93 protein-coding genes, 2 rRNA genes and 1 riboswitch (1 of these 96 running past the window's edge) are annotated in these 115,343 nt (G+C 47.3%); of the genes, 66 read left to right on the forward strand and 29 right to left on the reverse strand.

Going from position 1 to position 115,343, the window contains the following annotated elements; genetic code table 11:
* The 5 genes from ACTHPG_RS00005 to ACTHPG_RS00025 all read left to right on the forward strand — a co-directional run.
* Nucleotides 1-123 (forward strand): 23S ribosomal RNA (locus ACTHPG_RS00005); the annotation flags it as partial.
* A gap of 142 nt (nt 124-265) precedes the next feature.
* Nucleotides 266-382 (forward strand): 5S ribosomal RNA (rrf, locus tag ACTHPG_RS00010).
* A gap of 184 nt (nt 383-566) precedes the next feature.
* The gene (locus ACTHPG_RS00015) at nt 567-1,190 is read left to right on the forward strand and encodes a deoxynucleoside kinase (RefSeq protein ID WP_062837552.1); all 624 of its coding nucleotides are present in this window, start codon (nt 567-569) and stop codon (nt 1,188-1,190) included.
* On the forward strand, nt 1,187-1,843 hold the full coding sequence (locus ACTHPG_RS00020; protein ID WP_440386973.1) for a deoxynucleoside kinase: 657 nt from the start codon (nt 1,187-1,189) through the stop codon (nt 1,841-1,843). Before ACTHPG_RS00015 ends, ACTHPG_RS00020 begins: the two co-directional genes overlap by 4 nt.
* 329 nt (nt 1,844-2,172) lie before the next feature.
* Entirely contained in the window at nt 2,173-2,655 is a 483-nt protein-coding gene (locus ACTHPG_RS00025; RefSeq protein WP_339303946.1) for a hypothetical protein, read from the forward strand.
* 431 nt (nt 2,656-3,086) lie between these two features.
* On the opposite strand, the gene ACTHPG_RS00030 is transcribed toward ACTHPG_RS00025, so the two are convergent.
* The 7 genes from ACTHPG_RS00030 to ACTHPG_RS00060 all read right to left on the reverse strand — a co-directional run bounded on the left by ACTHPG_RS00030 (nt 3,087) and on the right by ACTHPG_RS00060 (nt 9,837).
* Nucleotides 3,087-3,830 (reverse strand): MerR family transcriptional regulator, encoded by a 744-nt coding sequence (locus ACTHPG_RS00030; RefSeq protein WP_440386975.1) that lies wholly within the window; start codon nt 3,828-3,830, stop codon nt 3,087-3,089.
* Between the two features lie 400 nt (nt 3,831-4,230).
* A complete protein-coding gene (gene thiE, locus ACTHPG_RS00035; protein WP_440386976.1) occupies nt 4,231-4,896 on the reverse strand; it encodes a thiamine phosphate synthase in 666 nt (221 codons plus the stop codon).
* Nucleotides 4,896-5,708 (reverse strand): bifunctional hydroxymethylpyrimidine kinase/phosphomethylpyrimidine kinase, encoded by an 813-nt coding sequence (gene thiD / locus ACTHPG_RS00040; protein ID WP_440386977.1) that lies wholly within the window; start codon nt 5,706-5,708, stop codon nt 4,896-4,898. The genes thiE and thiD overlap by 1 nt, the downstream gene beginning before the upstream one ends.
* Nucleotides 5,705-6,517: a hydroxyethylthiazole kinase gene (gene thiM, locus ACTHPG_RS00045; protein WP_440386978.1), complete on the reverse strand. Its 813-nt coding sequence runs from the start codon at nt 6,515-6,517 to the stop codon at nt 5,705-5,707. Before thiM ends, thiD begins: the two co-directional genes overlap by 4 nt.
* A 643-nt stretch (nt 6,518-7,160) precedes the next feature.
* A complete protein-coding gene (locus ACTHPG_RS00050; protein ID WP_440386979.1) occupies nt 7,161-8,234 on the reverse strand; it encodes an ABC transporter substrate-binding protein in 1,074 nt (357 codons plus the stop codon).
* Nucleotides 8,235-8,282: 48 nt separating this feature from the next.
* Complete coding sequence (locus tag ACTHPG_RS00055; RefSeq protein ID WP_440386981.1) at nt 8,283-9,086, reverse strand: ABC transporter permease; 804 nt, start codon at nt 9,084-9,086, stop codon at nt 8,283-8,285.
* A complete protein-coding gene (locus tag ACTHPG_RS00060; protein WP_440386982.1) occupies nt 9,073-9,837 on the reverse strand; it encodes an ABC transporter ATP-binding protein in 765 nt (254 codons plus the stop codon). The genes ACTHPG_RS00055 and ACTHPG_RS00060 overlap by 14 nt, the downstream gene beginning before the upstream one ends.
* A gap of 161 nt (nt 9,838-9,998) precedes the next feature.
* Nucleotides 9,999-10,101, reverse strand: a riboswitch (TPP riboswitch).
* Nucleotides 10,102-10,332: 231 nt separating this feature from the next.
* Here ACTHPG_RS00060 and ACTHPG_RS00065 point away from each other — a divergent pair.
* The 14 genes from ACTHPG_RS00065 (at nt 10,333) to ACTHPG_RS00130 (ending at nt 27,596) form a co-directional block, all read left to right on the forward strand.
* Nucleotides 10,333-11,031 carry an aspartate/glutamate racemase family protein gene (locus ACTHPG_RS00065; protein ID WP_440386984.1) on the forward strand — a complete coding sequence of 233 codons (699 nt, stop codon included), beginning with the start codon at nt 10,333-10,335 and terminating at the stop codon, nt 11,029-11,031.
* A gap of 130 nt (nt 11,032-11,161) precedes the next feature.
* Nucleotides 11,162-12,037 (forward strand): radical SAM/SPASM domain-containing protein, encoded by an 876-nt coding sequence (locus ACTHPG_RS00070; protein ID WP_440386985.1) that lies wholly within the window; start codon nt 11,162-11,164, stop codon nt 12,035-12,037.
* A 349-nt stretch (nt 12,038-12,386) separates the two neighbouring features.
* On the forward strand, nt 12,387-13,055 hold the full coding sequence (locus tag ACTHPG_RS00075; RefSeq protein ID WP_440386986.1) for a pectate lyase: 669 nt from the start codon (nt 12,387-12,389) through the stop codon (nt 13,053-13,055).
* Nucleotides 13,056-13,104: 49 nt separating this feature from the next.
* On the forward strand, nt 13,105-13,242 hold the full coding sequence (locus ACTHPG_RS00080) for a hypothetical protein (RefSeq protein ID WP_440386988.1): 138 nt from the start codon (nt 13,105-13,107) through the stop codon (nt 13,240-13,242).
* 383 nt (nt 13,243-13,625) lie between these two features.
* Entirely contained in the window at nt 13,626-14,219 is a 594-nt protein-coding gene (locus tag ACTHPG_RS00085; protein WP_440386990.1) for an ECF transporter S component, read from the forward strand.
* Nucleotides 14,220-15,797, forward strand: coding sequence for an ABC transporter ATP-binding protein (locus ACTHPG_RS00090; protein WP_440386992.1), 1,578 nt, complete (start codon nt 14,220-14,222; stop codon nt 15,795-15,797).
* The gene (locus ACTHPG_RS00095; RefSeq protein WP_440386993.1) at nt 15,772-16,566 is read left to right on the forward strand and encodes an energy-coupling factor transporter transmembrane component T family protein; all 795 of its coding nucleotides are present in this window, start codon (nt 15,772-15,774) and stop codon (nt 16,564-16,566) included. Before ACTHPG_RS00090 ends, ACTHPG_RS00095 begins: the two co-directional genes overlap by 26 nt.
* A gap of 101 nt (nt 16,567-16,667) precedes the next feature.
* Entirely contained in the window at nt 16,668-18,971 is a 2,304-nt protein-coding gene (locus ACTHPG_RS00100) for an outer membrane protein assembly factor BamB family protein (protein ID WP_440386994.1), read from the forward strand.
* Nucleotides 18,972-19,102: 131 nt separating this feature from the next.
* Nucleotides 19,103-19,912: a methionine ABC transporter ATP-binding protein gene (locus ACTHPG_RS00105; protein ID WP_440386995.1), complete on the forward strand. Its 810-nt coding sequence runs from the start codon at nt 19,103-19,105 to the stop codon at nt 19,910-19,912.
* Nucleotides 19,909-20,580, forward strand: a complete 672-nt coding sequence (locus tag ACTHPG_RS00110; protein WP_440386997.1) for a methionine ABC transporter permease — start codon at nt 19,909-19,911, stop codon at nt 20,578-20,580. The genes ACTHPG_RS00105 and ACTHPG_RS00110 overlap by 4 nt, the downstream gene beginning before the upstream one ends.
* 64 nt (nt 20,581-20,644) lie before the next feature.
* Nucleotides 20,645-21,484, forward strand: coding sequence for a MetQ/NlpA family ABC transporter substrate-binding protein (locus tag ACTHPG_RS00115; protein ID WP_440386998.1), 840 nt, complete (start codon nt 20,645-20,647; stop codon nt 21,482-21,484).
* Between the two features lie 359 nt (nt 21,485-21,843).
* On the forward strand, nt 21,844-23,802 hold the full coding sequence (locus ACTHPG_RS00120; RefSeq protein WP_440390051.1) for a methyl-accepting chemotaxis protein: 1,959 nt from the start codon (nt 21,844-21,846) through the stop codon (nt 23,800-23,802).
* 69 nt (nt 23,803-23,871) lie between these two features.
* Nucleotides 23,872-24,177 carry a PAS domain-containing protein gene (locus tag ACTHPG_RS00125; protein ID WP_440386999.1) on the forward strand — a complete coding sequence of 102 codons (306 nt, stop codon included), beginning with the start codon at nt 23,872-23,874 and terminating at the stop codon, nt 24,175-24,177.
* Between the two features lie 194 nt (nt 24,178-24,371).
* Nucleotides 24,372-27,596 (forward strand): response regulator, encoded by a 3,225-nt coding sequence (locus tag ACTHPG_RS00130; protein ID WP_440387000.1) that lies wholly within the window; start codon nt 24,372-24,374, stop codon nt 27,594-27,596.
* Nucleotides 27,597-27,625: 29 nt separating this feature from the next.
* Here ACTHPG_RS00130 and ACTHPG_RS00135 read toward each other — a convergent pair whose 3' ends face one another.
* The gene (locus tag ACTHPG_RS00135; protein WP_440387001.1) at nt 27,626-28,300 is read right to left on the reverse strand and encodes a response regulator transcription factor; all 675 of its coding nucleotides are present in this window, start codon (nt 28,298-28,300) and stop codon (nt 27,626-27,628) included.
* 151 nt (nt 28,301-28,451) lie between these two features.
* Nucleotides 28,452-29,315 (reverse strand): helix-turn-helix transcriptional regulator, encoded by an 864-nt coding sequence (locus tag ACTHPG_RS00140; protein WP_440390052.1) that lies wholly within the window; start codon nt 29,313-29,315, stop codon nt 28,452-28,454.
* Between the two features lie 138 nt (nt 29,316-29,453).
* On the opposite strand from ACTHPG_RS00140, the gene fabF reads away from it, so the two are divergent.
* Complete coding sequence (fabF, locus tag ACTHPG_RS00145) at nt 29,454-30,692, forward strand: beta-ketoacyl-ACP synthase II (protein ID WP_440387002.1); 1,239 nt, start codon at nt 29,454-29,456, stop codon at nt 30,690-30,692.
* 123 nt (nt 30,693-30,815) lie between these two features.
* Here the strand turns inward: fabF and ACTHPG_RS00150 are convergent, their stop codons facing one another.
* The gene (locus ACTHPG_RS00150) at nt 30,816-32,045 is read right to left on the reverse strand and encodes a nitrate/nitrite transporter (protein WP_440390054.1); all 1,230 of its coding nucleotides are present in this window, start codon (nt 32,043-32,045) and stop codon (nt 30,816-30,818) included.
* Nucleotides 32,046-32,470: 425 nt separating this feature from the next.
* On the opposite strand from ACTHPG_RS00150, the gene nirB reads away from it, so the two are divergent.
* The 7 genes from nirB to ACTHPG_RS00185 all read left to right on the forward strand — a co-directional run bounded on the left by nirB (nt 32,471) and on the right by ACTHPG_RS00185 (nt 48,195).
* Nucleotides 32,471-34,711, forward strand: coding sequence for a nitrite reductase large subunit NirB (gene nirB, locus ACTHPG_RS00155; protein ID WP_440387003.1), 2,241 nt, complete (start codon nt 32,471-32,473; stop codon nt 34,709-34,711).
* A gap of 39 nt (nt 34,712-34,750) precedes the next feature.
* Nucleotides 34,751-36,883, forward strand: coding sequence for an assimilatory nitrate reductase catalytic subunit NasC (nasC, locus tag ACTHPG_RS00160; protein ID WP_440387004.1), 2,133 nt, complete (start codon nt 34,751-34,753; stop codon nt 36,881-36,883).
* Nucleotides 36,884-37,223: 340 nt separating this feature from the next.
* Nucleotides 37,224-37,643, forward strand: coding sequence for a hypothetical protein (locus ACTHPG_RS00165; RefSeq protein WP_440387006.1), 420 nt, complete (start codon nt 37,224-37,226; stop codon nt 37,641-37,643).
* A 24-nt stretch (nt 37,644-37,667) separates the two neighbouring features.
* Nucleotides 37,668-42,638 (forward strand): DUF4132 domain-containing protein, encoded by a 4,971-nt coding sequence (locus ACTHPG_RS00170; RefSeq protein WP_440387007.1) that lies wholly within the window; start codon nt 37,668-37,670, stop codon nt 42,636-42,638.
* Nucleotides 42,639-43,185: 547 nt separating this feature from the next.
* A complete protein-coding gene (locus ACTHPG_RS00175; protein WP_440387009.1) occupies nt 43,186-45,897 on the forward strand; it encodes a glycoside hydrolase family 3 C-terminal domain-containing protein in 2,712 nt (903 codons plus the stop codon).
* Nucleotides 45,898-46,041: 144 nt separating this feature from the next.
* Nucleotides 46,042-47,610 (forward strand): glycoside hydrolase family 30 protein, encoded by a 1,569-nt coding sequence (locus ACTHPG_RS00180; protein ID WP_440387011.1) that lies wholly within the window; start codon nt 46,042-46,044, stop codon nt 47,608-47,610.
* Between the two features lie 144 nt (nt 47,611-47,754).
* Nucleotides 47,755-48,195 (forward strand): GNAT family N-acetyltransferase, encoded by a 441-nt coding sequence (locus ACTHPG_RS00185; protein ID WP_440387012.1) that lies wholly within the window; start codon nt 47,755-47,757, stop codon nt 48,193-48,195.
* Between the two features lie 228 nt (nt 48,196-48,423).
* Here the strand turns inward: ACTHPG_RS00185 and ACTHPG_RS00190 are convergent, their stop codons facing one another.
* The 5 genes from ACTHPG_RS00190 to ACTHPG_RS00210 form a co-directional block, all read right to left on the reverse strand.
* Complete coding sequence (locus ACTHPG_RS00190) at nt 48,424-49,212, reverse strand: formate/nitrite transporter family protein (protein WP_017690511.1); 789 nt, start codon at nt 49,210-49,212, stop codon at nt 48,424-48,426.
* Between the two features lie 82 nt (nt 49,213-49,294).
* Entirely contained in the window at nt 49,295-49,696 is a 402-nt protein-coding gene (locus ACTHPG_RS00195) for a hypothetical protein (RefSeq protein WP_440387014.1), read from the reverse strand.
* On the reverse strand, nt 49,693-50,208 hold the full coding sequence (locus tag ACTHPG_RS00200; RefSeq protein ID WP_440387015.1) for a HEAT repeat domain-containing protein: 516 nt from the start codon (nt 50,206-50,208) through the stop codon (nt 49,693-49,695). The genes ACTHPG_RS00195 and ACTHPG_RS00200 overlap by 4 nt, the downstream gene beginning before the upstream one ends.
* Nucleotides 50,209-50,214: 6 nt before the next feature.
* Complete coding sequence (locus ACTHPG_RS00205) at nt 50,215-50,454, reverse strand: bacteriocin immunity protein (RefSeq protein ID WP_440387017.1); 240 nt, start codon at nt 50,452-50,454, stop codon at nt 50,215-50,217.
* 367 nt (nt 50,455-50,821) lie between these two features.
* Nucleotides 50,822-51,811, reverse strand: coding sequence for a quinone oxidoreductase family protein (locus tag ACTHPG_RS00210; RefSeq protein ID WP_440387019.1), 990 nt, complete (start codon nt 51,809-51,811; stop codon nt 50,822-50,824).
* A gap of 181 nt (nt 51,812-51,992) precedes the next feature.
* On the opposite strand from ACTHPG_RS00210, the gene ACTHPG_RS00215 reads away from it, so the two are divergent.
* The 4 genes from ACTHPG_RS00215 to ACTHPG_RS00230 are packed head-to-tail and all read left to right on the forward strand — an operon-like array spanning nt 51,993 to nt 55,421.
* Nucleotides 51,993-52,853: a LysR family transcriptional regulator gene (locus ACTHPG_RS00215; RefSeq protein WP_440387020.1), complete on the forward strand. Its 861-nt coding sequence runs from the start codon at nt 51,993-51,995 to the stop codon at nt 52,851-52,853.
* A 54-nt stretch (nt 52,854-52,907) separates the two neighbouring features.
* Nucleotides 52,908-54,008 carry a threonine aldolase family protein gene (locus ACTHPG_RS00220; protein ID WP_440387022.1) on the forward strand — a complete coding sequence of 367 codons (1,101 nt, stop codon included), beginning with the start codon at nt 52,908-52,910 and terminating at the stop codon, nt 54,006-54,008.
* A 33-nt stretch (nt 54,009-54,041) separates the two neighbouring features.
* The gene (locus ACTHPG_RS00225) at nt 54,042-54,512 is read left to right on the forward strand and encodes an SMI1/KNR4 family protein (RefSeq protein WP_124117340.1); all 471 of its coding nucleotides are present in this window, start codon (nt 54,042-54,044) and stop codon (nt 54,510-54,512) included.
* Between the two features lie 30 nt (nt 54,513-54,542).
* A complete protein-coding gene (locus ACTHPG_RS00230; RefSeq protein ID WP_440387023.1) occupies nt 54,543-55,421 on the forward strand; it encodes a LysR substrate-binding domain-containing protein in 879 nt (292 codons plus the stop codon).
* On the opposite strand, the gene ACTHPG_RS00235 is transcribed toward ACTHPG_RS00230, so the two are convergent.
* Together ACTHPG_RS00235 and ACTHPG_RS00240 are read right to left on the reverse strand one after the other, a co-directional pair.
* Nucleotides 55,418-56,407 carry an aldo/keto reductase family protein gene (locus ACTHPG_RS00235; RefSeq protein ID WP_440387025.1) on the reverse strand — a complete coding sequence of 330 codons (990 nt, stop codon included), beginning with the start codon at nt 56,405-56,407 and terminating at the stop codon, nt 55,418-55,420. The two genes, ACTHPG_RS00230 and ACTHPG_RS00235, sit on opposite strands and share 4 nt — an antisense overlap.
* 96 nt (nt 56,408-56,503) lie before the next feature.
* Nucleotides 56,504-57,541, reverse strand: coding sequence for a PocR ligand-binding domain-containing protein (locus tag ACTHPG_RS00240; protein WP_440387026.1), 1,038 nt, complete (start codon nt 57,539-57,541; stop codon nt 56,504-56,506).
* A 305-nt stretch (nt 57,542-57,846) separates the two neighbouring features.
* Here ACTHPG_RS00240 and ACTHPG_RS00245 point away from each other — a divergent pair, with 305 nt between their 5' ends.
* The 4 genes from ACTHPG_RS00245 (at nt 57,847) to ACTHPG_RS00260 (ending at nt 62,454) form a co-directional block, all read left to right on the forward strand.
* On the forward strand, nt 57,847-58,989 hold the full coding sequence (locus tag ACTHPG_RS00245; RefSeq protein ID WP_076333049.1) for a glycerol dehydrogenase: 1,143 nt from the start codon (nt 57,847-57,849) through the stop codon (nt 58,987-58,989).
* Entirely contained in the window at nt 58,989-60,758 is a 1,770-nt protein-coding gene (gene dhaK / locus ACTHPG_RS00250; RefSeq protein WP_440387028.1) for a dihydroxyacetone kinase subunit DhaK, read from the forward strand. Before ACTHPG_RS00245 ends, dhaK begins: the two co-directional genes overlap by 1 nt.
* 287 nt (nt 60,759-61,045) lie before the next feature.
* Nucleotides 61,046-61,684, forward strand: coding sequence for an FMN-dependent NADH-azoreductase (locus tag ACTHPG_RS00255; RefSeq protein ID WP_440387030.1), 639 nt, complete (start codon nt 61,046-61,048; stop codon nt 61,682-61,684).
* 143 nt (nt 61,685-61,827) lie between these two features.
* Entirely contained in the window at nt 61,828-62,454 is a 627-nt protein-coding gene (locus ACTHPG_RS00260; RefSeq protein ID WP_440387032.1) for a DsbA family protein, read from the forward strand.
* A gap of 181 nt (nt 62,455-62,635) precedes the next feature.
* On the opposite strand, the gene ACTHPG_RS00265 is transcribed toward ACTHPG_RS00260, so the two are convergent.
* The gene (locus tag ACTHPG_RS00265; protein WP_440387034.1) at nt 62,636-63,268 is read right to left on the reverse strand and encodes a LysE family transporter; all 633 of its coding nucleotides are present in this window, start codon (nt 63,266-63,268) and stop codon (nt 62,636-62,638) included.
* Nucleotides 63,269-63,707: 439 nt separating this feature from the next.
* Here ACTHPG_RS00265 and ACTHPG_RS00270 point away from each other — a divergent pair, with 439 nt between their 5' ends.
* The 6 genes from ACTHPG_RS00270 to ACTHPG_RS00295 all read left to right on the forward strand — a co-directional run bounded on the left by ACTHPG_RS00270 (nt 63,708) and on the right by ACTHPG_RS00295 (nt 70,469).
* The gene (locus ACTHPG_RS00270) at nt 63,708-64,745 is read left to right on the forward strand and encodes a siderophore ABC transporter substrate-binding protein (protein WP_440387036.1); all 1,038 of its coding nucleotides are present in this window, start codon (nt 63,708-63,710) and stop codon (nt 64,743-64,745) included.
* 31 nt (nt 64,746-64,776) lie between these two features.
* Nucleotides 64,777-65,787 (forward strand): ABC transporter permease, encoded by a 1,011-nt coding sequence (locus ACTHPG_RS00275; RefSeq protein WP_440390055.1) that lies wholly within the window; start codon nt 64,777-64,779, stop codon nt 65,785-65,787.
* A complete protein-coding gene (locus ACTHPG_RS00280) occupies nt 65,784-66,848 on the forward strand; it encodes an iron chelate uptake ABC transporter family permease subunit (RefSeq protein WP_440387038.1) in 1,065 nt (354 codons plus the stop codon). The genes ACTHPG_RS00275 and ACTHPG_RS00280 overlap by 4 nt, the downstream gene beginning before the upstream one ends.
* Nucleotides 66,845-67,597, forward strand: coding sequence for an iron ABC transporter ATP-binding protein (locus tag ACTHPG_RS00285; protein ID WP_440387039.1), 753 nt, complete (start codon nt 66,845-66,847; stop codon nt 67,595-67,597). Before ACTHPG_RS00280 ends, ACTHPG_RS00285 begins: the two co-directional genes overlap by 4 nt.
* A gap of 259 nt (nt 67,598-67,856) precedes the next feature.
* Nucleotides 67,857-69,035 carry an alanyl-tRNA editing protein gene (locus ACTHPG_RS00290; RefSeq protein WP_440387041.1) on the forward strand — a complete coding sequence of 393 codons (1,179 nt, stop codon included), beginning with the start codon at nt 67,857-67,859 and terminating at the stop codon, nt 69,033-69,035.
* 114 nt (nt 69,036-69,149) lie between these two features.
* Nucleotides 69,150-70,469 carry a DUF1963 domain-containing protein gene (locus tag ACTHPG_RS00295; protein WP_440387043.1) on the forward strand — a complete coding sequence of 440 codons (1,320 nt, stop codon included), beginning with the start codon at nt 69,150-69,152 and terminating at the stop codon, nt 70,467-70,469.
* Between the two features lie 191 nt (nt 70,470-70,660).
* Here ACTHPG_RS00295 and ACTHPG_RS00300 read toward each other — a convergent pair whose 3' ends face one another.
* Both ACTHPG_RS00300 and ACTHPG_RS00305 read right to left on the reverse strand, forming a co-directional pair.
* Nucleotides 70,661-71,008 carry a DUF1801 domain-containing protein gene (locus tag ACTHPG_RS00300; protein ID WP_124117325.1) on the reverse strand — a complete coding sequence of 116 codons (348 nt, stop codon included), beginning with the start codon at nt 71,006-71,008 and terminating at the stop codon, nt 70,661-70,663.
* Nucleotides 71,005-71,580: a GNAT family N-acetyltransferase gene (locus ACTHPG_RS00305; protein WP_440387045.1), complete on the reverse strand. Its 576-nt coding sequence runs from the start codon at nt 71,578-71,580 to the stop codon at nt 71,005-71,007. The genes ACTHPG_RS00300 and ACTHPG_RS00305 overlap by 4 nt, the downstream gene beginning before the upstream one ends.
* A gap of 181 nt (nt 71,581-71,761) precedes the next feature.
* Here ACTHPG_RS00305 and ACTHPG_RS00310 point away from each other — a divergent pair, with 181 nt between their 5' ends.
* From ACTHPG_RS00310 to ACTHPG_RS00320, 3 genes are all read left to right on the forward strand, one after another.
* Nucleotides 71,762-72,217 carry a GNAT family N-acetyltransferase gene (locus ACTHPG_RS00310; protein WP_440387047.1) on the forward strand — a complete coding sequence of 152 codons (456 nt, stop codon included), beginning with the start codon at nt 71,762-71,764 and terminating at the stop codon, nt 72,215-72,217.
* Nucleotides 72,218-72,638: 421 nt separating this feature from the next.
* Nucleotides 72,639-73,991 carry an amino acid permease gene (locus ACTHPG_RS00315; RefSeq protein ID WP_440387049.1) on the forward strand — a complete coding sequence of 451 codons (1,353 nt, stop codon included), beginning with the start codon at nt 72,639-72,641 and terminating at the stop codon, nt 73,989-73,991.
* A gap of 299 nt (nt 73,992-74,290) precedes the next feature.
* On the forward strand, nt 74,291-76,045 hold the full coding sequence (locus ACTHPG_RS00320; protein WP_440387050.1) for a methyl-accepting chemotaxis protein: 1,755 nt from the start codon (nt 74,291-74,293) through the stop codon (nt 76,043-76,045).
* A 180-nt stretch (nt 76,046-76,225) separates the two neighbouring features.
* On the opposite strand, the gene ACTHPG_RS00325 is transcribed toward ACTHPG_RS00320, so the two are convergent.
* The gene (locus ACTHPG_RS00325; RefSeq protein WP_440387052.1) at nt 76,226-77,131 is read right to left on the reverse strand and encodes a LysR family transcriptional regulator; all 906 of its coding nucleotides are present in this window, start codon (nt 77,129-77,131) and stop codon (nt 76,226-76,228) included.
* A 116-nt stretch (nt 77,132-77,247) separates the two neighbouring features.
* Here ACTHPG_RS00325 and ACTHPG_RS00330 point away from each other — a divergent pair, with 116 nt between their 5' ends.
* On the forward strand, nt 77,248-78,291 hold the full coding sequence (locus tag ACTHPG_RS00330) for a 2,3-butanediol dehydrogenase (protein ID WP_440387054.1): 1,044 nt from the start codon (nt 77,248-77,250) through the stop codon (nt 78,289-78,291).
* Between the two features lie 190 nt (nt 78,292-78,481).
* Here the strand turns inward: ACTHPG_RS00330 and ACTHPG_RS00335 are convergent, their stop codons facing one another.
* Together ACTHPG_RS00335 and ACTHPG_RS00340 are read right to left on the reverse strand one after the other, a co-directional pair.
* Nucleotides 78,482-78,994 (reverse strand): GNAT family N-acetyltransferase, encoded by a 513-nt coding sequence (locus ACTHPG_RS00335; RefSeq protein WP_440387056.1) that lies wholly within the window; start codon nt 78,992-78,994, stop codon nt 78,482-78,484.
* A gap of 129 nt (nt 78,995-79,123) precedes the next feature.
* Entirely contained in the window at nt 79,124-79,888 is a 765-nt protein-coding gene (locus ACTHPG_RS00340; protein WP_440387058.1) for an AraC family transcriptional regulator, read from the reverse strand.
* Nucleotides 79,889-80,089: 201 nt separating this feature from the next.
* Between ACTHPG_RS00340 and ACTHPG_RS00345 the strand changes: the two genes are divergently transcribed.
* From ACTHPG_RS00345 to ACTHPG_RS00365, 5 genes are all read left to right on the forward strand, one after another.
* Complete coding sequence (locus ACTHPG_RS00345; protein WP_440387059.1) at nt 80,090-81,697, forward strand: beta-L-arabinofuranosidase domain-containing protein; 1,608 nt, start codon at nt 80,090-80,092, stop codon at nt 81,695-81,697.
* Nucleotides 81,679-82,410, forward strand: coding sequence for a DUF6805 domain-containing protein (locus ACTHPG_RS00350; protein WP_440387061.1), 732 nt, complete (start codon nt 81,679-81,681; stop codon nt 82,408-82,410). Before ACTHPG_RS00345 ends, ACTHPG_RS00350 begins: the two co-directional genes overlap by 19 nt.
* 781 nt (nt 82,411-83,191) lie before the next feature.
* On the forward strand, nt 83,192-83,923 hold the full coding sequence (locus tag ACTHPG_RS00355; RefSeq protein ID WP_440390056.1) for a hypothetical protein: 732 nt from the start codon (nt 83,192-83,194) through the stop codon (nt 83,921-83,923).
* A 12-nt stretch (nt 83,924-83,935) separates the two neighbouring features.
* On the forward strand, nt 83,936-85,624 hold the full coding sequence (locus ACTHPG_RS00360; RefSeq protein ID WP_440387063.1) for a VWA domain-containing protein: 1,689 nt from the start codon (nt 83,936-83,938) through the stop codon (nt 85,622-85,624).
* 19 nt (nt 85,625-85,643) lie between these two features.
* On the forward strand, nt 85,644-86,783 hold the full coding sequence (locus ACTHPG_RS00365; RefSeq protein WP_440387065.1) for a toxic anion resistance protein: 1,140 nt from the start codon (nt 85,644-85,646) through the stop codon (nt 86,781-86,783).
* A gap of 131 nt (nt 86,784-86,914) precedes the next feature.
* Here the strand turns inward: ACTHPG_RS00365 and ACTHPG_RS00370 are convergent, their stop codons facing one another.
* Together ACTHPG_RS00370 and ACTHPG_RS00375 are read right to left on the reverse strand one after the other, a co-directional pair.
* Complete coding sequence (locus ACTHPG_RS00370; protein WP_440387067.1) at nt 86,915-87,955, reverse strand: cupin domain-containing protein; 1,041 nt, start codon at nt 87,953-87,955, stop codon at nt 86,915-86,917.
* 127 nt (nt 87,956-88,082) lie between these two features.
* Nucleotides 88,083-88,718 carry a TetR/AcrR family transcriptional regulator gene (locus ACTHPG_RS00375; RefSeq protein ID WP_440387069.1) on the reverse strand — a complete coding sequence of 212 codons (636 nt, stop codon included), beginning with the start codon at nt 88,716-88,718 and terminating at the stop codon, nt 88,083-88,085.
* 191 nt (nt 88,719-88,909) lie between these two features.
* Between ACTHPG_RS00375 and ACTHPG_RS00380 the strand changes: the two genes are divergently transcribed.
* Nucleotides 88,910-89,668 carry an SDR family oxidoreductase gene (locus tag ACTHPG_RS00380; protein WP_074093664.1) on the forward strand — a complete coding sequence of 253 codons (759 nt, stop codon included), beginning with the start codon at nt 88,910-88,912 and terminating at the stop codon, nt 89,666-89,668.
* Nucleotides 89,669-89,830: 162 nt separating this feature from the next.
* On the opposite strand, the gene ACTHPG_RS00385 is transcribed toward ACTHPG_RS00380, so the two are convergent.
* On the reverse strand, nt 89,831-90,862 hold the full coding sequence (locus ACTHPG_RS00385) for a LacI family DNA-binding transcriptional regulator (protein WP_440387071.1): 1,032 nt from the start codon (nt 90,860-90,862) through the stop codon (nt 89,831-89,833).
* Between the two features lie 444 nt (nt 90,863-91,306).
* On the opposite strand from ACTHPG_RS00385, the gene ACTHPG_RS00390 reads away from it, so the two are divergent.
* The 4 genes from ACTHPG_RS00390 to ACTHPG_RS00405 all read left to right on the forward strand — a co-directional run bounded on the left by ACTHPG_RS00390 (nt 91,307) and on the right by ACTHPG_RS00405 (nt 96,513).
* Nucleotides 91,307-92,593 (forward strand): sugar ABC transporter substrate-binding protein, encoded by a 1,287-nt coding sequence (locus ACTHPG_RS00390; RefSeq protein ID WP_440387072.1) that lies wholly within the window; start codon nt 91,307-91,309, stop codon nt 92,591-92,593.
* 296 nt (nt 92,594-92,889) lie between these two features.
* Nucleotides 92,890-94,245 (forward strand): sugar ABC transporter permease, encoded by a 1,356-nt coding sequence (locus tag ACTHPG_RS00395; protein WP_105601002.1) that lies wholly within the window; start codon nt 92,890-92,892, stop codon nt 94,243-94,245.
* Entirely contained in the window at nt 94,242-95,078 is an 837-nt protein-coding gene (locus tag ACTHPG_RS00400) for a sugar ABC transporter permease (RefSeq protein ID WP_440387075.1), read from the forward strand. The genes ACTHPG_RS00395 and ACTHPG_RS00400 overlap by 4 nt, the downstream gene beginning before the upstream one ends.
* 148 nt (nt 95,079-95,226) lie before the next feature.
* Entirely contained in the window at nt 95,227-96,513 is a 1,287-nt protein-coding gene (locus ACTHPG_RS00405; RefSeq protein ID WP_440387076.1) for an MFS transporter, read from the forward strand.
* A gap of 94 nt (nt 96,514-96,607) precedes the next feature.
* Here the strand turns inward: ACTHPG_RS00405 and ACTHPG_RS00410 are convergent, their stop codons facing one another.
* Entirely contained in the window at nt 96,608-98,764 is a 2,157-nt protein-coding gene (locus ACTHPG_RS00410; protein WP_440387078.1) for an alpha-amylase family glycosyl hydrolase, read from the reverse strand.
* A gap of 446 nt (nt 98,765-99,210) precedes the next feature.
* Between ACTHPG_RS00410 and ACTHPG_RS00415 the strand changes: the two genes are divergently transcribed.
* From ACTHPG_RS00415 to ACTHPG_RS00425, 3 genes are read left to right on the forward strand one after another with little or no spacing between them, the layout of a single operon-like run.
* Nucleotides 99,211-100,590 (forward strand): alpha/beta hydrolase, encoded by a 1,380-nt coding sequence (locus ACTHPG_RS00415; protein ID WP_440387080.1) that lies wholly within the window; start codon nt 99,211-99,213, stop codon nt 100,588-100,590.
* On the forward strand, nt 100,587-102,005 hold the full coding sequence (locus tag ACTHPG_RS00420) for a hypothetical protein (protein ID WP_440387082.1): 1,419 nt from the start codon (nt 100,587-100,589) through the stop codon (nt 102,003-102,005). Before ACTHPG_RS00415 ends, ACTHPG_RS00420 begins: the two co-directional genes overlap by 4 nt.
* Nucleotides 101,999-103,387: an ANL family adenylate-forming protein gene (locus tag ACTHPG_RS00425; protein WP_440387083.1), complete on the forward strand. Its 1,389-nt coding sequence runs from the start codon at nt 101,999-102,001 to the stop codon at nt 103,385-103,387. Before ACTHPG_RS00420 ends, ACTHPG_RS00425 begins: the two co-directional genes overlap by 7 nt.
* Before the next feature lie 101 nt (nt 103,388-103,488).
* Here the strand turns inward: ACTHPG_RS00425 and ACTHPG_RS00430 are convergent, their stop codons facing one another.
* The gene (locus ACTHPG_RS00430) at nt 103,489-105,261 is read right to left on the reverse strand and encodes an alpha-glycosidase (RefSeq protein WP_440387085.1); all 1,773 of its coding nucleotides are present in this window, start codon (nt 105,259-105,261) and stop codon (nt 103,489-103,491) included.
* Nucleotides 105,262-105,522: 261 nt separating this feature from the next.
* On the reverse strand, nt 105,523-106,101 hold the full coding sequence (locus ACTHPG_RS00435) for a hypothetical protein (protein WP_440387087.1): 579 nt from the start codon (nt 106,099-106,101) through the stop codon (nt 105,523-105,525).
* A gap of 427 nt (nt 106,102-106,528) precedes the next feature.
* On the opposite strand from ACTHPG_RS00435, the gene ACTHPG_RS00440 reads away from it, so the two are divergent.
* The 8 genes from ACTHPG_RS00440 to ACTHPG_RS00475 all read left to right on the forward strand — a co-directional run.
* The gene (locus ACTHPG_RS00440) at nt 106,529-107,542 is read left to right on the forward strand and encodes an ABC transporter substrate-binding protein (protein WP_440387089.1); all 1,014 of its coding nucleotides are present in this window, start codon (nt 106,529-106,531) and stop codon (nt 107,540-107,542) included.
* Nucleotides 107,543-107,640: 98 nt separating this feature from the next.
* On the forward strand, nt 107,641-108,654 hold the full coding sequence (locus tag ACTHPG_RS00445) for a FecCD family ABC transporter permease (protein ID WP_440387091.1): 1,014 nt from the start codon (nt 107,641-107,643) through the stop codon (nt 108,652-108,654).
* The gene (locus tag ACTHPG_RS00450; protein ID WP_440387093.1) at nt 108,651-109,694 is read left to right on the forward strand and encodes a FecCD family ABC transporter permease; all 1,044 of its coding nucleotides are present in this window, start codon (nt 108,651-108,653) and stop codon (nt 109,692-109,694) included. Before ACTHPG_RS00445 ends, ACTHPG_RS00450 begins: the two co-directional genes overlap by 4 nt.
* Nucleotides 109,695-109,707: 13 nt before the next feature.
* The gene (locus tag ACTHPG_RS00455; RefSeq protein WP_440387095.1) at nt 109,708-110,529 is read left to right on the forward strand and encodes an ABC transporter ATP-binding protein; all 822 of its coding nucleotides are present in this window, start codon (nt 109,708-109,710) and stop codon (nt 110,527-110,529) included.
* Nucleotides 110,530-111,087: 558 nt separating this feature from the next.
* Entirely contained in the window at nt 111,088-112,113 is a 1,026-nt protein-coding gene (locus ACTHPG_RS00460) for a hypothetical protein (RefSeq protein WP_440387096.1), read from the forward strand.
* A 157-nt stretch (nt 112,114-112,270) separates the two neighbouring features.
* Nucleotides 112,271-113,626 (forward strand): diaminobutyrate--2-oxoglutarate transaminase, encoded by a 1,356-nt coding sequence (locus ACTHPG_RS00465; protein WP_440387098.1) that lies wholly within the window; start codon nt 112,271-112,273, stop codon nt 113,624-113,626.
* Complete coding sequence (locus tag ACTHPG_RS00470) at nt 113,620-115,053, forward strand: MFS transporter (RefSeq protein WP_440387100.1); 1,434 nt, start codon at nt 113,620-113,622, stop codon at nt 115,051-115,053. The genes ACTHPG_RS00465 and ACTHPG_RS00470 overlap by 7 nt, the downstream gene beginning before the upstream one ends.
* On the forward strand, nt 115,031-115,343 hold the start of the coding sequence (locus ACTHPG_RS00475) for an IucA/IucC family protein (protein WP_440390058.1). It continues 1,475 nt past the right edge of the window; 313 of the gene's 1,788 nt are visible here — the first part of the coding sequence; the start codon lies at nt 115,031-115,033; the stop codon falls past the right edge of the window. The genes ACTHPG_RS00470 and ACTHPG_RS00475 overlap by 23 nt, the downstream gene beginning before the upstream one ends.

Consider the following 115,343-nt stretch of genomic DNA (forward strand, 5'->3'; position numbering starts at 1 on the left):
CCCCTCAAGATGAGATTTCCCAGTATGTAAGACCCCTTGAAGACGACGAGGTAGATAGGCTGGGGGTGGAAGTGCAGCAATGCATGGAGCTGACCAGTACTAATCGGTCGAGGGCTTATCCAATAGCAAGATAGTTCGCATACTTTCGTTTCGAATCTAGTTTTCAGAGAACGATCTCTGAAATGAAAATTGGTACATCACAGAATGTGTGTATGATTTTCAGTTCCATATCTGATTTTAAGAAGCTATGCTTCGACAAATCGCGTTTGGTGGCGATGGCGGAGGGGTTCCACACGTACCCATCCCGAACACGACCGTTAAGCCCTCTAGCGCCGATGGTACTTGGACCGCAGGGTCCTGGGAGAGTAGGACGCCGCCAAGCAATCGAAAGACACACTTGATGATATCGAGTGTGTCTTTTTTATTTTAGTTCATTCATTAGTTCTGAATTGACTTGTTATATACATAAAATACTGGCGTTCCAATCCTCAAAGCTGTGATACAATAGGTGAGGTCTATAACGAAAACGGAAACACGCATAAGTACGAGGAGGAACAGTAAACACGATGAAATCAGCCCCGTTTATTGCCGTGGAAGGTCCGATCGGAGCGGGGAAAACAACGCTGGCAACGATGCTTTCCCATGAACTGAACCTTCCGCTGGTTAAAGAAATCGTAGAAGAGAATCCATTTTTGGCTTCCTTTTATCAGGATATCGACGAGTGGAGTTTCCAATTGGAAATGTTCTTTTTGTGTAATCGGTTTAAACAATTGGAAGACACGGGTGCTCATTATGTAGAGCAGAATACCCCAGTTATTTCGGACTACCATATTTATAAAAATATGATTTTCGCCGATCGTACCTTAAAAGGAACGAAGCGGGATAAATACCGTCAAATCTATCATCTCTTAACAGATGATCTACCAAAGCCCAATCTGGTGCTTTATATTGAAGCTGAACTCGATACGTTGATGTACCGCATTAACAAGCGTGGACGCTCATTTGAACAGGACATGGACCCGGCATATATGGAACAACTGATCGTCGATTACAAAACAGGCATGGACTATCTGGCGAATAGCTCAAATCCGCCTGTAATAATTAAGGTCAATGCAGAGCAGCTCGACTTTGTGGAACATCCTGAACACTTCAGGCAGATTGTTAATCAGGTAAAGGAGTATATCATATGAATAACTATGGCATTCCATCGAATGCATTAATCACGGTAGCAGGTACGGTTGGAGTGGGCAAATCCACGTTAACAGCTGCACTTGCACAGCGCTTGAATTTCAAGACTTCTCTCGAGCAAGTCGATCATAATCCATATCTGGAGAAATTCTATCATGACTTCGAGCGTTGGAGCTTCCATCTGCAGATTTATTTCCTGGCAGAGCGCTTTAAGGAACAAAAAAAGATTTTTGAACTGGGCGGGGGATTCGTACAGGATCGTTCCATCTATGAAGATACGGGTATTTTTGCACAAATGCATGCAGACCAAGGAACCATGTCTGCTACAGATTTCGAGACATACAGCAGTTTGTTTGAAGCGATGGTGATGACGCCTTATTTCCCACATCCGGATGTACTGATCTATCTGGAAGGCAGCCTGCCGTCGATTTTGAGTCGCATTACAGAACGCGGTCGTGAGATGGAGATTCAAACGGATCGTTCGTACTGGGAGCACATGCATGAGCGCTATTCGGTATGGATTAATCAATTTACGGCCTGTCCTGTGTTGCGCTTGAACATTGATGAGTATGATGTGCATGATCCTGCCTCGGTGGATGCCATTTTGGCACAGATTGCAGCTGTCATTAAGCCTTCCCAGGAAGTGCAAAGATAAGATAGATCGAGTTTTCCAATGTAGTTTTCTGGATTACAGTGGTTATATCTAAGATATAGAGACGGACAACATCCCTTCTACGGCTATTATGCTGTTAGAAGGGATATTTTTTTGTGTACCAAGGTAATGATTATGAGATGCCTGTTGATAAATTTAAGATGAATTATTGGGGCGCGAATGAGCAAATGGAGTCTTACTATATCTTTTCTGTTATATAAATATTTTTGCTCATAGTAGAAAAATGTTGAATAATAGGTCTTTTTGTGGTTTCATAGGAAAGGTGAATTCTGGAAAAGAAGCATATGCATGACTCAGGAGGGAAAGACAACATGGAAGAGAAACAAGGAGTTAAAATTGGTATGCCGATCATTGGTGGCTTAATTGCAGCCATTCTTGGGGGCATCGTCTGGGCGGCTATTGCTGCAATGACCGAGTATGAGGTAGGATTAATTGCGATTTTGATTGGAGCGCTCACAGGCTACGCAGTTGTGTTGTTCTCCAATAAACGAATTGCGACGGTACATAAGATTATTGCTGTACTGTTTGCGCTCGTAGGTATTTTACTGGGGAAATATCTGACGGTGGTTTATTTTACTTCCGAACTGTTTGGCGATGTAAGCGTGATGGAACTCGTGTTTGATAGCGAGATGATCAGTGCGTTTGCAGAAACCTTCCAGGATTACTTCAGCCAACCGATTGATTTGTTATTCATTGTGCTTGCGATTGTATCTGCATGGCAGATTCCTGGTCGTATGGCGAGAACCAGTCTGGCCTCAGACGCAACTTCATCGGATCACGCACCAAGAGCTTAATTCGATAAACGGTGGACGCTGGCAGCAAATGAAGAACGTTTGACAGAAGAAACTTAATGCTCATCATCTTAAGCACCTGGTGAAAAGCAATTTTCGAAGAACTGGGAGCGGAAGAAAAACGTAGTAAAGAGCATCTAGTCTGAAAGTTATTTATAAAGTACCCAGAGTGAGCAGCCGTTAGGCTTGTTCACATTGCGGCTGAGGTACTTGAATACATAAAAGGGACGTAACTCCTGAGAGGGCGAACGTCCCTTTTATATTTTTACTAGGCTGTAGGCGGGATATGGCTCATATACACAACGAACAAAGCTGATGACGAGAGTACGTTTACCTCTACAGGACAGAGGTCCAAGTTACAGACGATCATTTAAGCGCTCATCTGACGGCAATGAGAGTTGAATATGTTGCATGCGTTTGAAGACATGACTGTATTATTTGTTTTGGTTAGCAAATACAGCCATGGCATCTCGCATGAATACGGCCAATCCATCGCCAAACTGATCAATATTACGTGTGAATCGTTCATCGTCCACGTACATCTGACCAAGTCCTCTAAAGGCTTCAAGTGAGTAGCTTCCCATTTGGTTTAGCCAAGTGTACCAAGCTTTAATGCCTGCCTGTGCCTCCGCAGATGCTGGTTCGGTGTGACGAAGCGAAGCCAGATGTTTGTAGATTTCGTTCATTTGATCGGATAGAGCCCTCTGCTCCGAGCTTGATTTACTGTTTAGCTTCTGATTTGCCTGATCTACGGCTTGGCTCCCCCATCGTTCACGCGCTTCCTGTTCATACGGATTCTGGCTAAAATCAAATCCTTCGAATTGTTCTTTGGCTGTCATTTTAAGTTCTCCTCTCACGTGTAGAACGGTTCTATCAATAGTAGCGATCATCTGGTCCAAGCGTTGGCGCTTCTCCAGCAGAATAAGGCGGTGCATATTTAGCGCTTCTTCCGGATCGAAGGAGGGGTTGGTGATAATGTTTTTGATCTCCTTCAGAGAGAAGCCGAGTTCCTTGAAAAACAAAATCTGCTGCAATCGTTCCAAATTAGCATCTGAGTATAATCGATATCCGGCAGAAGTTACTTCGTCCGGGGTTAACAGTCCGATCTCATCATAGTGATGCAGTGTGCGCACACTGATCGAGGCAAGTTCGGCAACTTCTTTTACCTTCATGGCCATGAGTGAAACCTCCTTACAACACCGATTGTACAGTGTCACGTTACGTGAGAGTCAACAGTGGAAAATGAAAAAACAAGATGCGAGCATGAAAGCGCATCTTGAGCATGGATTGATGACTTGAGCTGACTGGATGTGACTAGAGCCGACTGGAATGGGTTTAGATATGGCTAAATGTGAATAGATATGAAAAGGTGTGAATAGATGGAATAGGGGTGACGTAATAATTGTAACATTAAGTCACTGTAGGGTGGCGGCTGGGCTTCTATGTCGAAGACATGGGATGCTGCCGCACCGCTGGGGTGTTGTGGGGCTCCTCTGCTATGGAGAGGAGAGCGAGCGGTTCTAGGCTGCACCATGGATGTGGTGCAGCCAACGGGCTGGCAGTGCAGGGAGAGCAGGGCTACGCCTGCATCCCGCGCACTGCCGCAGCGAACTGCGCAGCCGCTGCGCGCACGTCGGCCGCGCCCGCGATGGCGGAGATGACGGCTACGCCGTCGGCTCCAGCCGCCATCACGGCGGCCGTGGTATCGGGCGTAATGCCGCCGATACCCACAATCGGAACTGCGATGCCTGCGGCGCGCAGTTCCGCCACCCCTGCGGGGCCCAGCACAGCGTGGGCATCCGCTTTGGAGCGCGTCGGGTACATGGGCCCGACGCCAAGGTAGTCGGCGCCGGCCTGCACGGCACGGCGCGCCTCCATAACGGAGTGGGTGGATACGCCAAGCATCCGCCCATCTCCAATGCGGGCGCGTACCAGCGCCGCGTCCGCATCATCCTGGCCGACATGCACGCCGTCGGCCTCCACCGCTACAGCCAGCTCCACATCATCGTTCACGATGAACGGGACCTCGTGCTGGCTGCATACCTCGCGAAGCCGCATCGCAAGCGATAGGCGAGCTTCGCCGGTCAGAGAGCCAGTTCCCTTTTCGCGGAACTGGAACAGTGTAATGCCGCCAGCAATGGCCTGGCGCAGCACTTTCACAGGGTCTTGCGTCGTATTGACGCTGCCCATGACCAAATACACCAGCATCGCGCGTCGTACCGCTTCTGCATCCCAAGGGCGCATCACTGCTCACCCCGCTGTCTGCGTTGATACGCAAAATGATTCGTTGGCCCATGTCCGGCCCCAATCCCCAGTTCATCTTCAATGGCTGCCTGAATGAATGCTCGCGCGGTTGTGACAGCAGCCAGAACAGGTGAACCCTTGGCTAACTCTGCGGTGATGGCGGCAGAGTATGTGCATCCCGTTCCGTGTGTATGACGTGTTACTACACGGACATTCTCCAGATAATGAAAAGACTGCCCATCGTAGAGTACATCCACGATCATGCCACTTCCTTCATCATGACCACCTTTGACCAAAGCATACGTTGAGCCCATCTGTACAATCCTTCTCGCGGATTCTTCCCGCTGACTCAGATTCGTGATGGACATTCCGGTAAGCAGTTCCGCTTCCGGAATATTAGGTGTTGTGATCAAGGCATGGGGCAGCAGCTCCGTAACCAGCGCCTGAATAGCTTCCCGCTGGAGCAGGGGGGCACCGCCCTTGGCGACCATTACGGGATCGATGACCAGATTGGACCAACGATATTGCTGCCACTTCTCAGCGACTAGTCGAATAATTTCGGCACTATAGAGCATACCGGTCTTCGCTGCGGTTGGCTGAAAGTCTTCTCCGGTTGAGTCCAATTGCTGGGCAATGCCATCGTAAGGGATGGGGAAGACTCCCTGTACACCTGTTGTATTTTGGGCAGCAATAGCGGTGATAACCGTCATGCCGTACACTCCAAGCTCCTGGAACGTTTTCAGATCGGCCTGAATTCCTGCGCCGCCCCCGTTATCGGAGCCTGCAATGGTTAGCGCTTGGGCAATGCTCATACTACACCTCCACGGAACTGACGGATCTGTGCGCGTTTTGCCAAGAGGTCAGGCGTTACTTGTGCCAGTTGATTCAACAACTCGATCTGGAAGCTGCCTGGTCCCTGATGAGCTGTATGCTGTGCGGCCATTTCAGCTGCAACGCCATAAAAAGCGAGTGCTTCAACAACACTGTCCAGAAGATCGGCTTCCGATTCCGCTATGGCTGTAAAAGCACCAATCACCGAACTGAGCAGACAGCCAGCACCTGTGACCTGAGTGAGCAGGGCATGGCCATTACTTGTAAGGAATGTGGATTGTCCATCGGTAACGATATCTTCTTTTCCCGTGATGACCACGACACAGCCAAGTAGTTGTGCTGCCCGCTCCGCAATTCCAATTCGGTCACCTTCACCTGATCCTGCATCCACACCTTTGATACTCCAACTCTCACCAATGACATTGGCGACTTCCGCGACATTGCCGCGCAGTACCGTGAGGCGAAGCTCACGAACGAGCAGTTGAACGATTTCTGTACGATAGGCAGTTGCGCCTGCGCCGACGGGATCCAGCACGACAGGCACATGATGTGTATTAGCCGATTGACCTGCAAGTCGGATCGCCTGAACGACTTTGTCATCGAGTGTACCAATGTTGAGTACTACAGCTCCTGACATTTTGGCGACATCAGCGACCTCTTCATGAGCGTAGGCCATAAAAGGGGACGCACCCAGTGCGAGCAGACCATTGGCTGTAAAAGGAGCCACGACAAGGTTGGTAATATTGTGTACCAGCGGATTTTGCGTACGAACACGTTCCAGATAAGACATCTAATTTCCTCCTTGTTTTGAAGTAACCCTATCGGCAAAAGTCCGATATGTAGAGTCACTCAGCAGAATAATAGGATAGATAGACAAACTGAATCATCTTGCTCAATGTTTGTCCGTGATTGAAACGGCTAAAGGTTGGATGCATATAAAATGTAAATGTACAGAAACGCTGCTGTATAAAAACGCAACAATATTAGAAAGCAACATTACAAAATACAGAATAAAGAAAGTGGAGCCATGGCATGTCTCCAAACGCAGGCAAACGATATGGTGACGGACGTTAGCGTTCAAATGGAGTCTTGAAGACCAAGAACAAGCTGGCAGCTCTTCTGGCAATTCCTTGAGATGCCGTTTCTAAAGAACCCAGGACATCTTATTTGGCTGTCAGGTCCTCCTTTTCAAATATAAGGAACAACAGACACGTTATTTCCCGGAATTCCTTGATTAAAACGCTATAAATAGCTGTTTATTCTGATATAGCGTGCCTCAGATTCCTTAGATTTCTGTAACCGTTCCAGATTTTTTAATAGGACGTCTCAGATTCGTTAGCGCTGTTTCCATGCTTACTTCGGGCACATTAAGGCGCAATTCAACTCCCTTTCTTTCAGTCACAATCCCTTCATTACATGTTGCGCCCCATTACTCACTCTCCGTGCAGATTAATAAAAGCATCCTCTGCATTTACCGATTCAGGAATCAGTTCGGTTGCCACGAGCCATGCACGTACATTCTCCCACGACTCCATTTCCTGCCGACCAAACGGTTGACCTTCTTCGTTCATGAGGGGCAGCAGAATCGCCAGGCTTTTGGTTTCGATCTCCGGGTCAAGCGGAGACGTTTCATTCTCATGAGCAAGCAGAATATTCATGGCTTCTTCTGGATGCTCCGTCACATATTTCTGTCCTTCCTGGATCGCTTTGACGAACCGGGTAAGCTGTTCTTTTTTTGCTTCAATACCAGCTTCACTTGCGGTCAGGACCAATTCATAATAATCAGGCACGCCATAGTCGACAGGGTTAATGGACTTCATGGCATGGCCTTCTTTCTCCAAAATCAATTGTTCATGGTTAATAAAACCACCCATAATCGCATCCGCCTGTCCGGAAGCCAGGGAAGGAATCAGATCGAACCCAACGTCGACCAGATTCATGTTATCCGGGTTGCCACCATCGTGGCTGATCATCGTACGTACCATCACGTCATACAGCGGAATCGAAGAGTAACCCACTGTTTTTCCATCCAGATCTTTGGGTGAACTCACGTTGGCATTCGCCTCAGTCAACAGATGCACAAGCGGGTGTCGAACAACAGCAGCAATGGAACGCACAGGAATGTTCTCGCCACGTGCGAGCAGGATTTGGGGCTGATAGCTTAGAGCCAGATCAATTTTACCGGCAGCAACAAGTTTGAGTGAATCATTGGTATCCGCAGGCATCTGAATGTCGACATCGAGATCTTGGTCTGCAAAGTATCCTTTTTCCTGAGCAACATAGATGAAGGAATGTACTGCATTCGGGTACCAGTCGAGCATGATGGACAGTTTATCTTTAGCATCTGATGCCGGCTCTGTTACAGGCGGGTCTGCTTGCTGTGCATTGGTTTTCGAATCTGTTGTTGGTGTGTTTTTGTCAGCACCCGTGATTCCACATCCGCTAACGATCAGCATTAGGCTTATGAGCATAATGGGAAGCAGGGAGTATATGCCTTTGTTAGTCATAAATGAATTTCCTCATTTCATCGTTTTGGTTTGTAGCTTTTTAACCAACTACTTTTTTTCTCCATGGCGCCGTGTGCCAAACCGTTTCTCGAGCCAGGCAATCAGTGCAAATAAAACGATACCCAGCAGGGATAACAGCATAATAGCTGCGAACATTGCATCCGTGTTCATGTTGCTGGACATGCGGCGGCTGAAGTAGCCAAGACCTTTGCTGCCACCGAGCCATTCCCCAATCGTTGCCCCAACCACGCAGTACACCACAGACATCTTTAGCCCCGAGAAAAAAGAGGGAAGTGCCAGCGGAACCTGGAGTTTGCAAAAAATATCCCACTTGCTGGCGCCCATGGTGAGCAGCAGTTCACGCTGCTCGGGATCGCCTCGGCGGAGTCCATCGTATGTACTGACTACAATAGGGAAGAACGCAATCAGGAACACCACGGCGACTTTGCTCCACAATGTGTAGCCAAACCACAGGATGAATACGGGGGACAGGGCAATCAACGGGATGGTCTGGCTGATCACGATGAAGGGATACAAAGCCTTTTCAATCGATCGATTCATATGCATGCCTGTTGCCAGCGTAATTCCGGTCACTATGGATATTCCAAAACCAACCGCAACCTCCATAAAGGTAGCAGGCAGATGGATGGTCAGCAGCAGACGACGATGCTCAATCAGTGAGCCTACGATGGCTGTTGGTGCCGGAATAATAAACGAAGGCACCCATCCCATACGCACAATCGCTTCCCAGGCCGCCAGTAATAAAAGCAAGAGTACAACAAACAAGCCGTATTGGGAGAGCCGCTTCGAACACCACGTCCAGACGCTGGCCTTACAACTATTCCTTTGCATGCAATTGTTCCTCCAGTTGTCGTCTCATCTGCACAAGAGCTGGTTCGTAGATCATGTCCGAATGCCTTGGACGTGGCAAAGGAACCGTCATCTCTCGCAAATGTTGACTATGCCCTCCTGGAGTTAACAGAATGATACGGTCACTTAACAGCAGGGCTTCTTCAATGTCATGGGTAATGAACAGAACAGTTTGGCCAAAGCCCTCCCACAGATCCAACAACCAGCGATGCATTTCTCGTTTGGTTAAGGCGTCGAGTGCACCGAAGGGTTCATCCAGCAACATGAGCTGACCGCCTGTGAGTACGGTGCGAAGCAGTGCCACGCGCTGCCGCATGCCGCCGGACAATTCATCTGGATAGGCCTGTTCATAACCCGCTAGGTCGAACCTTGCCAATCCTGCCATGATGTTGGCCCGTAGCTTGTCTTTGTCCTGTCGGTGGGGTGCTAGCTCCGCAGGCAGCATGCAGTTCTCCATGACGGTCCGCCAGGACAACAGCAGATCTTTCTGCGGCATATAGGCGACTCTTCCAAGCCGTTCCCCTCGCGGTACATCAGCTATATCGATGGTGCCAACGGTTGGCTCAAGCAAGCCTGCGAGCAGCTTGAAGAGCGTGCTTTTGCCTGATCCGCTGGAGCCGATGAGCGAGACAAATTCTCCTTGATGTACCTGAAGCGACACATTGGTGAGCACGGATTCTTTTTTTTCGGGAAAAGCGAAGCTAATGTTCTTCATCGTTACCTGGTTGGTCATCTGATTCGCACCCCTTTCAAGTCAGACCGCTAGAATAACTAAGGCATACCGTGCCTCTGCAAAAGAGCATAAAAAGACCCACCCATTTCCGGAGAAATGAGTGGGTCTGTAAGTTAAATCCGCAATTTATCTTCACATATCCATGATAAAATTCCGCTTACCCAAAGGCCGCTCCACTTCCCTCCGCTGGTATGATCCAGATCAGGTTCAAAGGGTCCGAATAGTCATATTCGTCTCAGCCGCAAGGCTCCCCTAGTGCATTGTTCAAGATATGCAGTTGTGTGTTCAGCATATATCACATGCAAGTGGAATGTAAAGGGGGCGCTCGAAAAGAATGTGAATACTGATCTTCGCTTCCGTGAATTCCGGAATTGCTCCAGGTCCCTCTACTCCTCTTACTGGGGTGGGTTTATTTAACAAAATGGATACGATACAATATCTATTGAATTTCTATATACTGCTTTCGGGATCTATTAAATGGAAGGGGGAGTGTATATGAAAACGATTGGCCTTATTGGTGGAATGAGCTGGGAGTCATCGTTAGAATATTATCGAATTATTAATGAAGAAGTGAAAAATAAATTGGGAGGATTGCATTCAGCCAAATGCATTTTATATAGCGTGGATTTTGAGGAGATCGAGCGTTATCAAGCTGAAGGTGATTGGGAAAGTGCTGGTGAAATATTAGGGAATGCTGCGCAGTCTTTGGAAAAGGCAGGAGCAGAGATGATTGTAATTTGTACAAATACGATGCATAAAGTGATTAAACATATTGAAGGAAAAGTGACATTACCCATCGTACATATTGCTGATTCAACAGCAAATCAAATTCATAAGTCCCAAATAAGTACGGTTGGTTTACTCGGCACAAAATATACGATGGAACAAGACTTTTATAAGAGTCGAATTGAATTTAATGGTATTAAGGTTTTGATACCGAATGAAGAGGATAGAAAAGTTATCAATAAAATAATATACGAGGAATTATGTTTAGGGAAAATTGAGCCCTTATCAAGGGATTATTATAAAAAGGTGATCCAAAGGCTAGTTGATGATGGAGCTGAGGGGATCATATTAGGTTGCACTGAAATTGGATTATTAGTAAAACTAGAAGATTCAGAAGTTCCATTATTTGATACAACACGTATTCATGCGATTGAATCTGTCCATTTGGCACTAGCGAAATCATTTTGACACAACCAGATAAATCTGTTCTCTGATTTACCTCGGCTTACGAACTCGATATAATAGGGATGGCGCATATTGGCCGGATCACAAATGCAGGCGGGAGTGTTCTCCCTCCTAGGCAGAATGGGGACCCGAGTTGAAAACGTTCAAAAAAGTATATATTGAGATCACAAGTATCTGTAATCTGGCATGCAGCTTCTGTCCGCAGACACAGCGCGCCAAAGGTTTCATTGACCCTGAAGTCTTCAACAATATACTGGATCAAGTTAAACCACATACCAGCCATATCTATCTACATGTCAAAGGCGAACCCTTGTTGCATCCCAAAATAGATCTGCTGCTTGATTCCGCACATGAGAAGGGACTCAAGGTGAACATTACAACGAATGGTACACTGCTGCCCAAGACTCAGCATAAATTGCTTGGCAAACCGGCGCTGCGGCAGATGAATTTCTCCCTGCACAGCTTCGATGGGCATGAAGGTTCAACCGACCGTGACGGATATCTGAGCAACATTCTGTCTTTTGTACACCAGGCAGTGAAACACAATGTCATCATCTCATTCCGCCTATGGAATCTGACGCAGGATAACTTTACGAATGCTCAGATGAATCGTAATCGGGAGACACTAGAAGTGCTGGAACGTGAGTTCAATCTGGATTTTCGCATTGAGGAAAAAGTAGTTCCAGGCAGCGGGGTCAAAATTGCCCCGAATGTATATCTGAATCAGGACCATGAGTTCCAGTGGCCAAGTCTGGATGCACCTGAAGATGACGGCAAAGGCTTCTGCCATGCACTACGCGGTCAGGCGGCTGTGCTAGTGGATGGAACAGTGGTTCCATGTTGTCTCGATGGCGAAGGTGTGATTAACCTGGGTAATGTGCACGAGAAGTCATTCTCGGAGATTATTGAGGGTGAGCGAGCGAACAATCTGGTATATGGCTTCTCCAAACGGGAAGCTGTGGAAGAGCTGTGTCGAAAGTGCGGTTATCGTCAGAGATTTGGAGCCTGACATCTTATATGAGCAAGTCGAAAGCCATGCAAGATCACACATTTGAAAGACAAATGTAGTGATCTTTCTTTGTTACTGGGGATAAGAGTAGAGGTCATTACGTTACAAATGAGCATACCAGAGGTTGAGATCAGCATATTGTCCCAAAGACCTGGCTTGCAAAAAATGCCGATATGACAGGGAATGTACGATTTTATGATAGATCTGATCTAATGATTATTCTAGTTACCTTCCTTATTTGGTAGGATTAGGTTGTGAGTTGGACAGAGGTGCACCTCTGGCGAACTTCCAGTACAAGCCCAGGCTTGTACACTATCCAATAACGAGAGAATAAGGGAGGAATAAAGTGATGAAGAAAATGTTGACGTTGTTGTTGTCCGCTGGTTTGGTTGCTTCCATATTTGGTGCGGTTCCGGTTGCTGCTGCGCCTACAGTTGTTAATTCAACGATTGTTGTTCCAAAGGGCACGACCTACGACGGTCAAGGCAAAACATTTGTAGCCAATCCTTCCACACTGGGTGACGGGTCTCAAGCAGAGGGTCAGAAGCCAGTCTTCCGCCTGGAGGCAGGGGCCACACTCAAAAATGTAAATATCGGCTCACCTGCTGCTGATGGTGTTCATTGTTATGGGAGCTGTAATATTTCGAATGTTGTCTGGGAGGACGTCGGCGAGGATGCTCTGACATTGAAGTCGGCCGGAACGGTCAACATTACCGGCGGAGCAGCGTACAAGGCCTATGATAAAGTATTCCAAATGAATGCAGCCGGAACGATTAATATCAAAAATTTCCGTGCGGATGATATCGGCAAGCTGGTGCGTCAAAATGGTGGGGCTACCTTCGCCGTTAACATGACGCTGGATAACTCCAACATTTCCAATGTAAAAGATGCGATTATGCGTACAGACAGCAGTGTATCTCAAGGAAAAATTACGAATACGCGTTATTCCAAAGTACCAACCCTGTTTAAGGGATTTGCATCAGGCAAGACCAGTCAATCCGGCAATACGCAATATTAAGGGATTGCCACAAATACCCATCTGATGTACATTAGAAGCAATGAAATAAGTGAACCGGGAGCTCAATGAAGTTGGGCTGAGAGAGTGGCCTTATGCCGCTGACCGTACATCTGATCTGGGTAATGCCAGCGTAGAGAACATGGATTTGCAATATGTAAAGGTGAGTTGTGGGAATGAACGGGGATGACAACAGACGACTTCTTTGAACTGTGGTGGTGGATCTGCCAAGGCGAAGAGGGAATAGTTTACATTCCGTATCTTTCGACATCCATCCGAAACATCATTGTGAGGATTGTATACTGTGCGTGAGGCCTGCCCGGAACCGGGGAGGCTTTTTCGTTTATTTTTAGAGGTTGTTCAAAAAGTCTGCTTTTGATTACGAAGGATGCCTGACGGCATCATCAGCATCGAATATGGAATTCAGCCGAAATGTCCGTTGCTCACGTAGTTTTCGCTACGCTCCGCTACTCCATTTCTAGCTTCATCCCATCTTCTTGGTACTGAAAACCAGTCTTTTTGAACACACACTTTTACAACTCCCACAGGGAACAGAGGAAGGACGTAGAGAATATGGCAACAACAGCAGTGAACAAGCGATTGAAACTAACGGATATTCTGGTAACCATTGTGATCGCAGTGGTGTTTGGGGTGATTTACAAGATATGGGGACCTACATATGACTTGATGAAACCATTCGGCGTTCATGCGGAACAGATGATCTACGGCATGTGGTTTATGGCCGGCACATTTGCTTTTGTTATCATTCGTAAACCTGGCGTGGCTATTCTCGCCGAAGTTGCGGCTTCAACGGTAAGTGCCTTTCTGGGCAGTGAATGGGGCATGTCCACACTTGTGTATGGTCTGTTGCAAGGGTTGGGAGCCGAGATATTCTTCGCCGCATTCCTGTATCGAAAAACCAATCTGTTTGTCACTTGTCTTGCAGCCATAGGAGCGGCAGCGGCTTCACTTTTACTGGATTATCAGTACGGGTACATAGATTCACTCTCGGCCTGGAATTATACGTTATTCATCGGATTCCGCTTCATTGGAAGCATCCTGATTGCCGGAGTGTTCGCATATTATCTCGCCAAAGCATTGGAAATGACCGGTGTAACACGCTCCCTCAGACCGGTATCCAAACAGGATTATGAGGCGCTGGATTAGATGAGCGGAGAGGGGAATTCGCAAGCGGTAGGTGTGACGAATCTAAGATGCAAGTTCCCGGGAGAGAAAGCCTTGGTATTTCAAGGCTTGTCTCTTTCTGTGCGTCAAGGGGAGAAAGTGCTGTTGCTCGGACCAAGTGGCTCCGGTAAATCGACGTTATTGCAGATATTGAGCGGTCTGATACCACGTTCGGTTGAGATTCCGATGAAATGTGATGATATTCAGGTTCCCGCCAAAGCAGGAGTGGTCTTTCAAGATCCGGATACCCAATTCTGTATGTCCTTTACGGATGAAGAGATCGCATTTGTTCTGGAAAATCGAAATATTCCGCGTGAAAAGATGCCGGCTCTGATTGAATATTATCTGCAACAAGTGGGGTTATCCCTCGAACAGAATCGTGTATTGATCCAGTCCATGTCTCAGGGGATGAAGCAGCGTCTTGCGATTGCTTCGATGCTTGCCATGGACCCGGAGGTATTGTTTTTGGATGAACCCACTGCACTGCTGGACGATGAGGGTACTTCCCAAGTGTGGGACACCGTTAAACGGATCGCCAGTGACAAGACGATCATCATTGTTGAACACAAAATAAACGAGATTGTGGATATGGTCGACCGCATCATTGTGTTATCACCTGAAGGAAAGATTGTGGCAGATGGGCCAGCGCAGCAGGTATTCACGGATGAACGGGCCAAGTTGAAAGCTTATGGAATCTGGTATCCAGGCGTGTGGGAAGAGCATAAGCAGGAGGGGGCAACAAAAGAAGAAAAGAAAAATACTTCTGGAGAGTACCCGGTCAATGAAAATCAGGGCTTTCCGAGCTTGGAAGCCCAGCAATCATCTGGTTTCTCCGGAACAACGGGGATATTCTCCCCATCTCACGTATCATCCTCATCGTCTGCATCATCGTCACAACGGCCTGCACTGGACTTGCAGCAATTCACCGGATGGCGTGGGAAAACTCCATATATTCAGGTGGAACAGGCCGAGGTATGGCAGGGAGATTGGATTGGTATTGTCGGAGCCAATGGAGCTGGCAAGAGTTCATTGTTGTTATCTCTCATGAATATCCTGAAAACAACAGGTCATTATGAGGTGCACGGTCAGCCTTCTGGCAAAACGGAACAGCTTGCAGATCAGATTGCGTTTGTCTTTCAGAACCCGGAGTTTCAATTTGTGACCAACACCGTCGCGGAAGAAGTGGAATTCTCATTGCTGGGGGGCAGCCTTACAACGGAAGAAAGACTTGCCAGGACGGATCATATGCTGAAACAATTTGGACTAATCAGCTTGTCCGAACGCCACCCCTACCAACTATCCATGGGACAGAAACGACGTTTGAGTGTGGCCTCCGCATTGGTCAGAGAGCAGCGAATTCTGCTGCTGGATGAACCCACATTTGGACAGGATGCACGTAATACATTCGCCATGTTGGCACAACTGGAGCGATTGCGGCGTGAAGGAACAGCTATTGTTATGGTTACCCATGATCGTGAAATTGTAAAAAGATATTGCACCCGAATCTGGACGGTAGATGAGGGGAGGTTGTCTGATGCAGCTGACGTTTCCTCATCGTGAAACCTGGCTTCATGCCGTTAATCCCGGATTGAAGATGATTATTCTGACGATGATGTTTGTCATCGTTATCCTTATTCACAATCTGAATGTCATGGCCAATGTTGCATTGGCGATGATGTTATTACTGTGCTGGACAGGCCACCCGTGGTACAGATTAATCCTGTACGCATCACCATTCATCCTGGTGTTTATCTCCACATCTACAGGTATGATGATGTTTGGTAAGGGCGAGACCACATGGTATAAGTGGGGATTGATACACATTACGGAAGAGAGCTTTTATCGCGGGTTACATCTGGGATTTCGCTCGCTGAGCATGGCAGCTGCCGGGTTACTCTTTGGTCTTACGACCAAGCCGGTACGGCTGTTTTATTCCCTGATGCAGCAGTGGAGGCTTCCTGCCAAATATGCCTATAGTTTTCTCGCCGCGATGCGCATGATCCCGATTTTGCTGGATGAATTCCAGACGCTCCGTTACGCCATGCGTATTCGCGGGACACAGCAAAGTGGTTCTCGCTGGAACATATATGGTACACTCAAGCGCTACGCTATTCCGCTGCTGGCACAGAGCATTCGCCGCGCACAGCGAATGGCGGTAGCGATGGAAGCGAAGGGATTCACGGATGGGGCGAGCCGAACGAATTACATTCAGATTGGCTATTCCCGAGCCGATCTGTGGTTTATATTTTATTATATTCTCACCCTAACAGCTGCTTATTACATCGGGGTCACCTTTCCTTATCATGCTCAGATGGTGGATGTAAGGTAATACGGGGAGAAAGATGGAAATATAGTATGTTATACGGTAACTTTTTTCCTGTTCGCAGCGTCTATATGGAAATAACTTCTAATGGATGGGGATGAACGAGAGTGAAGACGGGGCCTGACTGGCAGAGAATGGGGTACAAGTGGATGACCGTGACTGGATTATCAGCTGTACTGTTGACGGGATGGATGCTGCTCGATTCCAAAATGGTGGTGCTTGGAGGACAAGCTTCGGTTACAACGCCACAAGCCTTAGGGACAAGTCCTCAAGCCATATCAACACAACTAGCCTATAAACAAGGAGAAACCGTTACGCTCATCAATGATATACCGCTATTCAAAAACAGGAGGGACAGCAGTGTGGCTGCTGACCAGGTGGGGATAGAATACTATACAACAAAAGACGAAAAATATACGTTGGCATCAGTTCGAGGCGAGTGGGTGCAGCTCAAGTCAACTGATAATGGAAACTTTTGGATGCCAGGTTGGTATGCACTGAAGGAGAGCAGAAGCATGACGGAAACAGCTCCCCAAAGTTTCACGCTCCGATCAGGCAGCAAGCTGTATCTGGCTCCAGACAGTTCTACAACCTGGTCCTTTGAGAAAGCGCTATCAGATAAGGCTGTTATTGTTGCAAAGTGGAAAGGATGGTACGGGATCTCCATTGCTCCAGGAATCTGGACTAAGGAATCCTCCACGTATCGGCCAGGACTTTTCTGGATCAAGGCACAGGCTATAGAACATCAGAGGCATGTGCCTGATGGCTGGTTCGATCAGGCGGTATCGCTCCCGACTTCGGTTATACGCCATTTGACGGATATCAAGCTGGATACGGGAACTACCTCCAAACAAGTGGCTGGGTGGTTGGGCGAGCCGGATTGGAAAGAGAGTTCAAGCAATCTCAATTACACGGGTCATTCAATGAATATTGGACAGACCTGGAGATATGAGCGGGAAGATGGGCAATTTTTGGTCACATTCAACAAGAATGGCAAGCTGCTCAGAACTCGCTGGAACCTACCACAGAATGATCGAAATGCTGTCGCTTCCGCTTGGAATATCAGTCGGGCGGATGAATATGGTTTCACAACAAAATTCTATGGCACAACGCTGCCAACGACAATCCCTTGGAAACCGGTATGGTCCAATCAAGGAGATATTAACTACACTTTTTTACAAGCAGCCACGGATGACGTGCTCCTGATGAAAGGGGATGACGGTGGATTTAGCGGGGATTACTACGAAGGATCCATATATGCTCTTGACCGACATTCAGGCCAGAAATTATGGGGGATGAATGGTGGCTTTGGAAGACAGCAGGCAGAGGTGGATACAGGACGCCAATACGTTACAATCTACAACGATTATGACCCTGACAAGAAAAAATACGTGGATCGTATTCGTCATCTGAACTTGAAGAGCGGGAAGGTCACATGGACGTACACCCCTAAGCAAAACTTTAGATTAAATGGCATCACTGCTGCGAAGAACGTTGTGGTTGTGGATAGCCCGGTTGTTGAGAGCTCAAGCAACAGTTGGTTGACGGTTCTGGACAGTGCAAACGGAAAAACATTGTGGACGCGAAAACTGGCTACGGGTTACGAATTATTGAACAAGAGTGCAGATGATCCTTATGTGTTGTACTGGGAAAAGAATAAACTCATTGCAGCCGATCCGCAATCAGGGCGAACCGTATGGAGCTTGAAGGGCAAACGATCTACCATAGATCAACTTGGGAATGATCCATATTTTGATGGAATTGAACGTCTGGATCCCTTTGCAACCACGAATGCTGAAAGATGGCTATCGTTAGACAATCAGTGGCTGCTGCTTGATCTGAACTCGGGGAAAAAGCTTGCACAATTCCCAGCTCGGGTAGGACAGAGATTTGAGGAGCTGAATGATGGCATGCTCTTGATCCGTGAGAACAAAAAAGGCGATCATTACGGAACATATGGAGATTTTACAACCACTCTGTACGATGCCAAGACTGGCCAAACACGCTGGACAATCAAGGGCAAGATTGAACGAGGACTGGTGGAAGGTGATCAGTTATATGTAATTAAAAATGGGTATCCTGCGGCTTTGAATTATGATACGGGGGAGACCCGTTGGAATGCCAAAGATACGATTGCAACGTTGACGTATCCAACGAATCAGGGAAGTTATCTGGTCATTGATGACCAGTTGCTGCTGCCCATGGACGAGAATTGGTTGGTATTGAACAAAAAGAGTGGAGAACTGCTGGGTCGTGTATATGACGTCGTGATGGGAAGCCCGGAGCACCGCGACCGGGATGCGAAGAATGGAACGATCAACCGGATCGGCAATGAAGTGTATGTGGGTTCGTCCAACGGACGTTTTCGCGTGTATGAAGCCAGCCGCCTGCAGGAGGCAATCTCACCTTAAAAGCTTGTCTCATCAGGGATGTTGATTTATTATAAATGAACAGGATTGCTCGCGCTCCGGTTATCGGCTGTGCGGGCTTTCTTCATGTGTTCTTGAAGAACCATGCACGATCATTCACGGGAGGACTCTCCATGATCTCATTATATGGTGTAAGCAAACGTTATAACGAGCGCGGTTCCCGTGCAGATCAGGGATTCGAAGCGTTAAGCTCGGTGTCGCTTGAAGTGGGACAAGGCGAAATTCACGGCATCATCGGTTCGAGTGGTGCAGGCAAATCCACGCTTCTGCGGATGCTCAATGGTTTGGAAAAGCCGGATGAGGGTGAAGTTGTTGTGAATGGGCAGCACCTGACCCAGATGAATGAGCGCACGCTGCGTCTGGCACGCAGGTCCATTGGTATGATCTTTCAGCACTTTAATCTTGTCAGTAACCGAACGGTGAGTGGCAATGTCTGCATGCCGCTGGAACTGGCGGGCATGTCCCGTACACAGCGAGTCGAACGAGGACTTGAAGTGTTAAGATTTGTTGGACTGGAGGAAAAGGCAGATCAATATCCTGCTCAACTTAGCGGAGGACAGAAGCAGCGTGTGGCGATTGCAAGAGCACTCGCCAGTCGTCCGGATGTGCTGCTCTGTGATGAACCGACCTCTTCGCTTGATCCACAGACCACGAACGGCATACTTGATGTGCTTCGTCATATCAATGAAACGCTGGGCGTGACCATTGTCGTCGTGACGCATGAGATGGAAGTGGCTCGTAAACTATGTCACAGAATATCCGTCATGAAGGATGGGCGACTTGTTCGGACATTGACTAAAGCGGAAGTGAGCAGTATTCCCGCTCCGCAACCGGATCTGCTGACATCCTTGCTTGCGGGTGACGAACACGGGATGACAGGTTCGTCTTGGCTACGTCGTGCAGAACAGGAGGACAAGTCATGAGGTTACCTGAGTCTGTGCTGAAATATCAGCATGAGATATGGCAGGCGATTGGAGAGACTTTTGTCATGGTGGGCATATCCATTGCGGCAGCTGTTCTGATCGGATTACCTCTGGGTACACTGCTGTACCTATTCCGGAGAGGACAGCGGTATCAGAATCAAACGCTCGCCTTTGTACTCGGTAGTATCGTCAACATCGTTCGTTCGTTTCCGTTCCTACTGCTGGTCGTATTCATGATCCCATTCACACGGATTGTCGTGGGGACGTCCATCGGTACATTGGCGGCAACCGTCCCGCTCTCGGTCATTGCGATAGCCTACTACGCCAGACTGGTGGAACAAGCGTTGCTCGATGTACCGAAGGGAGTAGTTGAAGCTGCTGCTTCCATGGGGGCATCAACGATGCAGCTTGTGGTGAAATTCCTGTACGTGGAGGCACGATCCGGCCTGGTACTGGGACTCACCACAGCTACGATTAGCTTCATCTCCTATTCGACGGTGATGGGTATTGTAGGTGGCGGCGGGGTTGGCGATTTTGCCATTCGTTACGGTTATCAGCGCTTCGAAACGGACATTATGGTATTTACGATCATCATTATGATTATCCTGGTACAGATGATCCAATTCACAGGCAGCAGACTGTCCCGCTGGCTGGATCGCAGGTCTTAAGCGTATGTTAGTTCCGTATCAAGAATAACCAATACAGATTACAGGATGAGGGGTAAACTTTATAATGAAAGCAAAAATGATACTGATGTTGCTTGCAGTAATGCTGGTCGTAGCTGCTTGTGGCAAAAAAGAAGAAACACCTGCGGCTGAAGGAACGAAAGAAGATACACAAGCTGCACAAGAAGTTACACTGAAAGTAGCCACGTTGATTCCACCGATGACAGATGTACTGGATATTGTTAAACCGCTATTGAAGGAAGATGGCGTCAACCTGGAAGTGGTTGTATTATCCGATAACGTTCAGCCGAATACGGCACTGGCGAACAAGGAAGTGGATGCGAACTTCTTCCAGCATGTGCCTTACATGACTCAATATAATGAAGCAAACAATGCGAATCTGGTTGCAGTGCAACCCATCTACAATGCGATATATGGCGGCTACTCCAAAAAGTACAAATCCATTGAGGAATTGCCAGAAGGTGCAACCATTGCAATTGCGAACGATCCTTCCAACATTGGTCGCTCTCTTGTGATGCTGGAGCAAAATGGATTGATTAAGCTGAAAGAAGGCGTAGGTTTTAATGCCACTCAGGCGGACATCACCGAAAATACGAAGAACTTCAAGTTCAAGGAAGTGGACTTGCTGATGCTGGCTCGCATGATGGATGATGCTGATCTGGTAGCCATGACACCTGCATATGCCAGTCCGCTGGGTCTTACTCCTAAAAAAGATGCATTGTTAACCGAGAAGGATGACTCCCATTTTGCGATCACCCTGGTAGCCCGTGAGGATAACAAGGACTCTGAAGCTATCCAGAAGCTGGCCAAGCGTATGGCAGGTCCTGAAGTCAAAGCTTTCTTCGAAGAGAAATATGCAGATATCGCAATCCCGGCATTTGAATAGTAGAATATGTAGCCTAATATGAACGGCCTTTGAGATCTGAGCGATAACGCTCGGATCTTTTTTTGTCATCCGCTGGCTATTAACAATTGTTTAGAAAGTTAACAATTTGGTCATATCCCCGGAATACTTTATTTAATAGTTTTTTCGTATAATTTGTTTGAAAATAGTTCTTTAGAATTATAAATAAAGAGATTTAAACATGCTTTTTAGTGTGAAAAGCGTTTTTTACAAGAAGTGAGACCTAGTTTTTATAAAGATGGTTTGCTCGTTATAAGTTATAACAAGTAAAACTAAAATTAATCTGGAAGAGGTAGAGAAATTTGTCCCGAAAAAATAACAAATCGACCTGGTTCAACAAGATGCAGAACAACTTTAAAACGAAGCTGGTGGTGTCCTTTATTGCTTTCCTGGCTATTCCTTCGTTAAGTATTGGCGTGTTGTCGTATAACAGTGCAAGAGATGAAGTGGAGAATCAAATTTTACATAGTGCGATGGAAAACGTTAATCTAGCCAGTGCGACAATTGATCTCTCAATCAATGCCAAGCGGGACCACATTGAATATTATGCGAGTACACTTGCAGAGCAGTTGCGTCAAGAAGATGCTGAAGTTCGGGTCGTGAACGAGTTGAAGGGTTACGCTGCGCAGAACACAGATATTATCACCATAGGTGTGGGTACAGAAGCGGGTGTGTATCTGATGTCCTCTGATGCGGAGATGCCCAAGGATTATGATCCGCGAACCAGACCATGGTACACGGAAGCAATGGGTACGCCACAGCAGGTGATTGTTACAGATCCTTATATTTCTGCCGAGACGAATGAGATCACCATCACGATTGCCAAGGCACTGAATGACCAATCAGGTGTAGTTCAGCTGGATCTTAATTTGACGAACATTAGTAAATTGGTGAGCGGCATTAAAGTAGGAGAACAGGGGTATCTGATTCTCCTGGATGCCAGCGAAAAATATATCTATCATCCGACGGTACAACCCGGTACAGATGCAACAGAAGATTTTTGGACACAAGTGTATACGAATGAATCCGGCAACTTCAACTATACTTTTGATCAGGTTGATAAGGTCATGTATTACGCCACGAATGCATCTACGGGATGGAAAGTCGCGGGCACCATGTTCTCCTCTGAGGTGGACGATGCAGCTGCGCCCATACTGAATCGCATGATTATTGTCATTGTTTCCTGTCTCGTTATCGGAATTATGGTCATCTGGCTGGTGATGCGATCGATTATTAAACCGATCCGTCAGTTGAAGGATCAGGCGATTCAGGTGAGTGAAGGGGATCTCACTCAGACCATTACAAACACAAGCAATGATGAGATTGGTGAGCTTAGTGAAGCTTTTGGCAAGATGCAGAGTAATCTCCGTGTGTTGATTCAGAATGTGGAGAACAGCGCCAGTCAGGTCGTTATCTCGTCGGATGAAATGACTCAGAGTGCGGAATCAACCAGTGCAGCCAGTGAGCAGGTAGCCAGAGCCATTCAGGAAATTGCGAGTGGTGCAGAGAAACAGACCCAGGGCATTGAACATAACCATCAGGCCATGAATGAAATTACAATTGGCATCACAAGAATCGCCGAACGTTCCATACATGTTGCTGATCTGGCGAAACATACAACCGTACAAGCAGAAGAAGGCGGCAACACCGTCAAGCAGACAGTGAGCCAGATGCAATCGATTCAAGAGACGGTAGAGCAGACCAACCAAATGATTCAGGCGTTATATGAACGATCACACCAAATTTCCGCGATCACGGAGTTAATCGGAAATATAGCCAAGCAGACAAACCTGCTCGCGCTGAATGCATCCATTGAAGCTGCTCGGGCAGGTACACATGGCAATGGGTTCGCCGTTGTAGCAACAGAGGTTCGCAAGTTGGCAGAGCAATCCGGACAGTCTGTCAATGAAATTACCGTGCTGACTACGGCGGTACAGGAAAATATGGCTGCTTCCGTTCGCATGATGGCGAAAGTGACTTCAGAGGTTGGAGAGGGCATGGAAATCTCTACAGAAGCGATTCGAAAGTTTGAACGCATTCTGGATAGCATGCGTGAAACGACACCACAGATCGAAGAGATTGCAGCTACGTCACAAGAGATTACAGCAGGTGTACAAGAAGTAACTGCCGTGTCCAATGAGTTGGCAGGTATTGCGTCAGGTAACGCCGCAACTTCCGAAGAAGTGGCCGCTTCCTCAGAGGAGCAACTGGCAGCGATGGAGCAGATCTCTGCTTCAGCTCGTGGCCTGTCTACCCTGGCTGAAGAGCTGCAGCGGCTTATCAGACAGTTTAAGTATTAAACGGGATCGTAGAAGAGATTATCGCACAGAAATGGCTTCACATCATGTTCATCGGGGGAGTGGATAACCATGCAACTAGAACTCAGAGCCTTCTTACTCTTAACGGATGCGGTCATGATTACAGATGAGGAGGGTGTGATTCTGGATGTGAATTCTGTTTATGTAACGAAGACAGGATTCTCACGGGAGAGCACCATAGGTCAGCCTGCCCGATTGCTAATGGATACCCACTGGAGAGGAAATCAGACCTGGTCTGGCGTAGCCCAATTAATAAAGGCTAATCAGGAAGTGTGGGAAGCCCAAGTAACGATTACATCGGTACATTTGGATGATTCTCTCTTTTATATCAGCATATTTAATGATGAACTTTCATGAGAAAAAAACGTTATCTTGCGATAAGTGTATGTTAGCTGAATGGAACGGATATTTTCATAAATATGGTCCAAATCGTCGATTGAATAAGGGAGCCCGGCATACTATGATCTGTATACTGGGGAACTGCGACCGTGAATCCGGCAATATTCATTGAATGCATGAATTCCTGAATTCGTAATGTGGACGGTGACCATTTGCTACGCGATCTTGTATTAAATTACACGCTGATTTTGATCTTTGTTTTTCTGATTCATCACTATCTGAACCAAACCAATGCTACGCGTTCATCTACGATCACGACTCGGATCATTATCGGTATTACGCTGAGCATGTTGGGTACCGCTTTATATTACTTTTATATCGTATTGAGCGATGGTACCATGTTGAATTTTAGAGCCATTGTTTATCTATTAGCCGCTTATTTTGGTGGATTTGTTTCCGCATTTGCTACTTATGCAGGCATGTGGATTTTCCGTATTAACATGGGGGTTAACCCTTTGTTTGAGAACGGGCAGTATGCATTGCTAGAGATGATGTTTGTTGTCGCGATAGGTTTGAGTTTCAAATATATTAGGAGATTTACACTCAAGTGGGTATTGGGAGCTTTGCTGCTAACTACTGTATATGAGTCGATTGTGGTGAAGACATATTCTCCTTCGCTTGCTATTCTGGGGATAATTCTGCTATTTCAGTGTATTTGCCTCTTGGCGGTTGTTCTATTTCTATACTATCTGAATCAAAATCATCGATATAGACATTTGGTCATTCAAAGGGATCAGGAGATGCTCGAAATGCTTCGTATGCAGCCTGGTTTTACTTTTAAAATTCGAAAACATAATGGAAAATTCGAATACCTTTTGCTTGAAGGAGAGATGCTCTCTCGCCTGGGTTTGGATATGAGTAATCTGAAGCAAAATTACAAACTGGGCGCTTTGAATATTATCCCTAAGGAGAAGGTAGAGTTTCTGCGAAAGCAGTTCAACCGGGCATGGGAAGGTGAATCTTTTTTTTACGAGATTGAGCATGAAGGTTACTACTCGCTGGTGAAAATCCGTCCTCTGCGAGAAGAGGGTGTGGTGAAATATGTCGTAGGGTATGGACTTGATATCACGGAACACAGAGCAGTTAAACGCAGGATTCAAGAAAGCGAAGAGAGATATCGAACACTTGAGCGAGTGTCTGCAGACTGGTTGGTCGGTATGGACAGCAACCGATGTATTGTGTCGGTTAATCAGAAATTTCTGGATGTTCTGGGTCTGAATAGGCAGGAAGTGATTGGTCGTCAGCTTGAAGAATTGTTGTTCATTGAGCAGCAGGAGAATTGGTTTTTCATTTTCCAAAAAGCCTTGCATCATAATTTAGTTCAAGATACGGAACTGAGTTTTATTGTTGGAGAAGGTCATGAGAAGCATGTTCGGGTTCATCTATACCCTGTTAAAACACTAAATCCATGTGAAAAAGTTAAGGCAGTGATTCATGATATTTCGGATCAGTATAATCGTGTGAAGGCTGACAAAGCAAGCCGGGCGAAAAGCGAGTTTCTTGCATTCATGAGTCACGAGATTCGTACCCCACTGAGCGGCATTATCAGCTTTTCGCTGTTGCTTCAACGTACGGATCTATCCCCACAACAAAAGGATTATTTGAGTAAAATCAATGCTTCCTCTCAAACCCTGCTTACTCTTGTGAATGATATTCTTGATTTTTCAAAAATTGAGGCAGGCAAGCTGATTTTGGAACAGATTTCTTTCTCACCAGAGGATGTGTTTAAGCGTGTGGCAGATCAGGTTGGCGTAGCTATCGGAAATAAAGATATCGAAGTGATCTTTACAACCGATCCCGATCTGCCGTTAACGGTGATAGGTGATCCATTCCGACTTGAACAGGTGTTATTGAATCTGCTGAGTAATGCGATTAAATTTACGGAGCATGGCTATGTAACGCTGAAGGCAGAGGTGCTCTCATTGGAGGCGGAGCGGGTTCAGGTTCGTTTTGAGATAGAGGATACCGGAATTGGAATTTCACCCGAGCAACTGGAGCGGCTGTTTGTCCCGTTTACTCAAGCAGAGCCTTCAACGTATCGAACATATGGTGGTTCTGGACTCGGGCTGGTCATCTGTTACCTTCTGGTGACATCCTTGGGAGGAAACTTGCGGGTGGATAGTGTGCTGGGAGAGTACAGTCTGTTTTCATTCGACTTGATATTTGAACTTGCAGATTCGGAAGAAGAAAGTTCCTTCCTGCAAACATACCCCCTTCTCTATTGTGCGCATGACGTCATTATTATTGAAGAAGATGAACGAATGGGCGAAAATCTGAAGCAGATACTCTACTCATTCGGGATGAAGTCGAAACTGTATCCTGCGTTGAAGCCTATGATGGAGAGCGATTGGAGTATAGCTGATGCGGAGGGGATAGGTTCGATATTATTTATGATCGATATGGATGCAGAACACGTACGTAATGATTCAACCTGGGACAACCTGATCAAGCGATTAGATCGAACAAAAGTTCAGGTGGTAGGTTATACGCATGCGCTCAGTGAGAATGCCCTCTGGAGTGAGGAGAAATCCATTCAACTGGACATGATGATGGTCAAACCCATTACACGTCTGGGATTATTTGAAGTCATACTTGCCCTTCAGGGTGAAGGACCGCTGGAGAAGCATCAGATGGTAGACGGCGAGGATTCCTATTCACCGAACTCGAAAGGACACATTCTGATAGCGGAAGATCATGAAATCAATCAATTGGCTATTCGGGCCATGCTGGAACATATCGGATTCGAAGTGACCCTGGCAGACAGTGGCACAGAGGTTTTGAAGAAATTGAACGAACAAGCATGGGAACTTATTCTGATGGATCTCTACATGCCAGACATGAATGGAATGGATGCCGTGCGACACATTCGCAAGATGAGGGAATATGATCGTACACCCATTATTGCGCTTACAGCAAATGGTTTAAAGAAAGACTATGAATCATATCTTGAAGCGGGCATGAATGCCATCCTGACGAAGCCCATAGATGAACAACAGATTGCAGACATAATGGCAATATGGATTGATCTAAAAGGAATAAGGAAAATCAATGGAATTGATGTGGAAAAGGCGATCAATCAGATGGACGGCAAGCCGTATATTCTGCAGTATGCACTCACGAGATTCAGAGTGGAGTATGGATCATTTCAGAAGAAACTCAAGACTCAGCTTCAGCAGCAGCAGATTGCTGCAGTGATCCGCAACGTCCATTCACTCCGAGGTGTAGCTGCCAATCTGCATGCAGTGGACCTGTTACGTCTGGTTCTTCAATTGGAATCGTTCTTGTCCCGTCCGGTATTTGAAGAAGAGGAACTAAATTCGGTGTTGGAGAAGGTGCAACAAGAGATTGATATCATCACTGGCTCCCTGCCATGGTGACATGGTGACCTAAATGAAGCTGTGCTGCTTTAAGGTGTGAACTTATATCCGACCCCCCAAATGGTTTGAATATATTGGGGGTTTTTCGGGTTGTCCTCGATTTTTTTACGAAGTTTGGTAATATGTACATCGATGGTGCGATCATTAATGTAGGCATCCGTACCACGAATGGCTTCAATCAGGGCATACCGACTGTACACCTTGCCAGGATTGAGGACAAACAGCTTCATGATCTCAAATTCGGAGAACGTCATTTCGACTCGCTCGTTATTCAACAGAACGATTCTTCGGGCCAGGTCGAGAGATATTCCGGTTTCCTGTTCGGTAACAACAGAGCTGTTCAATATGGAGTAGCGGCGCAATACAGCCTCCATACGTGCTTTTAGCTCCTGCATGCTGAAAGGTTTACAGACATAGTCATCAGCCCCATCCGTTAATGAGCGAATCCGTTCAGAAACTTCGGTTAACGAAGAGATAACGATGATGGGAATGGGGGTATGTTGACGCATGAGAGAACAAGGATTTTGATTATCCGAATCAGGGAGCATCAAGTCAAGAAGCAGGATATCAGGCCGCGCTTGAAGCTGTAGAAGACCATCTCTTGCGTTATCGACACGGATAACATCATACCCTTCACCTTGTAAATATAGGGATAATGTATCGCCTAACATATTGTCGTCCTCTATGATAAGCACTTTGGTCATGATATTCCTTTCTGAATCCCCTTCATGTAGAAGGACTAAGATCCATGGGTTAGCTTAATATACTTGATCATGTATACCCTGATAATTAAAATTTGCAACATGAGGGTGTCCGAATGCTGATATGACTGGGTAAGGCCTGAGAGATTCTAAGTTAATTCTTAGCAAGATATGAATTCGCTTCACGCTCGATCAAGCGCATCAGTTTACGTTCGGTAGCGGTGTCTGGAGCTGGGGTATACACACTGCAACGCAGATCAGAGCTGCCTTTAACCTGCAATGAGGTCAGATCAAACAGCATTTTGCCTGCTTTGGAATGTCTGAATTCAATTAACACATCCGGGGCACTGCTGACACTGCTTTGTTTCCAAAGTGTCTGAAAATCGGAATGTCTGCTCATCATGTCATCCAGAAATAAATTATACCATTCATCATCCACATACTGACCATAATAAGCACGAAATATTGCCAGAAATCCGCTAACAAAATCCTCCCAGTTCACCGCGAGCCTGCGAAATTCCTTTCGATCAAATAACAGACTGATCATATTCCGCTGTTCGGGAGGAATCTGTTCAAAATCCATAAAAACATGCCGGGCTGCATCATTCCAGCCAACAATGTAACAACGCCGATCCGAGATCACGGTAGGGCAGTGATGAAGTTCTTGTAAAATTTTCTGCAAGGAAGGATGAAGTTGAACCGGTTCTTCTTCCAGTGTGGGCAGTTCCGTATGATGCTCCATGGCGAGTGAAAACAGATACTTTCGTTCATCTGCAGTAAGCCTTAGTGCTGAAGCAATGTTATCCAACACGGAATGGGAGACCTGAATATCCCGACCTTGTTCAAGCCAGGTATACCATGTTGTGCTCACGCCTGCCAGTTGGGAAACCTCTTCTCTCCTCAGCCCAGGGGTTCTTCTCCGACTTCCAGTGGGTAAACCGACCGATTCGGGAGAAATTTTGGAACGCTGTGTTTTCAGAAAAGTGGACAATGCCTGTAACCTGACATCGTAGTTCAATTCATCACCTTCAATTCTCGTTATCATGGTAGTCATTATACTATTATAATTGACAACTTGTAATAGGATATTCAAAAGTGCACTATTAGTGTCAGAACGTAAGATTAAGGTAGACAAACGTGCTGAAGGAGAATGAACATGGAACGAGTCGTGATTACAGGTATGGGAGTTATCTCCCCTTTGGGAAATGATGTAGATACATTCTGGAATGGATTAATTGAGGGTAGATCAGGTGTATCACCTATAGAGCATTTCGATGCAGCTTTGTACAAAACCAGAATCGCTGGCGTGGTCCATGATTTTGATGGTGAAGAGCGTTTTGGTCGCAAGGAAGCAAGGCGTATGGATCGATTCGTGCAATTTGCTGTTGCTGCTGCGGACCAGGCTATATCGCAATCGGGTCTTGTGATGGATGAACTGGACCGTGAACGGGTAGGTGTATATATTGGTTCAGGTATAGGAGGAATCCAGACATTGATGGAACAAGGCAAAGTCCTGTCCGATCGGGGACCTGCGCGAGTCAGTCCAACACTGGTACCCATGATGATATCCAATATGGCTGCGGCTATGGTCAGCATGAGGTTTGGTTGCTGGGGGCCGACATTGTCGCCAGTAACCGCTTGTTCCATTGGCAATACAGCTATTGGAGAAGCTTTCCGGATCATTCGTCATGGCGGAGCCGATGTCATTATTGCTGGCGGGACAGAGGCAGCTGTAACTGAAGTGTCACTGGCAAGCTTCGGTAATGCGACAGCGTTGTCAACAAGAAATGAAGCGTTCCATGCAGCAAGCCGTCCATTTGATGCGGGGAGAGACGGTTTTGTCATGGCGGAGGGCGCTGGGATACTGGTTGTTGAGTCACTATCTCATGCACTGGAACGAGGGGCAAATATTCTTGCCGAAGTAATTGGATATGGTGCCAGTTCAGATGCATATCATATGGTAGCAACCCACCCGGAAGGACGGGGGGCATATCTGGCAATGAAAGCAGCGCTTAAAGAAGCTCAGATTGAACCTGAAGACATCGATGTAATTAATGCTCATGCCACCAGTACGGAGGCGGGCGATCTCTCTGAGACGAGAGCGATTAAGCAACTTTTCGGGGAAGCTGCCTATGATATTCCGGTCACAGCGAATAAGTCCATGACAGGACATATGCTTGGTGCAGCTGGTGGTGCGGAGGCGATCTCACTTATTCAAAGCCTGCGTCATGGCATCATTCCTCCAACCATCAATCAGGAGCAGAGTGACCCTGAATGTGATCTGGACTATGTACCCAATGAGGCAAGAAGAGCAGATTTGCGGATTGGAATGTCCAATTCCTTTGGTTTTGGCGGTCATAATGCGGTGATTGTTCTTCAAAAATATTCTTCTTAAGCTAAAAGAACAGCTGAAATAACCAAAGGAACAGCGCAGCCTGGTGAGGCCACGCTGTTCCTTTGGTTATATGCGAATCATTCGTATCACGGAACCCTATTAACAGGCAAGTGTTTGCATGCCTTACGAAGAGAGAGGTGTTGATTCCGCTAAGCCTTTGCTGCCCCGACTCAACCAGCTTACACGCCAGCGGGATTGCATGAAGAGAACAAGGAACAGGGAAGCTGCAGCAATCAGGCTAAGAATGACGAAGCCTGGAGTGTAGGATTGGTAGCTGCTATACAGTTGACCGAGAATCAGCGGCAGTGCGTATCCGCCCAACCCGCCAGCCGCGCCTACAATGCCTGTCATCAGGCCAATCTCGTTACCGAAGCGTTGCGGAACCAGTTGGAACACGGATCCATTTCCAGCTCCCAAACACATCATACCGAGGAACAGCATGACCACTACAACAGGAAGTGGTGGCATGAAGGATACTCCAATCAACATGACGCAGGCTCCTGTATAAAGGAAAGTCAGCATGCGGGTTCCACCAATTTTGTCTGCCAGATAACCCCCTACAGGCCGGAAGAAGCTGCCTGCAATGACACAGAAGGTGGTAATATCTGCGGCTCGAACAGGAGAAAGTCCATACTGGGTGTTGAAGAAGATGGTTAGATAGTTACATAATCCAACGAAACCACCAAAGGTTACACAATAGAAGGCACAGAATACCCAAGCATCTTTTTGTTTAAGCAGACTTCCGTATTGGGACAATTTCTTGGGTTCAGGCCGGTTAGGGCTATTCTTGGCAAAGACAGAAAAGAGAATAAATACGAGAGCAATCGGTATAATAGCAAGTCCGAATACAACTTCCCAGCTGCCAAAATGCGTTGCCAAGCGATTGGCAAACAACGTCGCGAGTACGGTTCCGCTGTTACCCGCCCCGGCAATACCCATGGCAAGACCCTGATGCTCTTTCCCATACCATTGACCAGCCAGCGGCAGCGCAGCAGCAAAGGAGGCACCTGCGACACCGAGCAAGAGTGCCACCACGTACAATTGACTTAAAGAGTCGACCCATAGCCAGCCGAGTAATAAAGGAACGAGTGTGACGAGCATCCCGATCTGCGCGGTCAGTTTCGGACCAATATAATCAGACATGAAGCCGAGCACAAGGCGCAGAATGGAGCCGCCAAGGATAGGCAATGCCACAAGATTGGCCTTTTCCAGCGGAGTCATCGGATAATCCAACGCAATCACAACTGCGAGTGGACCAAGCATCCCCCATATCATAAAACTGATGTCAAAATACATAAACGCCCCGAAGAGGGTAGGCTTATGCCCGCTTTTCCAAAAACTTTTGCTCTCCATCATCCATCATCGCTCCTCATCCAATTGAGATCTTCGTCATTTGTCTATGTGCTTGTTGAGGCAGAAAAAGGCCGCAATTCGTCCAGTTCAGAACGATTTGCGGCCCCGTTGCCGACAGGCGGTACACGTCATTGTGTTCCCGCATCTGAGTTGATCACAGCACTGTGATTTTGATTCAAATTATAAGCAAGAAAAAATGTGTATGTCAACAAAAATTACACGTAATTTTAAATAATTCATTTTTTTATCTATTTACGAATGTTTTGTGTTAATTTAGTTGACACAAGATTGAGATTCCCTTAATCTGAATCTAATATGAATCCACACAAAGGCGTGTGTATTCCGGAGGCAACGGTGCCCTTTTCCGAATGATGGAGAAGGGGTTTTTCTGTTTATTTTCAGATAAGAGAGATAGGGGGCAGCCCATGAGCAGAAGCAAACTGGTGATTATCGGGAACGGTATGGCTGGCGTGAAGTGTGTTGAAGAGATCATCGCACTGGAGCCTGATACGTATGAGATTGTCATCTACGGCAATGAACCCCGTCCCAATTACAATCGGATCATGTTATCGAAAGTATTGCAGGGGGAGCATTCGTTACAGGATATCATAATCAATGATTGGAGCTGGTATGCCGAGCATCATATCCGGCTATGTACAGGTGAAACGGTGCACCGAATTGATACCCGAGGAAAATATATAGAGACTGAATCCGGCCTAAGGGAAACGTATGATGTCCTGATTCTGGCCACAGGTTCCTCACCGTTTATCCCACCGATTCCTGGAATGGATAAAGAGCGGGTCATGTCCTTCCGGACCATGGATGATTGTACGCGAATGTCTGACTATTCCAAAGTCTACCGGAAGGCCGCAGTCATTGGTGGTGGGTTGCTGGGACTGGAGGCTGCACGCGGGTTGCTGCATCTGGGTATGGAAGCTGTGGTGGTTCATAATGCACCTTACATTATGAACCGACAGTTGGATCAAAAAGCCGCCGCGATGCTTCAGGAGGAGCTTGAAGACCAGGGCATGTACTTTCTTTTGTCCAAAAATACGCAGAAAATTACCGGACGATCGCAGGCGCAGGGGCTGCTGTTCACCGATGGTTCCAGGCTTGAAGCTCAGGTTGTCATTGTCGCTGTGGGAATTCGGCCAAATGTGGATTTGGCCAGACGCAGCGGAATCGCCACCAATCGGGCAATTATGGTAGATGACTATATGCGCACCAGTGTGCCGGATATATACGCAGTGGGGGAATGTGCCGAACATCGGGGAATCAGTTATGGTCTGGTAGCCCCCTTATACGAACAAGGAAAGGTGCTTGCCCGTACGCTCTGTGGACAGGAAACGTCTGAATACAAAGGGTCTATTCCCTACTCACAGTTGAAGGTATCAGGCGTTGATGTTTTCTCGGCAGGCGATATTGGTGGGGAAGGCATGCAGACCGCAATTCAACATCTGGATGGCATTCAAGGCACATATAAGAAAGTGTTGATGCAGGCTGGAAAAGTGCGTGGAGCCATTTTATTTGGAGATACAACCGAAGGAACGGCATTGCTTGGACTGGTGCAACGAGGTGCGGATGTAGCGGAATTGGCTCCGCGTGAAGGGGGCCCTGATCCGGCTGAGATGGCCGCTGCCGCATTACCGTCTCAGGAGACCGTATGTGCCTGCAACAATGTGACCAAGGCTGCCATTATGAAGGCGATTCATGAACATGGGTTGGAAACGGCAGATCAGGTGAAGGAGCAGACCAAGGCATCGGGTTCATGCGGTGGCTGTCGCCCGATGGTGGCTGCACTGTTGAAACACACGCATAATCTAAAAAATAACGGGGGTACTGGGGTGGAAGCCGCACCGGGTAAACCTGTTCCAATGCCGGTATGCAGTTGTACGGAGCTAGGGCATGCAGAACTGAAGGAATTGCTAGCTGATATTATAGTTCGGGAAACAGGTGATCTCACCGGGGTCCTTCAGAAGCTGGCTTGGAGTTCGGAGCACGGCTGCAGTGTGTGTCGCCCTGTGATTCATTACTACTTACAGGTATCCAATCGATTGATCAATGATAGAGAGAGCACGCTTGCTGAGTATTGGACAGTTGTACGAAATGGAAATCAGATTGAGCTTTCAAGAGATGATGAGATAGAGGGTCACTTGGAGGTTCAGGTGCGTTGGGATGATCAGACCAAGCTTTCATCCTATGCGAAGGATGCGAGTGGCTTGGCAGCAAAGCTTCGTACGATTTGGAACGGTGCAGCGATGCCATCGTCTGTGAATCTAGGGGTTGCACCAGGACCAGGATCATGGGTGAGCGCACTGGTTCAGGATATCGGCTTATTGGCTTCACCAGCTGGATGGGAGATCTACGCAGGTGGTCACGCAGAGCACCCTGTGAAGGAAGGCAGGCTGCTTGCGGTGGCTGAGACGGAGATGCAAGCGGCCATGCTTGCATCAGCCTGTCTTCAGTGGTATCGCCAAACGGCTTGGTATGATGAGCCATTATGGGCATGGACCGAGCGAATGGGATTCATGTCGATTAGAGAAACGCTGCTGGATGACCAATTACAGAAGGAACTTGTTGCGATTCATTATCAAGAGCTGGATGCAGCTTTAGCATCCAGCATGAAGCAATCTCTTGAATCTTCAGCGGTGCAGGGCACCATCTGAAACGGATCGGTCGATTACAGCTGAAAGGCAGGGATGAAAATGGGATTATCGATAACTTCGGAAATGGCGGCATCCAAGCTGTATGTGAAAGAAACGCAATGTCCATATTGCAGTGTGCAATGCAAGATGAAGGTCGAAGAGCTGGCTGGGCCTGTTGCAGGCCACAGCCGAGCGGAATATACGGTCCAGGGAGTTCCGAATGAAGCCTCTCAGGGCAGGCTGTGTGTGAAGGGCATGAATGCCCATGAGCATGCGCTCAGTAGACAGCGATTAATGCACCCGCTGATTCGTCGCAATGGCGAGCTGGAATCCTGTTCCTGGGAAGAGGCCATTCAGACCATTGCAGAGCGGTTTCAGGACTTGAAAGATTCATATGGAGCAGATGCGGTCGGAGTATACGGAGGCGGATCTTTGACGAATGAGACCGCCTACCTCCTTGGCAAATTTGCAAGGGTTGCATTGGGTACGAAGTACATCGACTATAATGGACGGTTCTGCATGTCAGCTGCGGCTTCAGCTGGCAGTAAGGTGTTCGGGATGGACCGTGGATTGACGTTCCGCCTGTCCGATATTCCCAAGGCAGGCTGCATCGTACTCGCAGGTACGAATATTGCAGAATGCCAACCTACTCTCTTGCCGTACTTTAATCAGGCGAAGGAGAATGGAGCCTTCATTATCGTTATTGATCCACGCAAGACGGCAACCGCGGCTATCGCCGATCTTCACTTGCAGGTGAAACCTGGCATGGATGCACTGCTGGCGGATACCCTGCTGAAGGTGATTATGGATGCCGGATTGATAGACCTTCATTTTATAGGCGAACGAACGCATGGTTACGAGCAATTGATACAAGCATTGGCTGACGTGGAACTCGAACAGGCCGCACAAGCGTGTGGGGTGGATATGGCCTTAATTCGTCAGGCAGCGATGGCTTATGGTGAGGCTGAGAAAGGCATGATCATGACAGCACGTGGTGTGGAGCAGCAGACGGATGGGCATATGGCCGTCAGACATTTTCTCAACCTGGTATTAGCGACTGGCAAAATTGGCCGAGAAGGCTGTGGATATGGTGCCATCACAGGTCAGGGAAATGGGCAGGGTGGACGGGAGCATGGGCAGAAGGCTGACCAGTTGCCGGGTTATCGATCGATTGAAAATGAAGATGATCGTGCCTATGTGGCATCCGTCTGGGGCGTGGACCCCGCAAGTCTGCCAGGTAAAGGGGTCTCGGCCTACGAGATGATGGAGAAGGTTCATGATCAGGAGATTCGGGCATTACTCGTGATGGGCTCCAATCCGGTTGTATCCAATCCCAATGTGCGTTTGGTGGAAGAAGGTCTGCGCAAGCTGGATTTTCTGATCGTGGCAGATATGTTTTTGTCCGAGACAGCACGAATGGCTGATCTGGTTCTGCCGGTTACATCTTATATGGAGAATGAAGGCACACTGACCAATCTGGAGGGGCGTGTTCTGCTCCGTGAACAGGGGCGACCTGCACCAGGAGAAACGCTCGATGATTGGGTTATATTATGCCGGATTGCTGCACAATTGGGCAAAGCCTCTACCTTTGAATATGACAGTGCTGAAGATATCTTTAATGAGCTTCGGGTGGCCAGTCGGGGGGGAGTCGCGGATTACTACGGCATTACCTATGAGCGTTTGCGTAACGAGAAAGGGGTATACTGGCCGTGTTCTGCCCCGAAGGAGCAGGGAGAAGGACTACTGTTCATTGAACGATTCGCCCACCCCGATGGTAAAGCGGCATTTACATTCGAATCAAGTCCGGGCTGGAATGATACATCGCCGGAATTCCCCCTGATTCTAACCAATGGCCGTGTGCTTCCTCATTATCTTACAGGGGTGCAGACACATCGCAGCCCGTCTCTCGCTGCCCGTGAATTGGAGAACTTTGTTGAACTTCACCCGGCTACCGCTGCGCGTCATCGTATTCAAGATGGAGAATGGGTAGAGATTCAATCGGTGTATGGGAGCTTCGCGGTTCGTTCGCGCATCAAAGATTCGATTCGGGAGGATACCTTGTTCGTGCCGATGCATTGGGGCGGCGCTCAGAATGTGAATCGGGCGACCAGACCGGAGTTGGACCCGTTCTGCCGTATGCCTGGGTTCAAGACAGCAGCCGTAAGCATTCGAGCGTTACGATTGGTCAGATAATTCGTACAGAGTTCAGATTACAGGTTACCAGGTGTCATAAGTTGCTCTTATGATAGCTAAGCGGCCGCCCAGTCCCATGGTTACATGAGACGGGGCGGCTTTTTTTGCGTATATGTATGCAAGTATGTCATAGTTCCGTGGTTCCACGTAAACATGAGGATTGACTCATGAATATATACTGAATTTTAGTTATGATGTTCATTAGGGGTACATATGTACGTATTTTTAATTTTGTTTTGAGACAGATATTCATTCGGGTTTAGGTTATTACGCATCGTGGTATAGATATCGGGGCTTATGGAAGCTTCTTCTAATAGGGCAGGACAGAGGGGGGAAGACGGTGAACGTATGGATAACGGTAAAAAGTCTGGGTAAGCGCAAGCCGGCACTTGCCAAGCAAGCTGCCGAACTTCCGGAAACAACCCATACGCTAAGGCAGCTCATTGAGAACATGGTGGCTCTGCAAGTGAAAGCTCTTCAGGACAAGAAGCAACAGGCAGAATTACTCACCTATCTGATGCCGGATAATATTGAGAAGCAGGGAGCGGCGGGGAAAGTTGGATTTGGCGCAGTATACAATGAGGGCGTTCCTGATCTGAATGGTGCGATGGAGACGGCAATAACCGCTTATGAGGATGGGTTGTACAAAGTGTTTCTCAACGATGAAGAATTGCAGGAACTGGACCAATCCATGGTGATACAGGACGGCGATAACGTGGTGTTTATCCGTTTTACAATGCTTGCCGGACGTCTGTGGTAGAGAGCAATGAAGGAGGAGAACAGGATGAATCAGGAAGAGCAAGAACAGGTGTATATGGATGCATTGCAGGAAAGAGCCAAATCGTTAACAGGGGTACAGCTTGAGTTGGCAAACTATGTTGTGGAGATCGCCGGGTCTACGTATTTGCGTGGGGACGAAAAGATGTTTTTGAATACGGAAAAGTTGCTTAAAAGATTAGCTGCGGACTCACAGAATTCATTATTCGAGCCACTATTTGATGTGCTCCAGCATCTGGCGAGCGAGTCATTGGTTGCACGATTCCGTTATATCGCAAAGCGTGCGACTCGTTTCCCATACAGTAACAATTATGAACGCAGGCCCTTCCGCACGTCCGATCCGGAACAGCATGTAGCACAGGTTGTTCGCAAACTGATGGGATTGTTCCGAATGGAAATGAAAGACTTCTCTCTTAGTGAATATGTGTCACTTCGTGAGTACAAGCTGGATTATCTGCATGAGATCCGTTGGGTCCTGGCGGATTGTATCGCATACGAATTGGATCATCAGGGCGGAGATATGAAGCAGGCACTGCACGAGATTATATATGGCGACAATCAGAATGCATTGTTAACCCATGAAATGATCAAAGGCATATTCATGAGCGATCAGGTGGATGCCTATCAGATGATTGGTGAGCTGCTGGTTGCAGCAAGGTTGCAGGAAGGTTTGCGCCAAAGCATTGTGGAGCGCATGGATGAAGGAACCCTGGAAGCCTATATTCACATATTAAAAATCATCATCGACAACAACCTGATTCGTTTCAGTTCGGTGGTAAGAGCACTCGCTGTATGGACAGGGATCGGCATAGAAGCAGCCAATCAACGTGTTGCCGCACAGCTCATTGAACAGGCACACGAGGCGTTGGTTCAGCCAGAAGTACGCGAGGCCTGGCAGCAGGAAGCGAATGCCAACAAGCTCTTTATCAGCCTGTGGGCGACAGCGGTCATTGAAGAGAATGAGTTGGAGAGCAAGATCATCGAAATTATGGATCAAGGCCAATTATATCAGAAGATTGTTGCCCAATACGTACTGGCTAACAGCCAGAATAGAGAGCTTCGTATGCACATTGCACGTCGTTATCTGGAGGCGCAGGATACCGAGTTGATGCACTGGGTTGTGACGAACTATAGTGCCGCATACATGTACAACTGGAATTTCGAGAATGGAGAGAATCAGCGTAGCGTCTACGTGTGGTCATTGCCTGCTCTTGAGGATAAAGCCTTGCGACGTCAGGACTTTGATCGATTCAAACAGATGCTGGCTGCCATTCCGAAAGGCGGGTCAGGTGGACCCTCGGGTGTACTTGAGTATGTTCATTACCGGATTGATATGGATGATGTAGTCAAGAAAATGTTATATCTGGCTGCTTATGATATGGACCCGGAATGGATCGGGGAAGTCATTGCAATCAAGGACCTGTTGAGCCCGGAACTGCGCGGAGAACTGCTGTCCCAGTTTGTTCAGCATCCTGACAATGAGGTGCAAAGACAGTTTGTGTTTGAGAGTTTGTCTGATAAAAGCATCAGTAACCGGGAGAGTGCCCTCGCCAAGGCGAAGCTGCTCACGTTGACGGTTGAAGAGATGCAACAGATGGAGGCGCTGATGAAGCTCAAGACAGGCTCGCTTCGTCAGAAGGTCATCCATGTATTGTTATTACAGCCCGTGGACCAATTGACGGTCTCACTGAAGCGCCTTCTGCTGGCCAAGAGTGAACTGCAGCGTCTGGGTGCGCTCGAATTGTTGACCGAGATTGCAGCAGATCCAGAACGGACAGATCAGCAGGAGGCATTGCAGCCATTGGCACAGCTGATCGAGACACCAACCGCGAAGGAACAGAAATTGCTCGACAAGCTGAAGGATCAGGGGAGTCGCTATACGGCCGCTAACGGGTATGGTTTATTCGATCCGAAGCGACGTGAGCCATTGCTGGATGAGAAGCGTGATCTCAAGGGCCATACGCCGAAGGATATTTTGACACTTTCTCTGGACAAGATCAGACCATTCCTGGAGGGACTTAGTGGGTTGGTGCATGAACACAGGGATTATGAGTATGAAGTGGAATACTACGCTGGCTACAAAGACACATTGCTCGTTGGAGCGAATCTTCGTTCAAGGGTTCCGTATGCAGAGCGGAGTGAAATGAAGCAGATGGAACAGTTCCCGCTGCACGATGTATGGGAGAACTATATTCAACATAGCGAGTTTGGCAGTGTGGAGTTAATGCAGTTGTATATGGGTATACAGTTCCGGGAGTTCCATGGCAAATTGAGCGAACATTACAGTTATTTTCACGATCAGTATGACTATGAAGAATTGCAAAAGATTCCGTTACTGGAAGGATGGCGCAAGACGTTTGCTGAACAGCTCTATCCACTGGATGATATCGAGAAACTGCAGCAGATGCTAAATTCGTTACCGTATAAGGACCAGGTAGTGGCACTGATATCGGCGGCATTTCAGGATAGCGATCCGATCGATACGTTTGAGATCGCTGAGAAAGCTTGGGCCTCTATCATCGCGAGTATGCCTGTTGATCGACTCGAGAAGGATTCAGGCATGCTTCATATTCTGACTGGACCTTGGAATTATGCGGTTCGTGGCAAAATTCATGACGATAACAGCTTCAAACGTTTCTTCCAGACAGCGTACCAGTTCACCAGTCTTGTAGAGAATAGTCAACCACTGTCTTTGCTGTCACTTGAAGATTTCCTGCGTGCGTACCAGTTGAACCAGATTGATGAACAGGAGATATATCGACAGGTGCTGGTTGGTGGGAATCGCCTGATGTTTATTCGGGAGCTAACATCTACTCGTACAGAAGGGACCGAGAATGATCCGAAGCTGATTCACTTACGGGATACAGTCGTTAATCGGATTCTGGAAATCGAGCTGACCCGGGGAGAACTATCTACAGAAGTAAGTACACTTGCCATGAAACTGGAACGAATTGAAGGCATGGAACACTGGGTACATCTGGTCTCTGCGATGGATCAGGATACCTTTGTGCGTGGATATATCTACAGTTATGGAGACAACACAACACGCAAAGAGACGTTCAGCTATCTGATTCAACATTGTCATCCACGGGATGGAAAAGATGAGAAACAACTCGGAGAGTTGCTCCAGAAATACCCGATTAAAGAGAAAAAATTGCTGGAAGCAGCCATGTACGCACCACAGTGGATGGAGATTGTTGCAAAACATCTGGGATGGGAAGGTCTCCGTAGTGCGGCATGGTACTTCCATGCTCATATCAATGAACGCTTTACTGCGGAGAAAGAAACCATCGTGGCTCACTATTCTCCCATCTCCCCACAGGATTTTAATGAAGGTGCGTTTGATATCGCCTGGTTTGAAGAAGCCTATGCTGCTGTCGGGGAGGAACGATTCAATCTGTTATACGATTGCGCCAAGTATATTTCCGGGGGAGCCAACCATCGCAGATCCCAATTGTTCGCGGATGCGGCACTGGGTAAGCTTCGACTGGAGGACATGCGTGATTCCGTGTCAGACAAGCGAAACAAAGATCATTTGTTAACTTACAGTTTGATCCCATTCGGCGCAAATCGGGAACAGGATCTGCGTGAGCGTTACGACTTCATTCAGAAATTCCTGATGCAGAGCAAGCAATTCGGCGCACAACGCCGAGCAAGTGAAGGTGTGGCATCACAGATTGCACTGGGTAACCTTGCTCGTAATGCAGGCTATGCCGATGTTACGCGGCTGATGTGGGACATGGAAGCACGTAAGCTCGATGAGATGAAATCTTTCTTTGAGCCACATGCATTGGATGCGGACACGACAGCACAATTGGTCATTGATGAGGAAGGCCAGCCCGAGATGGTTATCGTTAGCAAAGGGAAGACTCTCAAGTCTGTACCTGCCCGGTTCAAAAAAGATGGATATATCGCTGAACTGAAAGAGCTCAAATCGGATCTGGTGGATCAGTATCGCCGGGCTAGGCAGGAACTGGAACGTTCGATGACGGCTGGAACATCCTTTACACGTCAGGAAATTGCCAGTCTGATGCAAAATCCGGTTATACATCCGCTGGTAAGAACGCTTGTATTCCAGTCAGGTGACAAGACCGGTAGATTCGATGTATCGTCCAGTGGTTTGGTTGCTCCAGGGCCGGAGGGTACGATCCATGCACTATTGGAAGAGGATCAACTGTTGATTGCTCATCCACTTCATCTGTATCAGAGCGGAAGCTGGAGTGAATTCCAGCGGGATCTGTTCACCCGCCAGGAGCGTCAGCCATTCAAGCAGGTATTCCGTGAGCTGTATCTTCCTAACGAGGACGAATTGGCTAATGGTACGGTGTCCCGACGATATGCCGGGTATCAGATTCAACCGAAAAAAGCAGTAGCTCTGCTTAAAGGACGTCAATGGACGGTTAGTTATGAAGAAGGTCTGCAGAAGGTAAGTTACGAGCACAATCTGATCGCGAATCTCTATGCCATGGCGGATTGGTTCTCACCGGCAGATACCGAGGCTCCCACGCTGGAGACGGTGCAATTCTACGATAGCAAGACTTACAAACCTGTAGCGCTACAAGATGTGCCACTGACGTTCTTCTCGGAAGTTATGCGCGATATTGATCTGGTGGTCAGTATTGCACATGTGGGAGGCGTAGATCCGGAAGCCAGCCTGACCACCATCGAGATGCGTCACGTCATTGTGAACGAGTCATTGCGTCTGCTGAAGATCGACAATGTACGTCTGGACGGGAACTACGCCCGGATTGTTGGTGAATTGGGTGAGTATGCTGTACATCTGGGCAGTGGTAATGTGTTCAAACAAGCCACAGGTGCCCTTCATATCGTGCCGGTGCACAGTCAGCATCGGGGCCGAATCTTCCTGCCATTCCTCGATGAAGATCCGAGAACGGCAGAGATTCTGTCCAAGGTGATGTTACTTGCCGAGGATAAGAAGATCAAGGACCCGCAGATTCTTGCACAGTTACAGAACTAGTAAGCGATTGAATCGCCCTATATAAATCATAAAGGCAACTGAGGAACCTGATAAAAGGGACTTCAGTTGCTTTTATATTTTTGGATACTTCAATGGGCCGGATTGGTTACGGTTTCAAATAGACTTGCGACCCAGAGTGTCTCAGCATATTCCTTAATCTGATAATTAGTTGCATTAATTGGTTGATCGGGAGTGGGTCGAACTGACTGTTTTTAAAAGTAAAGAATTTGTTCGAAAGTAGTTACGGAAATGTAAATAATTCGTTTTCTTGTTTTGTTATCTGAATTATAAGAGAGGTGATGCCAAAGAACTAGGCTCCTTCCAATTGATCTTTTACCAAATTTAAGGGGATGTAATTCAGCATCAGGTCGGCTATCGTTAGGAAGCGAAATCTGCTGACTTGCTTGCAGGCTGCAGTTTCCGAAGCCATGTGCAGGACGACCTGAATGCTTGAAAGACTGGGATCAAGCCAGTTTGCATTCCCTTGTATACATGTATTCAATATGTGCACAAGAAAAATGATCAAGAGAGAAGGAGAGCTTACAACATGAACAGAAGACTCAATCTGATTTTCCCCAAACGATGGTTTATGCTACTCATCATCGTGGCGGTTGCGGCTATGCCGTTACACGCCTTCGCCGCGGAGGCGGAATCGGGGGCCAATCAACCATGGATGAACAAATCTCTATCTGCGGAGGAGCGCACCGAGTTGCTGCTCAAAGAGATGACGCTGGAGGAGAAAGTTGGATTCGTAACCGGTAAAGTAAATAACTATTATGGTTTCTATAATGATGGATTGGAGCGCCTCGGCATTCCGGCATTACAGATGGCAGATGGACCCGCGGGGGTGCGTGTGGCCAATCCGGATGTGCAGGACAAAAAGTCCACTGCACTGCCTGCACCCATTGCTCTTGCAGCTTCATGGGATACCGACCTTGCCAAGAAATATGGCGATCTGATCGGTCAGGAAGCACATGATACAACACATAATGTAGTTCTTGGCCCTGGGCTGGATATTGCACGTACACCGTGGGGTTCCCGGAACTTTGAATCGCTCGGGGAAGATCCATTGCTGGCTTCCGGTATGGGTGCAGCGTATGTGAACGGGATTCAAAGCAATCCGGTTATCGCTACAGCGAAGCATTACATCCTGAACAACCAGGAGACGGAGCGTTTCACGACCAATGCTACAGCCAGTGAACGTGCGATTCAGGAAGTCTATGCACGTCCGTTCCAGGCGATGGTTGAAAAAGCCGATCTCGGTTCGGCCATGTGTTCATTTAACCAGGTGAACGGTACATATGCTTGTGAGAACAAGGAGATGCTGACCGATGTCCTTAAGAATCAGTTTGGCTTCGAAGGGTTTGTCATGAGTGACTACGGTGCAAACTTCAGCACAGCCAAATCCGCCAATGCGGGTCTGGATCTGGAGACACCTGGAGAGCCGTATGGCAAATGGGGAGACAAATTGCTGGAAGCCGTGAACAATGGCGAAGTCAGCGAGCAAACCATTGATGAGAAGGTTAGACGCATTTTGCTTCAGATGTTCGATAAAGGGCTGTTCGATAACCCTGTAACGAATACACAAATCAATGCCAAGAAAGATGGCAAACAGGCACGTGAAATTGCAGAAGAGAGCATGGTTCTTTTGCAAAACAACGATAATGTGCTGCCGCTGTCCAAGAAAAACGTGAAATCCATCGCTGTCATTGGTCCGGATGCAGATAACGCATCTGCAGCTGGTGGAGGTAGCAGTCTGGTTAATCCGACGTATACTGTAAGTCCGCTTCAAGGAATTCGTAACCGTGCTGGTAACGGTGTGGATGTAAAATATGCTGCCGGAACGGATCCTATCTCGGCAGGAGATGCATTTAATGGACCATCCGCCGTACCTTCTACTCTTTTATCACCAGCGGATGCTCAGCAAAGTGAAAGAGACTATGGTACAGATCGCGCGGAATACGGTCTGCATGCTGAATACTGGACGAATAAAGATATGGAGGGTAATCCTTCTTTGGTTCGTACAGATAATCAGGTTAATATGAATCTTGGATTCTACAACTATGAAGGTTTTAACGCACAATCTTCCAAGCTTCCGGTGACACCAACGAAGTTCAATGCCAAAATGTCTGCTCGTTGGACAGGGGCAATCACAGCGCCTCAATCGGGTGAATATAAACTGTCCCTGACCAGTCTCGGTTCTGCGAAACTGTATGTGGATGATGAGTTACTTGTAGACAATCAAGGTGATACATTGAGCACAACGAAGAAGGAAATCACGTTCAAAGAAGGAGAGTCCCACGACATTCGAATTGAGTATCGTACCGATTTCCCGGTACAGTCCAATCACGATATGGGTGCACAGGTTCGTTTTGGCTGGGAAGCTCCAGAAGACGCTGTTGATATCAAAATGCAAAAAGCAGTTGAGCTGGCGAAAAAATCCGATGTTGCCGTTGTGGTAACTCGTACGTATGACAGTGAAGGTTATGTGGACCGTTCCGATCTGGAACTGCCGAATAACCAGGAGCAGCTGATTCGCAAGGTAGCGGCAGCCAATCCAAAAACGATCGTGGTGCAAATGAGTGGTCGTGCTGTCGAAATGGACTCCTGGCAAAACGAAGTGCCGTCCATCGTTCAGGCTTGGTATGCAGGTCAGGAACAAGGTAATGCCGTAGCACGTGTTCTGTTCGGAGATGTGAATCCATCCGGTAAGTTACCAGTGACGTTCCCATCGGATGATTCCCAGACCCCGGTATCCACTGCGGAACAATTCCCGGGTGTGAATGGAGTGGGTACCTACTCCGAGGGTATCTTTGTAGGGTACAAAGGATATGACAAAGAAGGCATGACACCGGCGTTCGCCTTTGGACACGGGCTGTCTTATACCGATTTTAATTATCGTAATCTGCATGTGAAGAACACAGGCAAAGGCGACAAAGCAACCGTAGAAGTATCTCTGAACCTGCGCAATACAGGTAAAGTTACCGGTGCAGAAGTCGTGCAGGTCTATGTCGGCAATCTGCCAACCAAAGTTGAAACGCCAGAGAAGCAGCTTGCTGGCTGGGCGAAGGTCGATCTGAAGGCAGGCAAGCAACAACGGGTTAACATCCAACTGGATCGCAGCGCATTGTCCTACTGGGACGAAGCATCCCATGAATGGGTAATGCCTAAGGGTAAGGTTCAAGTGTATGTCGGCAGTGCATCGGATGATATCCGTCTGACAGGCAGTGTGAATATCGGAAGCAAGTCCGGTAAATAAAAGTGGAATAAGGGAGATCGAAAGATTGCTCTCCCGGTAAAGTTAGTTGCATCAAATGCATTGTGTTCTAATTCATATATATAGGAAATGGAGTCGTGGCCGAATGGCCGCGGCTTTTTCACAATGGAAGGAGAGTAAGGTGTGATGAATACAGGTTGGCGAGAGCAGCCCAAACGATGGATCATCCTGTTCATCGCTGTTTATTGTGTCGGTGCAGGAGTCTGGCTTATTCTCAACCGAATTGAGCCATCCGTTCCTCCACCGGTTGCGGACAAGCAGAGAACGGCCGAAGTCTGGTTAACGACGGGTGATCAGCAAAATCTGCTTACCCCTCAGAAGCCTATTCCCGTGACAGAGCACCATGATACAGATACAAGCTCTTTCGTTTCTTCAACGGAGGAGTCAGGTACTTCTTCTTCAGAGTTTACCATACAGATTGACCCGAACAAGACGTATCAGACCATGGATGGATTTGGCGCAGCGATGACGGGTTCGTCGGCACATCTGATCAATCAGCTTTCCGAGGAACAACAAGAACAATTGCTAAAGGAGCTATTTACAACGGAAGGTTTGAACATGGATATGGTGCGTCATACGATTGGTGCTTCCGATTATTCTGTGGATGAATCAGGCGGTGCTTCAAGTTATACCTACAATGATATTGAGTCCGGCACGGATTATGATATGGAACACTTTACGATCAATAAGGATCAGGAAGTTGTGAATATGTTGAAGCGTGCGGCTGGGTTGAAACCGGGTCTTAAAGTACTGGGCACACCGTGGACGGCTCCAGCCTGGATGAAGTATGGAGAAGAGAAGACCACTAACGGCTGGTTTCTGGATTATAATAATCCCAGGATATATGAAGCATATGCGAGATATTTTGTGAAGTATATCGAAGCTTATCAGGCGAAGGGCCTTCCCATCTACGGGATCACGTTGCAAAATGAACCGGAATTCACCTCGGATAATTATCCGAGTATGAGTATGGGAGCCGAAGAACAAGCCATGTTCATTCGGGATTATCTCGGCCCGGCGCTACAGGATGCGGGACTGGACACGCGAATCATCGCGTATGATCATAACTGGGATCAAGCGGTCGAATATACCGGCAAGGTGCTCGGTGATGAGCAGGCTGCCGCCTATGTCGATGGATCTGCTTTTCACTGTTATGCAGGTGATCCATCTGCCATGTCGGAAGTGCATGAGCGCTTCCCGGACAAACATATCTATTTTACGGAATGCAGTGGTGGGGAGTGGAGTCCTGACTTTGGCGAGAATCTAAGCTGGCAGATGTCCAATCTCATCATTGGTGCACCTCGCAACTGGGCGAAGAATGTACTGCTCTGGAACATCGCACTCGATTCGCAAGGGGGGCCCACGAACGGTGGCTGTGAGAACTGCCGTGGGGTTGTGACGATTGATCCGGAGCATGGTGAAATCACCAGGAATATCGAGTATTATGCATTGGGCCACATCAGCCGATATGTACGACCAGGAGCCGTAAGAGTGGATTCCACGCAAGAACATGGACAGATCGAGAACGTAGCTTTCCGCAACCCGGATGGAACGATGGTGCTGGTTGCAGCTAACACGGGTGAGGAAGAAGTTTCCTTTGATGTAGTCATGGACGGAGATTCATTTCGGTATACATTGCCTCCCCAATCGGCAGTAACCTTCCGCTGGAATCCGAAAACGGGGGGAGTGCGTTGACTGAGGATTTGGAAATTATAGATTCAGGTTGAAGGATGGCATGGTAAATGCTTGTAGAGTTATACTGAAATTGAAACGGTCAAACAAGTTCGATCGCAGGATCGGACTTATCCATAAACCTTTTATGGAAAGGAGATTACGTGAATGATAGTCGTTTCATATCGGGAACACGATCATGACAAGCTGGTAGAAATCTGGGAAAGTGCTGTTCGGGCAACCCACACGTTTTTGGAAGAACATCACATTCAGTTCTATAAAAAAGTGGTAAGCGACGTGTTAAAGCAAAGACAAGTGGAGGTTTGGGAAGTACTTAATACGGAGCAACAACCCGCAGGTTTTATTGGTTTGCATGATGACTTTATCGAGATGTTATTTATAGATCCGAGCCAACATGGACAGGGTCTGGGAAAGCTTCTTATCAAACATACCTTCAGAATCAAAGGTCGTCACCTCAAGGTAGATGTTAATGAGCAGAACCCTGGCGCAGCTCAATTCTATCAAAAGATGGGATTTGTACAGATAGGACGGTCTGCATTAGATGGTTCTGGTAATCCGTTTCCGCTGTTGCATCTGGAGATCAGATAGAAACAGGCTGAGAGGGAACGTCATTGGCTGACGGTAGGATGGAGCCATGTGGTTGTTGTAAACATGGCTAAAAGCAGGGGCAGGCGGCTTATCTGTGAGCCTGCCATAGAGAAACACCCCGGCAACCTTCTCTCTGAGATGGGGAGGTTGCCGGGGTGTTTTGGGTTCACCTTACCGATTCGCCATGGTCGATGGACCGGGCTGTACGGAGAGCTTTTTTACCAGAGATTAATGTGTCTCTTCATCCAGGAACGGTTTGTTCACCGCATAATACATAAAGCCCATCAGCAGAACACCACCTACCAGATTACCCAAGGTCACGGGAACCAGGTTGTGAAGCACACCTTCAAATGAGATGGTCCCGGGGTGATTCAGCACAAGTGCAATCGCGAACGTACACATATTGGCGATGCTGTGCTCATATCCCGAGATGAAGAAGCAGAACACAAAGAGCATCATGGCGAACATTTTGGCTCCATTCTCCTTCATGAACATCGGGACAAAGAACGCCATACATACGAGCCAGTTACACAAAATCCCCCGGAAAAAGAGCTGCATGGTCGGAACTTCCATCTTGTGCTCCACCACGCTTAACAGAAACCCATTCACCTGGGACGAGTCGAACAATCCCGTGAGGTAGATTAACAGGGCAAACACGGCTGCACCCATCAGGTTACCGCTATAACTCGCAATCCACAGCTTGATCACTTCGAACCAGCGCAGTTTCTTGCGCAGTGCCGCATACGTGTAATAGAACGTATTACCCGTGAACAGGTCACCCCCACCATAGGCGATTAGAATGATGGCCGCGCCAAACGTAATTGCTGCCATCGGATAGGTAAACGGGGACTGCTCCATATAAAAGAAGTTACCTGTCTTAAACGCCACGATGACGCCGAATCCGATAAACATACTGGCCAGCATGGAGCGTGCAAGGTACCTGATTAAGCTTTGTTTGTAAATCTTGTGTTTCTTCAGAGCCAGTTGTTCCACGTTCCGTAGAGCTTCCGTTTCCATAATTCTCCTCCAATAGCATGATGTCTTGCTTACCATTATAACGAAATTATGGAAATTGGGGAGGGGGAACTTGGATTACTGATTATTTAACCGGATATGGATACATGCAGGATCTGAGAATCTCAATCTTTTGTTCCTCTGTTCGTTCGTGAGGCGCCAATTCTTCTGAATAAGAACGTTCCAGCTTGGCACGCATGAAACGCTCCGCATATTCGTTCGGGCGAGAGTGAAGTTCTTTGGCATACTCACCAAATGCGCTGACATCCCGTACCTTTTCCAACACGCTGTTCAGTAGCGGACTGCCGGCATAGAGCAAGGAAGCTGTCTCTTCAGATTCAAATTTGAGAAACAGAATAGCTTTCTGTAGGGCGTTGATTTCACCTTGGGTGAGGTAAACAGCCTGCGTAGCATGCTCTCCGGATGCTTCCGATGCTCCTGATGCTTTTGATGCTTCTGGTGAAAATGGTTCATTGTCCTGATTCATAGATCATCACGTCCTGTTATGGAATGCAGTTCTCGCTTGGCAGAAGCACCGAAATGCGGATGAGATTGGAGCGATTCCAGCGCAAGGATAGCCCTTGGGATATGTTTGTGAGCAGTAAGAATTGCAAAAGCTGCACCTTGCAGTAAAATGTAGGCATTCCCCGACAATACATCCTGGGCCAACGTAATCTCAGCTTCGGTAGCCGGCAATAAGGCCAGAGTCTGTAAAGCATAATTCTGTACATCCTCATCTTCTTCTGAGTCACGAACAAGCTGTGCGGCAGCATGACGAATTTCATCCAAAAGTGGGGAAGACTCTGCCATGCCTAAAGCTCGCCATGCTTCAATGCGGATGAGATCTTCTTCAGCTGAATCCATGCCAATCGCGAGAACTTGCTGAGTAAGGTGGCTATCGGTCAACTGAATCAGATCACGAAGTGCCTGTAGTTTCTCTTCCCCGCGGATTGCATTAAAATCTGGATGTTCATTGTGGTTATGATTCATATCAGACATTGGCTATTATTCACCTCCTGAAGAATATGAAGATGGGGGCGGAAGAATGATCGGGCGAGCTGCCAATGCTTCCTCGACAATCTGTTCCGGCGTAAGGTCTCGATCATCCCAGTAAATCAGATTACTGATCTCTGCGTGAGGCACTTGCTGTTGTAGCTCCGTCAGCATGTCATCCAATTCGGCTTCCGTTCCTTCGGCGTCCATTAGTCTGCGAACCAATTCTACCAGATGCGATCGATTGTCCATATGTATGTACACCTCCTGAATAATTAATATTGTGAACCAACTAAAGCTAGCGTTCAAGAGCGTTAGAGAGTGTTGAAGGGGCTAACGAGTTACGGATGCAAACGAACGCTAACGAATCTGAGACGTCTTATTCAAGGCCGGGAGGCGCCCGTTAAAGACCAAATAAGACGTCCTGAGTTCCTTAGAAAAGAAAATCGCCGACCCATCTGCCAGGAGCAATCAGCTTGAACCTCAATACTTTTTAGATGTTGGAACCCATCACCATATAGCTTGCCTAAGTTTGAAAACACACCCTAACAGCGATCGGAAGGTTGTTCTGTCATCGGAGTGTGCAGTGTAAATATTCTTTAGTTCAATTTATATAACATCAATCAATCCGTACAGCCAGATTACCAAACTGCTGCCCATTTTCCATGCGTTCGAATGCTTCCGCTACATCTTGCAACGGATATACGCTATCGATCACAGGATGTATGTCATGATGCTCCACCCATTGCAGCATCTGGATGAACTCCTCACGGCTGCCCATTGAGGTGCCGATCAGACTGACCTGCGGGAAGAAGATAGAGCGAATAGGAACAGTTAGATCATCCCCTGAGCTAGCACCATACATCACGATACGCCCACCTGGTCTGATTATATCAAAATATTTCGGGAACATGGCTTGTCCGATGCTATCCAAGATCATATCCACAGGTTCCAGATCGTTCTGCAAATGCCAATCGGCATGACTATCCAATGCATGGGTAGCGCCCAGGCGCAGGGCCTCATTTCTTTTGGCTTCACTTCTGGAGGTAACAGTCACCTTGGCACCAGCCGCTATCGCCATGAGCAGGGCATACGTCGCTACACCACCACCAATACCGGGAATGAGGACATGTTCACCTTGCTTTAATACGCCGCGAGTAAATAAGGCGCGATAAGCCGTCAGCGCTGAAAGGGAAAGCACGCCTGCTTCCTCCCAGGATAGGTGAGCTGGCTTAGGCAGGGCATTTTCAGCAGGTAACGTGATATATTGAGCCAGCGTTCCATCCGTAGGACCACCAACAATATCGGGCACGATGGGCACGTTACTTGCAACTTCCCAACCGAGGGTAGGATGGATAATGACTTCATCACCTATTGCGAACCCTCTTACACCTTCGCCAATCTCAACGATGATACCTGCTCCATCGGAACCGGGAATGAGCGGGGTGTCCTGGGTTCCACGTCCTGCCATAATGAACAGATCCCTGTGGTTGATTCCAGCCGATTTGAGTTGGATCCGCACTTCCCCGGCTTCTGGTACCCGAGATGTTGACTCTGTATATCGAAGACCAGCAATGCCGCTCTGGCCTGAATGTACGATAGCTTTCATATTCAATATTCCTCCTGTCGATATAATCAGATTTCACTACTGAGCCTCATTGTACAGATGGTGCAGATTCACGTAAAATGAACAAAAATGATTGTGAGTATCAATGAAAATAATAGATAAGCATTTTGCATGAATCGGATGATGCAGAATGCCGATATAACGACGAGCAGGTGATCAGGGTATGGATGCAGGTGATTTGAAAATATTTCAGGCGGTCGCCCGCGAAGGTAGTATCAGTAAAGCTGCACTTGCACTTAATTATGTACAATCCAATGTAACCACGCGTATCAAGCAGTTGGAGACACAGCTGCAAGTACCGCTGTTTCATCGTTCCAATCGGGGGATGTCTCTTACACCAGCGGGCGAGAATCTGCTTGTGTATGCGGATAGAATATTGCAACTATTATATGAAGCAGAGCAGGCCACACAAGTCGGTAACCCGCCAACCGGCATGCTTCGTCTGGGTGCCATTGAGACAGCAGCTTCCACTTTCCTCACGCCGCTCTTGGCTGAATACAGTTCATGCTACCCGGAGGTACACCATTCACTTGTCACGGGTGGGACCCATGAGCTGAATCAGAAGGTCATTCAACATGAATTGCATGGCGCTTTAATATATGGCCCAATCGATCATCCTGATCTGAACTATATGAAGATGTATGATGAGGAATTGGTGTTGATCGCTGAACCTGGGGTGCATGAGTTACACGCGTTATTGTCCAGACCGATGTTGTTTTTTGAGATTGGATGCACACATCGCACTCAGGCGGAATCCTTTTTGAAAGATCAGGGTATCTCGTCACTAAACGTTATGGACTATGGAACACTGGACACGATTCTGAATGGGGTATCTGCCGGGCTCGGTGTATCATTGCTGCCGCGCTCTTCAGTTGCCAAAGCAGAATTAAGAGGTGAGATCGCGGTGATGTCTTTGCCAGATCCCTATGGCCGGTTGGAAGTAGGATTTGTGTATGCCCGGGGTGAACATATATCTAGTGCGCTAAGCGCTTTGGTACAGATCATTACAGAACCGGAATTATAAGAGGTTGTCCAAAATTTCGCTTTAGAACACGCACTATACAAGGAGTGATTGATCTTGGAGGATACTAAGTTAACATTGGCTGATGCATTTAATCAGGCAGACTTTATTATTGGTGGTCATGGCAGTCGCCAAGTCAAGGTGCTTCAAGAGGTATTACAGCAAGTCGATGGGGAGACCTTCAGTGACCACTACGGCAACGGCCCCATCATCGAAGAATTTCAGCAACAGATGGCCGACGTTCTCGGCAAGGAATCGGCCGTGTTTTTCCCAAGCGGAACGATGGCGCAGCAGATTGCATTACGGATCTGGTGTGATCGCAAAGGGATAAAACGAGTAGCCTATCACCCTCTCTGCCATCTGGAGATCCATGAAGAAGATGGATTGAAAGAGTTGCATCAGATTGAATCGATTTTGCTGGCGGACAAGGAGCGGTTGATTCGTTTGGAAGATGTACAAGCGCTTGATCAGGGCATTGCCTGTCTGCTGTTGGAACTGCCACAACGCGAGATTGGCGGGCAATTGCCAGCGTATGAAGAACTGGAAGCGATCTCGGCCTACTGCCGTGAGCGCGGGATTAAGCTGCATCTGGACGGGGCGCGCCTGTTCGAGATTACTCCCTATTACAAGAAGACACCTGCGGAGATCTGCAGTCTCTTTGATAGCGTGTATGTTTCCTTTTACAAAGGAATCGGAGGTATTGCGGGGGCGATATTGGCGGGTGATGCGGATGTGATGCAGGAATCAAAAGTATGGAAACGTCGGCACGGTGGTGATCTGATCGGCCTGTATCCATATATTCTGAGTTCTCAGTATTACTTCAATGAACGGATTGGCAAAATGGAGCGTTATTACGAGCAGGCTCAAGAACTCGCCTCCTTATTGAATGCCTGTCATGGGATACATACCTTGCCAGAGGTACCGGTGTCGAATATGTTCCATGTGCACTTTGCACTGGCTGCGGACGAAGTTGAACCCATTCTTGTGCAAATGGCTCACCAGCATGGTATGGGCATGACTGCATATCTGAACAAGACGAGTGGGAGCAGCTGTGCCTTTGAATTGTCTACGGGTGATCGTTATGAGAAGCTTCCCCAGGATAAGCTGCGTGCAGCACTGGAATGGCTGGATCAAGAATTGCGTAAGCAGGTAAGATAACAAGCGGATTCTAATGTAAAGGAGGAGTTAAAAATGAGGTCGATAGAATTGGAACCGATTCGTGATCTTTTGGTGAAGGCTTACGATACGACAATGGGAGAAGGGTGTACTCCTGAGACACAACAGAGCATTGAGGATTTTGAGCAAAAGCATAACGTAAAACTGCCCGCAGCATATCGTGCGCTTTTACTCGAATTCGGTGCTTGTAACTTCGGTGATCCTGCCTTGTATTCGGTGAAAGAACTGAGCTGGGCTTATCCCGAGTTTCTGGAAGTCTACCGTGAAGTTGAGAAGGAATACGAGCTTCCAGCGGATATTCAACCGTTTCCCATTGGTGGGTTTGGTGAAGGAAGCGTGGCCATGCTGGATCAGACCTACGGCAAAATATGGATGTTAATTCACGATGCAGGGGAAACTCCTCTGGAGGAGATTGCTGCGGACTTTAATGAATTGATGACGATGCTGACGGAGTCCGCGATCTGGGTTCAGGAACAGATGAATTAACAGGGAGACGGAAGGAAGCGCAACAGACCTATGGATATTCGTAAATTAAGATATTTTATAACCGTGGCGGAAGAACTTCATTTTCACCGTGCAGCGGAAAAATTAAATATGACACAGCCTCCGCTGAGCCAGCAGATTCAGAATCTGGAAGAAGAGCTAGGTGTGAGGCTGTTGGAACGTACGAGAAAAATGGTCCGTCTCACCCCGGCAGGAGCCGTATTTCTGGAACAGGCCAGACTGATCATAGCGCAACTCGAACGTTCCATCCAGCTTACGCAAAAGGCAGATCAGGGCATGATCGGGCATATAACTGTGGCGTTTGTGGATTCGGCTTCGGGGAGCATTATGGTGGATGTGCTCAGGAAATTTCGCGCTGCGTACCCGCAGATTGAATTGACATTACGTGAGATGACTTCGTCCCAGCAATTGCAGGCACTGGAAGACGGACAGATCCATATTGGATTTCTGCGGTATCAGGAAGATACCCGGCATGTCTCGTTCCGTCCCTGTCAGATGGAAACGTTGATTGCCGTGTTGCCAGATCATCACCCGATGGCTTCTCAGACTCAAGTTTCGATTCGAGAACTGGTGGATGAAGATTTTATTTTATTCCCACGGCATCTGGGTTCGCCATTTCATCGACTGGTTCTGAATTACTGTAGAACACATGGCGTAGACCCTCGAATTACGCAGGAAGCGATCCAGATGTATACGATTGTGAATCTCGTTGCAGCGGGCATGGGGATTTCCATTGTTCCCTCCTCGGTGGATGTGTTCCAGCGGAAGGGTGTGGTGTTCCTTCTATTACAAGAAAATCCGCCCTCCGTACCGTTGTATACGGCATGGCGGACGGATATGAATCAGGAAGTGGTAACCCGTTTTATGAACTTTGTTGATGAATGTGTTTAACCCGTCTTGTCTGGATCACGCTCAATCCACGGATTCAGTATTTCATCAATACGAGACATGATCTCAGGGTCCAGTTTCACACCAGAAGCTTTTACATTTTCCAATACCTGCTCTGGCCGGGATGCACCGATAATGACGGAACTGACATACGAATGATGTAGAACCCACGCAACGGCGAGTTGTGGAAGCGTTAGTCCGATCTCTTTTGCCACTGGGACAATCTCTTGCACAGCAGTAAGAACATCTTCACGTAACCACTGACCAGCCAGTTTATTGAAAAAGGGTGCTCCTGCCTCAGCAGCTGCACGTGATCCGGTGGGCAACGTTGCGTTAGGCGCATATTTACCTGATAGTATACCCTGAGCCAGAGGAGACCATGTAATCTGTCCAAGTCCTGCTTGGTCGCTTGCAGGCACCACTTCTTGCTCAATCACACGCCATAACATTGAATATTGCGGCTGACTTGCAATGAAGGGAACATGAAGTTCCCGTGCCAAAGCGGCTCCTCTTGCAATCTGATCTGCGTTCCATTCACTTACGCCAATGTAATGGACTTTGCCCTGACGCACCAAATCGGAGAATGCCAGAAACGTCTCTTCCAGCGGAGTGTTGTAATCATAACGGTGAGCGTAATAGACATCGATATAATCAGTCTGTAGCCGCCGTAATGAACCATTGCAGGCTTCAATGATGTGTTTACGTGAAAGTCCGCGGTCATTATAACCTGTGCCGGTGGGGTGACAGACTTTGGTGCATAGTTCAATACTTTCTCTTCGTATATCCTTAAGAGCCTGTCCCAGTACGGTTTCTGCCTTGGTATTGGAGTACACGTCTGCGGTATCAAATGTGGTAATACCTGCCTCCAATGCGGCTTGAACACAAGCTTCTGCTATTCCATCCTTGACTTGCGCTCCATGCGTAATCCAGTTGCCGAGTGAAATCTCACTGACGGTTAATCCACTGTTTCCTAATTTGCGATACTCCATCCATGCCGCCTCCCTAAGTAATCTGGACTCCATTGTAGCAATGGCAGATTAATAGGTGAAATATCTTTTAACCCCAACTTTGATACGAAAAAGATATCAGTGGATTTTCTCCTGGATGTATTTACGATAGAGAGCAGGTGTAATCTCCTCGAATTTTTTGAATATTTTGATAAAATATCCCGATTCATTGAATCCCAGCTCATCACTGATCTGTGATACAGGCATGTCGGTGACCTCCAGCAACTGCTTGGCCCACTTAATTTTGAGTTTAGCCAGGTAGGTGGTGAAGTTCTCACCCGTTTCCTTGGCAAAGAGCCTGCTGAAATAACTCGGACTCAGGTGGCATAGATCAGCCATTTGTTTGAGCGAGACCTGTTCGCTTTTGTGACTGTGAATGTATTCAAAAGCAGGCTGAAGCACCGGGCTGGAGCTTCCCGCATCACTTGGGCTGTTCTTGAGATAGGCATCCGCAATCGCATTGGTCATCTCTTTTTTAATCGACTCGATATTACGAATGGAGTAACCCGGCAGAATGGTGGAGAGGTTCAGCGACTCCTGATTACCTGACGCTTTCTCGAACATTTCCACTAACAGATTTTTGTTGAGCGCTTCTTCCACAATGTAGTTGCAGAGCAAGGATAACATGTTGGAGATTTTCACAATCTCTTCATAGGTCATCACGGGCAGCTGAGCGTAATCGTCTTTTAATTCCTCCAGCTTGGCTGCATGCATGGGCACGTTCTTGGATGTGACAATTTGCTCCAGATCGCTACCTTTTTCCGGGTCGGCGAGCTTCACTTGTCCTGCCATCACGGCGCCGATATATTTGCCATCGATGGTGATCGGAATTGCGATATCTATAATATTGAAATGACACAGATACACATAAGGCTCATTTAACCGAACCGCTTCCAGACCACCACGAGAATCGCATTTTTGGCAGTAGGGGAGAAGTTCGGGGTCTTTGCGTACATTCTGGCAGAAGGCCTGACAGCTGCTGTGACTGGTTACGGGAATGCCTTTATAATCCACGGTGAGGATCGCAAGTTTGGTTACTGTGGCAAGAGAATCTTGTAGACGCTTCCATTTGTTAAGGTCAAGTATTTTATTGATGTGCAGATATTCTTTAATCATAAGATGAAACCTCCATAGCTAACCTGCTTCATGATTTAGGCCGTTAAAAGTTAGCAAGTTGTACATATTAAGATGTAATGATGACGGGTAATGTATAATGGGAGGTCAAAATTCAACCATCTCATGACAATAACATACCATGATTGCACTAAAAAGCAAAAAATTACGATTGAAAATTATAATAATTTGTTATTAAAGTCCACTGTAAACCTGCTAGCTATGCGTTATATTAAGGTCAATTGTAAGAAATTAAAATTTGATGTAATCACTACACCAATTCATATCCTTAGGAGGCATATATAATTATGAGAAAAGCATTTATCAGCCCAACCAAATATGTACAAGGCGAAGACGAATTGTTGAACCTGGGGTACTTTGTTAAATCCTTCGGAGAATCTGCCTTGCTGATCGCACATCCGGATGATGTACAGCGTGTCAAAGCTAAGCTGGATGCAACAGCTGAAAAATTCAATATTACATTTGTTGAAAGCGGTTTTAAAGGGGAATGTTCCCGTGAGGAAGTTGCTCGTCTGCAAGCGATCGCGAAGGAAAAAGGATGTGACTCTACGATCGGTCTTGGTGGCGGTAAAGCCATTGATGCGGCCAAATGTGTAGCTGAAGGCGAAGCATTGATCATCTGCCCAACGATTGCGGCAACAGACGCACCGACGAGTCACTCCGCTGTATTGTACACACCGGATGGTTCTTTTGATGACTATGCTTACTTCAAACAAAGCCCAAGTGTGGTTCTCGTCGATACAACGGTAATCGCCAACGCACCAACACGTTTCCTAGTATCCGGTATGGGAGATGCGCTCTCTACATACTTTGAAGCAAGAGCAACGGCGAAATCCTATTCCCGTGTAAACGCAAGTCTGCCAATGGGTTCCCGTGAAGGATATACACCATCGGCAGTAGGTACGAATGCGGCACTTGCCTTGGCAAAACTGTGTTATGAAATGCTTTTGACTGACGGAGCAAAAGCGAAAGTGGCGAGTGACAGCAACGTCGTGACGCAAGCGCTGGAAAACATCGTCGAGACCAACATTCTGTTGTCTGGCCTTGGATTCGAAAGTGGCGGTTTGGCCGCAGCACATGCAATCCACAACGGTTTGACTGTTCTGGAGGGAACACATCATTTCTTCCACGGGGAAAAAGTTTCCTTCGGTACAATTGCTCAACTCGTGCTCGAAAATGCACCAACCGAAGAGCTGCACGAAGTCATGGACTTCTGTCTCGAAGTGGGACTACCGATCAGTTTGGCGGATATCGGTGTAGATACGATTAGTCAGGAAGAGTTGTTAAAAGTGGCGGAGATCGCTTGTATTCCGGAAGAATCCATTCACGCAATGCCATTCCCGATCACCGTTCCTGAAGTGGCTGCTGCCATTGCAGCGGCTGACCGAATGGGCCGTGAGTACAAAGCAGCACGCCGGGAGGCAAAATAATGAAGAAAATTATTAACCAAGCTGAACATGTTGTTATGGAAATGTGCAACGGAATTGCGCTTGCACACCCAGAGCTTGAATTTTTGAAAAAATATAAAGTCATCAAACGCAGAGAGATTAAGGCTGATAAGGTCAGCCTGATCAGTGGTGGCGGCAGTGGGCATGAACCGGCTCACGCTGGTTATGTGGGGAAAGGAATGCTGGATGCAGCGGTATGTGGAGATGTATTCGCATCACCTTCTCAAATCCAGGTGTATCAAGCGATTAAGGCAACCGCCAGCAACAAGGGTACACTCTTGATCATCAAGAACTACAGTGGTGACATGATGAACTTCAAAAATGCAGCGCATCTGGCAGAAGAGGATGGCATCGACGTACAATATGTACGTGTTGAGGATGACATCGCTGTGCAAGACAGCTTGTACACGGTAGGACGCCGCGGTGTTGCGGGAACTGTACTGGTTCACAAGATTGCCGGAGCAGCAGCCGAAGAAGGCCGCAGCCTGGCAGATGTGAAATTGGTTGCTGAGAAAGCAGCTCAGAATGTTCGTAGTATTGGTTTTGGATTCACATCCTGTACCGTGCCAGCCAAAGGTACGCCTACCTTCGAAATTGCTGAAGACGAGATGGAATTCGGCGTAGGGATTCATGGTGAGCCAGGAATTCGTCGTGAGAAAATCGTATCTGCGGATGAATTGGCGGGACGTATGGTTGAAGCGTTGCTCGCAGACATGAAGCTGGATAAGGATGCATCCGCTGAGATTGCGGTACTCGTGAATGGTTTTGGTGCAACGCCACTGCAAGAACTGTACCTGCTCAACAATTCCGTTCAACGTGAGCTTGCAGGACATGCAGGTCTAAAGGTTGCGACTACGTTTGTAGGCAACTACATGACAAGTATCGATATGGCAGGGGCATCGGTTACGATTCTGAAACTGGATGATGAACTGAAAACGCTGTTGTTCAAGGAAAGTGATACTCCTGCGTTTAAAGTATCAGGACCTCCAGTAGCGCAAGTGGCGTATTCCGAGGCTCTGGAAGCCGTTGTGGGTGAAGACGCTCCGGTATCTTACGAAGTGGAGACGGATGCATCAGCTGCGGTGATCAGCAACAATCAATTTTCCCTGGATAATGTCGTCTATCTGATTGATAAAATGGGTGAGATCATCATCAAGAACGAGGTACCATTCTGTGAACTGGATTCCCATGCCGGTGATGGCGATTTCGGTATGAGTGTGGCCAAAGGCTTCCGCCAGTTGAAACGCGAATGGAATCACATCATTAACGAAGATAAAAAAGACATCGGGTCGTTCCTGGATGCATGTTCCCTGGTCATCATGGAATATTGCGGCGGCGCATCCGGCCCGATCTGGGGTTCGGCATTCCGTGCGGCTGGCAAAGGGGTAGGGGATAAACAGCAATTAAACGTTGCTGAATTCGCTGAGATGATTCATGCAGCCGTGCAAGGAATTCAGTCTACTGGAGAGCGTTCCTTTGGACGTGGTGCCGTTGTAGGCGACAAAACCTTGATCGATGCACTCGTTCCGTGTGCCGATTCCTGGACGCAAAGTGCGGAGGCTGGTGATGACTTCAAAACCGCATTTGCCAAAGGTGCAGCAGCAGCCGTTGAAGGTGCGAAGAAAACCGAAGATATCGTGGCACGTATGGGCCGCGCAGGTACCGTCGGTGATCGTAGTTTGGGCTACCCTGATGCGGGCGCTTATGCGCTCGGGGTTATTTTCACAGAGTTGTCCGAGTCGATGAAATAAGGAATGTTGTAAGAGTACGGTTATCTTGACGATAGGTCCAAGATATATTGTGTATCAGATTAGTATTAAAAAGGCATTGATTGGTATTCCAATCAATGCCTTTTTTGTTGTTGATTAAGTTTCATTCACCGAGGATCACAAAACACGATGAAATTATCATCACGTGGATTAGACAGGATTTACAATTAGGCGTTGACAAGTTAAGTTGTAACAATCATTATTACATTCATTGGTTGTAACTATTATTGTTACAACAGAACGAAATAAAAATTAAAGGATGGATAACAATGGCCAAAGTACTTTTTATTACCGCACACCCTCTTGATGAGTCCGTATCATATAGCCTGACTGTAGGTAAAGCATTTATTGATTCGTATAAGGACGCTAATCCTGGAGACGAGATTGTGAACATTGATTTGTACAAAGAATATATTCCTCAGATTGATGCACATGTTTTTAGTGGTTGGGGAAAATTGCGCTCAGGAACTGAATTTGGGCAACTCTCAAGCGATGAACAAGAGAAAGTAAAACGCTTAGCTGAATTATCCGATCAATTTATCGCTGCAGATAAGTATGTGTTCGTTACCCCTTTCTGGAACTTCTCATATCCCCCAGTGATGAAAGCTTATATTGATGCTGTTTCTGTGGCAGGTAAATCCTTCCGTTACTCTGAACAGGGTCAACCTATTGGCTTACTTACTGATAAAAAGGCGATTCATATTCAGGCACGGGGTGGTTTTTACTCTGACAGTCCTGCGGATGAACTTGAAATGGGACATCGTCACCTTCAAGTCATCATGAAATTCTTCGGAGTACCTTCATTCGAAGGACTGTTTGTAGAAGGACATAATAAAGCTGCGGATAAGGCACAAGAGATTAAAGAACAAGCCATCGAGAGAGCGAAAGATCTTGCAAGAACATTCTAAATTTTGTATACAAGCTGGTGCATTGAATTTTTTGATGAAATTAAACAATCGAAACATAGAAACTTGCGATTTTCAATAGTTGGAGAGCGATAAACGGAGATTCAAGGATTGAATCTTATGCATTTTAAAAGGAGTTGTGAAGCATGAATGACAAGGATATTTCTCTTATCTATGTGTGGGATGCTTACTGTGGCTGGTGTTATGGATTCTCGAAAAGCTTACGAGAATTCCATCAAAACCATTTAGAATTACCGATCGACGTGTTGTCGGGTGGTCTTTTTATAGGTGATCGAAGCCAAGCAATGGAGGCATATCCACATATTCCAGAAGCCAACCAACGGATAGGCCAACTTACTGGCGCGGAGTTTGGTGTCCCTTACAATAAACTTTTAAATGACGGTACATTTATTATGGATAGTGAGGCAGCGGCGATTGGATTTTCCGCTTTACGTGCCATGGCACCAGAACAAGCAGTGTACTTAGCATCTGCAATGCAGCGAGCATTTTACTACGAGGGTAAAAGTCTCAGTGATATAGATACGTATCAAGATATTGCAAAACAATTTGATCTGGATGAGCAGAAAGTGATCGAAGGGATAATAAATCCAGAGACACGAGATCTTGTTAAGCAAGAATTCGTAACTGCCGGCAATCTTGGAGCGAGAAGTTACCCAACGCTTTTCTTGAAAAAAGGTGATAATTTGTATCAACTAGGCGGAGGCGCTATGACAGCTTCTAAATTAGAAGAAAATTATGCTGCATTCATATGAGTAACTTAATAATTTTTGTACCACTGGCATAAACCAAGTCGCCTCAAACAGCCCGTCCCCAATTAAACTTAGGCGACTGGCTGTTTTAAAATTAAAAAGAGTAAGCAGAAACACAGTCGGCCTAAGTTAAACTGCCCACGGTTAACGAAAAGTAGGACCAGATTCATGTAGAATCTAATCCTCAAAATAAATGAGTGAGACCAACTACAAATTCATACACAAAGTATAGAGAAAACCCAAGCAGCATTATTCCAGCAATGACCGAAACCCAGCGTATCATTTGGCGACTCATTACTTTTCTTGTTAATGAAACAATGGACAACAGCCCTAAGTCATGAATTAAAATACCACTCATGACTCCAAATGCTGCAATGGCAAAGCTTCCTGAGTGGGAAGAACTATAGGATTGGGAAAGAACTGCACCAAATACGGAAACCCAAAATACCAAATTGCCAGGTGATACCGCAACAAGCAGACCGTTTCGATATGTACTAAAAAATGATTTCTGAGTCTTCTCATCTGCCGGGGTAATATCTTTGTCGGCATTCTTAATTGAATCGTAACCCAGATATGCGAGGAATCCTGCACCTACGATCCAGAGAGGCGTTTGAACATACGGCAATGCCAGTACGGATGCAAAGCCGAAGTACAAAGCGAGAATAAGTAAAATATCGATCGTCATGCCACCAATACCGACTGCCCATCCGTGAATAAACCCATTTTTCAATCCTTGCTTTGTCATTTCTACTGTAATTGCTCCAACAGGCATGGCTATGGCAAGACCGATTAAAAAATACTTAAGATAAATATCCATTGAATATATCCTTCCACATCTTTGATTCATTTTTACTGTAACCAATAAAAGTGTATTTTTTAATTTACAATATACGTTTGGTAATATCAAGCCGTCACTCAATAAATGGAATTAAGATGAGTACATGTTGTTCAATGTACATCATTATAAAATGTCGATTTTTATGCATGTAAATACATAGAATAGAATATTTGCTTCATCATTTTGTCATGAATTAAAACAAATAGGTTGTTGAAAATGCCTTCTAACTTGCTATAATATAATCTATTGATATTGATAATCACTATCATTTGTTGTTTTTGTCACTCATCATTACAGTGAAAAGGGGTTAAAATGATTCTCTAAATTACGCTTGAGGAGGTAAATGATACTGAGTTTATTCAACACAATCGATTGTGTTGAAATCCAAATTTCATAAATCTAGGGGGATATCAACTAAATGAGAAAGTCTATTTCTTCAAAATTAATGTTTATCATGGTTGCAGCTTTAACTGTGGTGTTGGCAGCTTGTTCAAGTAATGAACCTGCTACGACGGATACTGCGAATACAGAGGCTGCAACTTCCGATGCTGCTACTACAGCTACAGCAACAACAGTTGAAATTACGGATGCTCATGGAACCGTAGCTGTGCCTGTAAACCCAACGAAGGTCGTTGCACTGGATAACAGAACATTTGAAACGCTGTCCACTTGGGGCGTCAAATTGGCAGCAGCACCCAAGGATGTAATGCCTGCGGATTCACCATATGTGGCGGATGAATCGGTACAAAATATTGGGAATCATCGCGAACCGAATCTTGAACTATTGGCATCTATTCAGCCTGACCTTGTCATTGTTGGTCAACGATTTGCTAGTTACTATGAAGACATCAAAAAATTGGTGCCTAATGCAGCAGTGATTGATCTTAACATTGAGCTTGAAGAAACGGCATCGCCTGGAGAGAACTTTGTTAATGGCCTTAAAGATGCAACAACCAATTTGGGGAAAATTTTTGAGAAGCAAGAAGAAGCTGCCCAACTGATTGCTGATTTTGATAACGCTATTGAAGAAGCCAAGGCCGCTTATAACGGAGAAGATAAGATTATGAGTGTTGTCGTTTCTGGTGGAAACATTGGTTTCTCGGCTCCTCTTACTGGACGTGTGTGGGGACCTTTGTATGATATTTTCGGCTGGGTTCCGGCTCTAGAAGTGGACAAATCTTCTTCTGATCATCAAGGTGATGATATTTCTGTTGAAGCGATCGCCCAAAGCAACCCGGATTGGATTTTCGTACTGGATCGGGATGCAGCTGTATCTGCTGAAGATGGTGCCGTTCCAGCTCAGGACGTTATTGATAACTCACCTGCTCTGAAAAACACCACTGCTATTACTCAAAAACAAATCGTTTATGCTCCAAACGACACGTACACCAATGAATCCATCGAAACTTTCATGGAGTTGATTAACAACCTTACGAAAGCTTTAGCTAAACAGTAAAAAGGAGTATGCTGCAGTGCAGAAAAATTTAATACCCAAAATAGCTGGGGTTGGGAATTCTCAACCCCAGCGTCATAATCCCAAAAAGCTATGGACCATACCTTTTATCATTGCGATTATAGCCACTATTATTTTAGGCATTACATCTCTGCTTATTGGAGTCTATGACATACGAGGACAAGCGGATGGAATGGAGATGTTCTTCATTACGCGTGTCCCAAGAACTGTTGCCTTAATGCTTACCGGTGCCGCCATGGCAATGGCCGGACTGGTCATGCAGCTTATTACACAGAATCGCTTGGTGGAACCTACGACAACAGGAACGATGGAATGGTCAGGTCTGGGGATCATGTTTATTTATTTGGTCTTTCCTGCCCCGAGTTTAACGCTAAGAATGACTGGCGCAATCATTTTTTCTTTTATAGGAACGATGATTTTTTTTATGTTTTTAAAGAAAGTTAAACTCCGTTCATCTCTGGTTGTCCCCATTATTGGGATGATGCTTGGAGCGGTCATTTCTGCATTTTCAACTTTCGTGGGACTTGTATTCCAGATGACTCAAAATATTGAAAGCTGGTTTGCGGGCTCCTTTTCATCTGTGCAAATTGGCAGGTATGAATATTTATGGCTTATTGTATTGGTGACTATTCTTATTTTTGTTTTTGCTGATCGGCTAACATTAGCCGGACTAGGGGAGGATGTCGCTACCAGTCTTGGCGTAAATTATGACAGGATCATTCTTTTGGGTACTGCGCTTATTTCACTAGCCGTTGGAATCGTTGCAGCTGTCATTGGGAATTTGCCTTTTCTAGGGTTAATTGTCCCCAATATAGTTTCCATGTTTAGGGGTGACGATCTCAGGAGCAATCTGCCTTGGGTGTGCTTATTAGGGATGGGCAGCATCATTGTGTGTGATATCCTGTCTCGTGTCATTATCATGCCGTTTGAAATACCTGTCTCGATGATCCTTGGAACAGTGGGAGCCGTCGTATTCATTGTCATTTTATTAAGACAAAGGCGGTCAACAAGGAGGATAAGATGAGCGACTTAGCAAGTAGAAATCCACTAAATATCGAAATCGATTCTAGCCGTCTTCCTAAAAAAAGATCAGCTAGAGCCTTCCGTACCAAGAAAGAAGAAAAGCGTTATTGGATTTTGCTGATAACATTGATTGTTCTGGGCGTTTCTGCATCAGTGGGATTACTGGTTTACAACAATCCGGTTCCGGTGTCTTCGCCTTCTTTTATACCTGTCGTTACAAGAAGGGTAGTTGCTGTGGTTTCGATGCTGATCGCTGCAATTTGCCAAAGTTTATCAACAGTTGCTTTTCAATCCATTACGAATAACAAAATTATAACTCCGTCCCTTTTAGGGTTTGATGCTATTTATTCAACCATTCATACGAGCACCATATTTTTCCTTGGCGCGACGGTATTTGTGAATTTTAGCGGTGTTGATTCCTTTTTATATCAGATTGCTGCAATGGTCATCATGTGTCTGATCCTTTATGGATGGCTGCTTTCCGGAAAATACGGCAATTTACAACTTTTGCTTCTGGTCGGTATTATCATTGGGACCGGGCTGAGGTCCGTATCTTCTTTTATGAGAAGACTTCTTGCACCGTCCGAGTTTGATATTTTGCAGGCAAGAATGTTTGCTTCCGTGAATAATGCGGACTCGGCCTACTTCCCGATTGCGATTCCTATCGTCATCATTGCAGCCATCCTGCTGCTTGCTAATGCCAAGAGGCTAAATGTATTGTCGTTGGGTAAGGATGTCTCGACTTCCTTGGGAACTAAACATCAAAGTGGTGTGATTTATACGCTGGTCCTCGTTTCTATCTTGATGGCCATTTCGACGGCTTTGGTTGGACCACTTACATTCTATGGATTTTTAGTTGCGATTTTGAGTTATCAGGCTGCGCAAACCTATGATCACAGATATGTTTTCCCAATGGCTCTTGCGATAGGGTTTGTGATCTTAACCGGTGCATACTTTATTATGAATCATGTTTTCAATGCCCAAGGTGTTGTCTCCATCATTATAGAATTGGTTGGCGGACTAACATTTTTAATTGTGATATTAAGGAAGGGTTCTTTATGATACAGATCAATAATGTCAAAAAGTCCTATGCAGCCGAGGTAGAGATCGGCCCTTTGAATATTCATATACCCAAAGCCGGTCTTACTTCTTTAATCGGACCAAACGGTGCGGGGAAGTCGACGACATTGCTGATGATCGGAAGACTTTTGGATTTGGATGAAGGTCAGATTAAGGTTGCCAATATGGATGTTTCCACATCCAAATCAAAGGATCTGGCCAAGATTGTAACGGTTTTACGACAAGAGAATCACTTTGTCACAAGGCTTACCGTCAGACAACTTGCTGGATTCGGTCGATTTCCTTATTCCAAGGGAAGATTAACGGATGAGGATGAAGCAATTATCTCTAAATATATTGATTTTTTAGACTTAACTGATCTGGAAAATAGATATTTGGATGAGCTTTCTGGTGGTCAAAGGCAAAGGGCTTATGTCGCAATGGTTTTGTGTCAGGAGACGGAATATGTACTTTTGGACGAGCCTCTGAACAATCTGGATGTTGCTCGTTCTGTCCGAATGATGGAGCATTTGAGATATGCCGCTAATGAATTTGGTAGAACCATTCTGACGGTTATGCATGATATCAATTTTGCAGCCAAATACTCGGATCGAATATGTGCGATGAAAGATGGACAAATCGCCGCTTTTGGAACCGTAGAAGAAGTGATGGACCCCGAAATTTTAACAGATATTTTTGACACAAAAATTGAAATTATTGAGGGTCCTTATGGACCGATAGCGATCTATTAGCTACAAGAATTTAATGGAATTTTTTTTGTTAAAATGGCTTTCAGAAAGTAGAGTGATTATTCACTCTGCTTTTTTTTATTCAATGCCGAGAATGCTCCAGCAAAATTTTCTTTCTTGTTCGTAAGGTATTTCGCTCACAGAGCGTTATTTTGGATATGGAAAGCAATTTTGTATGCCATAAATTGGCTTGACGGTTCCAGATAGTGTAATCTGGAGATTATGAAAACCCATTTGAACGAGAAGGGATCGGGATGATTCAATGACACAAAAAATCTATTATGACTCTGCTTATACAAGAGAGTGGCATACAACGGTTACAGGCAGAGTGGACAAGGAAGATGGTATATATGTCACACTGGCGGAGACTGCTTTTTACCCGCATGGGGGCGGACAGCCGTGTGATCTGGGGCAAATTGGTGGCATCGCTGTTCTGGATGTGAATATTGAAGATGGCGAGGTGTGGCATAAGCTGGAACGCGCCCCTGAACAAACTGAAGTACATTGTGAGATTGACTGGGAGCGAAGATTCGATCATATGCAGCAGCATACCGGTCAGCATTTGTTATCGGCAATGACGTTGAAGCTGGCTGAAGCAATGACGCTCAGTTTCCATCTTGGCACGGAGTATGACACGATTGATGTGGTTTCGGCTGAACTGGGAGCGGATCAATTGAACGCCATTGAACAAGAAGTGAATCGCCAGATCTATCGTAATGCTCGGATCAACACTTCCTGGGTTACGGCAGAAGAGGCTACACAATTGCCGCTGGTGAAGCAGCCTACGGTGACGGAGGACATTCGCATCGTCGAGATCGAGGGTGTGGAGTATAACGCCTGCGGCGGAACGCACGTATCGGCGACAGGTGAGATCGGCATCATCAAACTGCTGAAAACGGAAAAAGTGAAAGGCGGCACTCGCATTTATTTCAAATGTGGAACAAGGGCGCTGAATGAATTCACATCCACACAACATGTGCTGAATAACATTACGGTTAAATTAAAGACGAGCAAGGACGAATTACTGGAGCGTATTGAGAAAATGGAACTGGAGCAAAAGCAGCTGCAAACCGAGCTGAATGCAGTGAAAACAACCAATGATGCCTATTATGCGGAGGAACTTCTGGCTGCTCGCGAAGGATTGGTGATTGCTCAGGTCTTTGAAGACAAATCGCTCAAGGATATGCAGAGCCTGGCTGCCAAGCTGACGGCAGATCATGAAGGTCTTGTACTTTTTGCCAGTATCTCAGAGGCCAAAGTGGTTCTGGCACAGAACGGACAGCCGCCCGAATGGGCTTGTGGACCTTTCTTCAAAGGCAATCTTGGAGCCTACCAGGGTAAAGGTGGAGGCAGTGAAAAAATGGCTCAGGCAGGCTTTGCCAGCAGTGAAGACGCGCTAGCCTTTTACGAATTCACCAGGGACCAGTTAGGACATCACTGATCTGTATTCTTGCAGATGCGAATACGAGACAGGCAGCATTGAAGACATATGGAGTAAGGAATAGACACGTCACATTGTGGCGTGTTTTCCATGGATTTTTGAGGAGGTGGAAAAATGACAGAACGGATTCCGTGTATACGTGAAGGGTGTCCAAATACCATTTTGCCAGCAACGGCTGCCAGAACAAGTGGGTATTGCATGCCTTGCAAGCAAGAGATGGAGCGCGAGGAGCGCAAGAGGTACATTGAAGCGAATCGACGTGATGTGAACTTGTATGCAGATATCACAGACCCGGTCGAAGTTTTGAAAATCATGCATGAACCTCAGGTACGCGATCCTCTAATTCGTTATGTACCCTATGAGCAATCCGAGGAACAAGTATATCTTTCCCTGTCTGTAGAGCAACAAGATCAGATGAAGGATTATGCGATGCAACGGATTCATGCAGGTGATGAAGATATCGGCAAAGACATCCTGATATACCTCGTTTGCTACCATGATATATCGTTGAGCGTCGAAATCCCTGAGCTGCTCGAACAGGAGATCTATTATCCTGCGATTTTGTATAAGAGTGCTCCGGTAGAAGTGCGAGATCGACTCTTGCAGCAGGTGAGCACCGATGATGAGAATCGGAACCACATATTGCTCATGCTGGCCCAGATCGGGGACGATGAAGTCGTGCAGCAGTTCCGGCAATGGAGACAGTCTCCGCCATCTTGGGCGAGTGAATTGTACGTGGCACCTGAGCATTACACCACTGAAGCTGGTTGGGAACTTACAAAAGACGGGCAACGCAGGGAATTATTCATCACCCCAAGTTATTCACTCTATAAAGTAAAAGACTATAAAGTAAAAGAGAGTGAAGCAACTAACGTGGCAATATCCGGGGATTCACTCTCGATGCTAACTCCGAGCACCAATTGTTGTCCATGGTGTGGTGGAGCGTTAACGACCTTAATTAATCTGGATGTTAAGCATCCGGCACTGTGGGACGTGTCTTGGCATGCCGAGCGACTTCAGATCCAGACTTGCCTGATATGCAGCAGTTATGGTGTGGTTTACATGGAGCTGGACGCAGGAGGGGAACCGTTATGGAGTTCACATAACGTCATGCCTGTGGGAATGGACGAGATTGACCTGGACGACTATGGTAAACTTGCACCGGATGCTGGACTGGAGTTTCGGATTGCGGATGCATCACGTCATGCATTCCATGCCAGTGAGTGGGCGATGGAGCCATCGTTATCTCAGGTCGGAGGCCATCCAGGATGGGTTCAGGATGCAGAGTATCCAACATGTCCAAGCTGTTCCGCGAGAATGAAGGCTGTCGCACAACTGGATTGGGGAGAGGTTGAGGAATACGGTGAGGGTATGTACTACATGTTCATATGTGAGCCGTGTCAGATGACCGCCGTATCATACCAGCAATCCTGATGGTGAAAAGCTATAATTATAAGCCATTATAAACAGTCATTTTAACTAGTAATATAACAGGCTATATCGGTTGAAATGACAGTCGCAGACAAACAATAACAGAGGGGCCTCCCGTAAGTTCTTGGACTTCATGGGAAGCCCCTTTATTTTGCCTTGCGCAGGATGGAAGGGGCTATCTGTGCTACATCCGTCTACAATTCCGCAGATGCCTGCTTCAGCAGTCCAGCCAGCCACTCATAATCCGGTGTATCTTTTTCCTTGAGCTTGATCGTTTTGCGTTCTTCCGGGCCTTCAAATATCCCATCGGGTAGATCAAGTCCGGTTGCATGAAAGATGGTGAAGGACACGGCTTGTTTGGATGGAGAGATGACCGCAGCGTACTTTCCATTTTTCAAAAAATGAGGTTTCTTGTATTGCACACGTTCCTGCACGTCAGGGATGGTGTCATGCACTAACTGGCGCAATTGTTCAGCAACCTGTACTTGCCAGGGGATCTGAATCTGTTCAATAAACGCAGTAACTTCTACATTCTTAGTCATGCATGTTCACCCTCCGTATGGATCTGATTGTGTATTTCCCACTCTGGTCTTAGGATTCCCATCATTAAGCGGTCGTAACGTTTACCATCACGATATACAGCTGAACGTGCCCGTCCTTCCAACTGAAAACCAGCCTTCTCATAGGAGCGAATCGCTTTGGCGTTGTAGGCGATGACATCGAGACCAACCCGGTCCAGATTCATCTCGTGGAACGCATATCGTAAAATAAGATTCAACGCTTCCGTGCCATATCCCTTGTTGCGATGTTTGGCAAGTCCGATGCCAATGGCAAGCTGTCCGCAGCGGTTATTCCATTCAATGCTGTGGATAACGACAAAACCAATCAGCGTATCCTCCCCATGCGTGCGCAGTCTGAAGTACACTTCCTTGTTCTTTGTCTCGCCCTCATCTTCCAACTGTTTCTCTGAATAGGGAATGGCCAGATCAGTATCCACATTCCGAAGGTACTCCGGGTCTTCGTTCCATTGCAGCATCGTCTGCACGTCCTCAGGACGTGGCGGCGTCATTTTCAATCGTTTGCTATAAAACAGGTTGTCCGTTGTGAGTGTCATAGGGGTCTCCTTTTGGCATCTGATAGCCTCATCATACTGGAAATTATAGGTGGATCACAATAGAACATTTCAGTGCATGTAAGTATGCTCTTGTCATGAAACCTAACACGGTAGTAAGATGAAATCATCGATATACATTCAGTGATAGAACCAATAATAATGTCGGCGGGAGTGGTACGTTTTGGAGATCAAAGTGGATGATTTGAGTGGAGTACAAGTGAAGGCATTGATCGCGGAGCACTTGCAAGGGATGGCAGCGGATTCGCCTCCGGAGAGTATTCATGCGTTGAATCTGGATGGGCTTAAGAAACCTGAAATTACATTCTGGTGTGCGTGGGAAGGGGAAGACTTGCTCGGTTGCGGGGCTATCAAAGAACTTGATCCAGAGCATGCAGAGTTGAAGTCGATGCGCACGGCTTCAGCCCACTTGAGAAAAGGCGTAGCGAGAAAAATTTTGGATCACATTCTGGAGGTTGCCACAGAGCGTGGCTATAAGCGAATTAGTCTGGAGACGGGTTCAATGGATTCATTTATCCCGGCACGGAAGTTGTATGAGGATTTCGGATTTGAGTACTGCGAACCCTTCGCGGATTATATATTGGACCCAAACAGTACGTTTATGACGAAAACAATCTAAATGGATTTGCATGAGAAACCAGTATTCTGTTTTTTTACAGGACACTGGTTTTTTATTTTGCAACATATCGTACATTTTTTAAGTTGGAAGAAGTGTAGAATACACGCAATGATGCAACTTGAACCTTGCTATGAAGAGGGTGGAGGGAGACATGCATGATTTACTGGTAGTTGGATCATATGAATCCGCTGTTTGCTGTCTTGGTGTGCTGTCCCGTCATTGCTGTGGTGCTTACCTGGATTGGATACAGATTGCTCCATGCCATTGTGGGGTATAAAACATAGGTTATGTCCGTATATGCTTGGGATGAATTGGCCATAAGGAACTACTGGGCTGATTGATGAACAATAGGGTATACTGGACATTATGTCTATGAAACAAGACAGCAGTACAGACGTTTTTTACATCAGGAGGATTTGAATTGGCTCAGACAGAAGGAACACTACAGAAGAAGCTTAAACCAAGACACATCAGTTTTATGGCTATGGGTGGTGTCATTGGAACCGGAATTTTCAAAGGCAGTGCAGAGACGATTGGACTCGCAGGTCCGGGCGTTATTGTCACGTACATTTTTGCCGGATTATTGCTGCTGGTGGTTATGGCCGCGATGGCGGAGATGGCTACGGTGTATAAGAACAAAAATATGAAAGACTTCGTGCAGGAAGCATTCGGTAGCAGAGTTTCCTTTGTTATGGGATGGATGTACTGCTTTCTGTGGTTATCGGTGTGTGTCATTGAGGTAATCGCCGCCGGGAGCTTTTTGCAGTATTGGTTCACAGAAGTACCGCTGTGGATGCTAAGTCTGGCTTGTGCGGCGTTCATTATACTGGTTAACCTGCTCAGTGTAGGTGTGTTCGGTGAATTTGAGTTCTGGCTGGCGGGGATCAAAATTGCCATGATCATCATTTTTATTTTCCTGGGTGCAGGGTTGATCTTTGGCATTATCCCGAGTGATAACACTCCTTATCTGCAAAATTATACGCAAGCAGGCGGGTTCCTCCCGAACGGATGGTCCTCGATCTTCTCGGCACTGCTTGTAGTCATGTTCTCTTATGGGGGATCGGAGCTCATTGGTCTGACTTTGACGGAGACGGAAAATGCCGAAAAAGTAATGCCCAAAATCGTGGGCAATTTCATGCTGAGAATTATTCTGTTCTTCACCTTGCCGATTCTCATCATCTGTGGTCTCATTCCCTGGAATGAGATCGGGCCGGAGAGCAGTCCGTTTGTACAGGTACTTGCCTCCACGGGACTGCCTGGAGCAGCGCACATTATGAACTTTATTTTGGTAACGGCAGTTCTGTCGGCTGCGAATTCAGGGATCTATGGTGCATCCCGGATGATGCACTCCATGGCAGTGGGTGGGGAAGCACCGAAAGCATTGTCACAGACGAATCGTAACGGCAGCCCGGTTAATACTTTGCTGGTATGCGCCGTTGTATTGCTCGGAGGTTCCATGCTTGGCCTGTTCGCGCAGGATCAACTGTTCCGCGTATTGCTTGCAGTTCCGGGATTTGTGGTCATCCTGGTGTGGATCTGTATTGCCTCATCACAGTTGAAGCTGCGGAAGAAATATCCGGTTCAACCAACCTTCAAAGTCTGGGGATTTCCTTATATAACCGGAGTTGTGGTGCTGTGTCTCAGTGTCATTGCAGTGATGTTTGTGTTTGATGCAGGCAATCGGTTCAGCATTAGCATCTGTCTGGCCGTGCTCGCATTGCTGGTGATCTGGTCCCTGATTCGATTCAGAAAGACGAATGGACGAACAGTTTAGCATGAGTGGATAGTATACAAATGTAGAACAATATAACATCTCGGCGCTTGTGCCGAGGTGTTTTTTCTATCTTTTTCCCCGTAAGGAACCGATACGAATCCTCCGAAATGAAGTTAGAATACAGTTCCATTCTTCAAAGCTACCACAGCCATGATAGCGTTTTTATGCTAACCCAATATTTTCTTGCCTAATTCGACATATTCGTATACTATTTTCCCATACATAGTGCTTCAAGCATGCGTTTTTTGGGTAGTGCCTAGTCAAAAAGGCTTGGATTCACGGGAGAGGAAGAGGAGCGGATGATCGGTTTTTTTAGAAAACGTTTGGTTGTACGCATTGTTGCAGTCGTTACATTGGTCATTACGATTATAGCCGCTGGCAGTATGCTGTTACAGGTGGCTAATATGAAGCTGGCTGCGCAGGAGGCCATATCGAGTTACAATATCCAGATTGCTCAGAGTTATGTGAATCAGCTGGATACTGCATCTTATGCTGACTTTGCCAAGGATCCCAAGGAGAATGACGCGTTCTTGAAGATTCGGGATGAACTGGATGATTTTCGCGTAAGTATCGGTGCAATGTATGTCTATTTCGTCAAAATAGATGACAAAGGTACGCCGCTTATTATGGTGGACGGCATGAAGGATGCAGATAAAGCCTCACCGATTAATGAAGTAACAGATATTCCACAGGAGGCTGTACAGAAGCTGTTGCAGGGGCAAACAGCCAGTTCTTCAATCATTAACAACGAGGAGTATGGAGACTATATTTCCTCTTATGCTCCTATGCTCGATAGTAATGGCGCTGTAACAGGTGTCATTGGTATCGATACGGCGGTATCGGTGATTGGAAGCATTGAGTCAGATATTATGAAGTCGAGCATTCCCTTCTATGCTTTGCTGCTTGTAATTACACTTATAGGCATTGTCGTTGTCATGTGGTTTATCGTGAGAGGACTGCGACCACTTCAACCGCTTAAGGCGAGTGTGGAAATTATGGCACAGGGTGAGCTTGCAGAAGCCAACCGAATTCTGACGTCGTATCGTTTGAAAAGCAAAGATGAGATTGGAACCACATATCAGGCGATGATACATATGTCCGGTAACTTGAATAAGATTGTGAGTAACATGGTTGAAGGCGTGGCAGTAACGACAGATATTTTATCGGAATCAACGAAAGAATTTAATCGCAGTACCGAAGAGATGCTCGAGATGAGCAAGACGGTTGACCAATCTGTCGAACAGATCAGGCAAGGGGCACATACGCAGAAGCAGGGTGCAAGCGATAGCGCAAATGCAATGGAAGAGATTGCAAAGGGCATAACGGATATCTCCGAATCCTCGATGGTAGTGTCAGATGCGGCAACAAGTGCACTGGCTACGGCAGAGTCGGGTAAACAGAACATGACATTGATGAGAACACAGATGGAGAGCATATCGAATGTTTCAGGAGAAGTTGTAGCGATGGTTCAGGTGCTGAACAACTACTCCCAGGAAATTGGTGGTGCCCTGCACACGGTTCGTGATTTTGCGAGTCAGACGAAGCTACTTGCGCTTAATGCTTCCATTGAGGCAGCACATGCAGGAGAGCATGGCAAAGGTTTTGCGGTCGTGGCGGATGAAGTTCGCAAGCTTGCGGAGGCCTCGAGCACATCCATGGAACGGATCTCTGACTTGTTACTTCGCATTCAACAAGAATCACAACAGATTGGCTCACAGATGGGGGTTACCGCAACCGAAATTGGACAAGGCGTTACGATTACTGCTGAAGCGGAGCAAGCATTCGCCCATGTAGTGGATGCGTTTCAATTGGTGACTCGTCGCATTCAGGAAGTCTCCGCTGCGGCAGAGGAAATCTCGGCAGGATCGGAAGAAGCCGCTGCCTCGGTCAATACGATCTCCCAGATCTCAGCCGGGGTGTCGGATCATTCGGATGAAATCTATCGCTTGATGCGTGAACAGTCGGCCATGTTCAACAGGGTGGCTCAGACCTCCACCATGCTGGAGCAGCAGACCAACGAGATGAGTGAAGCCGTACGCAAAGTCAAAGTATAGTTTCTATAGTTGAGCAAGCAGTAGCCATAGTCACACAAGAGGCAGCGGGAAAGAACCTAGTTTGTTGTATAGCCCGTGTACCGACGTAATGCAAAAAAAGTGCTCCGTTCCTGGAGAAGTTGGTGTGTATCCCAAACTTTCTTCAGACAGGTGGAGCACTTTTTGCTTTTCATTTCACTTTTATAGATGATCCAGCTCTATCGCCTGTCTGAAGCGTCGGGCGAATCGTTCCGCGGCTACGGCAGCCTCCTTGGATTCCGTCTGCACGAAGCCAATTTGCATTTTGGGTTGATCAATTCCGGCGATCTCCACCATCTTCACCATGCCTTCTTTCCATAATGGATTTTGGTGAAAGGAAAAGTCGTGACCAATGGTGGCGGCAATATCGTTTCTTAACACCATGTTGATGGCTTCTGAATTATTTGTTTTGAACAGAATGGACAGAGATCCATGATCATAGGTGAATTCCTTGATGAAGTCTTCGATGAAACCATCTCGATAGAGTGCCAGCTTGTGTTCTTTTAATTGATCAGGTGAAACACGGCTGTGTTTGGCAAGTTCAGACAGGTGATGTGTACCGACTACCAGTTTACCCGAGTACATGGGACTGAAGTGAAGTCCATCGAATTCCCGCAATTGTTTGGCATAGATCGCGATAAAGCCCAGATGGGTCTTGTTATTGCGAATATCCTCGATAATTTCCATGGACCCTTTCTCTTCAATGGAGATGTTAAGTAGCGGGTGCTCACGCTTCATATCTGCAGCAGACTGAACAAGATAGGGCATGACACTTGGAAAAGTAGCCACATGAAGCTCTCCGCTAAGAGAGGAGGCTTCTGCGTTCAGGGATTTCAATTCATCAATCCGCTGCAAAATGTCCAGTGCTTTGGCAATGAATTGTTTGCCTTCGGGAGTAGGGTGAGTTCCCTGCCGCGAACGTTCGAACAAGATGATACCCAATTCTTTCTCCAGACGATGAACCGATTGGCTGATCGCCGATTGTGTGACATGCAGATGCTCCGAGGCGGCGGAGAATGATTGTGTCTTCGCAATTTCAACGACATATTCGAGCTGTTCCAGATTCATGATTTCATCTCCGTTTAGCATTAATACAACTAATGTTAACATTAGTATCTATAAATATGAATAATACATGAACAGCGATATAATATATAGACAATCATATAAAGGGGATGAACTTCATGAAAGCAGCAGTATGGTATGCCCATAAAGATGTTCGTGTTGAAGATCGCGAGATTCCGGTTGCTCAAGCAGGACAAGTCAAAATCAAAGTGGAATATGCGGGTATCTGCGGCAGTGACTTGCATGCCTATCATCATGGTGTGGGGATTCAGGAAGGCGAGAATCATCCGCTCTCAGGACAGAAAGCGCCGCTCACATTGGGTCATGAATTTGCAGGAACCGTGAGTGAATTGGGTAGTAATGTAAGCGGTATCAGTGTAGGGCAGCGAGTTGTGGTAGAGCCATTGTACCACTGTGGAAAATGTGAGTACTGTATCCAGGGTCGTTACAATCAATGTACTCAATTTGGTTTCGTTGGACTGAATGGTGATGGTGGTTTTGCGGAGTATGTTGTTGTTGAAGCTTACATGGTTCATCCCATCCCGGATAACGTAACTTTCGAAGAAGGTGCCCTCGTAGAGCCTACGGCAGTAGCGTTTCATGCGGTTCGACACAGCAAATTGAAAGTGGGCAACAAGGTAGCTGTGTACGGAGCTGGTCCAATCGGATTATTGACCATTCTGTCTGCCAAAGCAGCAGGAGCATCTGAAATCTATGCAGTCGATGTATTTGAGGAACGTTTGGACTTGGCAGCCAAGCTGGGAGCGATCCCGGTGAACAGTGCCAAAGTCAATGCAACCGAAGTGATTTTGCAACAATCGGGCGGCATCGATGTGGCTTATGAAGCAGCGGGAGTACAACCAACAATGGACAGTGCCGTTGCAGTTGTCAAAAAAGGTGGAGAAGTTGTTGTGATCGCCGCAATTCCTAATCCGCTCCAAGTGAACTTCTTTGATCTTCTGGTGAAGGAAGCGAATCTGACAGCGACGCTGGCCTATCGTCACATTTTCCCTGAAGTAATCTCATTGATTGCGGAAGGATCTCTCGATGTAAAACAGGTCATCACCAAGAAGATCAAACTGGATGACATCGTGCAGGAAGGGCTTGAGCTGTTGATGAGCGACAAGAGCCATGCGAAGATTTTGGTGGAGATTGGCGGCTAAAGGCTCGTCACTAACGAGGATAGATCTTCATATCAACGGAATTGAAATATAAATTTTAGATCGCGAAAAAGACCGTTCATTCGCATGAATGGTCTTTTTCGCGTTATTTAAGCAGAACACGCATCTTTCACTGGCTATCTTCATGAATCATATTCCGCTGATCGCGGTCGCGGTTCGCTAATACCCAATGCTAGGAATCATAGCGGTAGCAAATCGCCTTCCCCCCGCTACTCTCGGAGCTGAATTCCTTATCCTCATAGAATCCAAAACGCTCATATAAACGGATGGCATTGACCATCTGACCGCCCGTATATAAATACACCGTATTTTTGCCCATCTCTTTGGCAGATTCCACACATTGCTGGAGCAATGCTCTGGCGATCCCGTGGCCTCTCCATCTTGGATCAACACCCAATAGTCGAATAAATGGATAATCAATGGGCAATTCAAAGTTTGGATAGGCCTTGTGCGCTGTTTCGAACAATTGGACGGTACCGACAATCTGATCATCAATCTTGGCGACCCACAATTGTGTCAGGTACGGATTAACCACAGACTCTCTGATGTCTTTTAAGTAGGCCTCCCAACGTTCATTTTGCTCAAATGTCTCCCGATACTCGGCATAACTTGCTACAAGGATATCTACGATCTCTGGATGATCTGTTTCTGTGGCAGAAAGAATGGTAACGGCAGCCGTTGTCATCTTATAATTCCTCTTCTCTTATGGGTTAAGTATGAAATCAAGTTTTCTTGCATTTTACCATAACGTATTCAATTCGATTCATTCAAATTTTCTATCGTTCACTCAGTCATTTCTATAGATCAAAGCGCGTTAGCGATTGAGTTGTGTGGAATACAGATGATTGCGATATTCGGTTGGCGTATTGCCCTCGTATTGCTTGAACATGCGCAGGAACAGCTTGTAGTCGGAGAAGCCACACTGTCCGGCAATTTCTTTAACACTGGCATTGGTGTTGAGCAGCAGCTGCTTCGCCCGGCGAATACGTTCTGTGAGGATATAGGCTTTGAGTCCGGTACCTTTCTCGCGCTTCACCATCTTGGAGATATAGTCTTTGTTAAAATTAAAATTCTCTGCAATCTGACTCACGGTGATGTTCGTGTGCAGATGAATATCGACCCACTTGCAGATATGGTCCACAATCGCATTATGCGGGCGATAATCGGCTTCTATATTGCGTTCCAGTTCTCTGAGCAACAGTAGCAAAGCGGCGTCGGCTTCCTCGGGAGAGAAGGAGGACACATGCAGCAATTGCTTGAATAACTGATTGGCCATGGAAGGCACCTGAATGGTGGCATGTGTCCTAAACCGATTGAATTCTGCCGACTTGGCATCATAGTGAACCCAGTAGAAGCTGACGGGGGTGTCGCTGATCTGGTAGCCGTAATGGGTACGACCGGCGTGCAGAAACAACAGATCATTGGCACGAACCACGTACTTTTCGTTGTCCTCCGCGATGTACATCTCACCTTCCAGCATCAAAATGATCTCGTGAACAGGCATGCTGCGTCTCATATGGCTCCAGTTGCCGTCGGATATGAACTTGCCGCACAGGTAATGTTCCAGTGGCTTTTGCATAGGACGGATTTATCCACCTTTTCTTGGATTATGAGTCTGATGTTATTATATTTTATTTGATAATATGGGGATATTCAAGCGATGAAGTGGCTTTTTGAGTATAGAACATATGGGACAGAACACGGATTTTACCCCTCTGGATATATCAATGAAAATACAAGTGGAAATCTGTCTATTACATCTCGTGAAGGAGTGAGTGTCATGATTGATACGAAAAAAGGATTTCTGGGACCGGAACATGTAGAGTTGTTAGATGGCGTGTTCCAAGCATCACAAGAGGTTGGGGAGCGTTATCTGTTATCGCTGGATATTGATCGCTTCCTGGCTCCATGCTTCGAAGCTCATGGGTTACCTGCCCGAAAAGAACGATACGCGGGTTGGGAGGCTCGTACGATCAGCGGACATTCCCTTGGACATTATCTGTCGGCCTTGGCTGTGACGTATCAGGCAACCGGGAATAAGACGTTAAAAGAAACACTGGATTATGCGGTCACCGAACTTGCGGGAATCCAGCAGACCACGGGAAGTGGATACATCGGCGGTTTGTCCGAAGAAGCGTTCCGCATCGCATTCCGCGCCGAACATATTGGTGGATTTAACATCGGGGAGTACTGGGTTCCCTGGTATAGTGTGCACAAAATCTATCGTGGTCTGATTGACGCCTACAGACTCACTGGCAACGGACAGGCACTAGAGGTGGTAACACGGTTCGCGGACTGGGCAGTAGAAGGTCTGAAGACCATGACGGAAGAACAGATCCAGACGATGCTACAGAGTGAGCACGGGGGCATGAATGAGGTTTTTGCACAACTGTATGGGATGACAGGGACAGCCCGATACCTTGAGATCGCCAATAAGTTTACCCATCAATTGATCCTGAGACCCTTGGAACACAAGCAGGACGATCTTCAAGGCAAACACGCCAATACTCAGATTCCCAAAGTAATCGGTGCTGCTGAAATTTACAATCAGGACTATACCCGTGAGAGTTATCGGACAGCAGCAGAATTTTTCTGGGACACTACGGTGCATCATCGTTCTTACGTATTTGGAGCGACGAGCATTTCGGAGCATTACGAAGCGAAGGGCATGGAGAGTCTTGGTATCAAAACAGGAGAGAGCTGCTGTACTCACAACATGATGCATCTGACGAAACAACTCTTCGCCTGGAATCCTGATAGCGCCTACATGGACTATTATGAAAACGCCATCTATAATCACATCCTCGGCACGCAGGACCCCGATACGGGGAACAAAACGTATTTTGCATCAACGCTGCAAGGCCACTACAAAATCTATGGAACACACGATACCGCCTGGTGGTGCTGCACAGGATCAGGCATGGAGAACCCGGGCAAATATGCCGAGGCGATTTATTTTGAGGATGAACAGGACCTGTACGTCAACCTGTATATCGCTTCCCAGCTGGATTGGACGTCTCAGGGAATATCCCTGAAGCTCGAAACCGCCTTCCCTTATTCGGAAAAGGTAACCCTGACGATCACCGGAGGCAGCGCCTCGGCACATCTAAGATTACGCGTGCCCTCATGGCTGCAACAGCCAATGACGGCAACCGTCAATGGGGAGACGGAACATCCGTATACACGGATGGAACCCGGCTATCTTTCCATCGATCGCACATGGACAGCGGGCGATGTCATTACCATCACACTGCCGATGTCACTTCGCCAGTACACTGCCCGGGATGATGCGCACAAGGTAGCATCCTGTACGGCCCGATTGTACTCGCCGGTGCACTGGGAAGCGAGGGTCTGCCCGAGGATACGATTGTGGACGAAACAGCATTGAATCCCAAGACTGCACCCGTACCTGTGATCTGGACGGAGCAGGAGGATGTGCGAGAGTGGATCAAGGTCGTAGATGCAGATACGTTAACATTTGAACTTGGCAAGGATGTCACGTCAACGGGCGAACCCGTGAAGCTTATTCCGTTCTATGATGTGCACCATGAATTTTATACCGTGTATTGGCCATTTAACGATGAAGGTGATGCGCTGGAGAAAGAGTTGAACGATATCACGATCGACAGGGTCCAGGCTGACGGTCAGCAAGATGAGATCGGACATCAACTGGATAGCAACTGCCGTGGGGAACATCATAACGGTTCGTATACCGATAGCCGTAACAAGCTGCATATGTGGCGGGAGGCTTTTGGCGTTAGTGGGGCTTACTTCAGTTATCAGCTGGCGGTGGATCAGGCTACATCCAATTATCTGTGCGTAGCCTATTGGGGTGGAGATCATACCCCTTTTGAAAGAGAAGGCACGTTATACAACAGACAATTCACCATTACCGTAGGTGGCACACTCATTGGAGAGCAGCGAATTCATATGAACAAAATCGGCGACGTATTCTATGTGACCTATGATATTCCTGAGACCGTTACATCAGGAAAAGACAGCGTTAAGGTCGTGTTCCAGGCGGAGGGTGACAATGGCTGTGCCGGGAAAGTTGTAGAGGTACGCACTACGCGAAGCAAACCAGAATCCCTCTTTTCGTAATAAGGCCACAGAAGATAAGCATGGGAACGATACATGTCTATTTCAGAGGGCACAATAAAGTAGCCGTTTTCTAATTCAACGAACCGTACACGCCTTAATTGAGCCATATGGGTGAGGTGGAAAATGTAACGAATTTCAGCGATGCTATTTCATTCGAGATGGGCGAGATGCCACGTTTTTACACCTAATACGCGAATATAACGTGTCTCAGGTTCGTTACACTTTCGAGAAATTGCTGAAATAACCCAGTAGCTTCACCTCAGTTCGTTATCTGTAGACAACGGAATTTTGGGGATTACAGCGCAGCATAGAAGACGAAGCCTTTTGTGTCGTTGGGCATCGGGTTACAAAGGTTAAAGGACGATATCGGATGATCTCCGGTTCGTCCTTTTTTATGTCAGTAGTGTTTGTAGTTTTAATATATGGTGTGGGGGTTCTTGTGAACCCTGCATTGCATGACTCTTTTTTAGACAAGTCTTATATAAAAAATGACACGCCTAGCTATTTTCCACGTATTACCTGATAACATTTCTTATCCACAATCTGCTGTCTTATAAAACTCACTTGGTATGGATTGACCACATTATTTCCTGCCAAGTTCCACGTTGTCCCTGAAAATATGAAATGGGATGAGCCCAAACCACGTATAGTATGAGTATCCAAATATCCAATGTTATCCACCTGAGAGCGTTAACATCATGTACAATAAGAAGAAGTTGATCAGGAAAATTACGACATGAGGCACCAATATATAACATGAAAGGAGGTCGGATGATTGGACATGATCAAGTACATAAAATTGCTGGGGTTAATCCTCGGTATCGTGGCCGTGAATGTTCTGGCATTCTCACCCGGCTTTGTCGGGCTGAATTTCGGGGAAGGTGCATTCACAACCGCGCTATCCGTTACCCTGTTGTTCGGCAGTGCAATGGGACTCCTGTATGGCAGTTACACCTTGCTGTTCAGACAGCCGGTAGTCCTGCCCGTGAAGCATATCGAAACACATGAAGATTATGTGGAAGCCTTATCTTTTTATAGACGCATCAAAGTTCTCGAAGAAGATATTACGCTGGGGCTGTCCCAACTGAACCGGATGAAAAAGAAGAAAGAAACACTGCTGAATGTGCTTCATCAGCGGTTTGATCCGGGTGAACTAAGCTACAAGAAATTCGCTTCAGTTACGCTGGAAGTAGAGAAGTTGTTATATCTGAACATTCGTAGTGTACTGAATCGGTTGAATGTATTCGATGAAGCCGACTACGCCAACATGATGAAATCCAAATCCGGAAGCATACCCCAGAAGCTTTTTCAGGAAAAAACCAAGGTATACAACGATTATTTGTCTTATGTGAAGAATGCATTACACACCAATGAGGAAGTTTTGCTCAAGCTGGATCAGTTGTTACTGGAGATTTCACGCCTCGACAGCTTCGAAGCCGGAGATATTGAACAGATGCCTTGTATGCAGGAGATTGATCAGTTAATCAAGCACACCAAATTATACAGACAGTGAGGGGTTGCTCGTATGGCCAAGAAGGGAAAGTTTTTTTTCATATCGATTGTAATGCTGGTACTCGTATTTGGTCTGGTCTATGCAGGAATTACACTAACATCGAACTTTGGCAAGTCGACCACACAGGTGAGCACAGAGAACGCAGGTAAGGAACTGGGGAAACTGTATGCGGACATTGCGCCAGCGACGGCGGAGCCGGTCAAAGGACAGATTGATCTCGATCCGGTCGACGTGGCGGAATCACTGCCGGATATCTCCAAATTCGCAATTGCTGTAGAGAATACAACAAATGATTACGTCGAAATCTTCTCTTCCCCAGAGAAGTCGGGCAGCGGAGTAGACGGCTGGTTAACCGAGGTGGGTGAGGAGTTCAACAAAGCCAATATCAGCGTTGGTGGCAAACAGGTATCCGTCAAAATCCGCAATATTGCCTCCGGAACAGCTACCGATTATATCAAGTCGGGCAAGTATATACCGGATGCATTCACACCTTCCAATGAACTGTGGGGCGAGATGGTTGAAGCCAGTGGAGTGAAGACGCAGATGGTGTCCGAACGATTGGTCGGGAACGTTCCGGGGATTGTCATCTCCAAAGCCAAATACGATGCACTGGTTGATACGTACGGCTCCGTGAATGTAAAAACCGTAACCGAAGCCATTGCCAATAATGAACTCGCGATGGGATATACCGATCCATTTGCCAGCTCCACAGGACTGAACTTCCTGGTGACTGCATTGAATACGTATGATAGCGCCAACCCGCTTGGGGAGAAGGCGATTGAGGGGTTCGAAAAGTTCCAGACAAATGTACCGTTTACAGCCTCGACAACCATTCAGATGCGGGAAGCGGCCAAGTCAGGTCGACTGGATGCCTTTGTACTCGAATACCAGACGTATGTGAACACCGCTGATCTGAAGAGTGGTTATGTCTTTACACCTTTTGGCGTGAGACATGACAGCCCTCTGTATGCATTGGGACAATTGCCGCAGAACAAACAGGAGATAATCCAGAAGTTTGCGGAATTCGTCACTCAGGCGAAGTACCAACAATCGGCAGAGGAGTTTGGCTTCAACGGGTTGCAGGATTACAAATCCGAACTGGCTACAGTGGATGGCGGCACGTTGCTGTCCGCGCAAAAAGTCTGGAAAGAGAAGAAGAACGGCAGCAAACCGATTGCCGCGGTGTTCGTGACCGATGTATCCGGAAGCATGGACGGCGAACCGCTTAACCGACTGAAGGAGTCCCTGCGCAAAGGTCAGAAGTACCTGGGTACAGACAACAGTATTGGCTTGGTCTCTTACTCCAGCGGGGTAACTGTGAATCTGCCGATTGCCAAGTATGATACGAACCAGCAGTCCATGTTTGTTGGAACAGTGGATAGTCTGCAAGCAGGAGGCGGTACGGCGACGTTTGACGGGATCGTGGTAGCAATGAAAATGTTGGAAGATTATAAGGCTGCTAATCCGAATGTGAAGCCGTTGATCTTTGTCCTGAGTGATGGCGAGACCAATGAAGGTCATACCCTGAAGGATATCCGGGACCTGGTCGAGACGTACCAAGTGCCAATCTATACGATTGGATACAACGCGGACATTAAAGCTCTCGAGAGCATCTCCAGCATTAACGAAGCGGCAAGCATCAATGCCGATACCGACGATGTCGTGTACAAGATCGGGAACCTGTTTAACGTACAGATGTAAATTTAAAGGGGGAACTTAGATGTCATTTTCAATGGAAATACCGAGTCAGAAGGAAATTCAGAAAGTGATTGAGGAAGAGGTGAAACCCGTGCCCGCCGAGGTCGCGGAGCTTCAACAAGTGGCCAATGCCAACGTGGAAATGATCATGACACTGGACCTTGAATCCCTGGAGAAGCGCAAAGAGATTCTGCAATCCATTGACGGCTTTGGCATGAACACGATGAGATCCTCTTCCGAGAAAAACGCCTTGCTTCAAGTCTCCGTTGGACATCTGTCCAAGACGGGAGACGAGGGCGGTCAGGTCGCCAAGGGCTTGACCGAGCTGCATATGCAACTGAAGGATCTCGACCCGAGCGTGGTCGACTTTGCCAAAACCGGCTTCCTCGGGAAATTGTTCAATCCGCTTCGCGCCTATTTCCTGAAATACCAGAAGGCCGACGCAGTCATCGCTGACATCGTAACCTCCTTGGATAAAGGCAGATCCACCCTGCGTAACGACAATACGACGCTGGAGATTGAACAACAGAACCTGAGAGAACTCACCAAGCGTCTGCAAAAGGAAATCCAGCTTGGCGTGCTCATGGATGAGTCCATCGATGGCCAGATTGAAGCGGCCAAAGTCCGCAATGAGGACCCCGAGAAAGTCCGTTTTATTACAGAAGAAGTATTGTTCCCGCTCCGTCAGCGGGTCATGGATCTGCAGCAAATGTTGGTCGTGAACCAACAGGGAATCATGGCGATTGAAGTCGTCATTCGTAACAACAAAGAACTGATTCGCGGGGTAGACCGGGCGAAAAATGTAACGATCTCGGCACTGAAAATTGCCGTTACGGTAGCGAGTGCTCTCTATAACCAGAAGATTGTATTGCAGAAGATTGAGTTGTTAAACCAGACAACCAACGATTTGATCGCGGGTACATCCAAAATGCTCAAAGATCAGGGAATTGCCATTCAGAAGCAGGCCTATGAAGCCAGTATCTCCGTGGATACGATGAAACAGGCGTTCACCGATGTGTTGTCCGCGCTCGATTCGATTAGTCTTTATAAACAGGAGGCTCTGCCGAGAATGAGGGAGACTATCTCGCAGTTCCGTGAACTTGCGGATACCGGGGAGCAACAGATTCAGCGGCTGGAGAAAGGGCAGAAGCTGGGGCTGTAATCCATGTTAAACATACAAGTCATTGCCAAAGAACGGTTGACCTGAATGATTTAGGGTCAGCTGTTCTTTGTCGTTGAATATAAAGAGCATAAGGGACCAACAGTAACAATCACATTGAACGCGCAGTCTGGTTAAGACTGTTCAATATCCTTATCTCGTGCAATAAAAAGAGTGTCATTAGGGAGTTGTTGAACTTCTTCTTTTGTCATGCCCAGATTCGTGGACAATAGGTCAGCCGGATTCCCGGCGATCCATTCACTCAGATCAATCGCCTCGTAATGCCCGCTGTTGAACCCGATTAACACACGACAGACTTCATCTCCTGTATTTTTGATATAGTGACCTGCCCCCATCGGTGCATATCCCACATCTCCTGCCTCGAATTGTTCAGTGACCGCATGTCCCTCTGCGAGAAATACAGTCATCTCGGCGCTGCCGCTAATATAATATTGCCATTCATCAGCATTGGGATGCCAATGCATCTCCCGTAATGCACCAGGTTGCAACTCGATCAATGACCCGGCCATCGTTGTGGAAATGGGGAAGTCCTCTACCGTAACCGTGCGCTGGGTTCCGCCACCGGGTGCACGTCTGGGCTGTTTGGCATGCAAAGGATACCGGTGAGGGGTCGTGAGTTCCGAATTGCGACGGTAAGTTCCGGAGGAAGAACGATCATTGGGTACAGGTCCTTTGGCAAAATAGGCTTCGCCCTGGTTCAACTTCGCTGCTTGTTCTTCGGTAATCCCAAGATTCTGGGCAACGATAGAGTCTGGTGTCTGAGTCAGAAAATCCGTAATGCTGAAAGTGTGATCTTCCGAGAAGTCACCATTGTCAAAAATTAGAATGAAATGACATTCTTCCGGGCCTAAGCCCTGAATGGAGTGACCGTACCCACGCGGGAAATACCAAACGTCTCCCGGTTCGAATGTATCGGTGTAGGCATGTCCGTCTGGATGGATGACTGTTGTGCGGCAAGAACCACTGATAACATAAGCCCACTCTGCTGCATTAGCATGCCAGTGCAATTCGCGCATACCGCCTGGTTCAAGGCGCATGGATACGCCTGCTATGCCGATCGATGCTGGAAAATCCCGCACAGAAGCACCGCGGGTAATACCGCCAGAGCCTGTCCGGGGTTCTTTTTGTTCGAGTCGATATTTGAAAGACGTCATTCTGATTCCTCCTCATATTAAATTAGATATACATGTAAATAGTTATATATGGCGTTCATTACTTTTACCCATAAATGACGAAACTATTCATGATTATCTTGGTTAATATGCGGTAAATGAGCTATATTCATTCCATTTTTTTGTAGATATTGTGTTTCGGGTCCCTTTGATTCGATTGAGAAATCACATTGTCAGGCCTGTAATGAATGATCTTGAATAACTCCCCGGCCATGTAAGCAGGGGTGTGCTTGAAGTCCTGTCTGATCCACTCCATGATCATGCCGAATATCGCATGAGACTGGTAACTTGCCAGCAGTTCAGGGTTGATGTGCTCAGGGAAGATATGGTTCAGATCTTGCAAGGAGAGATCGCGAAGAACGTCACAGATCATGCGCTGGAAGTTGGAGGAAGCCTCGGACTGCACAACCAGTGTGTAGAATTGTGCATGCTGGTGCACATGTTCAAATATGGTGATGGCCGAAGAGGGCATCAGACCGACCTCGAACTCTTTCAATCCTTGATAGGGTTTGCGAAAAGAAGTCACCAGATCCTGAATCACATCATTGATGATCTCATTGAACAGGTCTTCCTTGTACTGATAATGTCTGTAAAATGTACCTCGATTCAGATCGGCACGCTCCACAATATCCGTAATTGATATTTCCTTAAAGGTATGTTTTTGCATCAGGTGGATGAGCGAATCCTTCAGTGCAGCTTTTGATTTTTTAATTCTTCGGTCCATTGAATTCGGAGTTTCAGGCATCTATTTTCCTCCTCGCGAGTTCACTTTAATAGTTAAAGTACATTCGGAATGATAAGTGTTGTTTAACGTACAACTGGACAAGCTTTTACTGATTGAAGTGAAACGCTATGACTTATTATACTAAGGATAAGAGTTAATGAACATTTGTTTGTTAACTTATTGTAAACGAATACATGGAGGAGGATACAGCGATGAAACTTCAAGATAAAGTTGCAGTTGTTACAGGTGCTGGTTCAGGTATGGGGAAAGCGATCGCCACGTTATACGCGCAAGAAGGTGCAAAAGTAGTGGTATCGGATATTAACGAAGAATCTGCACAAGCGGTAGTGAATGATATTAAGGCACAGGGTGGGGAAGCGATTGTCGTTCTGGCCAATGTAGCCAAAGAAGAAGATGTACAGAATCTGATCGATACGACGGTTAGCACGTACGGCACAGTGGATATTCTGATTAACAATGCGGGAATTATGGATGGCATGGAGCCTGCGGCGGATATAACGGATGAGAAGTGGGAAAGATTGTTCGCCGTGAACACAACCAGTGTAATGCGGACAACACGGAAAGTATTGCCGATCTTCCTGGAGAAACAGAAAGGTGTCATCGTGAACATTGCTTCGGCAGGTGGTTTACATGGCGGACGTGCAGGGGCAGCCTATACGGCTTCCAAGCATGCGGTCGTAGGATTTACCAAAAATACAGGGTACATGTATGCTGAGCAAGGTATTCGCTGTAATGCGATCGCTCCAGGAGCGGTGGCAACCAACATCAGCGCATCGATGGCTGGCATTAGCCCATATGGTGCAGGACGGCAACAACTGGGCATGGCGATTAACCCACGCATCGGAACGAGCGAAGAAATCGCCAAAGTGGCTCTGTTTCTCGGATCGGACGAGTCCAGTTTCGTGAATGGAACTGTCGTGACAGCAGATGCTGGTTGGAGCTCTTATTAATCCATTCATGCGCAATCAAGCATGAAGTATGGATATCGTGTGTAAAGTCAGGAAGCCGCATAAGTATATGCGGCTTCTTTTTTGCGTTGATGTAATATGAATACAGCATGTTCACCAGCATAGGACAAACGTTTGCATCACTACACGGATACTCGCATTAAATCAACTGGATGGTTTTAGTTTGGAAAAGAGTGAGGATTCACGCACGACCAGACGATGGGGAATAATGACCGGATTATGAGACTGTGATTCCCCGCTTAGAATTTTCAACAACACCTGAACGGCTGTATAACCAAGCTGATAGGTTCCGATGTCTATAGAGCTTAATGGGGGTGAAGCGAGTTCAGATAACGCAATATTGTTAAAACTAACCACGCTGATATCTTCAGGCACCTGATAATGAAGTTCGGCTAGAGCCCTCAGTACTCCGAAGGCGACATTGTCATCAATGACAACGATTGCGGTGGGTCTGTCCGGCAAGGACATGAAGAGCGACATTGCCCTGAATCCACTTTCCTGTAGAAATTCACCTTCCACAATCCAGTCACTATCGGCATCCAGCCCGGCGTGGGCAAGCGCTTTTTGATATCCTAACATGCGATCATGCGATAACGTGATGTCCGGTGGGCCACTGACAAATCCAATTCGTGTATGCCCTTGGGCGATCAAATGGTGAGTTGCATCATAAGCAGTCTGCACATTGTCGTTATCCACCATGGGGGCATTGGGATGAGCTTCACTGCGACCGATTAACACAAAAGGAAACTTTTCCGCTTCCAAAAATGAAATGATGGGATCATCTCGTTTGGACCCAAGCAACAGAATGCCATCCACTCTGCGACCATGCACAAGGCGGGATATCGCATGCAATTCATTGTCTGATGATGTTTCGGTGCTTAGCAGCAATTCATAATTCATACGGGTGGCATGTGTAATAATCCCTCGCAGCAGTTCACCGAAAAAGTAATTCTGAAACAACTCTTCTGCAGGACGAGGAAGCATGATGCCAAGGGTTTGTGTCGTTTTGGAAACCAGGCTCTTCGCCATGATGTTAGGATGATAGTTCAATTCTTTCATGATTTGCTTCACTTTGAGAGATGTCTCGGTGCTAATTCTGGGATGGTTGGAAATCACCCGTGACACTGTAGAAGGGGAAACACCCGCCAATTTGGCAATATCCTTGATCGTAATCATGTAAAAAATCCCTTCTGAACAATCGTATAAATATTCTCCTATGGTAATCCAAAGGATACGAGAAATCAATTCCTAACTGCCGAGCAAGGGATACATACGAAGTAAAATTAAGGAAGAAAGCGTCAGAACAAGGAAACAGGAAATTGCTGTAGGTAGAAGAAAGAAAATGGTTAAAATTGAACGATTATGGCTTGTGCAAACGTTTGTGCAAAGAAACTACAGTATTGTATGATGTGATTGTTATTGTAACGCTTACATCATTGGTATTACATACTTCTTGGCTTTTTTCTCCCTGCATATTGAACGAATAGGTGAACTTGTCTTCCGTTTGAGCAAACGTTTGTACAATTGTGATTATGGGATGCAATACCTGACAATATACGCAGACAAAAGGGTGAAAAGCGCGAACTTTGTTGGACCAAGCAGAGGGAAGGGGACATTTACATGAGAAAATGGCAAGGGGTAACATTGTCTGTCATGATGGCTTTTACACTGGCTGCGTGCGGTGCAGGAGGCGGGAGTCCATCTCCAACTACGGCAGGTGAGAATCCGGAGGAGGTTGTAGAGCTGACAGCCGAGAACCTTCAACCGGAAGAAGGAGCAACCCTGGTCATCTGGGAGGACAAAAATCAAAGCAGTTTTATTGAGCAAAGAGCCAAAAAATTCGAAGAGAAGTATGGGGTAACGGTCAAAATGGAGGAATTACCTCCAACCGATCAGGTAACGAAACTAACGACGGATGGCCCAGCGGGTCTGGCGGCGGATGTCGTTGTTTTTCCACATGATAAGATTGGCAGCGCTTCAGAGGCGGGACTTATTCTGCCCAATGACATATTCGAAGCAGAGACCGCAGAGAACACCAGCGATAATGCACTGAAGGCGGTGACGTTCAAGGATATCTTGTACGGCTATCCGTACAGCGTGGAGACCTACGCTCTTTTTTACAATAAGGCATTGTATCCAGAAGCTCCGAAAAACTTTGATGAGATTATCAGTTTTGCCAAGACGTTCAACAACGTGAAATCCAATCAGTATGCACTGATGTGGGAATTGCAGCAATTCTACTATAACTATGCTTTCCTGGCTTCACAGGGTGGTTATATTTTCGGGGACAACGGAATGGATAGCGCGGATCTCGGTCTGAATAACGAAGGAGCCCAGAAGGGTGGACAGTTCTTGCAGACGTTGAAGTCGGAAGTGCTGCCGCTCAAGATGGGTGACGTGAACTATGATATCAAAAAAGGATTATTCTCCAGCGGCAAACTCGCCATGGACATTAACGGCCCGTGGACCATTGCCGATTATCGCAATGCAGGTATTGATTTTGGGGTTGCTCCGCTTCCTGAGATTGATGGCAAACCGATGACCTCCTTCTCAGGTGTTAAAGCCTATTATGTAAATGCATTTACGCAATATCCGAATGCGTCGAAGCTCTTGGCAGCGTTCCTTTCCAATGAAGAGGCTCAGATGGAGAACTTTGATCTAAACGGTACACTTCCTGCGAACAAAAACGTAGCTAATGATCCGAAGTTGCAGGAGGACCCGATCAATAAGGCGTTCCTGGAGCAGTTCAACAACTCCACACCAATGCCTTCATTGCCTGCCATGGACAGCGTATGGGGACCGATCACTTCGGCCATTACGGATATATGGGATACCGATAAGGACGTGAAGGCATCACTGGATAACGCCGTGAAACAAATCCAGGAAAGCCTTGCAACCGTCCAATAGGGACGAACGACGAATGCGAAGATATGCATAAGCCTGCATGAATTGAACTTCAAATTTATACAAAAACGGAGAGGACAGAAGAAAGCTGAAGAAGTGAAACTAAAAGCTTTCTGAAAGAAAGCTACTTCGGAAGCATACGCTCGCCTTTATCACCGGATTTTCCCTTTTGGAAAAGGGACCGAAAAAAATCTGGAGATAACAGCGATCGGAAGCTTGTTCTGTCATCGGAGTGGTCAGTGTAAGTACAATATTGTTCAAATCATACAGGTTAGCAAGAGGCGGGGAGGAGAGAGCGAATGCAACAGCAGCATGTCCCGGTGCCCGTTGGACCGAACAGGGAAAGACAGCATCGGATGACAGCGGCTATATGTTCCATCATACTGCAAGGTCTTGGACAGTTGTACAATCGACAGTGGATTAAGGGGATTTGTCTGCTGTTACTGGAGGGAGCAGGGCTTGCGTACCTGCTTCCTCGCCTGTCACAAGCCGTATGGGGCATATGGACACTGGGGGAAAATACACAGCGCTTTGTCAAAGTGAATGGGTCCACCGTACTTCAAAGGGGAGACCATTCGATCTTTTTGCTGTTGGATGGCATTATCGTATTGCTTGTGTTTTTTGTGTTTATCCTGATCTACATCCTGAATATTCGGGATGCGTACGTCACGGGACTCGCAAGAGAGGAAGGGAAGAAGACCCTGGGCGCAGCGGCTTCGCTTCGGAACATGATGGACAAAAACTTTCCCTACCTGTTTCTGTCCATCCCGGCACTCGGCATTCTTTTCTTCACCGTCATGCCGATTCTGTTTACGATCACGATTGCATTTACCAACTACTCGGCGCCGGACCACATTCCGCCAGCCAAACTCGTGGACTGGGTGGGCTTCAAAACGTTCAGCGATCTGATTCAGCTGAAATCCTGGAGTCAGACATTCTACGGTGTGCTGACCTGGACGGTCATCTGGGCCATTCTGGCAACAGTCACCACCTATTTTGGCGGCGTGCTTGTGGCACTGTTGATTGAACAGCGGGGCATACGCTTCAAGAAGCTCTGGCGTACGATTTTTATCCTGCCTTATGCGATTCCGCAGATCATTTCTTTGCTGCTCATGCGTAATCTGTTCAATGGCCAGTTTGGACCAATCAATACGTACATGAGAGCGTTTGGGCTGGAAGGGTTACCTTGGCTCACAGATCCGTTCTGGGCGAAAGTCACCGTCATTGTCGTCAACATGTGGATCGGTATTCCGGTCAGTATGGTACTCATTCTGGGTGTATTGACGGCCATCCCTCGTGATCTTTATGAGGCTGCCGAAGTGGACGGAGCATCCGCATTTCAGAAATTCCGGATCATTACGATGCCGTTCATTCTGTTTGCCACGACCCCGGTGCTCATCATGCAGTTTGCCGGGAACTTCAACAACTTCAATGTCATCTTCCTGCTGACCAACGGCAATCCGCTGCGGGGAGACTACCAGTATGCAGGGGCAACAGACTTGCTGGTAACCTGGCTCTACAAGCTCACGCTCGACAATAACAAATTCAATATGGCTTCAGCGGTAGGGATTATTATCTTCCTCATCATCGCTTCATTCTCCATCTGGAACTTCCGCCGCTCCAAATCATTCAAGGAGGAGGACATGATTCAATGAAGACTCGTAATAATCCGCTGCGTCTGGCCCTGAGTTATGTGTTGTTGGTAATGATCGCCGTTGTCTCCATCTATCCGGTACTCTGGATCTTCCTCTCTTCCCTGAGACCCGGTGCGGCATTGTTCAGTGAGCGGTTATGGCCCGAAGCTTTCACGCTTACCCATTACGGCGAACTGTTTAATAACCCGTCCTTTATGTACGGCAGATGGTATATGAATACATTGAAAATCGCCTTTTTCACAATGATCTTCTCCACGTTGATGGTGACACTCGGGATGTATGCTTTGTCCAGATTCCGGTTCCGTGGACGTAAAACGATTCTCTCCACCATGCTGATCCTTGGCATGTTCCCAAGCTTCATGAGCATGATTGCAATCTATATCATTTTGTTGCAAGTTAAATTGCTCGATACCCATGCTGCGCTCATCCTGGTCTATTCTTCAGGAGCGGTACTGGGCGGCTTTATCGTCAAAGGTTTCTTTGACACCATCCCGCGCAGTCTGGATGAAGCTGCACGTATGGATGGTGCGAGTCACCTGCGGGTATTCACCAGTATCATCCTGCCCTTATCCAAGCCGATGCTGACCTATGTGGCGTTGACCAGCTTTACTGGTGCATGGATGGACTTTATCTTCGCCCGGCTGGTGTTGCGGACGAAGGAGAACTGGACGCTTGCAGTAGGCATGTGGGATCTGGTCAACCGGTACCAGGACAGTAACTTTACAATGTTTGCCGCGGGTGCAGTTCTGATCGCCATTCCAATTACACTGCTGTTTGTTTTCCTGCAACGATTCCTTGTTCAAGGTCTGACAGCAGGTGCTTCCAAAGGGTAATGCCGTGCCATAACAGCATAGTCAGCCGCGGTAAATGCGGCACTTCAACCAGGCACTTCCGTAATGTCCTGTCTTTGTCGACAGCCATTGCTGCGGAAGTGCCTGGTTCTATATGGGCTTGAATCATGATTAGGGAGGAACGTGATGTATGGGCATAAACCCGTCCAGTGAGCCCGAGGTTATGGGATATCAAGGAGGACAAGCTGCATTACAAAATGCCAAGACTCCGCGGACACTTTGGCGTAATGTTACCTTCCGGAGGATATTGTACGGCTATGGCATCTCGGTCTTTGGAGATTGCTTCAATGGGATTGCAATCAGTCTGTGGGTTTTACAGACTACAGGTAGTGCGAAGAGCATGGCGGCCGTACAGATCTGTAATATGGCCGTCAGCTTTCTGTTTGGATCGGTGGCGGGAACGGTTGCAGATCGATTGGATCGCAGGAAACTGATGCTGGCTTCGGATGTATTTCGCGGTGTAATGGCTGTACTCATTGCGATTAGCTTATTCGGTTGGCATGCGCCATTCCCGGTGGTGCTGCTGTTGCTCTCACTGTCCATGTTTTCAAGTCTGTTTCAGGCACCTGCATTCCATGCCTCTGTAGCAAGCATGGTTGGCAGAGAACATATTCAGCAAGCGACAGGAACCATTCACATGGTGGATAATCTTGCCCGAATCAGCGGACTAGCCGCGGCGGGCGTTGCTGTTGCTGCATTTGGCGGATTCGTCGCCATATTAATTACGGGGGCAACCTTTCTGTTGTCCGCAGTCTGTGTGCTGATGGCGGGGCGTTTTCCAGCGATCCAGCGATCCGTTAATCAGCAGACCACATTTGTTCAGGAATGGCGCAGTTCGTTCGGCTACATTTATCGGAATCGTCTGATTCGATCCATTGTATTGCTCAATCCGGTGCTAATCTTGTTTTTCATGTCAGCCATGATGCTGGTTCAAGTGATGGCGGTTAAGGTATGGGAGGCGAATCCGGTGCAGTTTGGATTAATTGAGACCTGTATTCCACTTGGATATATGATTGGCTCTGGACTGCTAATTGCTTCAGGGAAACGATTGAAGCGAAGAGGGAGATGGGTATTTATCGGTCTGATTGTGTTGGGACCTATGTATATTACTTTGGCGAACGTATCCTCGCCAATCATGGCACTACCATTCATTGTGGGTGGTGGAGCGATGTTTGCCTGCTGTACGATGCTCACCCAGATTATGCTGAGGACAGCCGTGCCGGACGAGTTGCAAGGAAGAGTCTATGGTGTGGTTGGAACAATCACCAGTACAGCGCCTATTCTGGGATTGACTGTTGTCTCCGTATTGGCAGATCAGTGGGGGGCAGCTTCTGTGTTGCAAGGCGTGGGCATATTGCTGCTGGCCACAGGTATTCTGGCAGCCACAACATTGAAGTCGATTCGAACCTATCAATGACATTAAGCAATCCAAACAACCTGGCAAGGTACAGCAAAACCCGGAGCATACGCTGCGTTAGCGTAACTCCGGGTTACCTTGTGAACTGAATATTCTATTGCCAGTTTACATTTACAGTCGCTGTACCGCTGGTTGGCGTGGTGAATGTGTGGTTGGAACCACCTTCCCACGTAATGGTTGCCCCATTTTTCTTGAAGAATTTGAACTCCAGTTGTTTACCGGCAGGAACGCTCACATCATAGTACCAGGTTGGGTAGGCATGGATAACCTGATTGAAAGCAGGGCCAATAGCTGTCGTGCCGGTACTCCAGTTGCCCAGTTCTGCCACGTTACCTGTCAGATAGATGTTCTGACCCAGGGTGGTGGAAGCATTGTTAATGACGAATCGTACTGTGACCTGATCACCCGTAAGGATGGTGAAGTTGTTATACGCATTGCTGTTGACCCCATTCGCCGCTACTTTTACAGCGTAATTGCCTGCTGCAACAGCTGGGATGGTTACTTTGATTTGCGTATCTTCCCAGGATGTAATGGCCGCACCGGTAACGGCTGATGTACCGAAGTATACGGTGCCTTTGGTGGAACCGAATCCACGTCCGCTAATCGTAACAACATTACCCGGTTTGCCCATGACAGGACCCACGTGTCCGATGGTTGGTGTCGTTTCGCTCGTCGTATATTGCCATACCGCGGTTGCTCCGGCAGCCAACGTGAATGAAGAGACGGTACCATTGGTGGAAGTGATGTTATTGCCGTTAAGTGCGCCGCCAAGTACATCGGTGTAGTTGCCTGTTGGCAGTGAAGTGCTCAGATTGGCAATGCTTGCTGGTGTGGAGAGATTACGGTTCACCGCAACAACAGCTACACTTTTGCCGAATTTGCGTTCATAGATATACACATCATTATTGATCCAGCGTTGCTGAGTGGAGCCGTAGGCAATCGCCGGATTGGATTTGCGAAGAGGCGCCAGCTTGCTGATGACGTTGAAGGCCGTCGTTGTTTTGGAGAAAGAAGGCATTTTGGCCCGATTATCGGGGTCCCCGTTACCTGTCAGATACTGTTCGGTACCATAGTAGATGGCGGGTACGCCGCGTGAAGTCAGTGTGAAGGCCAGCGCCTGTTCCAGACGACGGTTGTTGACCGCACTTGTTTTGAACCGATCCATATCATGGTTGTCGATGAACGTGACCTGGTCATTCACCTGATTGTAATCTGCCGCTGTCCCCGTAATCATCGAATCGAGAGCATACATATTGGATGTATTATCCCGGAAGACGTTCCGTACGGCAGAGTTAAAGCGGAAATCAAGCAGACTCATGCCGGATTCGTTGGCAAATTCCGTGTTATCCGCATCGGATGCAGCAGACCCCAGGAACCATTCACCGAAGGTGAATACAGGTTTATGTGCATAGATGGAAGACATCCAGCTCTTTTGCCAGCCGAGAGGCATATGTTTCACCGCATCAACACGAATGCCGTCCACGCCCATATCCAGCCATAGCTTGATTGCATCCTTGAAATATTGATCAATAGTACTGTTATTGTGATTCAGGTCTGCCAGGTCATAGAGGTTTTTGTAGATACCATTCTCCAGGGAGGAAAAATCGGAACCGCCGTTGTGATGGAAGTAGCCATTCGTATCATTCGTGTATCCGCCAACCAGATTGCCGTTATCGTACAATTTTCCATTCTCTGCAAAGGACGTATCGGTTTCCATGGCAGGAGAAGTATGGTTCGGTGCAAAGTCAATTACGATCTTGATGCCTTTGGCATGAGCCGTTGTAATCAGATTTTGAAAGTCAGCCATCGTTCCAAAATACGGATTGGTTTTCTTGAAATCCCGTGCCCAGTAGCCATGATAAGCTGTGTTGATTACGCCGCCATAGTTGATCGTGGCGAAGATATTCTCAACCGGCTGGGAGATCCACAATGCCGTAACGCCCAGATCGCTGAAATAGTTATCGTTGATTTTGTTGATCAGACCCTGCCAGTCGCCTCCGCAATATAACTTCAGATTACTGCAAGTTGCATCGTAGGCAGCTCCAGTGGGATTGTTGGAAGGATTGCCGTCCAGGAAGCGGTCCGTAAAGATCTGATAGATGACGTCTGTACTGAAGTTCTGCTTGTTGGTAACCGCGGTATCCGCATCGGCATAGATCGCTGAAGCAGGCAGATAGGGAAGTGCGCCCCCTGCAAGTAAACTGAGGGTCAGTGTTGTGCTGAGGAGTACGCGTTTGGCCATTTGAAACATAGTAATCCACCCTTCTCGTGAATGTAGTAGTTTAGATAAACAACCAACCTGGCTCATGAATAATAGCGCTTTCAATACAATGGAATGATACGCAGTGGACTGAGACTTCCCTCCTTTTGACACGCCAACAACCCCGGCATCTCCTTCGGGAGTTACCGGGGTTGTCCTAAACCGCTCTGGTTTAAAAGCATGGCCCTCGAGTTATGATCACAACGCTATCGTAAGAAATATTGGATCTTATGTCAATAACTTTTTTGAGAGCATTTATTTTCTATTTTTATGTTTACAAAAGCATGTCCGGGGATTTAAACTATTCGCAGATTCACAATATAAGGGCTATGTATCCCGGGACACTTACATGTGTTCTGGGACAACCCCGTCTCTTCTGAGGCGGGGTTATTTGTATTATGCAATCGAATCGGGAGAAGAGAGGCGGTTGATGATCGTTGAGTACCCATTCTGTCATTGAATGTTTGGAAGGCATTCAGGCATCACGGCTGGGCAATATTCGCAATATTTATGTGTATCTCCCTTCAGGTTACCAAGAGCAGACAGACCGGCATTATCCTGTGCTGTACGTTCATGCTGGTCAGCGGGCTTTTGGTCCATCCGGGTCAGGCAATGAAACATGGAATATGGATCAGGCAGCGGACGGTCTCATTGCCTCCGGGCAGATCGAACCGCTGATTATCGTCGGCATTGCGCATGTCCGTCCGGTTACAGACAACGAATTTTACCACTTCATCGCACCTGAGAGGGAGGCCGTGCGTGTGGGTTGCTCAGGCATGGCCTATGAGCATTTCATCATTCATGAACTCAAGCCGATCATTGATCTTCGTTACCGGACGTTGCCGGACAAGGAGAATACCGGGCTATTGGGCTCATCAGCCGCAGCACTTTGTACATTGCACATGGGGATGCGACATCCGGATGTTTTTGGAAAATTGATCATGATGTCGCCATTCTATACGGATGTGCAGCTCGACGAAACATCGGAAAGCGGACTGTTGGAAGCAGACATGTATCGCTTGCCAGAGAACATACCTAGTGTTCGAATGTGGATGGATATCGGGGATATGGAAGGTTTGTTTTTGCCATCCCAGGTCAGAAGGGTAGCTCATCAATTGCTTGAACGCGGAGCCACATCGGGTGAGGAGTTGGCATTTCTGGAACAGCAGGGTGCCTGTCATCAGGAAGGTGACTGGGGAGCACGCGTTCATCTCCCATTACAATACATGTTCGGCCATGTTGGTAAACCCATCTCGCTCCAACTGCTTGGAAGGAATGTCATCGGACTACAGGGTGGAATGACCGTGTGTATCAATGCACAAATGCACTACGAGAACGGATTGGTTCAGAGTCTGTTGCATGGAAATTATACTTCAAGTGCCCCGGATGTAATCCAGGTTCGTTCGAGCGGAGAGCTGGTGCCAGTCGGTATTGGAAGTGCATCCATTACGCTGACTGTAGGTGAACTGACAACTACACGCATCTATACGGTCATTCCTGAATTGTCTGCGCACGTAGAGGTCTGCATTCATGCAGAGGTAGCTCCCGACGAAGATTCGGAGGAAACGATCTATGGTGGCATGGGCATGAAGCTTGTCCGTTCCGGTAAAGGTCGATATGAAGGGTGTTACCGAATCCCGCGGGATAGTGGGTTCTCCTTCCGATTTACACGTGGTTTCCGTCGTTTCGAGACCGATATGGACGGCCATCCTATTGCCAATCGGGTATTTCGAGCAACAGATGATATGTCTGTGCATTATCTAATCCAATCCTGGGGCAGGATGTCTGCCAAAATGGGAACAGGAGGCCCAAAATGATCATTCACTCATTCGCTCCAGTACTGGACATTCCCTATTATTATCCCTGTAATTTCCCTTTGATTCATGAAGTGCTCCATCGACAAGGGTCCATCACAAGTCTGGCACTGCTGGCCGCAAGTCGCTTGTACTGCCTCCCTTCGTGCGGAGATAACGGATTCGTGAAACCTTACTTTCACAAGCTGGATTACGTAGAACCCATCTGGGAGATGTATGGTCAGCAGGAGCTGGGCAGCTTCGAGGAGGGGCAGACGCGGATCCGGCAGCATATCGGCGAAGGTGGGCTTTTTTTGGCTACTGGAACCAGTTATCATCTGCCTTATTGTGAGGATTATCAGAATCCCGAATACATTCGCAAACACGTGAAGCAAGGCTCCCGTCTGCATCTGGTAGACCATTGGATTGCCGTGTACGGTCTGGAAGATGAGCATGTTTACGTCTATGATCCCGTGCCCTCCAAGTACAAGGGGAAGGTTGCCCATGGGGCCTTTCATGATTTCTGGAAAGGAAATCAAAGCATCCCCGAGCTTGCTCAGGCGAAGCGCAAAGAAAAACTCCGAACGTTCGGCACCATGGACATTCGGGCGACGGTGAAGCTTGACTCTGCCGGGTACCGAGACATGTTGACGCAGGCATTAACAACGCAGATTGAAGAATTTCTGGCTGGCCGGACAATTACACAAGGAGAGCGGAATTACCATTTTGGACATGCGGTGTCTCTGCAACTGTTACATGCATTGCATGAGGCGAATGAAGGGGAGCAATTCAATGAGATGCTGATATCCGGTCTGCTGTTTGATATGCGATGGAGCCGGTATTTTCTTCGAGATCTTCTTCAGGAGTCCGCCTTATGGCTCGGTTCTCCACTTGATCAATATGCGAGAGAATTCAGCGACATCATTGCACGGTGGGAGAAGGCCTACAATATGCTTCAGGTCAGCCGGATGAAGCATCGTGAGCACTGGAAAGTACAGCTGACAGGTGTCATTAAAATGCTGGTCATGGATGAATGGCACTGGTATGAGTCGCTTCGACAGTCCATACCTCAGGCAGATTGCTTCCAACGTCAGACCGTGTCAATGATTGGACAAGAACACAGGGAGGCACTGCTTCGTATCGTGCTGGACAGCTGCAGGGAGTTAAATGCATACCATAATACATCGATTCCGCTTGGTGAGGGTGGTAACGCTCCGCTATACGGACGAAATGGGCAGCTGGATTCGCTGGAACTCGTGTCATTGCTTGCTGTGGTGGAGCAGGGAATCGAAGATCGATGGGGTATGGGAATGGGAGCTGCTCTGTCGGAGATAGCTGCTGCTTCCATGCCGGAAAGTCCCTATCAGACTGTAGGCTCACTTGTCGATTATCTCGCACAGCAATGGTCGCCTGCCGGTGAGGAGGATGCCAGATGTTGAACCAATTTTTGCTTGAACGATTCGCGGAACAGGGACAGCATCCTGCACTGATCTGGAAGGACCGGGAGTACAGCTACCGTTGGCTGCTGGAACAGATTGGGATCATGACTGAGTGGATAACGGCAGAAGGGCTGACTGGACAGCTCGTAACGCTGGAAGAAGACTATTCCCCTTATGCCGCGGCAGCATTGATTGCTCTGCTCGGACAAGGCTGCATTGTGCTTCCCATGGATCGGTACCTGGTTGAAGCCAAACGACAGGAATATATGAAGCTGGCACAGGTGAAATGGCGTTTGGGCGTTGAAGAAGGCAAGTTGCGCATTCGGCAAACGTGGGAATGCTCCGGAGAGATTCCGGTGTTGTTATCCACGCTGGCACAGGAGGGCGTAGGTGGACTGGTACTCTTCTCATCCGGATCAACCGGTATGAGTAAAGCGACCGTGCATCGTGCAGATCGGCTGTTACATCGTTTTCGGAGACAGATTCGGCCCTTGCGAACGATTCCATTCATGATGTTTGATCATATCGGCGGTGTGAATACAATGCTGCAATCCCTGTCGAGTGGGGGATGTTTGTGTATCATTGCGGATCGCTCTCCTGAAGAAGTGTGCCGGACAATAGAGAAGTTTCGTGTGCAGGCACTGCCTGTCTCCCCGACATTCATGAATCTGTTGCTGCTGGGGAGAAATGATGAAGGGTATGATCTGTCGAGTCTCGAAGTGGTGTCATACGGATCGGAAGTGATGCCTGAATCTGTTTTGGCAGCCTGGAACCGCAGATTTCCACAGATCAGGACGATACAAGCCTATGGCATGTCTGAATTGGGCATTCTGCCAACCCGCTCCAAAGAACCAGGCTCGTTGCTATTTTCCATTCAAGATGAAGGGATCAAATATCGGGTGGTGGAGGGAGAATTGCAGATTCATACCGAAACCGCGATGATTGGGTATCTGAATGCACCCTCACCTTTCACAGAAGATGGGTGGCTGCGAACAGGCGATGAAGCTGTGCTTGAGCAGGGGTACATTCGTATTCTGGGACGTCGTTCGGAGATCATTAATGTGGGGGGACGGAAGGTGTATCCTGCCGAGGTCGAGGGGGTTCTGGAAGAGCTGGAATGTATTGAAGCGGCCGTCGTTTCGGGAGAGCAGAGTGGCATCACCGGTCAGAGGGTGAAGGTAACCGTGCGGCTGGCTGCCGAGTGTACTCTTACAGATCTGAGACGGTCCATCTGGGAATATTGTCGGGATAAGCTGCCTTCCTACAAAATACCTCAGAAAATCGTAATTACACAGGGAGAACTCGTAAGTTCGAGAATGAAGAAAATCCGTAAACCGACTTCCCCGCTGCCATTCGCCTCGGCTGAGAAATTGGTTCGTTAGAATATGACGTATAAGATGTAGGAAAGGCTGTCCCCCGGTCGTCAATATGACCTGTAGGACAGCCTTTTTTGAGGTTTTTTCCCTTGTTAGCTGTATTTATATCAGGCCTCAGCTGGTTGTTTTACCTCAAGTTGCAGGAGGGAGAATCCGTATGCTTCCAGCTCGAGGGTCAGTTTGTTTTGTCTAGCTTCCACGACGTTTGATGTATACAGATTTCGCCAGACGTTACGTTCTGCCAAAGGGAGTTCAAGGGTGCATGGCTCATCACCTGCATTCAGCACAAGAAGCATGCGTTCACCCGTATGGGAATCCAATCGTTCGATGGCCAGGCAAGGATCTCCGGCTTTGGCATATACAATCTTCAGTTCCGTGCTACGCAGTGCCGGGTGCTGTTTGCGAAGGGCGATGCTATGGGTGAAGAATTCCAGAAGTTCACGGTTCTGCTTGGTCTCATCCCATTCCATACACTTGCGGCAACCCGGATCATATCCCCCGTCAAGCCCCACTTCGTCTCCATAATAAATACATGGCACACCTGGATACGTAAGCAGCAACGTAACGGCAAGTTTCATCTTGCGCTCGTCTCCATCACACAAGGTCAGCAGTCTGGGTGTATCATGACTTCCGAGCAGATTGAAGGCAGCTTCAGTAACCGTTTGTGAATAGGCTGCAAGCAGCTTGCCGATCTCATTGGCAAATCCGAGTCCGTCGAGCTTTCCGTTCACGGTGTAGTCCAATACCGAATTGGTAAACGGATAATTCATCACGGCATCGAATTGGTCTCCCTGTAGCCACATAAGCGAATCATGCCAGATCTCACCGAGCAGATACACATCAGGTTTGATGGCTTTTACCGTCTGACGGAATTCACGCCAGAACTGATGATCGACCTCATTGGCCACATCGAGCCTCCATCCGTCAATGTCCATCTCCTCGATCCAAAACCGTCCTACCTCCAGCAGATATGCCTTCACTTCAGGGTGTTCCGTATTCAGCTTTGGCATAAGCGGTTCAAAGGCAAAAGTATCATAAGTGGGTATGCCATCCTCCACACGTGGCGGCCAATCTTTGATATAGAACCAGTCTGCGTAGGGGGAAGCGGCTCCATTCTTCATGACATCGACAAAAGGAGGGAACTCTCTGCCGGAATGATTGAATACCGCATCCAGAACGACACGTATGCCACGCTGATGACAGGCATCCACGAAGGTCTTGAACTGCTCATTGGTCCCAAAATGAGGGTCAACCTTCATGTAATCGCCTGTATTGTATTTGTGATTCGTAGTGGCCTCGAACAGTGGACAGAAGTAGATGGCATTGATGCCCAGCTGGCTGATGTGATCCAGGTGATCAAGCACACCTTGCAGATCGCCGCCGAAGAAGTTCACCGGGGTGGGTTCTCCTCCCCAAGGTTCAGCATTGTTGGGACTGATGGAGGGGTCACCATTCGCATAACGTTCCGGGAATATCTGATAAAACACGGCGTCCTTCACCCAGGCAGGCGGTTCAAAAATGTCGACCGGATTCATAAATGGAAAATCAAAAAATTCAAGTGGATGATCAGGGAGCGCCTGCTCGAATCCGCGCTCCGTCATCCAGACCGATTCCTCACCCTGAATCAGTTGGAAGCCATAACGTAATCTGCGATAGGGAGGTGAAGTCTCGGCTTCCCAATAATCGAACATTTCATCCCGGGCAAAGATGTGCATAGGGATATGTGTAATGGTCCGATCCCAGGCATATTTGTCCCCGGTAATGGCGATCACGGCATCCAGATCCCCGCGTTTGGACCGAAGTCGCAGATGCATGGTCGAGCGATCATAAGCATAAGACCAATTGAGTTTGGGGCGATGGTAAATGGCTTCAAGAATCATGTAAATCACTCCTCGTCAGATGATAAAATTCAGATCAATCCGGCTATAAACGCAAAAAAGGCACAACCTCTATTGTTCACGAGGTTGTACCTTTCGGCAGCATAGCCTTTTGATTATAGTGCTATTATACGAAGTAAATCAGCAAAAGAAAACACTTTTTTTCCTTAAATTTCAAAATCATTTTATTTTGAAACGTAGCATCTTTTGCTTCATATCCCCGTTAAGGGATCAGTATCATCGCATACCTGAAGTTATTGATTTTTAGAAATCATATCCGAGATTATTGGCGTAGGCAGACAGTTCTTTTTGATACTTCTCGATATTTTTCTTGCCGGCAGCAATTTTGGCGTTGGCTTGTTTCAGGACAGCGCTGTTTACCGTTGTTTTGGAGACCGCTTTTTTGGCGAGTTGGAATCCTTCGAGCTGTGTATAGCTACCTTTGATCAGGCTAGCATGGATTTTTTTCAACTCTGCATTTTGCGGTTTAATCAATTTCAGCTTGGATACATATTTGGTGTAGTTAGGAATCGCAGTGTTGGTCAGTTTCAGAAACACGGACTTGCGATTGGAAGATGTAATGTAAAATCCACCTCCCAGTGCATTGAAAGCTTTCTCCTCATATACTGCTGCGAGATCCAATTGATCCAGGTAGTTCAGGAAATCTTCTTCTTCAACTGTAGGTAAAGGCTCTTGTTCTGACGTGTCAACTTCAATGTATTCGTCTTCCGAATATGTAGTGGTTGAGTCATCCGCAGCAGCGGCATAAGACCCTGCAGGTGCGAACACTCCGCCGAGCAAAACAAAACTCATAATGATTGATAGTACCCATGATTTCTTCACGTGTTAATATCCCCTATCTATAGATGTGGTTTTATTCCAATGGATAATCTAACATAGTACGACAAGAAATTACAGGAATTGTTTTACAGTGAAACCCTTGGTTGAATATATGTGAATGAATAATAATTCACCCGTGGTTATGGAGATGTATTAGATGAAGCTAAAAGTAAGAAGAGGTTGATACATGTTTAGATCGTAAGAATAAATTTACATATATGGTTTTTGGTAAAAGCGGATTGTATCGATATATATTATATAGATTCAGCTTATATGTATGTATTTAATGTTGTTTTGAGAAGTTATGTGGTTCGATAAATCGTGATATTTTTTTCCAAATAAAATGCTTGTATAATGGATTCTTCTCCATTACAATACAATTGATAATGAGATTCAATATCATTTAGGGGGAAAAGGGGAGACGGGTTACATGTATAAAGTAAAGAAAAAGCTATACATTTATGCAGCACTTATTCTGATGATTTCGCTACTTGCTGGTTGCGCTTCGAGTGGAAGTGCCGAGACAACGAATACGTCCAGCCAAGCTGCAAGCAGCAATGAGGGCAATAATGAAAGTGATGCCACTGCCAGTGCGACTGAAGATCAGACCAGAGTGATCAAACATGCCATGGGCGAAACGACAATAAAGGGAACTCCGCAAAAGATTGTTACCCTGTTTCAGGGGGCGAATGATGTAGTTGTTGCATTGGGCGTAAAACCGACAGGCGTGGTTGAATCATGGGTTCAGCAGCCAGTCTATGAATATCTGAGAGCGGATCTGGACGGCGTTCCACAAGTAGGACAGGAACCCCAGCCCAATCTGGAAGAGATCAACAAGTTGAAACCGGACTTGATTATTGCCACGAAGATCAGACATGAAGAGATCTATGAACAACTGTCTCAGATCGCACCAACGGTAGTCACGGAGACCCTGTTTGACTGGAAAGAGACGGTGAAAATAGCTGGTGAAGCGATGAATATGGTTGAACAATCGGATAAACTGTTATCGGATTGGGATGTGCGTGTAGCCGATTTCAAAGAAAAAATGGGTGATCGTCTGCCAATTGAAGCAACCATTACGAACTTCAGAGCTGATCAGGTCCGTATTTTCTATATGGGATACGCAGGTAAAATTCTGAATGAACTTGGGTTTACCAGACCTGCTGGACATGATGCAGATACATGGGGTGTAGAATTGACTTCCAAAGAGAACATTCCGGATATGAATGCGGACATGATCTTTAACTTCAATTCAGGCACCGAGACCGATGCGATTCAGAAAAATTATGATGATTGGACCAGCAGTCCACTGTGGAAGAATCTTGATGCAGTCAAGAATAACCAACTGTTTCAGGTGGATGAAGTGGCCTGGAATATGGCAGGTGGATATACATCGGCCAACATGATGCTGGACGATCTATATAAGCAGTTCAACCTGAACTAATTAAACAGGAGCAGGACCTGCCGTGCACCAGGACATTCGTTAACGAAGTGTATGGGCAGGCAGGTCCTTTTTCATTTTACAGATGAAAGAGTGAGAATATGTTTCCCCTTTTTACGAAGGCAAGCGCCAAGGTCTATGGGCTGGCTGGTTTATTCATATTACTTCTAATTGCTTGCACAGCCAGTATGATTCTGGGTCGCACGCATATCACATTTCAGATGGCATGGGATGCGCTGCAATTCTATGACGATAGCTCCGTGGAACATGTGGTGCTCCTCACGGAGCGATTGCCACGTACCATTATTGCTGCTGTCGTTGGTGCAAGTTTGGCTGTGGCGGGTGGACTGATGCAGGCATTAACACGTAACCCGCTTGCATCACCAAGTGTGTTCGGAATCAATGCAGGTGCGATCTTTTTTATTGTCATTGCTATCGTAGTATTGTCCGTATCCTCGCTGACTACCATGATGTGGTTTGGTTTTGCCGGAGCTGCGGTTGCCGCGGCGATTGTGTATGCGCTGGGTTCCCTCGGTCGTGATGGCCTGACACCGATCAAAATTGTACTGGCAGGGACCGCAATCTCGGCGTTGTTTGCCTCGTTCACACAGGCCATTCTGGTGCTGGATGGAACCGGATTGCAGGATGTACTGTTCTGGCTTGCCGGTTCAGTTAGCGGGCGGACATTGGATATGTTATATCCCGTTCTGCCGTACATGACAGCCGCAGCCATCGTCTCTCTGTTCATGGGCAGAGCGATCAATCTGTTGTTGACGGGTGACGATATCGCCAAAGGCATGGGACAGAACGTACTTCTGGTCAAGGTGCTCATGGGCGTTGTTACCGTATTGCTGGCGGGTGGTTCAGTTGCCGTAGCCGGTTCAATCGGTCTTGTCGGTCTGGTTGTTCCTCATATCATGCGTGCACTGGTGGGCAATGATTACCGCTGGCTCGTTCCTTACTCTATTGTCGGGGGAGCCATTCTGCTGCTGTCCGCAGATGTGGTGGCTAGACTGGTAATCATGCCGCAGGAAGTTCCACTCGGTGTCATGACTGCGTTGATTGGCGGACCATTCTTCGTGTACATCGCCCGCAAGGGGGTGACGAAGATATGAGGAAGATGTTGACGTTCCGCAACAAAAAAGACACCGTCTCGGTGCAAATGGAACGAAAATCACTGGCTGTCATCGGCATATGTATTCTTCTGTTCCTGGTGGCTGGAGTAGTCGGTACCAGTGTGGGCAGTGACTTTATTTCTCCGCTTGATGTGATCAGAACGATGTTGGGCTTGAATGAAGGGGAGCATGACTTCGTCGTGCTGACCTTAAGACTGCCACGGGTATTATTGTCCCTGCTCGTAGGTGCAGCGCTCGGTATGTCAGGCGCGCTGCTGCAAGGCATTATCCGTAATCCGCTGGCCTCACCGGATGTCATCGGTATCACTGGCGGTGCAGCTGTTGCGGCTGTAGGGTTTGTTACGTTGCTGGGAGGAGCGGTGAGCATCAAGCTTTTGCCGCTGTTTGCCATTGTTGGTGCGCTTCTGACGGCATTGATCATCTACGTACTTGCCTGGAAAAAGGGCATCAGTCCGATTCGCTTGGTGTTAATCGGTATTGGAGTGTCAGCTATCACCGGGGCCGGAACGACCTTTATGCTGATCCTGAGTCCGTTCTACACGGCAGGTCAAGCCTATATCTGGCTCACAGGAAGTGTGTACGGAGCATCATGGACCGATGTTCGAACCATACTGCCGGTTATTGTGATTGTTGTACCGCTGGCGATCTGGTTTGCCCGCAGCCTGAATGCACAGGAGTTCGGGGATGACTTGGCCACAGGGCTGGGTGTAACGGTACAGTGGCATCGTTCTGCATTGCTGTTATGCAGTGTACTGCTTGCGGGAATCGCTGTGGCGGTGGCCGGAACCATTGGGTTTGTTGGCCTGATTGCTCCACATATTGCCCGGAAGCTGGTCGGTCGGATGTTTGGCAGCATGCTGATCGTGTCCGGACTGGTTGGAGCTCTGCTTGTATTTGCCGCAGATCTCATAGCCCGTACGGCCTTTCTACCGCTTGACGTTCCCGCAGGGGTATTCACCGCAGGCATAGGCGCACCATTTTTCCTGTATTTGTTGTTCAAGAATCGAAATCAGTTTTGAGGAGGAGAGGGCTGTGAGTATTCTGGAAGCCAAGGAGCTTACGATCTCCTATGGAGCAGATCCCATTATTGAAAATTTGAACTTGACCATTCCCCAGGGACAGATTACCGTCCTGATTGGCAGCAACGGTTGCGGCAAATCTACGCTGCTGCGTACGATGGCCCGGTTGCTGAAATCCAGCTCCGGTTCCGTGCTGCTGGATGGTGAAGAGATTGCGAAGCTGCCAACCAAGGAGATTTCAAGACGCATGTCCATCCTGCCACAGGGTCCGACTGCGCCGGAAGGCCTGACGGTGAATCAACTGGTTAAGCAAGGACGTTATCCGCATCAAACGTGGCTGAAACAATGGTCACGAGAGGATGAGCGTATGGTCAAGCTGGCACTTGAGTCCACGCATCTGACTGAACTTGCGGATCGTCCTGTAGATGCCTTGTCCGGTGGACAACGTCAGCGTGCCTGGATTGCGATGACCCTCGCGCAAGGCGCCGAAACGCTGCTGCTGGATGAACCAACAACCTATCTGGATATGACACATCAGATTGATATCCTCGATCTGTTGTTTGAGCTGAATGAACGGGAAGGACGCACGATTGTCATGGTACTTCATGATCTGAATCTGGCATGTCGCTATGCGCATCACATTGTGGCTGTTCACAACAAGTCCATCTACGCGGAAGGTAAACCGGAAGACATCGTTACGCAGGAGATGGTCCGTAAGGTCTTCCAGATGGAGTGTGAGATTGCGGTCGATCCACTGTTCGGCACACCGACATGTATTCCACATGGAAGGGGCAGGAAGCTGAATGGAGAACAGCGTTACACTCAGCTGGCTTGAAGCAATAAGTTTTCCACGATGTGCACAACTATTACCTCAGAAATTACTGAATCATCCACATTAACGCCAGTGCATGATCATGCAGATCACAAATTAGGCAAGCTATTGGTTAAACCATGCCCAATGCTTGCCCGGTTTGTTGTGCCTACACGCGATAAAAGTAAAACTACATCGACTTAAAACCTACAGTTGAATCTAATCTTATTTTCCCTTAAAAGTTTATTATTGACAGCATGTCTTGAATTGCCATAAAATAGATTTTGTGTGATAGTGATAATCATTATCATTATCAATATTTAATAACAATAAAAATTGATGTAAGTATGAGCAATATAAGTTTAATTCAAATTTCATACGTTAACGGAGGGGGCAGAACAGATCTGAAGAAGCGCAGTGTGCGCCTTTATCCCCGGATTTTCCCTTGAGAAAAGGAAATAAAAAAATCTGGGGAGATAACAGCGATCGGAAGATGGTTCTGACCACGCAGTGGTTTCGTGGAAAAACAGTATTCAACTTATATAGGAGCGAGTACTTTCATTCGATCGAGGAGGATTTTCAGTGTTTCCGAAAGGGATTCATAATCTGCAAAACCGACTCATTATAAGCAAAGCGAAAGAAATGGGCATCCCCTGTGAGCCCCTTCTTGAGGGATGCGAGGATTTTCTGAAGCTGGCAGTAGGGGATAAGCAGATCATCATTAACAAAACCAGATCTCATCGTCTGCCGTTAATCGCTGGATTGCTCGCGAAGAATAAGCAGGCATGTAATAGGTTGTTGCATGAACAGGGTATGCCTGTACCGTCATTTATCGTAATCCCGGAGATGGGAAGTGAAGCAGCAGATTTTCTGGAAAGGCATGGCTCCATTGTCGTGAAACCGCTGGATGCAAGCAGCAGCATGGGCGTGACGCTGGATGTGCGTACCCAAGATGAACTGGAGGCAGCCATTCAGCGTGCGAGTGTCCATGGCAGCAGCATTATGCTGCAGCAATATGTGATCGGAATCGATTACAGAGTGCTGATTATTAACGGTGAAGTGGCAGCTGTGAACCAGTATCGCCCTGTCTATGTCGAGGGAGACGGAACTTCAACCGTTCGGGCGTTAATCGAGCAGTTGAATCAGGAACGAATCGAGATGACGTTCATTGGCGAGTATGAAGCTTTTCCCCAGGTTGATGCAGAGGCTGAACGTCTCTTGGAGGTGTTGTGTGCACAAGGGATCACACTGGATGAAGTACCTGCTGATGGTAAAGAAATCGAGCTGTATGATCTTCGTAACTCTGCCGCCGGAAAAATTAGTGAATTCTACAAGGATTGTACCGGGATCATTCATCCCGAGAATGTCCGAATGATCATTCAGGCGGCCAATACGCTCCAGATCGATGTAGCAGGCGTCGATGTTCGTTGTCGAGATATCCGTACTCCGATCTCGGGAGATCAGGGGGGCATTTTGGAAGTGAACGCATTGCCAGATCTGACACATCACGTCTTTCCCCATGGTGGAACAACTCGTGACGTGGTTCGGTTATACCTACAATACCTATGTGAGGAACAATTCAATTATAAGTCTTATAACAACGTGTAAATGACAGTTTGTAATATGTGACAGATGACGAAATCATCATGTACAATTCTGAACCAATCATGATGTATAACAACATACCATGTCATTTGCAAATGAAGAATGGGAATTACAGGCAGCAGGTTCAGCCTGAATCGATTATAAGGAGCGTTAAAGGGCTATGTCAGTAGAAGTGCAGACGGAATATCTGAAGTTGCAAAATGAGAAGGAATCCAATGCAAGATCGTACCCCCGACATTTCCCGCTTGTCATTAGCAAAGCCCTGGGTGTGAAGATTACCGATACGGAAGGCCGCGTATTCTACGATTGTCTGGCTGGTGCAGGAACATTGGCGCTGGGGCATAACCATGACACGGTGGTCAACGCCATTCGCGATGTCCTGGATCAACAGATTCCGCTACATACACTGGATTTGGCAACGCCGCTGAAGCTTTCATATATGCAAGAACTGTTCTCCATTCTTCCAGCAGAGATGCGGGATAAAGCCAAAATCCAGTTCTGTGGCCCAACGGGGGCTGATGCAGTAGAAGCTGCCATTAAGCTGGTCAAACATGCAACAGGTGGCAAATCCATTCTCGCTTTTCAAGGCGGTTATCACGGTTCGACCCAAGCGACGATGTCGATGAGTGGCAACCTGAGCAAGAAACAGCATCTGCAAAGCCTGCTACCCGATGTGCATTTCCTGCCGTTTCCTTATGAATACCGCTGCCCCTTTGGTGTTGGTGAGGGCATGACCGCGCGATTAAGTGCACAGTATATCGAGAATTTGCTCGACGATTGCGAGAGTGGTATAGCCGCACCATGCGGGGTCATTGTGGAGACAGTGCAGGGCGAAGGCGGGGCAATTCCGGCGGATCTCGAATGGTTAAGGGAGCTACGCAGAATCACGGCAGAGCGAGGCATCCCACTCATTATTGACGAAGTGCAGACCGGCATTGGACGGACAGGACGCATGTTTTCATTCGAACATGCCGGAATTGTACCCGATGTAATCATCTGCTCCAAAGCAGTGGGAGGAAGCCTGCCGATGTCTGTTGTCATCTACCGGGAAGAGCTGGATCAATGGCAGCCTGGTGCACACACAGGCACGTTCCGTGGCAATCAGCTGGCCATGGCAGCGGGACTTGCGACACTTCGCTATATTCGGGAACAGGATGTTCTGCACAACGTGCAGCTACGCAGTGAACAGTTCATGGGTCAACTCAATGCGTTGAAAGAACGGTATGCAGAGATTGGTGATGTGCGAGGAAGAGGGTTGATGATTGGCGTTGAGGTGGTTGATCCGGCAGGACGCAAGGATCGTCTGGGACACTATCTCCCTAATGGTACGCTGGCAGAGTCAATTCAATGTGAATGTTTCAAGAATGGATTAATCGTGGAACTGGGCGGGCGTCATTCAGCGGTTGTTCGTTTCCTGCCGCCGCTGAATATTACGGAACAGGAATCGGGCGCGATCCTTGCGATCTTTGAGAAATCAGTAGCGGAAGCAATTGCCCTAGCAACGGCTGCATGCTGAAGCTATCGCTGATGAAGAGGCATGCCGTATTACTCGCTATTCTGCTCGGTGCTTTTTCGCTGGTGCTGACCAACAGTGCATTTAACCTGCTGCTGCCTTATTTTGTGCAATATTATCAGATCTCTACGACAGCAGGCGGATGGATCATCGCCCTGTACATGCTGGCCATGACGTTAACGATGCCGCTTGCTTCCCTGATCGTGGACCGATTGGGCCGTAAGCAGACGTATATGCTGGGCATCACCATCTATGGCGTGTTCTCGGTGGCAGGTGCACTGTTTTATCACTCTATTGAGGTACTATTACTGGTCCGTTTCATGCATGGGGTTGCCGCCGGGCTGATGATTCCGTTATCGCTTGTACTGCTGTTTGATGTATATGGACCAGAGGTGCGAGGGCGAATTACCGGCGCGTGGGGATTGCTGCTTATGCTGGCTCCAGCAGCCGGACCAACGCTGGGCGGCTTCATCATCCAGTATGGACGGCTGGAAATGCTGTTCTGGCTTAATGTGCCGCTGGCTGTATTCTCGTTCATCGGGTGCGGTCGAGTCATTCGAACTTATATTCCTGCCCGCAGGAAAAAATGGCATCCATCCAGTGTCATGCTGCTGATCTGTGCGGTAGGTGCCCTTAGTCTGGGCGTACAGTTGTATGCGAGTCCTGTTGTAGCGGTATGGGCACCTTGGTTGCTGATTGCGCTTGGTGTGGTGTTACTTATACGTTTTGTCCAGACCGAGAACGGTCGCAAGGAACCACTGATCCGGTACCATCTGCTGCGGCGTAATGCCGTCTTTCCACTGACTGTGCTGATCTCGACCATTCAGGATTGTGTCATGTTTGGCGTGATTTTTGCGTTGCCGTTATTGTTCCAGGATGTCTTCCACCTGTCGCCGGCCCTGTCCGGTGCGCTGTTCATTCCCTTGTCGATCTGCACCAGTCTGTTCATGTGGATTGGCGGCAGTTTGCTGGATCGTGGTCGGTCCGTCCATTTTATTGCATGGGGCACATTGCTGGTGTCCATATCAATCCTGTCATTTGCCGTTCTGCCGATGGGAGCATCGATCTGGATCATCGGTATGCTCATGGCGTGCCGGGGAGTTGGGGTTGGTCTGTCAGGCATGAGTATATCTGCTATTGGCCTGCAAGCGTTACCAGAGGAAGACATGCATGAAGGCTCGGTGTTATCAACCACGATTGAGCGGCTGGCTTCTTCGTTTGCGGTGATGGGCATGACCCTGTATTACGATATGCGCTGGCAATGGCTTGCCGGGGCAGGAATGTCCATGGAGATGGCAAAATGGGGAGCGCTCAAAGAGATCTGCATCGGCCTTGGCTGCGCAATACTGCTTACACTTCCCCTGGTCCTACTTATAACCCGAAAGAAGGTTGGCATCATTGTTCGAGATGGAAAACAAGCTCCGATCTGAGGTGCAGCAGCAGGCTCATGAACATTCGTGCAAGCTGCTGCTGAACTGTTACATCCGTGAGCTTGCGCTAGAGAAGAAAAGTGATATTCGGATCAATCCGAATACGCTGATGTACGCTGTTGCTTTTCAAGCCAGCGGGGTGACACTTACGGGACAACTATCCTATTACTCTGCCATGGGGGAGCATGAATACCTCAGCATGGAATCCGGGGGGGAAGCTGTCCATTATCGCGATCTGGTTCGCTGGATCATATGTGAGCTAAGTGGGGATGAGTCACAGGAAGCGAGTT

Origin of the sequence: Paenibacillus sp. SAF-068, assembly GCF_051967555.1 — a bacterium.
Taxonomy (GTDB): domain Bacteria; phylum Bacillota; class Bacilli; order Paenibacillales; family Paenibacillaceae; genus Paenibacillus.

Excerpts from the sequence above, each read along its gene's own strand:
- ACTHPG_RS00020 (WP_440386973.1), top strand. The coding sequence starts at position 1,187 with ATGAATAACTATGGCATTCCATCGAATGCATTAATCACGGTAGCAGGT.
- ACTHPG_RS00370 (WP_440387067.1), bottom strand. The coding sequence starts at position 87,955 with ATGACGTCTTTCAAATATCGACTCGAACAAAAAGAACCCCGGACAGGC.
- thiE (WP_440386976.1), bottom strand. The coding sequence starts at position 4,896 with ATGCGCCCTTGGGATGCAGAAGCGGTACGACGCGCGATGCTGGTGTAT.
- ACTHPG_RS00390 (WP_440387072.1), top strand. The coding sequence starts at position 91,307 with ATGAGAAAATGGCAAGGGGTAACATTGTCTGTCATGATGGCTTTTACA.
- ACTHPG_RS00305 (WP_440387045.1), bottom strand. The coding sequence starts at position 71,580 with ATGACACTCACAACGGACAACCTGTTTTATAGCAAACGATTGAAAATG.
- ACTHPG_RS00110 (WP_440386997.1), top strand. The coding sequence starts at position 19,909 with ATGAGGTTACCTGAGTCTGTGCTGAAATATCAGCATGAGATATGGCAG.
- ACTHPG_RS00235 (WP_440387025.1), bottom strand. The coding sequence starts at position 56,407 with ATGGAGTATCGCAAATTAGGAAACAGTGGATTAACCGTCAGTGAGATT.
- ACTHPG_RS00360 (WP_440387063.1), top strand. The coding sequence starts at position 83,936 with ATGGCCAAGAAGGGAAAGTTTTTTTTCATATCGATTGTAATGCTGGTA.
- ACTHPG_RS00025 (WP_339303946.1), top strand. The coding sequence starts at position 2,173 with ATGGAAGAGAAACAAGGAGTTAAAATTGGTATGCCGATCATTGGTGGC.
- ACTHPG_RS00170 (WP_440387007.1), top strand. The coding sequence starts at position 37,668 with ATGAATCAGGAAGAGCAAGAACAGGTGTATATGGATGCATTGCAGGAA.
- ACTHPG_RS00345 (WP_440387059.1), top strand. The coding sequence starts at position 80,090 with ATGATTGATACGAAAAAAGGATTTCTGGGACCGGAACATGTAGAGTTG.
- ACTHPG_RS00185 (WP_440387012.1), top strand. The coding sequence starts at position 47,755 with ATGATAGTCGTTTCATATCGGGAACACGATCATGACAAGCTGGTAGAA.
- ACTHPG_RS00425 (WP_440387083.1), top strand. The coding sequence starts at position 101,999 with ATGTTGAACCAATTTTTGCTTGAACGATTCGCGGAACAGGGACAGCAT.
- ACTHPG_RS00380 (WP_074093664.1), top strand. The coding sequence starts at position 88,910 with ATGAAACTTCAAGATAAAGTTGCAGTTGTTACAGGTGCTGGTTCAGGT.
- ACTHPG_RS00230 (WP_440387023.1), top strand. The coding sequence starts at position 54,543 with ATGGATATTCGTAAATTAAGATATTTTATAACCGTGGCGGAAGAACTT.
- ACTHPG_RS00085 (WP_440386990.1), top strand. The coding sequence starts at position 13,626 with ATGGCAACAACAGCAGTGAACAAGCGATTGAAACTAACGGATATTCTG.
- ACTHPG_RS00120 (WP_440390051.1), top strand. The coding sequence starts at position 21,844 with ATGCAGAACAACTTTAAAACGAAGCTGGTGGTGTCCTTTATTGCTTTC.
- ACTHPG_RS00180 (WP_440387011.1), top strand. The coding sequence starts at position 46,042 with ATGAATACAGGTTGGCGAGAGCAGCCCAAACGATGGATCATCCTGTTC.
- fabF (WP_440387002.1), top strand. The coding sequence starts at position 29,454 with ATGGAACGAGTCGTGATTACAGGTATGGGAGTTATCTCCCCTTTGGGA.
- ACTHPG_RS00440 (WP_440387089.1), top strand. The coding sequence starts at position 106,529 with ATGTATAAAGTAAAGAAAAAGCTATACATTTATGCAGCACTTATTCTG.
- ACTHPG_RS00285 (WP_440387039.1), top strand. The coding sequence starts at position 66,845 with ATGATACAGATCAATAATGTCAAAAAGTCCTATGCAGCCGAGGTAGAG.
- ACTHPG_RS00090 (WP_440386992.1), top strand. The coding sequence starts at position 14,220 with ATGAGCGGAGAGGGGAATTCGCAAGCGGTAGGTGTGACGAATCTAAGA.
- ACTHPG_RS00365 (WP_440387065.1), top strand. The coding sequence starts at position 85,644 with ATGTCATTTTCAATGGAAATACCGAGTCAGAAGGAAATTCAGAAAGTG.
- ACTHPG_RS00340 (WP_440387058.1), bottom strand. The coding sequence starts at position 79,888 with ATGCAAAAGCCACTGGAACATTACCTGTGCGGCAAGTTCATATCCGAC.
- ACTHPG_RS00400 (WP_440387075.1), top strand. The coding sequence starts at position 94,242 with ATGAAGACTCGTAATAATCCGCTGCGTCTGGCCCTGAGTTATGTGTTG.
- ACTHPG_RS00260 (WP_440387032.1), top strand. The coding sequence starts at position 61,828 with ATGAATGACAAGGATATTTCTCTTATCTATGTGTGGGATGCTTACTGT.
- ACTHPG_RS00055 (WP_440386981.1), bottom strand. The coding sequence starts at position 9,086 with ATGCAAAGGAATAGTTGTAAGGCCAGCGTCTGGACGTGGTGTTCGAAG.
- ACTHPG_RS00210 (WP_440387019.1), bottom strand. The coding sequence starts at position 51,811 with ATGAAAGCTATCGTACATTCAGGCCAGAGCGGCATTGCTGGTCTTCGA.
- ACTHPG_RS00125 (WP_440386999.1), top strand. The coding sequence starts at position 23,872 with ATGCAACTAGAACTCAGAGCCTTCTTACTCTTAACGGATGCGGTCATG.
- thiM (WP_440386978.1), bottom strand. The coding sequence starts at position 6,517 with ATGTCTTATCTGGAACGTGTTCGTACGCAAAATCCGCTGGTACACAAT.
- ACTHPG_RS00225 (WP_124117340.1), top strand. The coding sequence starts at position 54,042 with ATGAGGTCGATAGAATTGGAACCGATTCGTGATCTTTTGGTGAAGGCT.
- ACTHPG_RS00470 (WP_440387100.1), top strand. The coding sequence starts at position 113,620 with ATGCTGAAGCTATCGCTGATGAAGAGGCATGCCGTATTACTCGCTATT.
- ACTHPG_RS00320 (WP_440387050.1), top strand. The coding sequence starts at position 74,291 with ATGATCGGTTTTTTTAGAAAACGTTTGGTTGTACGCATTGTTGCAGTC.
- nasC (WP_440387004.1), top strand. The coding sequence starts at position 34,751 with ATGGGATTATCGATAACTTCGGAAATGGCGGCATCCAAGCTGTATGTG.
- ACTHPG_RS00115 (WP_440386998.1), top strand. The coding sequence starts at position 20,645 with ATGAAAGCAAAAATGATACTGATGTTGCTTGCAGTAATGCTGGTCGTA.
- ACTHPG_RS00445 (WP_440387091.1), top strand. The coding sequence starts at position 107,641 with ATGTTTCCCCTTTTTACGAAGGCAAGCGCCAAGGTCTATGGGCTGGCT.
- ACTHPG_RS00330 (WP_440387054.1), top strand. The coding sequence starts at position 77,248 with ATGAAAGCAGCAGTATGGTATGCCCATAAAGATGTTCGTGTTGAAGAT.
- ACTHPG_RS00075 (WP_440386986.1), top strand. The coding sequence starts at position 12,387 with ATGAAGAAAATGTTGACGTTGTTGTTGTCCGCTGGTTTGGTTGCTTCC.
- ACTHPG_RS00410 (WP_440387078.1), bottom strand. The coding sequence starts at position 98,764 with ATGTTTCAAATGGCCAAACGCGTACTCCTCAGCACAACACTGACCCTC.
- ACTHPG_RS00405 (WP_440387076.1), top strand. The coding sequence starts at position 95,227 with ATGGGCATAAACCCGTCCAGTGAGCCCGAGGTTATGGGATATCAAGGA.
- dhaK (WP_440387028.1), top strand. The coding sequence starts at position 58,989 with ATGAAGAAAATTATTAACCAAGCTGAACATGTTGTTATGGAAATGTGC.
- ACTHPG_RS00325 (WP_440387052.1), bottom strand. The coding sequence starts at position 77,131 with ATGAATCTGGAACAGCTCGAATATGTCGTTGAAATTGCGAAGACACAA.
- ACTHPG_RS00385 (WP_440387071.1), bottom strand. The coding sequence starts at position 90,862 with ATGATTACGATCAAGGATATTGCCAAATTGGCGGGTGTTTCCCCTTCT.
- ACTHPG_RS00395 (WP_105601002.1), top strand. The coding sequence starts at position 92,890 with ATGCAACAGCAGCATGTCCCGGTGCCCGTTGGACCGAACAGGGAAAGA.
- ACTHPG_RS00030 (WP_440386975.1), bottom strand. The coding sequence starts at position 3,830 with ATGGCCATGAAGGTAAAAGAAGTTGCCGAACTTGCCTCGATCAGTGTG.
- ACTHPG_RS00060 (WP_440386982.1), bottom strand. The coding sequence starts at position 9,837 with ATGACCAACCAGGTAACGATGAAGAACATTAGCTTCGCTTTTCCCGAA.
- ACTHPG_RS00240 (WP_440387026.1), bottom strand. The coding sequence starts at position 57,541 with ATGATTAAAGAATATCTGCACATCAATAAAATACTTGACCTTAACAAA.
- ACTHPG_RS00015 (WP_062837552.1), top strand. The coding sequence starts at position 567 with ATGAAATCAGCCCCGTTTATTGCCGTGGAAGGTCCGATCGGAGCGGGG.
- ACTHPG_RS00420 (WP_440387082.1), top strand. The coding sequence starts at position 100,587 with ATGATCATTCACTCATTCGCTCCAGTACTGGACATTCCCTATTATTAT.
- ACTHPG_RS00135 (WP_440387001.1), bottom strand. The coding sequence starts at position 28,300 with ATGACCAAAGTGCTTATCATAGAGGACGACAATATGTTAGGCGATACA.
- ACTHPG_RS00295 (WP_440387043.1), top strand. The coding sequence starts at position 69,150 with ATGACAGAACGGATTCCGTGTATACGTGAAGGGTGTCCAAATACCATT.
- ACTHPG_RS00050 (WP_440386979.1), bottom strand. The coding sequence starts at position 8,234 with ATGACTAACAAAGGCATATACTCCCTGCTTCCCATTATGCTCATAAGC.
- ACTHPG_RS00465 (WP_440387098.1), top strand. The coding sequence starts at position 112,271 with ATGTCAGTAGAAGTGCAGACGGAATATCTGAAGTTGCAAAATGAGAAG.
- ACTHPG_RS00245 (WP_076333049.1), top strand. The coding sequence starts at position 57,847 with ATGAGAAAAGCATTTATCAGCCCAACCAAATATGTACAAGGCGAAGAC.
- ACTHPG_RS00215 (WP_440387020.1), top strand. The coding sequence starts at position 51,993 with ATGGATGCAGGTGATTTGAAAATATTTCAGGCGGTCGCCCGCGAAGGT.
- ACTHPG_RS00270 (WP_440387036.1), top strand. The coding sequence starts at position 63,708 with ATGAGAAAGTCTATTTCTTCAAAATTAATGTTTATCATGGTTGCAGCT.
- ACTHPG_RS00265 (WP_440387034.1), bottom strand. The coding sequence starts at position 63,268 with ATGGATATTTATCTTAAGTATTTTTTAATCGGTCTTGCCATAGCCATG.
- ACTHPG_RS00255 (WP_440387030.1), top strand. The coding sequence starts at position 61,046 with ATGGCCAAAGTACTTTTTATTACCGCACACCCTCTTGATGAGTCCGTA.
- ACTHPG_RS00375 (WP_440387069.1), bottom strand. The coding sequence starts at position 88,718 with ATGCCTGAAACTCCGAATTCAATGGACCGAAGAATTAAAAAATCAAAA.
- ACTHPG_RS00195 (WP_440387014.1), bottom strand. The coding sequence starts at position 49,696 with ATGAATCAGGACAATGAACCATTTTCACCAGAAGCATCAAAAGCATCA.
- ACTHPG_RS00280 (WP_440387038.1), top strand. The coding sequence starts at position 65,784 with ATGAGCGACTTAGCAAGTAGAAATCCACTAAATATCGAAATCGATTCT.
- thiD (WP_440386977.1), bottom strand. The coding sequence starts at position 5,708 with ATGAGCATTGCCCAAGCGCTAACCATTGCAGGCTCCGATAACGGGGGC.
- ACTHPG_RS00205 (WP_440387017.1), bottom strand. The coding sequence starts at position 50,454 with ATGGACAATCGATCGCATCTGGTAGAATTGGTTCGCAGACTAATGGAC.
- nirB (WP_440387003.1), top strand. The coding sequence starts at position 32,471 with ATGAGCAGAAGCAAACTGGTGATTATCGGGAACGGTATGGCTGGCGTG.
- ACTHPG_RS00300 (WP_124117325.1), bottom strand. The coding sequence starts at position 71,008 with ATGACTAAGAATGTAGAAGTTACTGCGTTTATTGAACAGATTCAGATC.
- ACTHPG_RS00175 (WP_440387009.1), top strand. The coding sequence starts at position 43,186 with ATGAACAGAAGACTCAATCTGATTTTCCCCAAACGATGGTTTATGCTA.
- ACTHPG_RS00105 (WP_440386995.1), top strand. The coding sequence starts at position 19,103 with ATGATCTCATTATATGGTGTAAGCAAACGTTATAACGAGCGCGGTTCC.
- ACTHPG_RS00150 (WP_440390054.1), bottom strand. The coding sequence starts at position 32,045 with ATGGAGAGCAAAAGTTTTTGGAAAAGCGGGCATAAGCCTACCCTCTTC.
- ACTHPG_RS00065 (WP_440386984.1), top strand. The coding sequence starts at position 10,333 with ATGAAAACGATTGGCCTTATTGGTGGAATGAGCTGGGAGTCATCGTTA.
- ACTHPG_RS00290 (WP_440387041.1), top strand. The coding sequence starts at position 67,857 with ATGACACAAAAAATCTATTATGACTCTGCTTATACAAGAGAGTGGCAT.
- ACTHPG_RS00355 (WP_440390056.1), top strand. The coding sequence starts at position 83,192 with ATGATCAAGTACATAAAATTGCTGGGGTTAATCCTCGGTATCGTGGCC.
- ACTHPG_RS00095 (WP_440386993.1), top strand. The coding sequence starts at position 15,772 with ATGCAGCTGACGTTTCCTCATCGTGAAACCTGGCTTCATGCCGTTAAT.
- ACTHPG_RS00450 (WP_440387093.1), top strand. The coding sequence starts at position 108,651 with ATGAGGAAGATGTTGACGTTCCGCAACAAAAAAGACACCGTCTCGGTG.
- ACTHPG_RS00190 (WP_017690511.1), bottom strand. The coding sequence starts at position 49,212 with ATGGAAACGGAAGCTCTACGGAACGTGGAACAACTGGCTCTGAAGAAA.
- ACTHPG_RS00200 (WP_440387015.1), bottom strand. The coding sequence starts at position 50,208 with ATGTCTGATATGAATCATAACCACAATGAACATCCAGATTTTAATGCA.
- ACTHPG_RS00335 (WP_440387056.1), bottom strand. The coding sequence starts at position 78,994 with ATGACAACGGCTGCCGTTACCATTCTTTCTGCCACAGAAACAGATCAT.
- ACTHPG_RS00430 (WP_440387085.1), bottom strand. The coding sequence starts at position 105,261 with ATGATTCTTGAAGCCATTTACCATCGCCCCAAACTCAATTGGTCTTAT.